We start from the raw sequence: 115343 nt of genomic DNA, 5'->3' as shown, positions 1-115343 counted from the left end.
TCGATTATAATAGAGCCCAATTGGCTAAGTATGGCTTGGATATTAAAGCAGTTAATAATACAATTCAGGCAGCTTTTGCAGGGGCATCTACAGGATTGGTTTATGAAGGAGAGAAACGTTTTGATTTAGTAGTACGATTAGATAATAGTAACAGAACCAGTCTTACAGATGTGCAAAATCTTTATATTAATGGGGAGAATGGAGAACAAATTCCATTGCAACAACTGGCAACTGTATCTATCAAAGATGGTCCTTATCAAATACAACGAGATAATACAAGAAGACGTATTATCATCGCTTTCAATGTTCGGGATCGCGATGTCGAGAGTGTTGTAAAAGAAATTAGTACTAAAATTGATAATCAGGTAAATTTTGAATCAGGATACACCGTTGCTTATGGAGGTCAATTTGAAAACTTAATTAAAGCTAAGCAACGCCTGGCAATAGCAGTTCCTTTAGCATTACTGCTTATTTTCATTCTATTGTATTTTACTTTTGGTTCTTTAAAACAAGGAGTTTTAATATTTACTGCGATCCCTCTTTCTGCAATAGGAGGAGTGTTTGCGCTTTGGCTTAGAGATTTGCCATTTAGCATTTCTGCTGGTGTTGGTTTTATAGCCTTATTTGGTGTAGCAGTATTAAACGGAATTGTACTTATTGCAGAATTTAATCGATTAAAAAAAGAAGGTATTACCGATATTCTTGAACGAATCTATAAAGGAACCAAAACTCGATTACGACCTGTAATTATGACCGCAACTGTTGCTTCATTAGGATTTTTACCAATGGCAATTTCTCAAACCTCGGGAGCAGAGGTACAACGACCTCTGGCAACAGTAGTTATAGGAGGATTGATTACCGCTACTTTTTTAACCCTGGTGGTATTACCTATTCTCTATTATTATTTTGAAAAAAGAGTACAAATGAAACCAAAAAAAGCAATGCTTTTACTAGTAGTATTTCTTGGAGTAGCAGGAAATATGACTAGCATAAATGCTCAGACTAGTGAAGCAAAAACCATATATCAAAGTTTAGAAGAAGTTATGGACGCAGCTTTAAGAAATAATCCAAATCTAAAAGTTGCTGCGTTTCAAACCGAGAAGGAACATGCCTTAAAAGGAACTAGTTTTAACCTACCCAAAACTGATTTTGATCTGACCTATGGACAAACCAATAGCGATTTTGATAATGACACTCGGTTTAGTATCAGCCAGAAATTTGCCTTCCCTACGCTTTACACGAACCAGAATAAATTGGCTAAAGCAACGATAAAATCTAGTGAATTAAATCAAGAAGTGGTTCAAAATGAAGTAGTAACGCAATTAAAAGCAACATATTATCAATTGTGGTTTCTAAAGAGTAAACAACAGTTACTTCAAAAACAAGATAGTATTTATCAGCGATTTGTATATGCTGCAAACCTGCGATTTAAAACAGGAGAAAGTAATGCATTAGAACAAGCAACAGCCAATGCAGAAGTTGCAGATTTGCAAATTAAAATACAGGAGAATAATGCAACCATACGAGGATATCAATTGCTTATGCAAAAATTGGTCAATTCTGAAAACAAGGTTGATATTGCTGTGGGAGATTTAAAAGTAAAATCAAATCTATTACCTGTAGATCACAACACTACAGCTATAGAGAAAAATCCTGTACTATCTTTTTACAAGGAACAAATAGAGATTGCCGATATTAAGAAATCGGTAGCCGTATCAAAAATGCTTCCCGATATCACATTAGGGTATTTTAATCAATCTTTTAATGGCCCGGGACAAACCGTAAATGGATCCGATGTGATTTTTGATTCTGGAAACAGATTTACCGGGGTAAAGTTAGGTTTGGCTATTCCGATATGGGGCAAACCACATGCGGCAAAAATAAAAGCGGCAAAAATTCGTCAAAAAGAAAGTCAGGCACAGTTAGATGTGGTTCAAAATGAAGTTAATACCCAGTTAAAGATGCTTTTAGAACGACTAGAAAAAAACCAAAAGAACTTGTTATATTATGAGAAAAATGCGCTTTCACAATCCGAACTGTTATTAAAACAATCTCAGCGAGGTTTTACAGAAGGAGCTATCGGATATATAGAATATGTACAAGGACTCAATCGGGCACTAGAAATTCAAACCAAATACTTAGAATTCATAAACGCTTACAATCAAACTCTTATCGAAATTGAAAGTATAAACGCAATTCAATAAAAATGAAAACAAACATATATAAATTAATAGCCATATTCATACTTCTGCTTACCTTAGGGTGTAATAATAAACCAGCTACAACTTCTGAAGAAAAACATGAAGAAGATAATGAAAACCTTATTGAGTTGACCGATGAACAAATGAAGCAAACTGAAATAGAAATAGGTAAAGCTCAGAAACGTAAAATAGGAAATGAGTTAAGTGTAAATGGGATGATTGATGTTCCGCCACAAAGTAATCTTTCTATTACGGTTCCTTATGGAGGGTTTTTGAAATTTACCGATATGCTACCAGGTACACGATTAAGAAAAGGACAACTTGTAGCAAGAGTAGAGAATCCTGATTTTATAGAATTTCAAAGAGATTACCTCGAAGCAGTTGCAAAAAATGAATATCTGAAAGCAGATTATGAACGTCAGGAAACATTAAATAAAGAAAATGTCTCTTCGACAAAAGTATTTCAAAAAGCAAAAAGTGATTACTTGATTAATAAAGCAAATATTCAGGCTTTAGAAAGTAAATTAAAAATGGTGGGAATCAATCCTTCTAATGTAACTAATGGAAGAGTATCTTCTATAGTAAATGTGTATTCTCCTATTAATGGAGTAGTGAGAGAAGTATATGTAAATACCGGAAAATATTTTGGATCAGAAGATGTATTAATGGATATCACTAATGCCGAAGATTTGCATGTCGAGCTCAAAGTGTATGAAGATGATATCCCATTAATAAAAAATGAGCAACGTATTCGTTTTCGATTAGCAAATGAACCTGATAAATGGATGGAAGCAGAGATTTTCTTAATAGGTAACAATGTTAGTGATGATAGATCTATAACTATTCATGGGCACTTAAAAGAGAAAAACCAAGAGTTGCTTCCGGGAATGTTTGTAAACGCAAAAATTGAAGTTGGTGCTCGCGAAGCATATGCGGTACCAGAAGAAGCCATAGTTCGTTTTGATGGAAACCATTATGTTTTTGCAGCAGGAGAAAAAAGAAGCGAGGGAGAAACAATGGTTACAGATTTTGAAATGATACCGATCACCAAAGGAACCGAAGAAGAAGGATTCGTAGCGATTACATTAGAGGATAAAAATAAAGATATTAGTACCATTCGATTAGTAATAAAAGATGCTTTTACCATTTTGGGTAAGGCAAAAAACAGTGAAGAAGGAGGTCACGGACATTAATAATGAATACTATTGAAAGTTTTTTAGAATCGAAGAAAGTACGACCAACAGCAATGCGATTATTGGTCTATAAATATATGACTCAAAGTAATGTAGCTAAAACACTTGGAGATATTGAAAATGCTTTTACAAAGGCAGATAGAACCACGCTGTATAGAACCGTAAAGACATTTGAGGAAAAAGGGATTGTGCACCAGGTAGATGATGGAACGGGCACGATAAAATATGCACTTTGCGAAGCTGGTTGTAATTGTGATATTGGCAGAGATTTGCATTTACATTTTCATTGTAATAATTGTAGAGAAACGATATGTCTTACAGAACATAAAATTCCTCAAATCAATTTACCAGATGGATATATAGCAGAAGACATGAATTTGGTAGTAAAAGGTATATGTGAGCATTGTAGTGGTCAATAAATGCACTTCTATTGCATGACTACTATGCATATTTTTGTATAAAACATATAATTATATGAAGTTTAATATAACAATACCACCAAAACTTAAAATCGAATATGATAAAGAATTGTCGCTTTATAAAACTGGATTATCTAATAACGATTTGCCAAAAGCCTGGGATCATTTAGAGCGCAGCCATATTTTGGGACAATCATACCCCTGGGAGCATTCTTACACGCATTATTTAATGCTTAAATATGGGATGCTTACCAGAGATACCAAAGAAATTTTTGGACAAGTTATTCGTTTGATTGTAGGAGGCTGGAAATCTTTTGTTAATAAGGTTCCTATTGGTAACACAGGAGGTGCTAATGTACCTCCTTTAAAAACAATGCCTATACCTCATGATTTGAAAATAAAATTAGAATCATATCAAAAGTAATTATGGGACACGACCACTCACATGACCACGCTGGAAAGAATTTAAAAATTGCATTTTTTCTAAATCTGGGATTTACAATTTTAGAAATTATAGGAGGTCTTTATGTAAATAGCATTGCTATTATTTCTGATGCTATTCATGATTTAGGAGATTCACTTTCTTTGGGGACTGCCTGGTACCTCGAAGGGAAATCTAAAAAAGAAGCCGATGCCAAATTCTCATTTGGTTATAGGCGTTTCTCTCTCTTGGGTGCCTTGATTAATAGTATTGTTTTGATTTTAGGATCCATTTATGTGATTTATGAAGCCATAGGCAGATTATTAGAACCCGAACATTCTGATGCTGAGGGGATGATTGTTTTTGCACTTATAGGAATAGCAGTTAATGGTTATGCGGCATGGAAAGTAAGTAGCGGGAAATCGTTGAATGAGAAAGTGGTTTCCTGGCACTTAATGGAAGATGTATTGGGTTGGGTTGCTGTACTTTTTGCAGCGATTGCTATATATTTTACAAATGTACAATACCTCGACCCAGCCCTTTCTCTTTTAATAACACTGTATATTCTATATAATGTTATTAAGCGATTAAGAGAAACATTATTCGTATTCTTACAAGGGATCCCGAGAGATATTAATATAGAAGAAATAAAATCAAAAATACTACAAGTACCACGTGTTGATTCTATACATCACCTTCATGTTTGGTCACTAGAGGGAGAACATCATGTTTTTACAGCACATGTTAAGCTAAAAGACATTACAGAAACCGATCAGATTATTCATATAAAATCAGAAGTTAAAAAGGCCTTAATGATCTATCATTTTAGCCACTGTACTATTGAAACAGAATTGGATGGTGAGATGTGTGTGGTAACAAAGCAATAAGAGGTTATTTATATTCTATTGTATTAAACTTTAATTGCAAATCACCAGTATTTTTTAAATCATGAACAAAATCACCTTTGGTATCATGATCATAATATGATAGATCTCCTTTTTGGTACTTTATTTCGACAATCCTACCATTTTGATGATGAGATATGGCAACCCCTTGGGTTAAACAAATCCAGGTATAGTTTTTTGTATGTTTATGAAACGGTAATTGATCTCCGGGTTTTAATAGTATAGACCAAACCTTAATACTATCATCTTCAAATAATAGAGTGTTTCCAATGCGATTACTTTTATTGCTGTTTTGTAGTTCTTGCATTTTAGTGCTATCCCAATTTTTAAAACTACCGGCAGGATTAATTTCTTTTGTGACCATAATTTTATACATCTAAAAATGGATAATCGGTATACCCTCTTGCATCCCCACCACCAAAAAGAGTATGGGGATCAGAAATATCATTCATTGTAGCATTTAATTGTATTCGTTTCGGATAATCAGGATTGGTTAGAAATTTTCTTCCGAACCCTACCAGGTCAACTAAGTTTTTGCTCAATAGACCATTAGCTTCTTTGGGAGTTTTATTTCCTGTAGCTATAATGGTATGTGTAAAATTAGCTCTCAATTTAATTCTGAAATCTTCTGGAATTGTGGGAGCATCATCCCAATCAGCTTCGCATAAATGAATATAGGTTACTCCTATTTCGTTTAATGTTTTGGCAGCGATCATAATGGTTTCCAAAATTTCGGGATCATTCATGTCTTTAAAGCTTATAAAAGGGGATAGTCGTACTCCTGTTTTATCAACACCTATTTCATCTGCCACAGCTTGAGTAATTTCTTTAAGAATACGAATTCTGTTTTCTTTGATTCCGCCGTATTCATCTGTTCTATGATTACTATTACTTCGTAAAAACTGATCAATAAGATATCCATTTGCGCCATGAATTTCGACTCCATCAAAGCCGGCTTCGATAGCGTTTTTTGCCCCTATCCTAAATTCTTCGATAACTTGGGCAATATCACCTTTGGTCATCTCCCGAGGTTTTTCGACGGGAACAAATGTAGCATCACCATTAGGAGCGCCATCAAAAATATATACCTGTGTATCTTTTGCTATTTCGGCAGAGGGAGCAATAGGTTGTAACCCGTTTACTTTTGAAGAGCTTACACGTCCCACATGCCATAGTTGTAAAAAAATTTTGCTTCCATTTTTATGCACTGCGTCTGTAACGAGTTTCCAACCTTCGATTTGTTTCTGAGAATAGATTCCCGGAGTTTTTGCATAACCCATTCCTTGTACAGAAATTTGAGTAGCTTCGGTAATAATAATTCCGGCAGAAGCTCTTTGTTGGTAATATTTTGCCATTAAAGCATTAGGTACGTTTCCAGGTTCTTCTGCCCTGGAGCGTGTCATGGGCGCCATTAAAAAACGATTTTTTAATGAAAGTCCATTCATTTTGTATTTTGTATATAGTGTGGTTTTCATGATTTATTTTTGTAAGAGATTATCAATTGAAAAATGATTGTTTTGTGATGTACTAATCAAAAGGTAAAAGAACAGTACGTAGATCATTTGAAACCCAACCCATTCCCATTGTTCGATTAAACAAGAACCAAAAATTAGAATAATCATTAGTATTCCCCCAGCGAGGCAGGTACGATAGGTAAACAACCCAAAAACAAGGAAGACACCAATAGTAAGTTCTGCAAAAGGCAATATTTTGGCAAAAGAAGAAATGAATATTTCTGATAGTACTATTTCTTTATAAAGGTTTATCATCCAGTTGCTAAAGGCTTCTATTTTCGGAATTCGTACTAATCCATGTGCTAATAGGTTGGCGCCCATTGCTAATCGTAGTAGAAAATAGGCATGATTTTTTGAAGCTGTATTTTTCATTTGTTATACATTAATTCAGAATTATCTCTAGGTGTCTTTGAATCGTCTTTTACCATTTTTGCAATATCATCTTTACGCATAAATACAACACCTTTATGTTTCTTTGCATACTGTATGAATAGGTCTATCGCACGAACAATTGATGGTGCCCCACCGATTCTGTCGTGTAAACTCACAGACATCATTCTTCTTTTACTTCCTGCTTCATCATATAATTGATCAAACTCCATTTTTAATTGATTTAAAAACTGGCCAGGAGTCCAATTTTTACCTTCAATATTTACGATATCATTATTACGAAGCGTATACGGCATAACTACAAAATCCTTTCCTCTAACTTCTGTGATAAATGGCTCGTCATGGCTTAAATCATCTATATGATATAAGAAATCAAGTTCTTGTAACACTTTTAGTGTGTTGGGACTACGTCGTAACCAATTCGCATTATAGCCTCTGCCGCGTTGTCCGGTAATGGTTTCAACTGTGTCAATACCAGTTTTTATAAAAGCTAATTCTTGTTCATAAGTCATATCCCATTGGTCACTCCATGCGATACCATGTGCAGCAATTTCATGACCGCGATTTGCTATAGCTATAGCAACTTCGGGGTATTTGATAGCAGCAGCACCAACGATATGAGAACTAACTTTGATATTGTGTTTATCCCACAAATCGAGCATTCGGTAAATACCTTCTTTGGCACCGTAACGGAACCAACTTTCTGCAGGAAGATCAGGATGTCCTTTTGGTAATGGTTTTGCAGCAAAAGGACTTTCTGCACCCTCTGGTTGTCCGCCAGTTTCAAATTGCATTGAGAATGAGATGACCAGTCGCGCATCATTTGGCCAGAAATGATCTGTTATGCTATCGGTTTCTATTGTAGTGATTTTTATATGTTCTTTTTCTGAAGTATGACTAGAAAATAGAACTGCACATACGCTTACAGAGAGTATTAAGATATATATATTTATTGGTTTCATTGGATTTTACCATTTGATTTATAATGCAAATTTAGTTGAAGGAAAAAGTCTGTTTTTGGTATATATTCATTGTATATTTGTATAAATCTATGTTAGTATACTTGTGTCAAAACGTTTTTTTAGTGCAAAATCTTTAAATGTATTCGAACTGTCACTTGATAAGTGGGAGTATCCAAAGCATTCTCATAATTTTTTCGAATTAATTTTTATTCTCAAGGGGAATGGGCAACACATTTTAAATGAGAGTATTTTTGAATATACAGAAGGGGATATCTTCTTATTGACCCCAAAGGACGAACACGAATTTATCATTAGCGAGCGTACAGACTTTGGTTTTATTAAATTCACAGAGCAGCTTTTTATAGAAAAAACAGAACTTGTTTCTGATTTAAAATGGCGAAAGAATTTAGATGCTGTTGTATTACATGCCAATAGTATTCCCGAAAATATTATTTCTAATACTACAGATAGATCGCATGTGTTCGAATTGTTTCGAATTATTAAAAAAGAGTATATAACTCCCTCACTTTACAGTCGGTCAATTTTATTAGAGCTATTAGGTGCATTATTAATTATAATATCTAGAAATCTTAATAAAAATACCGCTATACATACTGTTTCTGAAGAAGAAAAGGTGAGTGATATACTCACTTATATCCGGCAGAATGTTTTGGATAAAGATAATATTAGAATAAAAGAAATTGCCGCAACATTTAATATGTCTCCTAGTTATGTAAGTGTATTTATTAAAAAACATGCGGGCATTTCAATACAACAATATGTAATTCAGACAAAAATCAAAATGGCAGAACGATTATTGAAACAAACAAATTTGAATATTTCTGAAATAGCTCAAAAAACAGGTTTTACAGATTCCAGTCATTTTAATAAATTATTTAAAAAATATACAGGTAAGAACCCGAGTGAATTTTAATCAACCAAAATAATTTTATAAATTAATGTTTTTTGGAGTCATTATTGTAACAATGCTTCATCTACGAATTTCTATACATTTAGATAATGGAAATTAATTATAATATTGTATCCTTTATAGATACTCTTGGGTTAATACAAGGTGTTATTCTCGGCTTGTTACTCATTATCATAAATAGAAAAAAGGATAAGTCTACTTTATTTTTGGGTTGGTTTATAATTGTATATGCATTAAACCTGCTTCCTGTCATTTTAGAAGATTTAAATATTATAACGTATTACCCTCAATATGACTTATTACCTTTTGATTTTACCTGGTTGATGTTTCCTTTATTTTATATCTACGTTCAGCAGGTTTCAATACTTTCTAAAAACAAACTTAGTTACTGGACACTAATTCCTGGAGTATTAGAATTCATTATCGCAATAGTTGTATTTTTTCAGGATAATGATTCGAAAATGGTAATAGAAGAATCTCTTTGGTATGATTTAATACTTTGGGGAGGTGTTCTTTTTTCTTTTTATATAGGTTTTAAAACCCTAAACTTTATTAAAAAACATACTAAGGAGTTAAAAGACCAATATACGTCTACAAAATATAGAGAGTTACGTTGGGCAAGAGGATTTGTTGGTTTTGGACTTCTACTTACTTTTATTGCAATAGCTTCTGAGTTTTTTGACACCGGGTTTTACTTTCTTATAACAATTTCTACCATTAATGTTATGCTATTGTATTGGATATCTGTAAGAGGTATTCTTCAACAAAATGTAGAGGCTTTAATTCCTCTTGAGAATAGTGAAAAAACTATTGACAAAAGTAACAAAAACAATGATTCTTTAATAAATAATGAAAGTACAATACAATTACTACAAGAAATAAAAAAATACATTCAGGATGAAAAGGTATATACTGTACCTGATTTGACTATCATTGATATTGCAGAAAAAATAGGAGCACATCCCAAACGTATTTCGGGTGTAATAAACTCTCAACTTAATCAAAATTTCAACTCCTATATCAATAGTTTTAGGGTTGAAAAAGCAAAAGAACTTCTAAGAAGTGATATCGCAAATAGTTTAAGCGTCGAAGGTATTGGTAACGAAGTTGGTTTTCAAAGTAAAAGTACATTTTATGATGCTTTTAGAAAATATACAGGCACCACTCCTTCTCGTTTTAAAAACGAAAAATAACCTTCTTTTTTTAAGTTCGGATTCCTGAAACAGGAGTAAAACCCTTGTTTTTAGGACTATTTCCGTTCGGATTTCTGAAATCCGAACCGCTACTCTATTACTTTTCTTGGCTGTCTTTTTCCTTTTAACAAATCTTTGTACAACGTTAAAAATTAAACTATTCAAAAATGAAACGTGTAGTTATAATATTGCTGGTTTTTTTAGTTGTGATCTGGTCCAGTTTTATTGTTTGGGAATTACAGATAACCAAATGGGAAAAAACTATAACTGGTCCGGCAATACGAGTTGATCTGGTTCTTATACTACCTATCCTAATCGGAATAACAATTTATGTGATTGATCAAATTATTACAATATCAAAAAAGAAATGAAAAAACTAACATACATAATCTGTCTCTTATTTTTTATAAGTATTTCTGTATATAGCCAGAAGATTCAAGATTTAGAATATTTATTAGACCGAGAATGGAAATACGATCCATCGGGAATAGAATCTGTGGCAGAGGGTTTATATGTAAAAATATTGACCGAAGCAGAAAAAAAAGGAGATAAAAAAGAAGGTAAAGAACTAAAGTCTAATAAACAGGAAATACTATTATCTATTAAAGAGTTGGTGTCTAACGCCAGATTCAAATTCAATTCAGACTATACATTAAATACAGAGATAAATGGAGATGTTACTGAAGAGAAATGGACCTATAATAGTGATAACAAAACGATAAGTTATGTAAATAGTACTACTAAAGAAGTCAATACTCGAACTATTAAAAAACTAACCAAAACGCAGTTTGTTTTTATTAATCAAGATGGACAAGAAATAATATTTACACCAGCATTACCTAAACAACCATTTGATCCTTTAGTATTAAAAGAAGATTTAAAAATCTATCGTGATATTATAGAAACGGCACATAGCGGAATGTATTTGTATACTGCTAAAGATACCTTTGATTTGATATTTAAAAAGGCAAATGAAAGACTACCAAAGCTTCAAAATATTCGGGAATTTTATAACCTAATTGCAGGAATTCATACTAAAATAAATTGTGGGCATTCTAGTTTTTATGCCTCGGGAGATATTTTTTCAGAATTAAAAAGTAATACTACCAATGCCTTTTTCCCTTTCAAAGTAAAATTCTTAAAAGATACATTGATTGCTGCACAGAACTATGGGAAACTAAAGAAAGGGGATCAGATTTTAAGTATTAACGGAAACACAACCAAAAAGATAACTACAGAGGCTTTTAAATTATTAAGCTCTGATGGGTATAATACTACTTTTAAATACAGGCAATTAGAGGATGATTTTTCGACCAATTACTTTTTGGTTTTTGGTCCACAAGAGAAATTTACCATAGCATATTTACATAATTCAGATAAAGAAAGTTGTACTGTAGAATTAACGGGAATTCCGAAATCTGGATTAGAAAATACAATTACAGAAAATCATTATGAAAAACCATATTACTTAGAATATGTGGATGATAATACGGCTTTATTAACGGTAAATACATTTTCTACTGAAACCCGAAAGAATCAAAAAAAATTCTTCGGATTCCTTAAAAACTCTTTCAGTGAAATAAATAAAAAAGGAATTAAGAACCTGATTTTAGATATCAGAGAAAATACAGGTGGAGATGATGGAAATGATATGGAATTAGCCTCGTACTTAATTGATACGCATTTTAAAGAGAATAAGTATAGAAAATTAAGCACCATTGATAATGTACCACCATATCCACAGTATTTACTATCGCAATGGTATGATATGATGGAACTGGATGCAGATAGTACTCCTGAAACTATCCAGAAAACAATGAAAAAGATGGTGAAAGAAGAAATGATAAAAGGAGATGATGGGGCGTATTATTGGAGAGAAGATAAAGTTATTCATCGTGATCCGGCAAAAAATAAGTTTAAAGGAAATGTATTTGTCTTGACGAGTGGTAGAGTTTTTTCTGGAGGAGGTTTGTTTAGTGCACTAGTGAGAGATAAAAGTAATGCCATTTTTATAGGAGAAGAAACTGGAGGAGGATATTACAGGCATACAGGGTCTATCCCGCTGTTTTATAATCTACCCAATTCTAAACTGATCTTTTCCATCTTCATTGTGATTAATGAGCAAGACGTTGATAAGAGATTATTTCCAGAAGGTAGTGGTACTGTACCGCATCATAAAGTATACCCGACAATTAAAGAGTTTATTAGTGGAAAAGATGCTGTTTTAGAAAAAGCAAAACAATTGATAAAAGAAGTAAAATAATATTTAGACAATAAAAATAGGGTGTTCTAGAAGTTTACTGTTGTGTAAGAAGGAAGAACACTGAAATTAATAATAAATAATAAATAATAAAAAGTAAGAAAAATGAAAAAAGTAATTCTATTAAGCGTATTTATTATCGCATCAATGATAACAAGTAGTGCACAAACTTCTGCTCCAAAATATGAAGTAAAAGTTATTACCAGTGTAGAATCTATAGTCCCAAGTGGTTTAGGGCGTTCAAGACTTATTTCGGCAAATGCAGAAAGAGATTATAAAGAATTCACCTCTACGCAGACAGAAGATGATAATACACGTAATAAATCAAAAAGAAAAGCGATTCGTGTTAAGGATTTTGAGGAGACTAAACTCTTAAACTTTTACAATCTGGTAGGGATTCGTTTTCAGAATATTGCAGCAAACGATGCGGTAATTTCATCAAAAATAACCACAATGCTGGCAGAAGGTTGGGATCTGATTTTTGTAACCAGTGCTGTAGAAAGTGATGCAGGTGAAGGAGATAGTAATGGGATATTTATTACACGTTACATTTTTAAACGCGCAATACAATAGTGAATTAATTCATAAAAACGAAAACATGAAAAAAACCTATTTAATTGTGCTCTTTTTTGCAGTTAGCCTAGTACAGCTTTATGCACAAAAAACATCCTCTTTTTATGTCGACATTGGTGGTGGTTTTTCTTCCTTTCAGGACATAAAATACTCTAATGTGAAGTATAATGGATTTGGTGGTGTATTTGGACTAGGATATCTAAAAGAAAATGAAAAAGCAATCTGGGGAATTAATTTACAAGGAATAATAACTACAGAAAAAGCTGCTACTCATGATAATACGGTAAGTACTTATAACTCTATGTTACAGGCCAAATATCTTCATCGTATTAAAGAAAACCTATTTATTGGTGCAACATGGGATGTGCTGGATTTATACACAAAAACCTTTGAGGGTTTAGGTAATAATAGTGGGTATGATGTTACAGGAAGTACCTTATGGGCTTCGGGTATTTATGACTATAAAAAATTCCGTTTTGGTTTAGATATAGGACTAGCTTCTTATTTCAGAGAAGGTAGTGGGTTTTCTTTTTCTGTGCCGCAGAGTGTATTAGAGAGTGGAGATTTTGATTATCAAAACAGTAAACTTGAAGACCGTTTTGCCTTTAAGTACTACAAATTGAGAACTATACCCAGGCATTTTCAGGTAAGAACAAGTATACGGTATCGATTATCAAATCGGTTTTCTGTAGCGTATAAATGGCATCTGAGAAAGTTTTCTGAAGTTAAGAAATACCCGGTAACGTATGGTACACATTCACTCTCTATTCGATATAACATTTTCAAACGCACAAAGTAAGAGTGATGCATTTTAATTAATTTTTTAATAAAAACATTGTAATGAAATATCTAAAAATAAAAATAGGTCTGCTTCTATTTTTGATGGTGTTCAGTTCTTGCGAAAAAGCGTTGATGGAACCAAATCCAGGAACAGATGCACTTGCTGTATTTGATGAGTATACGACTCTGGTACAAGAGAAATATGCTATGCTGGAATTTAAGAATGTGAATATAAATACGCTGAGAAGCAATCTTAGAGGGAAGATTAATACCACTACAACTCAAAAAGAATTTTTTGAAATTCTAGGTGAGGTTACCAAAAGTTTAAGAGACGGTCATTCTAGCCTTATAGAAGATCAAAACAATCCAAATGGTATGTCTATAGGTTTTGATCTTGAAGAAGGGTATCCAGCAGGAATAGACGCAGCGATCTTAGTGAATAATTATATTGGTAATACAGTTAATTCTGAAATAAAGACATTATCAGGCGGACAGGGGTTTAGAGCGGTATGGGGTACTTTACCGCAAGATAGAAAAATCGGATATCTATGGATTCCTTCGTGGAATGTTGAGATTTCTGATGATGAAATTGAGCGAATATTTCTGGATTTAAAAGACACCAAAGGTCTTGTTTTTGATATGCGGACTAATACAGGAGGCGATCCGGCTTTGGCAACCAAATTTGCATCTTATTTTACAGATAAACCTATTTATACCGGTTTTGAGCGTTTTAAAACGGGTCCGGGACCAAATGATTTTTCTGATAGTCATATTACTCTTCAGCCGTCGGGTAGTGCGAACAAATATCTAAAACCTGTAATGGTACTTACTGATAGAAATGTGTACAGTGCTTCTACTACTTTCTTGTATTCTGTAGATCCGGTAGAAAGCATAAAAACTGTAGGACAAAGAACAGGAGGAGGAAGTGGATCTGTAGCCGACGGATATTTAGCTAATGGATGGTATTGGAGCCTGTCTACAAGTGAATTTATTGATGCCCAGGGAAAACACCTGGATGATGGAGTAGATCCAGATATTCCTATAATACTTAACCTTGAAGATACAACAAAAGATGAGGTGATAGAGCGCGCAATAGTTGAATTGCAATAGTACCAATTCACTATAGATCTAATCTATATTAAAGCATTAAAGGTAGTTAGGTTCGGGGGAGCGGTTGCCTGGGGTTGTAGTTAAAAATAGCTAAAACCTCGGGCTTTTTATGTTTTAATTCTTGCAAAATAATTGTTAATTATTGAAAATCAATTCATATGTTAGCTAATTAATGCCAACAATTCGTATGAAAAAACTGTTACTTTATACTTTTTTTATTGTAGTATATAGTATTTCGTTTGGTCAAACATTTCACCCCGAAATAGAAAACTACACCATAGCCAACTATAAAGCCGATAACCAAAATTGGGGTATTGATATTGATGCTAATGGAGTCGTTTATGTAGCAAACAATAAAGGTTTGTTACGATATAATGGGCAATCCTGGCAATTATTTGAATTACCAAACAAAACGATAATTAGATCAGTCTTATGTATAAAAAACAGGATTTATACAGGGTCTTATGAAGAATTTGGGTTTTGGGAAAAAGATATTTACGGGAATTATACATATACTTCATTAGTTTCTTCTTTTGATGCGAATCATCAATTTAAGAATGAACAATTTTGGAAGATAATAGCGTATAAAGATCGTATTGTTTTTGAATCCTTTGCAGGAGGGGTTTATGTATATGATGGTAATCAAATCCAATATATTGAGGATAGTCAGGGAGTATATGATATTACTGTTTATAATGATAAATTAATAGTTGCTAACAGAAATAAAGGAGTTCAGGAATTAAAAGAAAATAAGCTAATACCTTTTGAGTTTTCAGAGAGCGAGTATACAATTAGCTCTGTGAACAATGTTTCGGTAATTTCAAATAAACTTTTCTTTTTTGATCTGAATGCAGGAGGGTTTATTTATGATTCTAATAAGTTAACACCACTACCAGAAGAAGTCAATTTATTTTTAAATACTAACGTACTTAACAAGTCTGCTTTTTTAGATGAAAAGCAGCTGGCATTAGGAACAATTAAGAATGGGGTTATAATTTATAATCTAAACACAAAAACCCTTCAATACCTCAATAAAGAATCGGGTTTGCAAAACAATACAGTTTTGGGATTAAAAGTTCATGAAGGAAATCTTTGGGCAGCTTTGGATAATGGACTAGGAAGAATTGATTTTAGAACTCCCTTTTCATATTATAAAGATTTTACAGGAACCGTAGGAACAGTATATGATGTTGCCTTTTTAAATGAAAAATATTACCTGGCTAGTAATACTGGGATTTATACCTATTCTAATGATAAAAAGCTACAGTTTATCGAAGGGTCAGAAGGACAGGTGTGGGATTTAAGTAGTATAGAAAACCAAATTATTGCTGGACATAATGACGGTAGTTTTTTGATCGAGGACAATAAGTTATCACAAAAACTAACATCGGGAGGTGTCTATTGTACTATAAAAGTACCAGGGCAACAAAAAGAGTACTTACAAGGAACTTATTACGGAATTAATTTCTTAAGAAAGGATGGGAACGATTGGCATTCTCATGTAATTGAAAATCTATCTTTTTTGGTAAATAGTATTGTTTTTGAATCAGACAGAGTGATTTGGGTTACACATTCATATAAAGGAGTTTTTAGAATAGAACTGAATGAAGATTATACTAAAGCACTAAAAGTTACTTCTTACGGAGAGAATGAAAATTTTAAACAATACCAAACCAATATCTTTAAAATTGATGCCGATATTGTATTTTATAATTCGGGGAAATGGTTTCAGTATTTTCAACAAAAAGATAGTATTGGTCGGTTTAATAGGTTTAAAGATTATGATGATAAGGTACTTATCCATAAAGAAAAAAATGAAGCTTGGTTTATAGATAGAAAAAGTGAAAACACATTAACGCTTACAGATAATAACTATAAAGAAATCTATAAAATTAATGTTGCCGGTATTAAGCAACGTCTTGTTGCGAAATATGAAAAGGTTATTTTTAAAAATGATTCCTTAAGAATGATTAATCTTAATGATGGTTTTGCAATGTATAATATAAATGCATTACGAAAGGATAAAAAGATTTCACCAACACCAGTAATAGATAAAATATACTCTAGAACAAAACAATTCTCAATACTTGATACACTTATTCATATACCATTTGAAGATGCTAAATATTTAGCATTCGAAATATACATGCCAAAATCTTATGGAAATGATTTTAGTTATACACTATCGGGAGAAGTAGATCAAAAGGAATTTGTTAAAGAAGGAAAGTTGATTCTACAAAACCTTCCTTACGGAGATTATACATTAGTATTAGAAAATGATACGCAACAAGGAGAAAATTCGATAAAACAGATAGATTTAAAAGTGTTACCTCCCTGGTATTTCTCTAATACTATGAAATTGTTGTACTCCTTTCTGGCAATGGGATTACTATTTATGGTCTATAAAATCAATAAAATAAAGATAAGAAAACAACAATTGATGCTTCAGGAAGAGTATATGCGAGAGACGCAAAAGAAAATCAATGAAATTGAAAAGAAAAACCTCGAAAAGGAAATAAGAAATAAGAAACGAGAGCTTACAAATTCTACTTTATCAGTAACCAATAAAAATGAAATGATAATAGAGTTAAGGAATGAACTTAATAGGTTAAAAAAGTTTTCTACAAATGAATATAGAACTAAGCGATTATTAGACTTGTCTAAAAAGCATATTAATAGTAATGATAATTGGAAAATCTTTGAATCTAATTTTAATGAATTGCATGAGGATTTTTTCAAATCATTAATATCAAAATTTCCAAAACTAACGACCAAAGACCTTAAACTTTGTGCTTATATTAAAATTGGATTAATTACTAAAGATATAGCTCCATTATTAGGAATAAGTGTAAGAGGTGTAGAGTTACAACGTTATCGATTAAGAAAAAAACTAGAGCTTAATGCTAAGGATAGCCTATCAAGTTTCTTAATGAAACTCTAAATACCTCATTTATTTCCTCAAAATAATTACATCTTAAATACATCAATATGTTAAAATATTGATGTATTTTATTTTGTAAATACCTGAAATATAAATATTTAAATTTGTTTCTGTAAGAATTTATTGATACTACAAAAGTTTTTACGACAGTAATAAGTAATTTTAACCTAGTGTTAACAAATAATTAATTTTTAGATGAAAAATCAAATTCTCATTTGCTTACTATTGATCTATAATAGTGTAATGGCACAGCAAACTATTACCGGAACAATATATTCTGATAACAATATGCCACTACCAGGATGTAATGTTTTAGTAAAAGGAACATCCAAAGGGGCATTAACAGATTTTGATGGAAGATTCACAATAAATACTCAAATAGGAGATACTCTTAGGGTAAGTTATTTAAGTTTCAAAACTAAAGAAATTTTAATAACAGAAAATACCGATTATATTATATATATGGAGTCTAATGCCTCAGAACTCGAGCAAGTAGTTGTTGTAGGATATGGAACCCAAAGAAAATCTATTCTTACCAGTGCTGTAGCTACTGTTAAAGGAGACGAACTATCTAGAGAACCAATTATTAATGCTTCTCAAGCATTGCAAGGAAAAGCTGCAGGTGTACAAGTAATTGCTTCAGATGCACCCGGGCAGGCTTCAACAGTAATTATCAGGGGATTAGGAACTATTCAAGGGGGTAGAGAACCACTATATGTAGTTGATGGTGTATTGACTAATAATATCAATAATATTAATACATCAGATATTCTTACGATGAATATCTTAAAAGATGCTGCATCCTTAGCTATTTATGGAAACAGAGGCGCTAATGGAGTAATCATAATTACTACCAAAAAAGGAAAAACAGGAAAGATGGAAATTTCTTTCGACACCTATACAGGGTATCGTGATATATTAAGTAGAGTTAAACTGGCAGATGCTGCATCTTTTGTGACTTATAATAACGAGGCAGCTCTAAGAGATTTAAGAAATGATGATGATCCTAATAATGATAATGATACCAGTGGTTTTTTCTTTTCTAATCAAAAATATAATACAAATTGGTTGGACGCAATAACAAGAACAGGCCGTATATCTAACTATAATTTATCAGTATCAGGAGGTTCAGAAAAAATCCGATCTTTTTTTAGTGCAGGCTTTAATAAAGAAGAAGGGATATTAATAGGCAATGATTTTGATAGACTTACTTTACGTAGTAATGTCGACTATAAGATTGGTAAAAAAATTAATTTTTCTCATAATGTAAATGCACAATTGGCTAATATAACTCCAAAAGGATTTAATGCATTTACGAATGCTTATAAACAATCCCCTATTGTGCCAATAAGAGATGAAGAAGGACGGTTTGGTTCATCTACAGCTTTTAATAATGTATCTAATCCGGTAAAAGATTTATTTTTTCAAGACGAAAAACAAAAATTCTTTAAACTACAGGGAGCATTTAAACTAGACTATAAAATAATAGAACCATTAACATTTACATCTCGTTTTTCTGTAGAAACAGAATACGGAAGGTTTTATAATTTCGAAGATAGATTAGGCTCTTTTTTAGCAAACAATCCGGCGAATCTTGAAGAAAATTTCGAAGGAGGGATAGAAAACCCTGCAAAAACCAGGTTAACAGTTACACATACCAATAATTATAGGTGGTTTTTAGATAATTATTTCACCTTCAATAAAACATTTGGTGAATCTCATACAATTAAAGCGACTTTAGGTATTACTGCTGAAGAAAGTGGTGGAGAGTTTTTAACAGGAGTACGAAATAATGTTCCTCTGGACTCAAATCTTAGATTTAATTTGAATACTGGTGATGAAGATAATACTCAACTTTCATCTGGATCATTTAGTGTGTCAGATAGACTGTACTCCTATATAGCCAGAGTAAATTATGATTATAATAGTAAATACTTATTTAATGCTTCTTTTAGGAGAGATGGTTCAAGCAAGTTTCAACCCGGAAAAAGATTCGGTAATTTTTATGCAGTAAGTGTAGGTTGGGTATTGACCAAAGAAGATTTTATGCAAGATGGATGGTTTGATAAACTAAAACTTAGAGCAAGTTATGGGGAGTTGGGTAATCAAAATGTACCTTTTAATGTAATAACAGCAACAACAGGTAGTGGTGGGTTTTTTCCCTTTGGACCTAATCAGGAACTACAGCAAGGGATCACAGTTACAGGTACTATCAATGAAGATCTGACCTGGGAGAGAACAAATGAATTTGACGTAGGATTAGAATTTGCTCTTTTAAATCATAAATTAAGTGGAGAATTAGATTACTATCAAAGAACCAATACCAATGCTACTTTAGAAGTACAGCTTCCAGATGTTTTTGGTTTTGACCCTTTTAATTCTCACGTAGGAGAAATTGTAAATAAAGGAGCAGAAATAACATTAAACTGGGCAGATACTATAGGAGCGGTAAAGTATAATTTAGGAGGAAGTTTCTCCTTTAATGAAAATGAACTTACCAAAGTAACCAGCCCATTTTTTAATGAACAACAAGGAGGAAATATCGATAATGGGCAGTATACCAAGAAAGTAGCCGTAGGACAGCCTTTAGGGAGTTTTTTCTTATATAATGCAATTGGTATTGATGACAGAGGAGAATTGGTATATGAAGATGTAAATAATAATGGTATTACTGACGAAGGAGACAGAAAATTCTTTGGATCTTATATTCCAAAATTTTTCTTTGGACTTAATCTAGGAGTTGAATATAAAAACTTTGACTTTTCTGTAGACACTTTTGGTAATTTAGGTAACAAAGTCTATAACGGAAAAAAAGCACAACGATTCGGAAATGAAAATATAGAACAATCTGTATTTAATAATAGATGGACATCTGGTAGACCGAGTAATACAACTCCAATTGCTTCTAATGATGTACCACTGTCTTCTAACTACTATTTAGAATCAGGAGATTTTTTCAGAATTAACAATATCACATTAGGGTATTCTTTGCCAAAAGATGTTATAAGTATTTTTTCTAAAATCAGAATATATGCATCTGCAAAAAACCCTTTTATTTTCAAGAGATTTTCGGGGTACACGCCAGAACTTCCGGGAGACCCTCTGGGTACAGCCGGGATCGAGTTAAATGCATATCCCACACTCAGGTCATTTTATTTTGGTATAAACACTTCTTTTTAAAAAAATTAATATGAAAAATTTAATAAAAAGCGCAATGCGATATCACCTTTCTTTGTTTTTTATGCTCATCCTAATATTGGGGTGTAGTGAAGATTTTCTCGAAGTAGAGTCGAATCAGGAAACCGAAGGAGCCATAACTGTTGAGAATGCTTCAGAACTTGTAAACGCTGTTTATAATAGTTTTTTACAATGGCCAATGAGTTCATTTTCATGGAATGGAATTTCTAGTATTACTTCAGATGATGCAGATAAAGGTAGTGATCCGGGAGATACAGGAACAGATAAACATCTATTAGATGCACTTACTTTTGATGCTACCTCAATATCGTTTAATGAAATATGGGAAGCCCATTATGATGGTATACAAAGGGCTAATCAGGCATTAAGTAGATTAGAATCCTTTAATGAATTAGACGATACATTAAAAAGCAGGCTTATTGGTGAAACAAAATTCTTAAGAGCATTACTATATTTTAGGTTAGTTAAAATGTTTGGAGGAGTACCTTTAATAGGAGATGTGCCTGATCTTGATTCAAATCCAAATGAACTTCTAAAAAGAGCTACAAAAGAAGAGACCTATGCTTTTATCGAAACAGATTTACAAGCGGCTATACTGGCATTACCCCAAAAGAGTGAATATGATAGTTCTGAGTTAGGTAGAGCAACGAATGGAGCAGCAAAAGCATTGTTGGCCAAAGTAAGTATGTACCAAAATAAATGGACAAAAGTGTATGAGCTAACTAATGAAATTATAGGATCTGGAGAATACGGCCTTACTGCCAACTATGAAGATATCTGGAAAGAGATTGGAGAAAATAATACCGAATCTATTTTTGAAATACAAGCTCGTGGCGAAACACCTACTGCAGGAGTACAAGGATATAGCGTAAGCCAGGGAGCCAGAGGTGATGGCGGCTGGGGCTGGGGATTTAATACTCCTACCCAAAATCTTGCCGATTCATACGAACCAGGAGATACGAGAAGAGATGGTACTATAATATTTAGAGGTGAAACTTTATTTGATGGCAGGCTAGTCGCAAATACGGTAGTAAATCCAATGTATAACCAGAAAGCATACTCAAGTGCATTATCTGATGCTTGGGAAACCGGGAAAAATATACGAATACTACGTTTTGCAGAAATACTATTAATCAATGCCGAAGCAGCTTTGCAAGTAGGAGGAGATGCCGCCGCCCCGTTAAACCAGGTTAGAAATAGAGCAGGTTTAGGCAATGCCGTTAGTGTTGATCAAATGGCTGTTTGGAATGAAAGAAGGCATGAACTTGCTTTTGAGCATGATCGGTATTTTGATCTGGTACGACAAGGAAGAGCAGGTACTGTGCTTAGAGCACACGGTAAGTCCTTTGTAGATGGAAAACACGAGGTGTTTCCTATTCCTAATGATCAAATACAAAAAAGTGGAGGGCTTCTTATCCAAAATCCAGGATATTAATATTACCCAAAACTCAATTAGAAAAATTTTTCTGACTTCAGAAATAAAAATATAACCCTATGAAATTATTAATAACAATTAAAGAAAAAATGTTTTTACTCTCATTTATCTGTTCTTCGATATTATTTTTTAGTAGTTGTAATACAGACGATATTACACCACCACCGCCAGATGTAGCCGAAATATTTGAAGAAGAAAATCCAATACCAGAGATTCCTTTTGAAGAATTATTGGATCTGGTGCAGCAACGTACTTTTAATTATTTCTGGGATTTTGCAGAGCCTAATAGTGGTTTGGCAAGAGAACGTTCTCAGGAAGATGCGTTCGAAGGACAATCCAAAAGAGTAGTAACCACAGGAGGTTCTGGTTTTGGAATAGCATGTTTTCCTGCGGCAGTTGAAAGAGGATGGATTACCAAAACAGAAGCTATAGAGCGGTTGCAAAAAATACTGACGTTCCTGGAGGGAGCAGATTCCTATCACGGTGTTTTTTCGCATTGGTACTATGGTGATACTGCCAAAACAAGACCTTTTAGCGCACAAGATGATGGTGGAGACCTTGTCGAGACCGCATTTTTAATACAAGGATTATTAATAAACAGACAATATTTTTCTGCCAATACTACAGAAGAAAAAGATATTCGAGATAGAATAACGGCATTATGGGAAGCTGTAGAATGGGATTGGTATACTCAGGGAGAAAAGTCACTTACATGGCACTGGTCGCCAGGCCATAATTTTGATATCAACTTAAAAATAAGTGGATGGAATGAAGCACTTATCGTTTATGTTTTAGGAGCATCATCCCCTACGCATTCTATAGATAAAGAAACATATGACAATGGATGGGCATCTAATGGAGGGATGAAAAATGGAAAATCATTTTCTGGCACAGTATTACCTCTAGGTCCGGATTTTGGAGGCCCTTTATTTTTCTCACAATATTCCTTTATTGGTTTAGATCCAAGAGGATTAGATGATCAATATGCAAATTATTTTGATCAAAATAAAGCACATGCACTTATCAATTATGAGTACTGTATCAAAAACCCAAAAGGTTTTAAAGGGTATGGAGAAAATAGTTGGGGACTTACAGCAAGTGATCAGCCTGGAGGGTATGGTGTACACAGCCCCACAGAAGATAATGGTGTTATCACTCCAACGGCAGCACTTTCTTCTTTTCCTTATACTCCAGAACAGTCAAAAAAAGCATTAGAATATTTCTATTATAAACTAAACGACAAGTTATGGGGCGAATATGGTTTCTACGATGCATTCTCAGAACAACAGGATTGGTATTCTGATGGATATTTAGCGATTGATCAGGGACCTATTGTAGCCATGATAGAAAATCATAGAACACAGCTTCTATGGTCACTTTTTATGAAGGATCAGGAAATAAAAGATGGACTATCAAAATTAGGATTCTAGAAAAGAATTCAATCAAACAATTATAAATATAAGAATCATTTTTTTGATGAAAAAAATACTATTGATCATATCTCTTGGAGTATTCTGTTTTAGTTGTAAAAACAAAATAAAATCATCTGACCTATCAGGTCAGGATACCCAAATAGAACATAAGATAGACTCTTTAATGGCTTTAATGACATTAGAAGAAAAAATAGGACAAACTGTATTGTACTCTAGTGGAGCTGATATTACAGGACCTGTACTGGATAAAAATTATGTAGAATATCTTAAAAAAGGACAAGTAGGAGCTATTTTTAATGCTACTGGTTCTGCTTATACAAGAAAACTTCAAAAAATTGCAGTAGAAGAAACGCGTTTAGGGATTCCACTTCTCTTTGGGTATGATGTAATTCATGGATATAAAACTATTTTTCCTATCCCTATGGGAGAAGCTTCTAGTTGGGATTTAGAACTCATGGAAAAGAGTGCTCGCATTGCCGCTATAGAAGCTTCTGTAGAAGGACTACATTGGACCTTTGCTCCTATGGTAGATATTGCCAGAGATCCAAGATGGGGTAGAATATCAGAAGGTGCAGGAGAAGACACTTATCTGGGAAGTTTAATTGCCAAAGCAAGAGTAAAAGGGTTTCAGGGAAATGATCTTTCTAATAAGAATACCATTTTGGCTTGTGCCAAGCATTATGCTGCATATGGTGCAGCACAAGCAGGTAGAGATTATCACACTGTTGATATGTCTATGAATACACTAAGAAATGTGTATTTACCACCTTTTAAAGCAGCATTAGATGCAGGAGCAGCAACTTTTATGACTTCATTTAACGAGCTCAATGGAATACCAGCTACGGGGAATACCTTTTTACTAGATCAGGTATTACGAAAAGAGTGGGGATTTAATGGTTTTGTAGTAACTGATTATACTTCAATAAATGAAATGGTCCCCCATGGTTATGCAGAAGATTTAAAACATGCGGGAGAATTAGCTATGAATGCAGGAGTAGATATGGATATGCAAGGAGGAGTGTATAAAAATTATATGAAGCAATCTATACAAGAAGGTAAAATAGAAGAAAGTAGATTGAACAAAGCTGTAAAAGATATTTTGAGATTGAAATATAAACTAGGCCTTTTTGAAGATCCTTATAAATATTGTAATGAAGAGCAGGAAGCCAAAGTAATTCTTAATGATAATCATCTAGAGGCAGCTAGAGATGCTGCCAGAAAATCTATCGTTTTGTTAAAAAATAAAGATGAGGTACTGCCTTTACATAAAGAAAAAAAGATTGCTCTTATTGGTCCGTTGGCAAATGATGAGTTTCATATCATTGGTAATTGGGCTGCCCATGGGAATAGAGAAGGAGTAGCAGTAAGTGTAAAAGAAGCTCTTGAGGCAAAAGAAAGTCTGTTTACCTATGCCAAAGGTTGTGAGGTTGTAGAAGGAGATACATCAAATTTTGCAGAAGCAGTAAAAACGGCAGAGCATGCTGATGTGGTAGTTATGGTTATGGGAGAACTAGAAAATATGAGTGGTGAGGCAGCGAGTAGAACAAGTATTAAACTCCCGGGCCACCAACAAGAATTAATTGCCGAAATAAAGAAAACAGGAAAACCAATAGTACTGGTTTTATTAAATGGAAGACCTCTGGATTTATCATGGGAAAATGAAACTGTAGATGCTATTGTAGAAGCGTGGTTCCCAGGTACAAGTGGCGGTCATGCTATTACAGATGTATTATTTGGAGACTATAATCCTTCGGGAAAACTAACCGTTACGTTTCCGAGAAATATAGGACAAATACCTGTTTTTTATAATATGAAAAACACGGGGAGACCAGTGGATCTCGAAGGAGCAAATCCAAGATTCGTTTCCAGATACTTAGATGTTGATAACTCTCCACTATTTCCATTCGGATATGGATTAAGTTATACAACCTTTAAATATAGTGATGTGACGTTAGACTCTAATGTGCTTACACCAAATTCTAAACTCAAGATTACAGCCAGTATTACAAATACAGGAAATTATGATGGAGAAGAAATTGCACAATTATATATCAAAGACAGATTTGGAAGTATTACCAGACCTGTTAAAGAACTAAAAGGATTTAAAAAAGTATTCCTAAAAAAAGGAGAAACAAAAACAATAGAATTTATCCTAACTGCTAATGATTTAAAGTTTTATGACAGTACTATAAATTTTGTGAACGAAAAAGGAGACTACGACCTTTTTGTAGGAGGTAGTTCGGATCAAAAATTCACACATCAGTTCTCATTTTCTGATCACTAACTTTAGTTTATGAACACTAACACCAGGTAAAAAAGGATGTTAGTGTTCTTTTATCGGTTTTGAGAAAAAATAGATTACAATTTAAACTATAGCTTATAATGTTAACAAGCGTAAAATACATTCTTATATTGATCATGGTATTTCTTTTTTCGTATTGCGATACAAGAAATGGATCTATAGTAGAATTAAAATCTCCGGACGCTAAAATAGTAGTACATTTTAGTGTTAACTCTAATGGAGAACCCTGGTATACAGTTCAGCATAAAACCGAAACTATTATAGACACTTCTTTTGTTGGATTTCAGTTTAAAAATAACCTTGCAATAAAAGAAAATCTAGAAATCATATCTATAGTAACCGATACAGTACATACAAACTGGAAACCGGTTTGGGGTCAACAAAAAAGTATTGAAAATAAGTATAACGAAACAATAATTACGCTAAAAGAAACCTTGGATCTTAAACGTAATTTCAAAATTATTTTTAGAATCTATGATGATGGCCTTGGTTTTCGATATCAATTTCCAAAACAAGAACATCTTGATGAACTGGTAATTACCAAAGAACAAACCCAATTCAAACTTACAGACGACGCCGATGCATGGTGGATTCCTGCAGATTATGATAGTTATGAACATATCTATAGTCACACCACTTTAAGTAAAATAGACGCGAGAGAGAATGATGGTTATGATGATACTAAGAACAATAGAATCCCTAATGTACACGCAGTTAATACGCCATTAACTATTAAAACAAAGGATGATATTTATTTATGTTTTAGCGAAGCTAATCTTACTGATTATTCTGATATGACATTAGCCATAAAGGAAAATCACGTATTACAATCAGAATTAGTTCCGTGGAGTAATGGAGATAAAGTGCGTATACAAACCCCTTTTGTTACACCGTGGAGAACGATCCAAATAGCAGAAGAGGCAAAAGAGTTGTTAACCAACACTCTTATTCTTAACCTTAATGAGCCTTCAAAAATAAAAGATGTTTCGTGGATTGAACCAATGAAATATTCGGGTATCTGGTGGGAAATGCATTTGGGAAAAAGCTCCTGGGCAAATAAAAATGAAGGAGGCTGGTCTGGCAATAGTTCATCACATGGAGCTACAACTATAAATGCAAAAAAATATATAGACTTTAATGCAAAACATGGTATAAAAGGACTATTAATAGAGGGCTGGAATACAGGATGGGAATATTGGGGAGTAAAGGGCGCTACAGGTTTTTTTGATTATGTAACTCCAAGCCCTGATTTTGATATAAAAGAAGTAGTTGCATATGCTAGAGAAAAAGGAGTTACGATTATAGGACATCATGAAACTTCTGGTGATGTTATTACCTACGAAAAAAGATTAGATAGTGCATTTGCTTTTTATAGCAGATTAGGAATTAATACAGTAAAAACGGGGTATGCAAATCATCTTGTTAATAATAAAGAGTTTCATCACGGTCAATATATGGTAAATCATTACCGAAAAGTTGTAGAAACAGCAGCAAAATATAAAATAACATTAGATGTTCATGAACCGATAAAACCTACGGGAATAAGAAGAACATACCCCAATATGATGACCCGAGAAGGTGTTAGAGGAATGGAATTTAACGCGTGGGGAGGCGGTAATTCTCCCGAACATACACTTATCATTCCTTTTACGCGAGGATTAGCAGGGCCTATTGATTATACACCAGGTATTTTTGATATAAAATTTGATAAGTATCGTACCGATCAATATGTAAGGACTACCCTGGCCAAACAACTGGCATTGTACATTATTTTGTACAGCCCATTGCAAATGGTAGCCGATCTTCCAGAAAATTATGTGGACAATTTAAAAGCATTTCAATTTATAAAAGATGTACCGGTAGATTGGGATAAGACTATAGTGCTTAATGGAGAAATTGAAAAATACCTTACCATAGCAAGAAAAGATAAAAACTTATCAAGCTGGTTTGTTGGTAGTATAACGAATCAAGAAAGCAGAGAATTAGAGCTGTCTTTTGAGTATTTGGATCACGACAAAAAATATATAGCAGAACTGTATCTGGATGGAGATAAAGCTCACTATCTAAATAATCCGACAGCTTTTAAAAATAAAACAATAGAAGTAAATCATACTACTTTATTAGATGTGTCCCTAGCTTCTGGAGGAGGCATGGCAATGCATATAAAAGAAGTAGCTAATTATTAATGTAAATTTTTTATCATGAAAATAGTAAAGTTTTTTTCGAGTATACATTGTATCCTTTTTATGATACTAGTGTTGAATTTATCGTGTGAGGATGACTTAGAAGAATTGCAAACCATAACATATGCTCAATGCGAAAATGATAATGTGGTTACAGACCTTAGCATTGTTACAGATTTTGAATGTCAATCGAACCAAACTTTACCTAATGTAGAGGCGATTAGAAATCCAAATGAAATAGGAATTAATAAGAGTAAGTTTGTTGGTAAGTATACCGATGGTACAGGACCCCAGGATGCTTTGGTAATAGATTTTGGTGAACCAATAGATTTATCTACTCATGCACTGTTTAAAATCAAAATTAAAACAGATATTTCTGCAGAAGCAAAAGTTAGGCTAGAAGGAGGTACTTCAGTACCGGTAGAAATAACAGTCTCTCTTGATGGTAATAATAAATGGATAGAGTATCAGTTTGATTTTAGTGATCAAAAAGACCAAAATCATACAAAGATTGTAATATTCTTTAATCAGGGTATAGAAAATGATGGCACAAAAGAAATTTATTTTTTAGATGATCTCTTTTTTGATGTGTCAGTTATCATTCCAGATCCTTGCGAAAATACTCAAAAGGATTCGAGCATATTAAATGATTTTGATTGTCAACAAAATGTATTTCTGGGAGACCCTACCATGGATACTACAGCTCCCGTTATAGCGAACCCAAGCAAAAGTGGAATCAACACGAGCCAATTTGTAGGAGAATATAAAGATAATGGAACCGAGCCTTTCGATAATTTATTTATCGACTTAGAATCTCCAATAGATTTATCTACCAATTCACAATTAAGTATAAAGATTCTTACCAAGAAGACAGGCCCATTAACGGTAAAACTTGATGGAGGGACACCTATTGAAATAACAAAAACGATAAGTACGATAGATCAATGGGTAGAATATACTTTTGATTTTAGAACAGCTGTTGGAGCAGGAAACACAAATGTACTGTTGTTTTTTAATGCAGGTATGACAGATGGTACAGCAGAAGATATTTATTATATAGATGATATTAGATTTAAAGAATTTGTAGACCCTTGTGCTGGTATCATTGCAGATTTAAGCATTGTAAGTGATTTTGAATGTCAACAAAATTTTCAATTAGGAGATAGCCCTGGATTTGTACCTGTAGTAGAAAACCCTAATAAAAGTGGTGTTAATACAAGTGAATCTGTAGGAGAATATACCGATGATGGGACCAATGCATGGGATAATCTGGCTATTGATTTTGGAGGGGCTATAGATTTATCGGTTAACTCACAGTTGAATATCAAAATACATTCGAGTAAAACTGTTCCTTTATTAGCAAAACTCGAAGGCGGTACAGCTGTAGAGATATGGGGAAATATTGATGTAGCGGGAGAATGGAAAAACTACACTTTTGATTTTAGTGCAGCGGCAGGTAATGGAAATACTAAAGTAGTCTTGTTTTTTAATGGCGGGCAATCAGATGGTACAGCTACCGACATCTACTATATCGATGATATAAAATTCACATCTAAGGATTGTAGTATAATTGTCGAAGACTGTGCAGGAGTAACTCCAGATCTTAGTATTATAAGTGATTTTGATTGTCAACAAAATTTTCAACTGGGAGACAGCCCTGGATTTGTACCCGTAGTTGCAAACCCTAATGTTAGCTGCTCCAATAGAAGCTCTAACGTCGGAGAATATACTGATGATGGAACCAATGCTTGGGATAATCTGGCTATTGATTTTGGAGGTGTAATAGATTTATCAGTGAATTCAAAATTGAGTATTAAAATACATTCGAGTAAAACCGTTCCTTTATTAGCAAAACTCGAAGGCGGTACAGCTGTAGAGATATGGGGAAATATTGATGTAGCGGGAGAATGGAAAAACTACACTTTTGATTTTAGTGCAGCGGCAGGTAATGGAAATACTAAAGTAGTCTTATTTTTTAATGGCGGGCAATCAGACGGTACAGCTACTGATACCTATCATATCGATGATCTAAAATTTGTAACTCCATAGCCCTATAAAATAAATCCTTAATTCAGTTATCCCATTTAAGCTGAATAGTTTGGAGTTATTCAATAAAGGGAGAGGATTTTTCCTCTCCCTTTTTAAATATACAATCCAACTTTGATGATGGGATTATGAAAAGCAAAATAAAAACAAAAACTTAAAAACATGGGAGTAACTATATTTATAGCTTTTACCGCTATTGTTGGCATTATTTCATATATGCTAACCAGAAATACTAATGAAAAATCATCTGATGGCTATTTTTTAGGAGGACGTAGTTTAACAGCATCAGTAATAGCGGGGTCTTTATTATTAACCAACCTATCCACAGAACAAATAGTAGGTTTAAACGGCGCTGCTTATAAAGAAGGAATTCTGGTTATGGTATGGGAGACACTAGCTGCTGTAGCTATGGTAGTCACTGCAATATTTTTATTACCCAGATACCTTAAAGGAGGAATAACTACAATACCCCAATTTTTACAAAGAAGATATGATAGAACAACCAAAGCGATTACGTCTGGACTATTTTTAACAGGATATGCGATTATCTTGTTACCAACAGTTTTATATTCGGGCGCATTAGCAATAAATACAATGTTTGATATTCCTGAGCTTATAGGAGTATCAGATACTACTGCTCTATGGATTACAGTATGGGCGATAGGAGGTATAGGTTCAATTTATGCGATTTTCGGAGGCTTAAAAGCAGTAGCCGTATCAGATACCATAAATGCTATTGGATTGTTAATAGGGGGAGTAATGATCCCTATATTTGGATTATACACTATAGGAGATGGGAGTTTATTAGGAGGGATTGATGTGTTGCTAGAATCTCATCCCGAAAAATTTAATGCTATAGGTTCTCCAGAAGCTTCGGTACCTTTTTCAACAATCTTTACTGGGATGATGCTGGTACAGTTGTTTTATTGGGGTACTAATCAGGCAATTATTCAAAGAGCATTAGGGGCAAAAAATTTAAAAGAAGGCCAAAAAGGTCTTTTACTAGGATCTTTTATTAAGATTTTAGGACCTGTTATTGTTGTATTACCAGGAATCATAGCATTTCATATGTTTAAAGGAGAACTTGTAAATCCTGATGAAGCATATCCTATGCTGGTAAGTAAAGTATTACCCGTATCTCTGGTAGGTTTTTTTGCTGCAGTATTGTTTGGGGCTATTTTAAGCTCATTTAACAGTGCTTTAAATAGCTCGGTCACTTTATTTGGGATAGACATTTACAAAGAGTATGTAAATAAGGAAGCAAGCGAAAAAGCGGTAGTTAAGGCAGGGAAGACCTTCGGGATACTTTTGGCATTAATATCAATGTGTATTGCTCCTCTTTTGGTGTATGCAACAAATGGATTGTTTGGATATTTACAAGAAGCAAATGGAATTTATAGTATCCCGATTTTAACTATTATTGTTGTGGGATATGTAACCAAGCGTGTTCCGGCTATTGCAGCAAAAATTGGAATTATTTCAGGGTCCTTATTATATATCATCAGTCAGTTTATACTAAAACCCTTTGTAGTTGGAGCAGAAAACTACCCACACTTTCTACATGTAATGGCAATATTATTTGTGCTAAATATTATAATCATGTTAATTATAGGTAGACTCTACCCCAGAAAAGAAGAGTATAAGCAAGAGTACACAAAACAAGTGGACATCACTCCCTGGAAATATGTAAAAGTAGCAGGAGGAATAATTTGCCTGCTCGTTATAGCTGTTTATGTGTATTTTTCTTGATTGACCAAGGTAGAGGAATATAAAAAGACCCCGATAACAAGATATAGTATCAGGGTCTTTTTTAATAATTAGATTTATGTTATTGTTTGATGATAAACTTTTTGGTTAATTTTTTGTCATTTGATATAACAGAAAAGAAATACATTCCATCTGGTAAGCCACTTAATTCTATTCTGTTTTCAGATACTTTTCCCTTTTTTACCATCTGACCGATATGATTAATGATTCTGTAATTCGAATCCTTGGTAGTATTCATTCGAATTATGATAAAGTCTTTTGCAGGAATAGGATGAATACTAATATCGGAGGTTTCTAAATTTGCTTTCGTACCAGCATTAACGTTATGTGTTGTAGCATCTCCTAAACAGAAATTTTTAATATCTTCAGAAGTAAATGATCCACCAGAAGCTAGCACTGCACCAGAAGTACTGTTGGTTAGTTCGTAAGAACCAATACCATAACTACAGCAAATCCCATCACCATAAGTATCTTTGAATACCAAATTATAACATCCTTCATCAAGAGTTTTGATTATATTAAGGGTAGATCCATCTATTTGAGAACCATAAGGTCCTCCCGAGTGTATTACCACGTTATTAGCATCTTTGATTTCCCATGTAGTTTCTTCGGGGTAGTTATCAAAGGTAATACGCAGTTTTACATCATTTGTAGGGGCTGAATTTGTAGGGGGAGATCCCGTAATAGTATAGTTATTATATTTCTTAAAAAATCCAGGATCTTCTATATGATATAGACCAAAAAGCATCGTAGAAAAATCTACACCTTGAATAGTTTCTGCTTTCCAATTAATATCCTCTTTACTGTATCTCCATAAAATTTCGGTTTGAGAGGCATTAGGCAATGTATAGATTCCTTTTCCCGATTTGTATAAATTAAGGATATCGTTTTTAATCTCATCATTTTGATCAACAGGTAAAAAACCGGCAATAATGTGAGGTGATACGATTTTAGTCCAATTGTCATTATCATTATTATAAATTTTGTCTGCATGATAGCCATTTTTTGCATTGGCGGCACCTGCTCCTGTCCCCCATTCAAAAGATGACCTGGTGATAGGGCTGTAATATTGATTTTCAGAAACGTATTTCCACCAGTTTTTGTCAGCATTTTTTGCATTTTTCATATAGTTAACATAAGAAGTATTAGATGCAAAGTCATGAATTAGGTAATATGAAAATTGAACTAAAAAACTAGAAACAAAATTGCCACTACTATCCGTAAGTGTTTCGTTGTTGATTACTTGGGTATTGGGAGCAGTGTAGGTTGCTGTTGCTCTGGGAAGCAAATATTGGCCGTTACCATCTGTATTATATGGGTTTTTATAAAACTTATCCCACAGCGCTATGCCCGATGTAGATCCCGATCGATGTATCAAATCGGCTACAATGATATACTCGTTATAAGGTAAAGTTGTTGTACCGGGAATACCTTTTCCTGCACTATCTAAATCTCTATATATGGTACCATTAGTTGGATTTTCTATAGCTTCATCCCAGGTAATAGAATTCCATAATTGATTCACAAGGGTTGTAATTCGGTCCTTTTGTTGTGTCGTAGCTCTGTTAGGAGCAGAAGGGTCTAAAAAATACTCCTTTGCAAATAGTGCTCCAGACATGAGGATAGCGGTATCTATAGAACTATATTCAGAGTTCCAGGCCCTTACCCCACTATTTAGGTCAAAAAAGTGTCTGGCAAAACCACTGGCATTTGTATCCAAATTAAATCCAGAAGTATGCCCTGTCATTGTTTCTAATGTTTTTATAACCAAATCAGGAGCATTAGACTCCCAGTTTTTTTCATTGGCGACACATAAGGCGATCAATCCCATACCTGTAGATGCAGTAGATCCCGGATGATAATCATTATTATTAGAAATCAACTTAGCATCCCGATACGCACCTTTATTGGTTCTAAGTAATTTGAATACTTCGTATGAATTCTGAGTTAATTGATCTATAGTACGAGCAGTATTTGTCGGATAGGTACGTTTTGTTCTAAAAAGGACATCATCAAAATAAAAGGAATTAGTATTAGAAGTATCGTTATGTCCAAAAAAGATTAATAGTTTATCATATGTAGTATTTTGAGGAATCGAGCTAAAATCAAAAGAATAGGTGGTCCATGTATTCGTATTACCTATAAAACCTCTTCGTTCAATAGATTCCTGGGTAACCGAGTTTTCTAATTTTACGGTAAACCTGGTATATTGATCGTTTCCGGGGTTTTGATTTTGTAGAATTTTGATTTGTAATTCATTGTGAGTACTATAATCAATAGTTCCGATAGTAGTTGAAACAAAAGAATACGCAGCACCGTTTTTTGTAAACAAACCACAAGTAGCACTTGTATTAAGTGTTTGTGAAGATTGTGGGTTATTAACGGTATTAAAAACTCCATTAATACTGTTCCAGGTTGTACCTCCAATTTCAAAAGTATCAACGATTTGAGTATTTGCCTGGTCGGCGGTATAAGCAACGATATCATCAAAGTAAAACTTCTCTCCACGATTAGAACCAGGATCAAAAAACAAGATGATTTTGTTTAATCCGGTGATAGAACTACCTTCACTAAAATCAAATTCGTACTCGACCCACTTGTTGATTTCTGTAATCATTGTGGTTTTCTCTATCGCGCCATTATTTCCTTCTAGTTTCATGGTAAATGATCTTAGCGAACTACTATAGATTTTAATTCTGATTTGATTAAAAGTAGTCAGGTCTATTCCTTGATTTATGGATGCAAAGAACAAGCTGTATGGATGAGAAGGTGATTTTGTATACGCGCCTATTTGTGATTGACTATTTTCAGGATTGCCTTCTAAGGCGTAAACACCATTAGAAGCAATCCATTGAAGTTGAGCAGTATTCGAATTAAAATCCTCATAAACTTTTTGTGCTTGTACACAATTTATAAATAGAACAAATAGTAGTAATTGTATAAATTTCGTCATACCTAATAATAGTTAAGTTAATACTAAATTCTTGGGCAAAAACTTCCTTGCTTTTTTTGTATTGATTAATTTTTGTATTGAATTAATAAAGGTGAAGTGTGGCTATTTACTTTACTATTTTAATACTCTCATAAAGTTAGATGATGTATCTGTACTAGTAACCTTCTTTTTTTGAGTGAAAACATGAAAATAATATAATGTTCTGAAAATCAAATATTTGCAAACATATGTTTATAAGGTAAATCCCTGTTTTTTAACATATTAATGTATATATGATGTATGAATTTATCTACTTATTGCTACTATATTGATGATTTTTTTACGGATTTAGTACCTAACAAGGCTGTTTTTTGATAATTCTAAAGTCAAAGAAATACAGGATAGACGGTATCCATACTAGGAGTAACGTTTATAAAACGGATACATATGTTTTAGACAAACCAAACTCATTACAAAAACACTTCCTTTTTTCGTTAAGATTGATTTTTAACATACGTTCTGATATCAAATGTAAAATAGAAAATGATGATCTCCAGAATTAAAAAATGAACTTACGGTTTTCCTCATATATTAAATACGGAAAAACCATAATTTCGCTTTTTATTATGATACCAATAGGGTAAAAAATATAATCAAAAAGCAGCGATTATCATTTTTCGAAATACAGTATGCGTTTTTAATCTATAGTTATGAATATCATGTTAAAGCAAATACAATTGATAGAGCGAATTGATCAGCTTATCCGTTTGCAAGCTACCGGATCTCCCATAGAACTGGCAGCAAAGTTAGGCATCTCTAAAACCAAATTATATCGTACGCTTTGTATCATGAAAGAATTGGATGCACCTGTAGAATTTGATACGCTCACCCAGAGTTTTGTGTACTCAGAACCGGTAGGATTTACTTTTGGATTTTATAAAAAAGGCCAAAAAACGAATAGTATTAACCCTTCTATGGGGTAATTAAAAGGGCGTAACCCATATCGGTAATGGGTCAAACTGGTGCTTTTCAAAAAAAGCATATTTTTAAGATTGATTATCAGTATTTCACAAAACAAACAAGCCTCTAATAAAGAGGCTTGTTTATGTTGTTTACACTACTTATAATTGCTTAGAACCTATGAAATAAGGGTTTTGTATTGCTACGTGGGGGTAATGGGTCAAACCCCCGCTCCCGCTAGCGTCTCGCTAGTGGCGTCAAAGCTTGGAGGCTAAGAATATATAAATGATAAGAACCAGTTGCAGTGATGTAGCTGGTTTTTTATTTGGATTAAGATATTCTAGTTTCATTTTTTGAAACTGTACTATTGTATTTTGGCAAAATGAGCAGGAATTATAAATTTTATAATAGATCAGGTTTATACTTTATAAGTTTTGCTACAGTGTATTGGATCGATGTATTTATACGAGAACAATATTTATCTGTTTTGTCAGAAAGTATTACATATTGCAGATCAGAAAAAGATATGGAGGTTTATGCGTATTGTTTTATGCCTAGTCATGTACATTTGGTATTTCGTTCTTCAAATGATGACCCTTCAGGATTGATTAGGGATTTTAAGGGATATACTTCAAAAAAGTTGTTAAAAGAAATAGAGAACAACCCTCAGGAAAGTAGAAAAGAATGGTTGTTATGGATGTTTGAGAAGGCTGGTAAAAAGAATGCTACTGTAAGCAGAATGCAATTTTGGCAGCAGCACAATAAACCCATAGAATTATGGAGTGATAAAGTGATTCAACAAAAAATAGATTATATTCACAATAATCCTGTTGAATTAGGTTTTGTAACCAATTCGGTAAATTGGAAATATAGTAGTGCTAGAAATTATCAGGATGACCATACAGTATTAGAGATTGATAGCGATGGATACCTATTTGGATTAACAAAACATTGATGCCACTAGCGAGACGCTAGCGGGAGCGGGGTAGAAATTAAATCATATAAAGGAAATTGGACATCAACAAATAGTCCTAGTTGGTGGGATAATCTAACAAAAAAGAATGATAAATAAAATCTTATTACTAATAGTGATTTTGATGCTCTTATCTAATTGTGAAAATAGTAAAAAATCAATTTCTACAAACCAAATAGAAATGTCTAATGATGTTAGTTTGATAGAACTAGCAATTGATAAAGGAGATACTAAATCTTATGATAAATTAAGGATAGAATATATGGATTCGCCTTATGAGAGTTTTTTAGATATTTCTACAAAAATGGCAAACAAGCATGATTATAAGTCTGCCTATATTGATGTATTTTATTGTTTAACAAATTATTATCAAAAGAAAGATGATGATTTACTTAAAAATCTAAACGATAGTTTGAAAACAAAAGCAATTAAGTATCTTAATCTAGCTGCAGAAAAGGGAGAAGTAAATGCTTTAGAAATTTTAAGTAAATTTTATTCAGATGGTATATATTTTGAGGAAAACAAAAATTTAGCTAAGGAATTATTGATGAAAAGAGACAGTATTTTATCAACTTACGATATTAAAAAATAAAATTAACCCAATAGCTTAAGATTAGGTGGGCAAGAGACCTGATCCCCCGAGCGGGGGAATATCTGAACAAATTCTAGAATCCCATCTTACTTTTTATGAAATAGTTACAGAAACCATAATAAGTCAAGAAAAAGAGGAAAATTAAATTATGGCCATATGGATTTTATTAATATAATTTTAGGTTTTTTATTTATAATATGTGGTATTCTTCTTTTAATTTATTATCAAAATTATGTAGAAAAAAGAGGAAGTTTTACTCCAAAGATTGTAGGTGTTGGAATAGCATTTATTATAGGAGGGATCATAATGATAATAAAAGAATTTTAATTTTTTAAAAAAGTAAAATGAAAAATATATTATTAGTATTATTTATTTCTGGTTGATCGATTAAAGCCCCGCTCATGCTAACGTCTCGCTAGTGACGTCAAAGCTTGGAGGCTAAGAATATATAAATGATAAGAACCAGTTACAGTGATGTAACTGGTTTTTTATTTGGATTAAAATATTCTAGTTTCATTTTTTGAAACTGTACTATTGTATTTTGGCAAAATGAGCAGGAATTATGAATTTCATAATAGATCCTGGCAGTGATGGATATCTATTTGAATTAACAAAACATTGATGCCACTAGCGACGCTAGGAAAATAAACAACTTGTTACTATAATTATGGACAAAAATTTAAGAGACTTTTTTTCTTATTTAAACCAATCCCTACCAAACAATATTGATTATAGAGAATTGTCAAATTTATGCTTAACTCTATTTTGTACTATTGATATTTTACCAGAAAAGTTTCAATCTTTAGAGCTGAATAAGGAAAATTTGGCAATACTATTTTCTAAAATTGCAAAAGAAAAAGAAATTCCTTCTTATCCACCTATCGCTTCACTTTATGGAGCTTCATTTCATAATAGTTATGATAAGGGACATTGGTTAGAAGTGATGGCTAGTGTTCTAAAGTTAGGTAATGAACCTGATATAAAAGAAGCTGAAAGATTACTAGGGTAGCAAACTAGTGCTTTTGAAAAAAAGCATTACAAGGTTTGTTACCAAAACCCCCAAGACAGGGCGAGACCCACTTATATAAGTGGGGGTAGGTACTTATATAAGTAGGTATGTTAGTAGTATATATGCTACAGGGGGTACTTATGGTAGTGGGTATAATGGCCTCTGATCCCGGTTAGGGGTACTTCGATTAGAGGGGTGGGGTACTTCAATCAGAAGCGGCACTTGTGTTCAACAGAGGTGCTACTTCTGTTTTATATAGGATTGCCCTGTGTTTGTACTAGGGAGGGGGTACTTCTGCAGTAGGGGGAGGGTACTTTGTAAGTACCTCCTCTTTATTATACCTTCTTCAGTTTTATAAATTATACCGAACTTATGTTAGACTAAGTCATAAAGCATTGTTGCAGCGGTTTCTGCAGTTATATCTCTTTGAGGCATCCCAAACATTTCATAGCCAACCATAAATTTTTTAACAGTAGCACTTCGTAATAATGGAGGATAAAAACTCATATGCCAATGCCAATGGGTATGATCAAGATTATGAGTTGGTGCCTGATGAACCCCACTAGAATAAGGAAAGGAACAATTAAATAATTGATCGTACGCCCGGGTCAATACAGAAATACATGCTGCATAAGCGATTCGCTCATCCTGATTCATTTCTAAAATAGAAGATTGTCTCTTTTTGGGAATAATCATTGTCTCAAATGGCCAAATAGCCCAAAAAGGAACTAATACAACGAAGTGTTCATTTTGAAATACGATACGTTCTTTCTTTTCTAATTCCAGAATCACATAATCTTCTAATAACGATGTACCATGTTTAGAAAAATAACGCCGTTGTCTATCATCTTTTTTTAAGATCTCATTGGGCAGATGAAATTGGCTCCAGATCTGCCCATGAGGATGCGGATTGCTACATCCCATAACGGCACCTTTATTCTCAAAGATCTGCACGTAATTAATCTCTGGTAGCGCACCTAATTTTTGATATTCTTCTTGCCATACTTCAATCACTTTTTCAATAGCCTCTACAGGCATATTGGCTAAGCTTTTAGAGTGGTCCGGGCTAAAACAGATTACTTTGCAGATTCCCGTTTCACTTTTCACTTTAAACAGTTCTTCATCTATGGCAAAAGAAGGAGATTCGTTTTGTAATGCTGCAAAATCGTTTTCAAAAACAAAAACATCCTGGTAGTCTGGATTTTTCTTTCCTCCGGCTCTCATATTTCCCGAGCATAAATAACAATCTTTATCGTAAGATGGTAATGATTGTGTATTGGTTTCTTCTTCCTGGCCTTGCCAGGGTCTTTTTGCTCTGTGTGGGGATACCAATACCCACTCTCCTGTAAGTGGATTATAGCGTCTGTGAGAATAGTCTTGTAATGCTGTATTTAACATGAGGAATCTGCTACAATTTTCCAATGACCATTTATTTTTTTGAAAATGATCATAAAAGTACCATCGGCATTGCCTACACTGCGTACCAAATGATATTCTCCCATCACAAAATAAGACTCACCATCAATTCGGGAGATATCACTAATGACAAAGTTTAATGTGCCTGTATGAGCTTTAGTCGGGTATCCTTTTTTATAATTGGCTAATGTGTTATCCCAACCATAGGTTAATCCTCTGCTTCCATAAAATTTTAAAGAATCCGATTTCCAATACCCTTGCATATACCCTTCCAGATCATGATTCGACCAGGCTTGTTCCTGTGCTTTCAACACTTCTATGATGTGCTGTTTATCGGCTTTCTCATCTACTTTTATTTTTTGATGACAACTGGTTAACCCTATTAGTATTCCTAATAGATATAGATATCTTGTGATCATATTATGTGATTTTATACGTTCCTTGTGCAATTTGTATATCATATCGACTTAGTGTTTTGTTGAACTGTTTATGATATAACGGTGCAACCGTATTAATAAATGCATCAGCAGCTCCTTTTTTAATGATGTTAATCGTACAACCACCAAATCCACCGCCCATCATTCGTGCACCTAATATATCAGGATTTTGCCTTGCCTGATCAATTAAAAAATCCAATTCGGTACAACTTACGTTATATTGATTTTGTAACCCGTTATGCGACTCAAAAAGTAGTTCGCCAAAAATTGTGTAATCCTTTTTATCCAGAGCAATAGCAGCTTTTAAAACTCGTTCGTTTTCTTGTATGATAAATAAAGCTTTTTGGTAATAGTCTTCGCTGATTTCTTCTTTAATGGTAAATAACGCTTCATATGTGGCGTCTCTTAGTGTAGATACTTCTAAGTGTTTTGCGACTGCTTCACATACCGAACGTCTTTCATTATATGCGCTTTCTGCAAGACTATGTTTTACATTAGTATTGATTAAAACAATATCATATTCTTTAAAATCAATAGAAAAATAGGTTGCTTTAAGATCTCTGCAATCTAGTAATAAAGCTCTGCCTTCTTTTCCAAACATACTGGCATATTGATCCATAATACCACATTGTACACCTACATAATTGTGTTCAGCTTGTTGAGAGATATAAACCATTTCTTCTTTGGTCAACCCCAGTTCAAACACTTCATTTAACCCAAAAGCGACACTGTTTTCTAAGGCAGCAGAGGATGATAATCCAGCTCCGAGAGGAATATTACCTGCAAAAACCAAATCAAAATTATAGATTGTTTTATCTCTTTTAAGAATTTCGGCAACGACTCCTAATACATAATTTTTCCACCCTCCATTTTTGACAGGTTGTATGTTTTGCAACGAAAATTCTAAAACCTCATCGGTATCTATAGCATAGACAGAACAATACATAGCGTTATTTTTCTGGATTCCCGAAACGATCCCTTTATTGATTGCTGCAGGAAAGACAAACCCATCATTATAATCGGTATGTTCCCCAATTAGATTAATCCTGCCGGGAGAAAAAGATAATACGGGTTTGGTATCAAATCGTTTCAGAAAAGTAGATTTTACCTTTTCTAGTAATGATTCATTTGTCATTTATGCAAAGTATATATAGATTCCTAGAACGATCAAACAGATCGTAATTCCTACAGTATTAAGATGTTTCCAGGGAGTAATATCAACTTGTTCTGTATAGTGTTGTTCGTAAGCTTCTGTTCGGGGTCTAAATTTACCTATAAGTAACATGATAAGTACATTAAGTACAAACAGAATAGCCATTACATGTAAAAAGTGAGGAAATTGCCCAACAAAAACAAATTCATCTAATAAGATATAAGCAACATATAAAACAACCCCAGAAATGATAGCAATTTTTGCGGCAATTGCAGGAACATATTTGGTGAGGTATCCCACTACAATAATGGTTAAAATTGGGATACTATAACACCCGTTTACTTTTTGTAAATACCCAAATAAACCATCAGGTGCATATGCAATTAACGGAGCAATACACATAGCCAAAATTGCTAATATGATGCCAAAACTTTTTCCGGCCCTTACTGTTTGTCGTTCTGTAGCATCTGGTTTAAAATGGGATTGGTATATATCAATTCCGAATAAGGTAACCGAACTGTTTAAAGCCGAATTAAAAGAACTTAAAATAGCACCAAACAATACTGCTGCAAAAAAACCTACCCAAGCTGCAGGTAGTACCTTGGTCACTAACATAGGGTATGCTTCATCTGGATTATCCAATGTGTTCCCAAACATATGAAAAGCGATTAACCCCGGTAATACAACGATTAGTGGGCCTAGTATTTTTATAAACGAAGCTAATAGCAATCCTTTTTGTCCTTCTTTTAGATTTTTAGCTCCCAAAGCTCTTTGGATAATTGCCTGATTGGTTCCCCAATAAAACAATTGAACCAGCATCATACCAGTAAATATAGTTCCTATCGGAATTGAAGATTCTGGCCCTCCTAATGCTTTGAATTTTTCGGGATGAGATTGTGTTAATGTAGTAATTCCTTCAAAAAGACTACCATCGCCAATAGCAATCAATCCAAATATTGGTATTAACAATCCCCCGACCAATAACCCTATTGCATTAATGGTATCGGATACGGCTACCGCTTTTAAACCTCCAAAAATGGCATAAATCGATCCTATGATACCGATTCCGAAAACGGTTATCCATAAAGCAGTAGTTTCATTAACATTTAATATGTCAGGTACATCAAACATTGTATTAATTGCCAATGCTCCAGAATATAAAACGATAGGTAATAACACCACCACATATCCGCTTAGAAATAATGCAGAGGTGATTGTTTTGGTAGTTTTATCGTATCGTCTTTGTAAAAATTGAGGAACGGTGGTTATTCCTCCTTTTAGATATCTGGGTAATAAAAACACTGCGGTAACTACCATGGCGATTGCAGCCAGTGTTTCCCATGCCATAACCAATATTCCTTCTTTAAAAGCAGCCCCGTTTAACCCTACGATTTGTTCGGTTGATAAATTGGTTAATAATAACGACCCTGCAATAACAATCCCTGTTAAACTTCTTCCTCCCAGAAAATATCCATCAGAAGAAGATTCATCTGTTTTTCTGCTTTTTATATACGCTATTATTGCTACTAATAATGTAAACCCTATAAATGTGATGAACTGCATAGTTTCTTATTTAATTGGTTGTATTGTAAATGAATAGTTGTGTTTTGTTGGCTTTATAGTGTATTCTTCATGTACTAAGCGTCCCCAGGAAGTATCTCCTCCTACTCCCATTTGTTGGTAGTCGATATTCCATTGAATAGTTTTTCCTTTTTTAATATCTGCTCCGTGTTTCTTAGTAACCGGAACTAATCCCGAGGCAGAAGCCGCACCATCTTTTTCGCTGTTAAAATCCAATTCGGTCATAGCAAAAGGCCATACACTACAATTAAGTAATGATGATGAGCTGTTAGCCTTAACAGTTACTGTATTCGAAGCAATTTTTATCCATCTCACATCTGTTTTATTCCCGGTTTCTTGTGGTCTGGAATAGGTATGAAATTGTGAATCTATAGTACCTGTATATACTCCTGCTTTAACTCCCGTTTTGCGATCCCAATAACTTTCTTCTGGACCATTACCATACCAGGATACTTTCTGAAATGTGTTGGGTACGGTAAGGTACATTCCTAATCTTGGGATATTAGGTAAATCACTCTGGTTTGGAGTAAAGCTAAAATCTACCGTCATTTCTCCATTGGCACTAATATGATACGTTATGGCTACACTTGCTTCGTTTGCAGGAAGCGTATAGGCTACTTTATAAGAAACACCAGAATTCTTTATTACAGGATTTTCGACAAGTTTTGCTTTATAATTATAAGAAGCATCTTGCCATATTTTGGCCCATTTATCCATACCATTACCTAGATCATTATCTGTAGGAGGGCGCCAAAAGTTAGGTTTAATAGGGTGATTGGTAATCACAATTCCATGATGTTTCCAGGAAATGATTTCACCGGTTTTTTTATCGATTTTTAGAGCTACTATTTTATTTTGAATAGCTATAGATTGATCTTTAGAGGTGATTTTTAAATCATTAGAAACTGAAGGTGTATTTGTAAATCCAGTTCCTTTTTGAATAACAAACTGATCCCACGCAATTTCATGTCCTTTAGGAAGTAATGAGTTTGCCTCTTTCTGAAGCAAGCTTACTTCTAGAATGTATTCTTTGTTTTTGTCTAAAACCTTAGGGAATTTTTCTAGTGGTACTGCTTTTTTCTCTCCGGGTAGTACAAATGCCGAAATCCCTTTACCTTCTGCTATTTTAACACCATCTTCTAATACTTTCCATGAAATACTTTTATCAGTAAAATCCTCGAAGAAGTTTTTATTTTCTATTTCTATAACTCCTTTTCTGGTCGTATAAAATTGTGCAGGTTCATACACTTTCTTTACTTCGGATAAATGAGGGTGTGGATTTCGATACGGATCTACTAACCCATTATTTAAAAAGTTGCCATCTGTAGGTAGATCAGGATGATAATCATGCCCGTATGCTAAATAGGGATTCCCGTTTTCGTCTTTATATTCTAAACTTTGATCTACCCAATCCCAGATAAACCCTCCCTGAAGATTCGGGTATTTTTCAATAATATCCCAATAGTCCTGTAGATTGCCAACAGAATTACCCATAGCATGTGCATATTCGATCATGATCGAAGGTTTATCAGAATCAGATTGGCCATGATGAATCAGGTATTCTGGTTTTGGATACATCGGGCAATACACATCGGTATACTCTTCTTTACCGGCGGGTTCATATTGTACAATTCGGTTATCATCGTGTTCTTTTAACCATCTATAAGTGGTTCTAAAAATTTCTCCTTCTCCCGCTTCATTTCCTAATGACCAGGAATAGATAGATGGGTGGTTTCTATCTCTATAGAACATTCTTTGTGTTCGCATCATATGTGCAGGCAACCAACTCATCTCGTTACCGATTTGAGTTTTTTCGTCTATAGCTAATGGGTGACTTTCTATATTGGCTTCATCAATAACGTATAATCCATATTGATCACATAGATCTAACCAATAAGGATCATTAGGGTAATGTGCACTTCGTACGGCATTGATATTATGTTGTTTCATCGACCTGATATCTTGTTCCATAGAAGCTCTGGAGATTACATGCCCTGTAAACGGATCGGTCTCATGTCGATCTACACCACGTATATAAATGGCTTTACCATTAATTAAAACCTGACTGTTTTTAATTTCTACACGTTTAAATCCAACATGTCGATTAATATATTGATTACTATTATCCTGATCAGGGTTTTCTAAAGTGATTGCCAAATTATATAGATTCGGAATTTCGGCAGACCACTTCTTCACGTTGTCTATTATTTTTTCTGTAGTAAAATCAATTTTTGATTGTGCCGGTATTTTTATCTCTTCTAAAGTAGTATAAATAGTATTTTCTCCATCTAAAACCGTAATAGATACCGTTCTGGTCGCAGCATCCTCAAGGCTGTTGGTGATAGATATGGCTCCTTTAAAAACTCCTTTGGTATAGGATTCATCTAAGTTGGTGTAGGTATAATAATCAGAAACAAATACTTTGGGTTGTGTATATAAATACACATCTCTTTCTATACCACTCATTCTAAGCATGTCCTGGCTCTCTACATAACTAGCATCACTCCATCGAAAAAGTTGTAATGCGATAAGATTTTCACCTTTGCTAAGGTATTGGGTTATATTAAATTCTGCAGGTGTTTTACTTCCTTGAGAATACCCTACATACTGACCATTTATATATACGTACATGGCAGATTTAGCTCCCGCAAAATGAAGAATAACATCCTCTGATAAGAAGTTTTCATCTAAATGAATAAATTTTCTGTACGTTCCTACAGGATTATAATCTTCGGGAACATTAGGCCATTTGGTTGTAAAAGGATATCTTTCATCGAGATAAATTGGTTTTCCATAACCTTGAACTTCCCAATTTGCAGGTACAGGAATTGTACCCCAATCATGATCTATATATTTAGTATGTTGAAAAGTTGTTGGACGCTGCTTAGGATCTTTTACCCAATTAAATTTCCAGTCTCTGTTTAAACTTAAAAACCGTTTTGATTTTTCTTTTTGTTTTATCAATTTGGATTCAAAGCCAAAGAACGTAGCTCTGGGAGGCAGTTTATTTTCTTCGAATACCTTATGATTAAAATGATTGGTCTGTTCTGAAACAGGTTGTAATGGCTCTTTACTACAACTATATATCCCTATTATCCCTGCTAATATGATTAGATGTTTTAATTTCATGACTGTGTTATATTTCTTTAATACTCTGCATGTAGTCTTCTGCAAATACTTTATCGAGATAAAAAATTAATTCTTCTGCATTTTCTTTAGTAAAAATAATGGGAGGCTTAATTTTTAATACATTATGATCCGGGCCGTCTGTACTCATTAAGATACCGTGATCTTTTATCCTGTTGGCCAAATAATCAGCATGATCTGCCAAAGGATTCATATTATCATCTACAAGCTCAAAACCAAGAAATAACCCTTGTCCCCGAACATCTCCTATGATTGGATATTTTATGGCTAGTTTTTTTAATTCTTCTTTTAAAAATTCTCCAATTTCTAAAGCGTGGGATTGTAGATTTTCGCGTTTTACGGTTTTAAGAACTGCCGCCCCTATGGCTGAAGAAACCGGGTTTCCTCCAAAGGTGTTAAAGTATTCCATTCCATTAGCAAATTTGTTGGCTACCTCTTGTGTGCAAACAACTGCAGCCAGTGGATGTCCGTTACCTAAAGGCTTCCCTATGGTTACAATATCAGGGATTACATCATACAATTGAAATCCCCAAAACGTTTTTCCTAGTCTTCCGCATCCTACCTGTACTTCATCAGATATACATAATCCTCCTGCGGCACGAGTATATTCGTAGGCTTTAGGTAAAAAACCGTCTGGCAATTCGATCTGGCCACCACAACTTATAATGGGTTCTATGATGAAAGCACCAATTCCTCTTCCTTTTTTATGTACATCATCAATACAATTCTGAACCTCTAAAGCGTAGTGTTCTCCTGTGTTTTCTCCCCTGTATTTTCCTCTATACGCATCGGGTAAGGGGAATATATGGGTGTGCTCTGGGGCTCCGTGACCACCATTACCATCAAATTTATATGAACTAATATCGATGCACATATTGGCATTTCCATGATACCCAACTTCTGAAGCTATGATATCACGTTCTCCTGTTACAGCTTTAACCATTCTAATGGCTAGTTCATTAGCTTCACTTCCAGAATTAACAAAATGCAATACATTTAGCTCTGGAGGTAAAGTTTCTATCAATTCCTTGGCTAATTGATTTATATTGTCGTGTAGATAACGAGAATTAGTATTAATCAAGGCCATTTGTTCTTGTCCTGCTTTGACTACAGCATAATTTTCATGCCCTACATGAGCTACATTATTTACCGTATCTAAATACTTTTTACCATATTGATCTATTAGGTATTGCCCAGATCCACGTACCATTTTAATGGGTACCTTATACTGTAAACTCAGGCTTTTACCAAGGTGTTTTTTTCGGTACGTGATCAATTCTTCATTAGTGGTATCACTTTGAGAATTCAGACTTTCTAATTTGAATAACAAGTTTGGATCCGGGCATAGTCCTTTCCACACTTCTATTTGATTGTAATAGGCTACTCCAGGAAAATCTACTGTATAATCCAGCATAGAAAGCATAATCTGAAAATGTAGATGTGGAGCCCAATTTCCGTTTTGAGTCGGATCACCAAGGTATCCAATACACTCTCCTTTTTTTATATTATCTCCGGGCTGTTTTTGTGTCGTACTATCAACAGTTAAATGCCCATATAGTGTATAGAATTCTAATGAATCTGTTTGATGTTTAAGTATAATTAACCCTCCGTAGTTTTTGTCTCCGGCATGGTTAAATGCTGTAACAACTTCTCCGTCTAATACTGCATGAACCGGAGTATTGGCAGGGAACCAGAAATCTACCCCAAGATGTACCGTTCTACTTTCTTGTCCGCTATTTCCTGTTTTATCATAGGTGGTTGATGTGTATAGCGCTCTGGGTTCTAAATACCCGCCTGCAATAATCTTATCTGTATTTTCCTTTTGAAGACGATCTACTTTAAACTGAAATATGTCTAAATCATTAAATTCTTGTTGATGCCCAACCCATTTGCTGGATACGCTCAAATCTAAAAGGCACACCTCGTTTTTTTGAACCGTAGGAAACAGTTCTGATAAGGAGTAGTTATTATTTTCTACCCAAACGCTAAAGGCTTTCTCACTGGGATGTGCAGAGTATCCACAGGTATGCCTAAAACTATAATGAGCATACTCTTCGCTAATTTGCCTCCATTTTTTTAGTACTTCCCAAGCTGGTTTTTCACTAATTAGTAAGTATGTATTATCGGGCTCCTTGATTTTATTAATAGCTGATTTTGTAACAGAAATTACCAGGCGCATAGCTATTGCTACATATAGATACTTGATTTCATCTTCTTTTAACGGAAAAGTAGCATGGTATCCTTGCAGTATTGGTAAAGCCGCTTCTAGCGGATCGTTATGATTCATTATAGCATACGCACAGGCAATAGCCACATCATTAATGATCTGAGTATGTATAGCATCTCCATAATCGATTGCAGCTTTAACCTTGGGATGAATCAAGTCTTCTGAAACAATAACATTATTATCGTTAGCATCATTGTGAACTACCGATTTTCTTAGTGTACCATATGAATCCTGAATAGCTTCAAATCTATCTTGAAAGAAAGAAATGATATCCTTTTCTTCTCCCTCAAACAGGTGTACATGTTCTTTGGTCCATAAAGATTGTGCGATGTCCCAAACAAATTCCCGATGTGCTTCGGGGTGATCAAACCCTTGTAAAGCACTTGTTAGTAAGCCACATTGTTCTCCTAAACTGTATCGCAACGTATCTAATTGCGGATTTACACTGCTCCACACTCTACCACTTATCCAGGATAATAGACGTACTTTTCTAACCGCATTATTTTCATCTATAATTTCGGATATGTCATTTCCCTCTTTATCTCTAATTACTCTGGGTGCTATAAGGTCTTTTCCATTTTTCTCTACATATTCTAATAGTTGTTGTTGATACTCCAGATAATGAATATGTTCGTCAGGTCTTGATATTTTTAGAATATATCCATCTCCATGTTCAGTTTTGATCCTAAAATTAAAATCAATTTCTCCAGGAAGAGAAGAGGCTTTTCCTGTAATGCCGAATAATTGTTGTAGTATTTGTTCTGCCTGATTTGTAGTTACCTGTAAGGTGGAATATTTCATCATCTATTCTTTTATTAATAGCATTATAATATGTGCTGCACTCCAGCTAAAATTTTGTGCATGTAAGCCTTGGCCTGTTAATGGGTGATAATTTTCTCGAATTGCTTTTCCTTTCTCCAATAATCCTTCTGCTCCTTCGATGATTTGCGCAGTAGCCTGATCTGCTTCTTTATCGAATCCATAATTGCGTAATCCTTTTACACCAAAATAAGATTGATCCAGCCAATTAGGGCCTCTCCAATACCCTTTTAAGGGATCAAACTTTGGATGATCTGCAGACATGGTCTGAAAAGGCATTTTGGTATAAAATTTATTGGGGTTCATCATCTTGTTTTTTACGGCTTCTGCTTGTTTTTGGGTTGCTACATTTGCCCAAAGAGGTGTCCATCCTTCGCTACCTTCTCCTTTTATAAATGTTGTTCCGTCTAGGTTTGTATCATAAAACCAACCATCTACAGGGTCATAGAATTGGTTCTGAATTGTTTCTTTTAGTTTTTTTGCTTCTGCCAGATATTGTTTTACATCATCATTTTTTTGAATAGCTTCTGCCAGTTTTTCTAAATACAGTTTTTCTGCATAGAGATATGCATTAAGATCAACACTTTCCTGATCCAAAGAATAGGCTCCTTCTTCGTTTTTAAGAATTTTTGAATCGTCAAACCGAATGGCATTATCCATACCACTTTCCCACTTGGCAGCAACAAGACTTCCATCGGTAGATCCATATTCGCATAGTCCGTCTTTATCATGATCTCGTTTTTGATACCACCAATAATGATATTTTTTAAGCTTAGGATACAATTCTTTTACGAAATCAAGATCATGATCTTTTTCATAAATTTTAACTACCGCCCATGCAGATAATGGTGGTTTTGTATCTCGATAGTTATGATCTTCTATGCTTGTATCTCTGTATACACAATCTGCTACAAAACCATCTTCATTCTGAAATTCGAACATTAACCGCATCTGTTTTTTGGCTAATTCTGTATTGTAATAAGATAATCCAACAGCGTGTTTCCACGAATCCCATGACCAAAACCCATTAAACCACTTGTAGTGATAACTAGGGAATAATCCTTCGTGTTGTATTTCTCCTGCAGCAATACGCCAATTGTTTTGTAAGGTAAGGTGCGCTTTGGCCATTAATTTGGCATATTTATCCTCTTGATATTTTTCTTTTCTTGCGTCGATCAAAGATGTTAACTGTGTTTCTTTTTCTATACTGCGCTTGCGTAAGGTAGTATCAAAATCAATAGAGGTGATCGTTTTTTGCTCTTCTTCCCAGGAGTATTCGGGAAAAATAAAAGTCTGAGAAACCACAATCTCTTTACTGGTTTTTGGTTTTAATTGTAGTTGTTGATTATTGGTAACATAAGAACTATCGGTACTTGTGATTTTTGTTTCATCAGGAAATACAATATACCCCATAGCATTTGATTTTGAGGAGCGTATAGTAATTTTATTTTCTGCCGCTTCTAACCTTACGGTTTTTGTTAAAAGCTGCTGGTTTTTCCAATTATACGTCAAGTCGATGGTTCTATCGGTCTTGTTGGTAAGCGTATACTGTATTAATGCCGAATGTCCAGAGGCAAATACCAGTTTTTGTTTTAATATTAGATCATTGTTTGTAAAGGTCTGTTCTAAATGACTGTTATATGCGGTTGTTTTATATGCACTCCATGAAATGCCTTCAATATTTAATTTTACAAGCATTTTGCTGCTCCAAATTCCATTTTGTTGCGTCATTAAAAATGGACCAGAGAACCCGGGAGAAGGGTGAGTTGAATCAGGAAAACTATAAGCAAACCATGCTCCCTGATCAGAAAACATTAAACCAGACTTATCTATAGAATCTTTTGGAGTAACGCTATAGTTTAGGATGTTTTTACTATACGAAAGGTATTTTTTTTGAGTAACGACAGCTGGTGTTACTTTTGTTTGTTTTTTGCAACCAAAACACGATATGAGAACCGAAATTAGTATAAATAGAACATTTTTATTCATTGTTTTGAAGTTTAATTTTCCAATTTATCGTATAGGTTTCTTTTGGATTTAGGGTGCTTAATCCGAGTTTATTATTAAAACTATTAGACGGTCCAGTTTTGGGTTCAAGGGCAATTATATTTCTTTTTTCAGGTGTAAATACTTGCAGATAATTTTCTTCAGAAGAAGACTCAAGCATCAAACAATAGTCAGGGGTATTAAATTTTGCTGTATTAGTATTAAGAATATAGCAATCATCAAAAAGCCTGTCTTTGATCTGGATAGGCTCTTTAATAGTAATATCCTTAATCTTCATAGGGATCATATCCTTGTCGAATACTAGCTTTTTATTGCTTTCAACCGTAAGAAAACTCTCATGTAAATCACTGCTTAAAAAATATGGATGCCAGCCAATAGTAAAAGGAAAAGGGGTTTGATCCGTATTGATTACGGCTACAGAGAGCTCTAAGGCATTGGCAGATAAAGTGTATGTTAAATATATAGTGTATTTAAAAGGAAATCCTTTTACTCTTTTAGTTTCTTCATACCCAATGGTTACGGTGGCATGATCAACACAAGTTTCTTCCTTTATAAATTGAAAGGTTTTATTATATATTAGGCCATGTAAAGCATTGTTTTCTTCTTTTACATTTAAGTCTAAGGTGTACTGTTTGTCTTCAAAACTATATTTTCCATTCTTTACTCTATTGGCAAAAGGAAATAAAACAGCAGAAGCATAGGTAGTATTATAATCTAATAATTCTAACCCAGCTATTATACTTTTGCCTTTAATGGATAGTCTTTGTACGCTTCCTCCTAAATTTAAAGCTATTATAGCGCTCGAACTTTGATCTGCAGTTAAAAGTTCAATATGATGCTTAGGATGTATTTGTTGTTTTATGTGATTTATTTGATACAAAAGCTAAAGAGAGTTTCTTAAGATTAGATTATTTATGTTTTCGATTCTAATTTGTTCTTTATTCATGATCATTTCGGCTAAGCGCTCTCCCATTTTATTGAAATCGGTAGAAATAGTGGTTATACCTCCTTCTACAATTTCTTTAAGAAGTGTATCATTATAGGATATGATACCAATATCTTTTGCAAGAGTAAACTCTACCTCTTTGATTTTTTTTATGATACGAATAAGGCTTCTATCGTCTGGAATTATGTAAACTTCTCCCTTGGTTAATGTTCTTTCTTCAAGAGAATCAATTACTTCACTGTTAAAGTGATACGTATTGCAAAACATTTCAAAACCTTCAAACATTCCCGAAGGTTGTTTCTGTTCCTGAAAAAGGAGTACTAATTTTTGATATTTTTTTAAGAGATGAAGCCCCTTTACCAAACCAGTTAGAATATCTTTCTTAAAATTTTGATGAATAGCAGGGTATTGAGCAAGCTCGGGACGAGTTTGATCCAGTATGTACACTTTGTCTTGAGGGAGTATATCTAAAACAGAAGGAATATCATTTAGATTGGCAGGCATGATAACATAATAATTATAGTTACCAATATTGTCATAAATCAATTTGCTAAATACATCATAATTGAAATGATGAAAATAAATGTCTACTTCTACATTATTATTTAAGCTTTTTAAAAAAGAATTATACAAATCTTCTTTAAAGGCATTTAATTCATCAAACAGTAAAAAAATCTTTTGGGCAATTTCAATACTTTCACTTTTTACATAATACCCTTTACCAGGAACAGAATTTACAATTCCTCTTACTTTTAAATCATTATAGGCGAGTAATACGGTATCTCTCGAAAGGGAGAACCGAAGCTTTACACTGTTAATTGATGGTAGTTTATCTCCACGTTTATACTCCCCAGATAAAATGGCACTTTCAATTGATGAAATGATCTGTTTGTATTTAGGGACACCTATATTATCTACTACATTAATTGTTTTCATGCTACAAATATATCATATTTTTTCTTTTAAAAAACTGGTAGGTACTAGTTGCCTTTTTAAAAACTAAAATTCTATATTGCGCCAATATTTTACGTTAAAACCCTCGTAAAATGGGGGATTATCACCAAAAAACAATGTGATTATGGAAGCAAAAAAAAAGAAAAACCAATGCTATTCATTTCTTTTAACTCTTCTTGGGCTTACTCTATTTGGATTCGCTAATACTTATGCGCAAAATGCAGTAATAACAGGTAATGTTTCAGAAAATAGTAGCGGTTCTCCTTTACCAGGAGTTACAATTACAATTAAAGGAAACGAAACTCAGGGAACACAAACTGATTTCGATGGAAATTATTCAATTGAAGTTTCCGATTCGCAAACAACATTAGTATATAGATATTTAGGATTTGTAACTAAAGAAGTTCTGGTCGGAAATCAAACAATAATCAACATTAGCCTTGAAGAAGACGCCCAGAGCTTGGGAGAGGTAGTTTTGGTAGGTTATGGAACACAAAAAAAATCAGAATTAACCGCTGCCATTACTTCGGTAAATATAGAAGAGATACAAAAAATACCTACTGCCGATATAGCAACATCTTTGCAAGGGCAAGTAGCTGGGCTTAATGTAGCAATAGCCAGTGGTGCTCCGGGGAGTGCTCCGGTAATTAGGATTCGTGGTATGGGTACCGTAAATAATAATGATCCTTTATTTGTAATTGATGGGGTTCCGGGAGATTTATCCTATGTAAACCCTGCCGATATCCAAAATATAAGTATTCTTAGAGATGCGTCTGCTGCTACTATTTATGGTTCTAGAGCCTCTAATGGAGTAGTTATTGTTACTACAAAAAGAGGAAAAAGAGGAGACCCACAGGTTGTAGTAAACTCATATATAAGTACACATTCTATTAATGATAATATAGAGGTAGCAAATAGAGCTCAACACGATCAGATAAAACTCCAAGCATATGCTAATGTAGGAGAAACTCCTGCTCCATATCTTACCAATGGAGAACAGTATGCAGACTCTGATTGGGCTGATGCTTATTATAAAAACGCTTTTGAGCAGAAACATGATATTGGAATTTCTGGAGGTTCTGAAAATACAACTTATAATTTTTCTGCAGGTTATTTTGCCAATTCAGGAACTGTGATTAATACAGATTTCAATAGGTTTAATACCCGATTAAATATGGATATCAAATTGTTGGATAACCGTTTGAAGATTTCTCCTGGTTTGGCCTATGCCAAAGAAAAAAGACGAAGTATTTTTGAACCCCTTGATGGAGGTAACGCTAGCTTTTCTCCATTTCTAAACATCTATTCGCAATTACCTCATAAAGCAATTTATGATGCAAATTCTTTAAATGGATTTGCTACACCAGCAACTGGTTTAGGTTCGGGAAATCCAATAGGTCAGGGAGAATTAACCGATCGTATTGATCGTGATGAATACACTCAATTTAATATTGCAGCCAACTTAAAATTATTTGATGGTTTAAGTTATCAATTTCAATATGGATTAAATGTAGAAAACGAGCACTTCTTTTTCTTTCAGCCAGCATATAATTTTGGACCACAGTCTATTAATGAAGATCCTTTTTTATCTGAAACCAGATCAAGGACTACTAGTTGGACATTAAACAATACGTTAAATTATGTCAAAACATTTGGAGATCATGATTTTGATGTCCTTGTCGGTGGTTCTAAAGAAGAAAATGTGTTTAACTCGGCGGGAGGTAGCAATAATAGATTACCATCTGATGCAATACAAGCGCTAAGCGCCGGGATAGGAGATGCTTCTTCTTTTGGTCGAAATTTTTCTAGTACATTACAATCTATTTTTGGTCGTCTAAGTTATGATTATGCCAATAGATATTATGTGCAGGCCAGTGCCAGAAGAGATGGTTCGTCACGCTTTAGTTCTAAGAATCAATATGGTACTTTCTATTCGGTTTCATTGGGTTGGGCAGTTCATAACGAAAACTTTTTTAAGTCGGATTTGTTTACTCAACTAAAACCTCGTTTTAGCTATGGTACATTAGGAAATCAACTTATCCCTAATCATTTATTTTTGGCAAGGATTGGTTCTGGAGGACAGCAATTAAACTATCCATTTGGAGAGGATGTAACACAAGCGATATTATCTGGTGCAATTGCTACTTCGCTACCAACACCCGATATTAGATGGGAAGAAACGGCAACTACCAATGTCGGTATTGACCTTGGTTTATTAGATAATAGAATCAAAGCTTCTTTTGATTACTTTAATGCCAAGACTACAGACATGTTGGTGTTTACTAAAGTTCCTGGTACTTCAGGAATTACCACAGACCCTTTGACTAATGCAGGAGATTTAGAAAATAAAGGATGGGAGTTTTCTGCTACCTATAGTAGTAAACAATACAAAGATTTTTCTTTTGATGTTACCGCAAACCTAAGTACTTCAAAAAATAAAATTACAAAGCTTGGAGTAGAGGGCGAAGCTCGTACTGATGGTTTTATAGAATTTAATAATTTCCCTACCACTCGTACCGAAGTAGGAGGAGAAATCGGTCGATTTTATTTATATGAAGCCAATGGAATATTTCAAAATCAAGCAGAAATTGATGCACATGGAGTTCAACCAGATGCTGCTCCGGGAGATTTACGATTTACCGATGTAAATGGAGATGGTGAATTAAACGATGATGATAAAAAATATATGGGAAGTGGACTTCCTGATTTTGAATATGGATTAACTCTTAATGCGAAATATAAAAACTTTGATATTAGTGTATTCTTTCAGGGAACCCAGGGAAATAAAATCTACAATGGTGTAAAAATGTGGTTGTATAGAACAGATAGGAATAATGTGTCTTCTGATTTAGTTAATGCCTGGACACCACAGAATACAAATACCAATATTCCAAGAAATGCATTTGGTGATCCTAATAATAACATTAGACCTTCTAGTTATTTTCTAGAAGATGGATCATACTTAAGATTAAAGAACTTACAAATAGGATATTCGATTCCAGAATCTGCAATAAGTAAGATTCCTGTTTCGAGAATCAGAGTTTATGCAACTGCCAATAATCTATTTACCATTACAGATTATTCAGGTTTTGATCCAGGTCTGGGAAATGGAGGAACATTTAATAGAGGTGTTGACAGAGGGTTCTACCCACTAACCAGATCCTTTATTTTCGGTATTAACGTATCGATGTAATAGTTAGAAAAAAAATTAAAAAACAGAACAATGAAAAAAATTAGTTATTTATTAATTATAGTTCTAGGTATAGGAATACTACATTCTTGTAGTGATGATTTTTTAGATGTTGCTAATAAGGAGAATTTAACCGATTCTAGTTTTTGGCAGACAGAAGAACATGCGTTACAGGCTCTAACGACTGCTTATGGAGCAATGCATAGCGCGAGTGGGAGTAAATGGGCTTTCTTCGAAGAAGTGTATACTGCAATGGCATACCGAGCCGATGATGTGACCAATAATACAGCAGAAACATATAGCCGATCCCTTGCAAGTTTCTCTAATACCACAGAAGATACGGGTCCATACAATATATGGCAAAGTAGCTATGCAGGTATAGGGCGTACCAATCAGATCATACAAAGAATTCCAGAAATGCAAGCGCTATCTCAGGAAGATAAGAATACGATTGTAGCCGAAGCAAAATTCTTAAGAGCACTATACTATTTTTGGCTGGTAACCGGTTTTGAAAATGTGCCTTTGGTAACCACTTATGAAACAGAATTAGATCGTCTTTTTGTGTCTCAGGTAACTCCAGATAAAATATGGGAGCAGATAGAAAAAGATCTTACAGAAGCAGAACCAAATTTATTGACAGAACATTCATCAGAATGGAAAGGAAGAGCTACACAAGGTGCTGCAAAAGCATTATTGGGTAAAGCATATTTGTTTCAAGAAAAATGGAGCCAGGCAGAAGTCAAATTAGGAGAAGTAACCGGTATGGGATATTCTTTATTAACGAATTATGCAGATAATTTTAATGGGGCTGCCGAAAATGGAAATGAAAGTATATTTGAGATTCAGTTTTCTGGAGATCGTGCTAATGGGAATGACGAACGACAGGTTTTTAACTTTCAGGTTTCTCCTTATGCCTTTGGTGGGTGGGAATTATTCTACCCTTCTGATTGGTTGGTTGAAGAAATGAAAACAGATTTAACTACCGGAGGAGAAATTAGTGAAAGAGTATACGAAAGTATTTTCTTTGACGATCCTAATTCTGAAATGTATAGTAGAGACGCAGATGCAGTTGTTGCATATAGCGCTGTATCTGGTGATCTTAACCACCCTAAATACTTCAAAAAGTATGCTTTTAATCAAGATGTAAGTTTTTATAATGGAACAAACATTGCTTTAATTCGATATGCCGATGTTTTACTAATGTATGCCGAAGCTTTGAATGAAAATGGGAAAACAGATCAAGCGATAGTAGAGATCAATAAAGTTAGAGAGCGAGGCAAAGCTGCTCCATTAGGAACAATGACTCAAAGCCAACTAAGAGATCAAATTCGACATCATGAACGCCCAGTTGAGTTAGCCATGGAATTTGGTATTCGTTGGTTTGATCTTTATAGATGGCAAAGAGGAAGTACAGCCACAGAATCGATAAAAACAACACTAGAAAATCACAATAAACCATTTGCAGAGAATTTTCAGGATAAACATATTTTATACCCCATACCATTACAGGAAATAAATATTAATACCAATCTTAAACCAAATCCTGGATGGTAAAAAAAAACCGAAAGTTGAGTTAGTTATTAGAACTAGTAAGCACCTAAGAATTTTATTATTTTTAGGTGTTTATGCTATTATACACTATATAATTATGGTCACAAACAGTAAAATGATAAGGATACTTAAAGTTATAATAAGCATATTCCTAATGGTGTCATGCCACGACAAAGAGACTTCTCAACAAAATTCGCATTCTGAAATAAGTAAACCATTATTTACTTCGGTTTTATCAGATCATTCGGGGATTCATTTCATAAACCAAATACCCGAGAGTAGTGCTATGAATAGTATGGTATATGAATATTTCTATAATGGTGGAGGCGTTGCTATAGGAGATATTAATAATGATGGATTATCCGATATTTATTTTACTTCCAATCTTAAAGAAAACAAGCTCTATATCAATAAGGGTGATTTTAGATTCGAAGACCATACAAAACAAGCAAAAGTAAAAGGTTCTTTTGGATGGACAACAGGAGTCACCATGGTAGATATCAATGCCGATGGTTGGTTAGATATTTATGTGTGCAAGTCGGGCAAAGGAAAGGCTGAAAATCGGGAAAATGAGCTTTTTATAAATAATCAAAATGGGACATTTACAGAAGCAGCGACCCAATATGGGCTTAATTTTTCGGGATATAGTACACAAGCTGCATTTTTTGATTATGATAAAGATGGTGATCTCGACATGTTTTTATTAAACCATAATGTATCTCCTATTAACACCAATACTCCAGAAGACTATAAAAGTGAAAAGAATGACTTGGTAGGAGATCGATTGTATCAAAATAATTTAGGAAAATTTACCGATGTTTCTGATCAGGTAGGAATCATACAAAATTCTCTAGGCTTTGGTTTAGGAGTTTCTATTGGAGATCTTAATCAAGATGGGTGGCCCGATATATATGTAGCAAATGATTATATCGAACATGATTACCTTTATTTTAATACTGGAAATGGCACGTTTACAGAAAAAATAAAATCATCTATTGGGCATACTTCTAATTTTTCGATGGGAACCGATATTGCAGATTTTAATAATGATGGGCTGTTAGACATCATTTCATTAGATATGGTAGCCGAAGATAATTATGGCATCAAAACCAGTATGAGTGGGATGAACCCAAAAGCATTTAACCATGCTGTCGATAATGGATTTCATTATCAATATATGTTTAATGCATTACAGCTTAACAATTCTGATGAATGTTTTAGTGAAATCGCACACCTTGCAGGAATATCAAATACCGATTGGAGTTGGGCACCACTATTTGCAGATTTTGATAATGATGGATTAAAAGATGTGTTTATTACCAATGGCCTTAAGAGAGATTTTAGAAATAATGATTTTAGAAAATATAAACTAAAACGATTAGAGCAAGCAAAGAAAAATAAAGAAAGCATAAAAAAAGTAATCGAAGAATTAGTTCGTAAAACGCCACAACGAAAAACCCGAAATTATTTTTTTAAAAACAACGGGGATTTAACTTTTTCAAAAACATCAACATCCTGGGGAATTGATAGTCCTACTTTTTCTAATGGTGCAGCTTATGCAGATTTAGATAACGATGGAGATCTAGATCTGGTTATTAATAATATTGATCAGGAAGCCACTATTCTACAAAATAATACCAGGAATAAGAATTATGTTCAGTTTCAGTTTAAAGGAGACTCCCAAAACCCCTTTGGAATAGGTACGCGTATTGCAATACAAACAGAAAAAACAACTCAAATATTCGAAAACTATCCCACAAGAGGATATCAATCTGCAGTAGCACCTGTTATACATGTCGGATTGGATAATAATATCGAGGTACAGAAAGTCACGATAACCTGGCCAGATAACAAAGTTGAGGTGATTAACCACCCAGAAATTAACAAAAGAATCATTATTAATCACAACGATGCCACTCTTACAAATAAAAAAAAGAAAGATGCTGTGGCAGCACTATTTACAAATAGTACAAAAGACATAAATATAATCCATAAGCATATCGAAAATGAATATGATGACTTTGCAAAAGAAAGTTTATTACCACATAAAATGTCTCAGTTTGGTCCTGCACTTGCTGTTGGAGATATAAATATGGATGGATTGGATGATTTTTATATTGGCGGAGCAAAAGATCACCCGGCAGCATTATATACACAACAACCTAATGGTTCTTTTCAATCTTTGGGCGGTACGCTATGGGAAAAAGAAAAAGTTTTTGAAGATGTGTCTGCCCAATTTTTTGATGTGGATGGTGATAACGATTTAGATTTATACGTGGTAAGTGGCGGGAATGAATGGCCAGCAAATCATAGGATGTATCAGGATCGTTTATATATAAATACGAATGGAAATTTTGTTAAAGAAAATAATAGATTACCAAAGATAGCATCCAGTGGTAGCTGTATAAAACCATTTGATTATGATCAGGATGGAGACCTGGATCTATTTGTTGGGAGTAGGCATACACCACAAAAATATCCTTATCCCGCAGCAAATTATCTATTAGAAAACAACAATGGTGTTTTTAAAGATATTACCGAAACGATTGCTCCAGAATTATCTGAAATCGGTATGGTCACAGATGCATCATGGACAGATATTGATCAGGATGGCTTATCTGATTTGGTTATAGTTGGAGAATGGATGCCTATAACAGTATTTAGAAATACAGATCAAGCTTTTAAAAAAAATACCACCTTGTTTGAGCATACCAATGGTTGGTGGAATTCGATTAATAGTGCTGATTTTGATCAGGATGGAGATATGGATTATGTAGTAGGTAACTTAGGATTAAATTATAAATATAAAGCGTCTGCCAAAGAACCTTTCGAGATTTATGCACATGATTTTGATGATAATGGGACCAATGATATTGTATTGGGATATTATAACAATGGAGATTTGTTTCCGCTTCGTGGTCGAGAATGTACCTCGCTTCAAATGCCATTTATAAAAGAAAAATTTCCAACCTATGAAGGTTTTGGTTCTGCCGACCTGGTTCAGGTATATGGGCAAGAAAAATTAGAGAAGGCTTTACATGCCAAAGCGTATACATTTGCTTCTGTTTTTATAGAAAATTTAGGAGATGGAAAATTCAACATTATAGAACTTCCGAAACAAGCACAGCTATCTTCTATAAACGATATTCATATTGATGATTTTGATGATGATGGATTAAAGGATATTCTTGTTGCCGGAAACTTATATCAATCAGAAATTGAAACTCCGAGAAATGATGCCGGTTACGGATTGTTACTTAAAAATAATGGAGGGCATAGTTTTGTTCCTGTTCCGGCAGCTAAAAGTGGTATCTTAATTAAAGGAGATGTAAAAGTAATACGACCATTTACATATAAAGGAAAGAAAGCGGTTCTTTTTGGAAGAAATAATGAGGGATTAGTATGTATTGAAGCTAATCACTAGATTCTAATATAGGTATAATGTCTTTTACTATTTCTGAGTTTTCTAGAAAAACAAAAAGCCTGCACTACTGTGCAGACCTCTGTTTCTTTGTGGAGAAGATGGGACTCGAACCCACGACCTCTTGACTGCCAGTCAAGCGCTCTAGCCAGCTGAGCTACATCCCCAATTTTTCTCACAGAGGAGTGGCAAAGTACCTGTCCCAATGAGCGTAGCATTTTTGGGAAGCTACATCCCTAATATTTTTAATCCGATCCTCTTAAAACTAATAAAGGGATTCTACTATCAAAGTCTTTTTTGAGAACAGCATCTTCTTCCCAAAGCTTTGCAAAGAAACCTCGTTTCCGTCTAAAAACACAAATAAGATCTGGATAATTCTCATTAAGATGTTCTAAAACTCCTTGAAATAAGGTAGCATTTTCAGACGATTTATAGGATGAGGTAATCTCTCCTAAATCTTTGTCAAATTTAGAATCTTCAGCTAAGAAATTTGCTGTTTTTACCTGAAGCAATTTTAAATCACCATCAAAAGTACTTAAAATTTCCTTTACGGGAGTTAACGCATTTTTCTTTTTTACGATACCAGATTTAACCGCCATTAGTATCTTTTTGATAGGCGAAAAAGTATACATTTGAGGAATAATCAATACGGGGATTTCTGTGTTTTTTACAAGACTACCCGAAATTGGACCAAGAAAATAAGGATCTTTAATATCCTTAACCTCTGCCCCCAAAATGAGTAAATTTATAGAGTGTTGTAAATTAAACTTAGGGATAGCCTCAAGAAGTTCTCCTTCTAATGGTAAGGCAATTACTTCTACTCCTTTTTTGTCAATTTTTGCTATTTTTTCTTCTATAGAAGAAGCTGTGATTTCCTTTAGCGTTTTGTTTACAGAGGGAAGACTACCAGATCTGGGTAATTCTTTAAAAACCTCTACTACATAAACTTTTGCTTTGAGTTCTTTTGCAAAATCTATAGCATATTGAAGTCTGGCCATACTAATTGAAGGTTCAGACAAGCCCAAAGGAACCAATATATTCTTCATTAATTATTATGATTTGTGTTTCAGTGTGTAAAATTACAATTTTAGACCTTTTACTAACTCATTTCTTGATATAATATTATTTTTAAAGCTTTTCTAATGATCTAAAAGAGCTTTTTTCTTAAAGTTTTTTTAAATATAACCATTGATTATTAACTGCAATATAAAGTTAGTATTTTTGCTGCTTTCCAAAAAAATATGATTCGTAAAGCAGTATTATCTGATCTGGATGCTATTTACACATTGACTCGAGCTTGTGCCAAAGCAATGATAGCTAATGGCATCTATCAATGGAATGAGCACTATCCTACCCAAGAACGTTTTCAAAAAGATGTTGAGTTACAAGAACTATATATCCTCGAAGAAGAAGACCATATCAAAGGAATTATTGTACTTACTGATCTAATAGATGAAGAATATATTCCCGTAACATGGTTAACGGCCAATACCAATAATCTCTATATACATCGCGTAGCGGTTGATCCAGAATATTGGGGAAAGGGATATGCTCAAAAACTAATGGATTTTGGAGAAGAATATGCCCGAAAAAATCAATATCAATCGGTAAGATTAGACACTTTTAGTCAAAATAAAAGAAATCAGAAATTTTATGAAACCAGGGGGTATCAACGTTTGGAAGATATCTATTTTCCAAAGCAAAGCGAACACCCATTTCACTGTTATGAACTCATTCTATGAGCAAGGTAATTGGTTTTAAAAATATAAACCGACTGGCAATCCCGGCTATTGTTGCTGGTATTGCAGAACCATTATTATCGATAACCGATACCGCTATCGTGGGTAATATTCCCGAATATGGCACCGAATCCCTTGCGGCAGTAGGTATTGTAGGGTCGTTTTTGTCTGCACTAATTTGGATTCTCGGGCAAACCCGAAGTGCAATATCTGCTATTATTTCTCAATACCTTGGAGCAGGAAAAATTGAAGAAGTAAAAACATTACCTGCACAAGCCATTTTCTTTAATGTAGCCCTTAGTATTTTTGTATTGATCTCTACTGTTTTCTTTGTAGAAGAAATTTTTAAGTTATACAATGCTTCTGGTTTAATTTTAGAATATTGCGTGGTTTACTATGATATCAGAGTTTGGGGATTTCCTTTAACATTATTCACATTTGCTGTTTTTGGTATTTTTAGAGGACTACAAAATACATTTTGGCCAATGATTGTTGCCGTAATCGGTGCAGTAGCCAATATTGTTTTAGATTTTATTTTGGTCTATGGGATTGAAGGTTTTATTACTCCAATGGGAATTAGCGGGGCAGCATGGGCAAGTTTAATTTCACAATTCTTAATGGCGGTCATCGTTTTCATATTATTGTTGACCAAAACCAATGTAAGTCTCAAGTTACGTTTCCCATTAAATAAAGAATTGGGTAGACTGGTTACTATGAGTCTTAATTTATTTGTACGATCTATTGCATTAAATACAGCATTATATTTTGCAACGTCTAATGCTACAGAATATGGAGACGAATATATAGCTGCATATACGATAGCAATGAATATCTGGATGTTTACTGCTTTTTTTATTGATGGTTATGGAGGAGCAGGTAATATTCTTGGCGGAAAACTATTAGGGGCAAAAGATTATAAATCCCTCTGGAAATTAGGTAAGCGTGTAAGCACTTATGGTGTTGGTGTGAGTTTGATTTTGGCAATATTTGGATTTATATTTTATGATGCAATAGGAGAAGTATTTACCAGTGAAACCATAGTGTTAGAAACATTTTACAGTGTCTTTTTTATTGTTTTGATTGTACAACCCATTAATGGTCTGGCTTTTGTCTTTGATGGAATTTTTAAAGGCCTGGGTGAAATGAAGTATTTAAGAAATGTATTATTAGGAGCAACATTCTTAGGATTTATACCTACTCTTTATTTATGTAACTTTTTTGATTTAAAGCTATATGGGATATGGATAGCATTTACGGTTTGGGCACTTTTTAGAGGAGTAGCACTAGTCATAAAGTTTAGAAATAAGTTCTTGCCCTTGATCTCTTAAAAAGGATAAATAAGGACAAATAATAATGGAGCATAGATAAGGATTAATAAAATCCCTATTCGTAATCTGTTTTTTTCAAAAAACTCTTCTAACATCTTCTTTATATATTTTTTATGAACCATCTCTATAAATATAAACGTGTTATATTTTAGATAATTACAATTAATTTTTACTAAGAAATAAGCCATTTGATTGTATTAAGATTGTTCATTAAACAATTTTAATACAGGGGTCACCAGATGGGTGAATGATACCAGCCAAAATAATTATGTGTGGTATTTTAATCTTCAGTTGGTATTAGTTACTTTTACTATAAAAGTTACAACAATAATGATACCAAGATCTAACGGAAGTTTATATACTCATATCGAAAATACCATTGCAACGATAGAATTTGGCCACCATGCCAGTAATTCTTTTCCATCAGAATTATTAGCGAGATTAGCTAAAGCTTTTGATGAATTATCAAAGGATACATCGGTGTCTGTAATCATTCTTAAATCAGAAGGAGACCGGGCATTTTGTGCAGGAGCCTCTTTTGATGAACTAATGGCAATAACAAATCTCGAGGAAGGAAAACAATTCTTTTCTGGGTTTGCAAATGTGATTAATGCCATGCGAAAATGCAAAAAACCAATCCTAGGAAGAGTACAAGGTAAAACTGTAGGAGGAGGAGTTGGATTAGCATCTGCTTGTGATTACTGCTTGGCTACAGAAGCTGCATCGATTAAATTAAGTGAATTAACCATTGGTATAGGCCCCTTTGTAATAGAGCCGGCAGTATCAAGAAAAATAGGATTAGCTGCTTTTGAAACTCTTGCATGGGATGCATCACAGTGGAAAAATGCATATTGGGCAAAAGAACAAGGATTGTATGCCCGTGTTTTTGAAACTATAACAGAGTTGGATAAAGAAATACAACTATTTGCCGAAAAACTTGCTGGTTATAATCCACAAGCAATACAACAAATGAAAAAAGTAAACTGGAGAGGAACAGAACACTGGGAAGAACTTCTTATAGAAAGAGCAGCGATTTCTGGAGAGTTAGTACTTTCAGAATTTACTAAAAAAGCATTAGAAAAATTTAAAAAATAACAGAGTCTACGGTAAACCTCAATTTTACCTTTGTTATTTTCTTTACATTACATCATTACAAATTTAAAACCTTTAATTATGTTAAAAAACATTTTAAACCGTAATGATGTTAAGTCATTAAACAAAACAGAGCAATCAAGTATTAATGGAGGAAGTAGTTGTTTTCTTGCTTGTAGACAAGACTATATTAGTTGTCTAGGTAGTGGAGGTTCTAACTGTCTGGCAGATTATATTGCATGTAGATCTACGTGTTAATGATTGTGTATTGTGATTTACTTTTTTAGATTGTATTTCACTTAGCATTAAATGTCTCGTCCTAAAATAAGTCGAATTTGTGTCAACTTATTTTAGGATGACTCATTTAATACTTTGAGGTTCGCCTCGTATGAAAAGGAAAGTTTTCATCATTAAACCTGGATTATCTTCTTTTATGTCTTTTGAGCGTGACCCAAAGGGTCGGGCTATTCACTTTTACTCCTCGTACTTCCTTTCTGTCAGACTGTGGGGTAACCGCTACTATCCCTCACGCAAAAAACCAATAGAAAAACATGCTTCAATTGAAAAGAGAAATTTGTTGTACACCTATATTTTACCTACATTACATGATTACAAATTAAAACCTATAACCATGTTAAAAAACATTTTAAATCGTAATGATGTTAAATCATTAAACAAAACGGAGCAATCAAGTATTAATGGAGGAGCAAATAGTTGTTTGCGTGAATGCAGACAAGACTTTGTAGATTGTAGAGAGGACGGTCATTCTCATTGTGCGGCAAGTTTAGCTGCATGTAAATCTATGTGTTAATATATAATGTATAGTGATTTACTTTTTTAGATCGTATATCATCTAGCAGTATTAGATTATAAAGCGGGTTTGCCCGCTTTTATTAGTTTTTTATAAGAAAACACTCAAAATGACGTTGTTTTCTTATGTAGAACTTGAGTTATAAATAAAAGTCTAAAGAAATAATGGATATACTAAACTTTTTAGGAGGTAATGGATTGTTCCTGTTATTAGGAATTGTTCTGGTTGTGGTTTACTTTATAAATAAGAGAAAGAGACGATAATCTTCCGTAACTTTGTCAAAAATCACAAAGTAAACGATGAGTAAAATTCGTATCACGAAACAATTTTCTTTCGAAACCGGACATGCTTTATATGGGTATGATGGTAAATGTAGAAATGTTCATGGTCATAGCTATAAACTAAGTGTGACTGTAATTGGAACACCGATTACAGATACTTCGCATGTAAAATTAGGAATGGTGATTGATTTTGGGGATCTTAAAAGAATTGTAAAAGAAGATATTGAAGATGTTTTTGACCATGCAACAGTATTTAACAAAAACACACCACATATAGAACTTGCAAAAGAATTAAAAGACAGAGGGCATAATGTAATTTTGGTAGATTATCAACCTACCAGTGAGAATATGGTAATTGATTTTGCTAAAAAGATTACCTCTCGATTGCCCGAAGGTATTACGTTATTTTCTTTAAAACTTCAAGAAACCGAAACATCATTTGCAGAGTGGTATGCATCAGATAATGAATAGATCATTTAAATCTTAGGTCCTTTTCTTACCTTTACCTTTTAAATTATACCTATGAACCTTCCTGAAGGGAAAAAAATATATTTTGCAAGTGATAATCACTTGGGGGCTCCAACATCAGAAAAGAGTTTTCCCAGAGAACAAAAATTTGTAAAATGGTTAGACGAAGTTAAAAAAGATGCAGGTGCTATCTTCTTGTTAGGAGATCTTTTTGACTTTTGGTTCGAATATAAAACTGTGGTTCCCAAAGGATTTACCAGAACATTGGGAAAATTAGCAGAAATTACAGATTCTGGAATCCCAGTTTATTATTTTGTAGGAAATCATGACCTATGGATGAACGGGTATTTTGAAGAAGAATTAAATATTCCTGTGTATCATAAACCCCAGGAGTTTACTTTTAACAACACCACTTTTTTTATTGGCCATGGGGACGGTTTAGGCCCTGGAGACAAAGGGTATAAACGAATGAAAAAAGTGTTTACCAATCCTGTAGCAAAATGGTTTTTTAGATGGTTGCATCCAGATCTTGGAGTAAAACTGGCACAGTATCTTTCTGTAAAAAATAAATTAATTTCGGGAGATGAAGATGTGACTTTTTTAGGAGAAGATAACGAGTGGCTGGTACAATATTGCAAAAGAAAATTAGAAAGTAAGCACAGAGATTATTTTGTATTTGGACATAGACATCTTCCTATGGAAATACAATTAAACAAGCAATCTCAATACATAAATTTAGGAGACTGGATTACTCATTATACGTATGGTGTTTTTGATGGAAATGAACTTAAGTTAGCAAACTACAGCAACTAGATTCATTTTCTTTTCTCAATGATTTCTTCAGAAATTGTAATCCCGACCATTTTGGGAGCGGTTAATTTACTATGATGATTAAAAAAGAGAATGGTATGGTCGAGTACAGCTTCAATCAAGTAATACCCTCCATTGAAATACGCATTTTTTACTCGCACCTTTGTCATAGAATTAGGGTTAACTTCGATCTCATGGGGATAGACAAGAATAGTATCCTGACTATCAGATGTTGTAAATGAAGAAAGTTGTATTTCATTCACTTCTCCAAAAAGAGAAGCAATATAATAGTCAGTAGGATTTTGATATAAAGCGATCGTATCTTCTTGAGTTAAAATTTCACCCTGTCGAATAACAATGGTCTGATCTGCAAAAGAGAGAATATCTGTTTTATCATGTGTAGCGGTGATACTTGTGATTTTATTACGTTTTAGATATCTAAATAGATTTCTTCTTAAAGAACTACGTCTGAAGTTGTCGATATTCCCAAAAGGTTCATCAAGTAATAATAATTCTGGTCTTTTAGCTAATGCTTTTGCCAATGCTACTCTTTGTTTTTGACCGCCACTCAAGTTCTCTACTTTGGTATTGGCAAAATCAGCCATTTCTACAATGTCGAGTAACTCATCCACCCGGCCTTGTTTTAATTCTGGCTGAAAATTAGATAAATATTGCCCGATATTTTCTGAAACACTGCGATAGGATTGTAGCTCAAAACCTTGTGAGAGGTATTTCATGTTTTCCTCACCAGGAACAAGGTTAAAATGCGGTCCTAATATTTTAGTGTCATTCCAGGATAGTTCTCCTTGCTGTACTTGTAAAAGGCCATAAATGATTTTTAACAAGGTACTTTTTCCGCAACCACTGGCACCAATTAAGGCAATATGCTGCCCTTTTTCAATAGTAAAACTAACGTTTTTTAAAACGGAAAGTTTATCATACGCGAAGGATATATTATCTACTTTTAACATTACTCAAATATATTGAACTTTAACTAAAAAAATCCGCTTCTTTTCAGAAAACGGATTTTTTTAATCTTAAGCTTTAGGAGTACTAATTAGCCGTTTGTAAAAACTCTTCTATACCCCCAGAACCTCCTCCATTATTTCCACAAGGATCGTATGTACCTTTCAAGGTAGTTCTTCTTTTATAAACAGTACCAATTCCTTCAAATACTATATTATAGTTTAGTGTTCCGTTTACTTCAAACTCAATAGTATTACCATTAACATTTTGACTTACGCTATTTTGCGTCCAACTCACTCCTAATGTAACTCCAGAAATGTAGGAGTTTACACCAGTAGCTTGTACCCCGGTGTCATTGCTGTTATAAGAAACGTCTACATTATAATTTAGTGTTCCGTTTTGTCTTATACTAAGTGTTACAGTACCAGAACCACATCCATTACCTTGCCCACTTCCATTATTATTATCACAGCTTTCAACTGGATCTAATATTATTGGTGGGCAAGTCATGAGTAATTCATTATTACCATTTAATAGAAGCAAAGGATATGTGTTAGAAGACTTAGTTTTTTGAGAATTAAATGCTTCATAAAAATTAGCTTTTGTATACGTTATATCTCCATTTAAGAAATTCTTAGCTTCTTCTAGGTTTTTAAATTCAATGGGTTCTGTATTTTGTCTTATTTCTTCAATTTGAGCTAAACTTAATTTTTAATCGTCAATACCTAACTCAGATCGTAAAGAGTTTTCGTCAGAAATTGAGTCATCTTTAGAACAAGAGGTTAGCAATAGGGCAAAGCCCATTGCCATAAAAAATAGTTTTTTCATGAGTTTAATTATATTAATAAAATGTTTTTAAAGGTCATCTTCTTCAACAACTTTTTTGTAAATTTTTTTTATCATGCTATATATCTTGTAAATAAAAAAGATGATACCAATAAAAAATACGACATTGAGTATCTGCCAAAGCAGTATTGAAAATGAAAAGGATAAAAACATAATTGTTTGTTTTAAAGTTAATTAGAGATTTGTGAAATGGGTACTAAAAAAATACGTTGTAGTAATTAGTACATTTAGGTTTTATATACCTGGTATACAAACCTTGGGTAGGATTTAGGTTTCTATGCTTATAAGGTCACTTTTTGTTAATAATTAATTATGCGAGTACTTGTTTTACTTTTATAAAATCCAAATGTAAACCCTACAGCTTCTGCATAAACAAAACTCTGTGTGGTAATATCATATTCTATAGGGGCACCCAGGGATTTCATAGTATTAATTACCCGATACAATTTGGTTTTAGAGATTCCTAATCGATAGGCAAGATCTTCTGGTGATCCTGTGGCTTGTAAGCGAATAAGTTGATCAATACGCTCTATAAGTTCAATCTGTTTGATAATGATGTTCATAATGTGTTTTCCCTTTAGTTTATTTTTTGCAATTGTTTAATGCCCTGAGGTCAAAATTTGATGGTTACTGTAGGATTTTCGACCTCTTGGGTCAAAATTTGCCCCCTTTTACTTAAAACTTGTATACTGTTTATCAATGATTTCGTCTTTTTGACCTTCTGTTGGATCTTTTTGATGAAAATTTAGACTTTTGAGGCTTAACGTTGGGTGTCATAAGTCTAAATTTGAGTCTCTGTACTCTAAAATTAGATGTACGACATCCAATTTTGGGATCCCAATCCCTAAATTTGAGAGCTTGGTGCCTAACAGAACGTCTTTTTGATCCATCAGAAGGTCTTTATCACCTATTTTTCTGTATTGTCTGACTTTGGGATACTTTTGGTACGATTAAAAAACTGCTTCAGTTCGGCTACTTTTTCTGTAAAACCAGGTTTCCCCGCTCCTTTACTATACTGTGAATAGGCGTAGTCATTTAAAGAATCCTGGTAATTATCATAATCATGCAGAATTTTGGTACTTTCTAATCGATAAGCCAGGCTTTCTAAACGACCCAATAGGTTTTCTGCAAATACACGAGCTTTATAATCTTTTTCAAACTCTTCCCAGTCTACATCAGGAGAACTAAGCGTACTGCTGTTTTGGCGATAATCCCAAACCTTATTTACAAACAATTTATTGGTCTCATTAATGGCCTTATAGCTCCCTCGTTCTTTTTCTGTCAGGGCTACTAGTTTATTGGTAAACATAGTTTCTAGCTGTTCCACTAATTTTTCGGCCTGATCTCTTTCTTCCTGTGTTAATAGATCTTGAATGATGTTTCTCATTGTTTAGTATTTAGATAAATTTTATTGTTAGTTCTATATTCAGTATTCGATATTTTCCACTACCGGTTCCTGACTCCTCACATCGGGTTTTTTACTTTTACATTTTGCTGTTTTAAATTTTTCGGCTTTACATTTCAACACTTCGATATTCATCATTCAGTATTTGATATTCGTAATTCTTCTTGTATTCTCTGCTCTATTTTGCTCATCATATAGTACATCATAAGTACATCCCGGTCTATTATTTTTAATACAGGGTTAATATGTGCGAGTACCTTAAGCACGATCTCTTGGGGAGCTTTTGTTCTTGCTATTAATTTGCGATGTACCAAAGCTTTTTGTGTAGTACATAGTTGATTATAATGCATAAACATAAGTAGATAAGTTTAAGAAGAGGTATCGATAGGCTTTGGGGGATTACACAAACCATTTTTTAGGTTAAGCAATAGTATATTACGCGCTTTATAGATGAGTTGTATGGTTTCATCACTGGTCTTTCCTTTGGTATAACAGGCATTTATCCAGCTATACAATATGATTTCATAAGGGGTATAATGTACCAGATTGTACATAAATGTATCCATTTTAAGATGTAATGCCTGTAGGATATCAGACATAAATTTATTTTTATCGTATTGTGAGTCGGCTTGCATAATTTCCATTTTTTGTTGAGTCAAATGTAGGAGGAAGAGTGACAGGTTTACAAGAGAAGTAAGTCCAGATTCTAGAATCATTGGATAGAAATTCTAGAATTAAGACTATAGCGTTATGGAGCTAAATATTTTATGACTCCTTGATTATATTGGATTTAACTAATGTTTTATGGGCCTAATATTAAATGTATCTTTGCTTTGTTTAGAAAACGAGGTAAAAAGTTAATAGAGAAACTTTTTTCTAATTTTTAAGGTAATATCTTGAGGAGATAAGACTTATCTAAAGAGATAACTAATAAATTAAAATGGGTAAATATCAAGTATTTTTTTATTTATGTATCATATTACTGTGCCAAAATTTGCTCTACGGTCAGGATAAAAAATCTACTATTATAGATTCTTTGACGAAATTAGATTTTAAACAACTTAGTAATAAGTTTTATAATATCTCGGATACAAGTCATGATAAAGCAGATATGTATGCAAAAGCTTACTTACGAAAGGCTAGAAATAATAATAATATTGTTGAAATAGGAATGGGTTATTTTTTGAAATCTACTCTTTACCCAAATGATATAGAAAAGCGCATCGTTTTTATCGATAGTAGTATACATGTAACAAAAAACATTAATCACCCTAAATTTCCTGTTTTTTTTTATATGCATAAAGGGTATTTATACCATAAGCAAGGTCGATTTACTATAGCTCTTGATCATTATCTTGAAGGATTAACGTATGCCAAAGAAACAAATAACTTGCATTATATAGCCATTTCAAATCACAATATAGCTTTATTGAAAAGAAAATTTGGAAAATATAAGGAGGCAAAATCACTTTTTAAAAAGGCATTAGCTTATAGAAAGACAAAATTAGACAAAGGACCAAATGATTCATTAAGTTACCTTGTTACTCTTACCGAATTAGTAAATACATATATTCAAAATAAAGATATAGATTCTGCTCAGAATATTAATAATGATGGGCTTAGAATTTCTGAAGGAAAAAAAGTAATGCGTTTTTTTAAGTTGAATGAAGGAATAATTTATTATCATAAACAAAAATATACTAGGGCTATTAATAGTATAACAGAAGTATTGCAGCCAGAAAAAATATCATATCTTGAAAATCATGATCTAATTGATGCATATCTTTTTTTAGGAAAATCTTATGCTGGATTATCCAATAAAGAAGAAGCAATTAGGTACTACAAAAAAATAGATTCCCTTGCTCAAAAATCTGATTATCTAATTCAAGAAACCAGGTTGGCTTACTTAGATATTATAGCCTATTATAAATCTCTAGGAGATAAAAATAACCAATTGTACTATATCAATAGATTGTTGTATAATGATAGTATATTTAATAGTAATTATAGATATATCACTGATAAATTAAATAAGGATTATGAAGTTCCTATTTTAATTGAAGAAAAAGAAAAACTCATCAACGAACTGGATACTCGAAATGATCGATTGAATTATGGGCTGCTGATTTTAATATTTATTATAGGCATAATCATTATTTCTTTTATAATCCATTATCAGAAAAACAAAAAGTATAAGATTCGATTTGAAGAACTAATGAAAGAGAAAAAGAAGGAGTCTTTTAAAGAAATAATTCCTAAAAAAGAAGAAATTGGGATTGCTGATGAGGTTGTAGAAATGATTTTGATAGGATTAGATACTTTTGAGTCTGATAAATGGTTTTTAAAACCTAATCTTACTTCAGGTGTTTTAGCCTCCAAATTAAAGACGAATTCTAAATACTTAACCAAGGTGATCAAATTTTACAGGAAAAAGAGTTTTACTCATTATATAAATGATCTTAGAGTAAACTATATTATAAAAGAGTTAAAAACAAATAGTAAATTTCAAAATTATACGATTAAGGCATTAGCAGCTGAAGCTGGTTTTAATTCTGCTGAAGTATTTTCTAAGTTTTTTTATAAAAAGACAGGGATCTATCCTTCCTATTTTGTAAAACAATTACAATCCCATAAAGTAAACCCCTAACATATGTAAAATAAAATATCTCCGCAAATTATAGTTTGCGGAGATATTTACGACTCTCAGTTAAAAAGATTACCCTTTTACTTCGTCGGTAACTTTTTCTGGTAATACTTCATATCCCATATTGTAGAGAGTAAACCCAAAAATATCGGCATATTGTTCTATAGTTTTGCTTACCGGTGTTCCTGCACCATGACCGGCTTTGGTTTCAATTCTAATCAATGTAGGATTATCACCAGATTGTTTTGCTTGTAGCTGTGCTGCAAACTTAAACGAGTGTGCTGGTACAACACGGTCATCATGATCTCCTGTAGTAACTAGAGTAGCAGGATACTGTACATCTGCTTTTACATTATGTACAGGAGAATATCCTTTGATGTAATCAAACATTTCCTTACTTTCTTCTGATGTACCATAGTCATATGCCCATCCTGCTCCTGCAGTAAAAGTATGATAGCGTAGCATGTCTAAAACACCAACAGCTGGTAGTGCTACTTTCATAAGATCTGGTCGTTGTGTCATTGTAGCACCAACAAGTAGTCCTCCATTAGATCCGCCGCGAATAGCCAAATAATCACTAGATGTATATTTATTTTCTATAAGATATTCTGCTGCAGCGATAAAATCATCAAATACATTTTGCTTTTGCATTTTTGTTCCGGCAACGTGCCATTTTTTACCATACTCACCACCACCTCTTAGATTAGGTACTGCATATACTCCGCCTTGCTCCATCCATACCGCATTGGCAATACTAAACGCAGGAGTAAGGCTAATATTAAACCCACCGTATCCATATAAGATGGTTGGATTTTTACCATTAAGCTCTATCCCTTTTTTATAGGTGATAATCATTGGGATTTTTGTGCCATCCTTAGAAGTATAAAAAACTTGTTTGCTTTCGTAATTTTCTGGGTTGAAGTCGATTTTTGGTTTACGATATAATTCTGAAGTACCTTTTGCAATATTGTATTTATAAATACTACTAGGTGTTTTATAGTTGGTAAAGGAGTAATATAATTCTTTTTCTTCCTTTTTAGTGCCAAATCCATTTGCGCTTCCTACTCCGGGTAATGCTACTTCACGAATCAATTTACCATCATAATCATACTGCAATACTTTAGAAACAGCATCAACCATATATCCTGCAAAGAAGTATCCTCCTCCTGTATTAGGGCTTAATACATTTTCGGTTTCGGGAATAAAATCTTTCCAGTTCTCTGGAGTTGGATTAGAGGCGTCTACCGTTACAATCTTCTGGTTAGGAGCATTTAGATTGGTAACAAGGTAGAGCTTAGAACCTACATTTTCTATAATATAAGTATCACTATCTGTGGTTCCCATAATAGTAACGAGTTTACTATTTGGATTTGTAAGATCTTTGATAAATAGCTTATTTCCTGATGTAGAAACACTTGCAGAAATAATAAGATATTGGTCATCCTCGGTAACACTTGCACCAATATATCTATGCTTTTCTTCTGGGGTACCGCCAAAAATTAAGGCATCGTCTTTTTGAGAAGTACCCAGAGTATGGTAGTATACCTTATGTTGATCTGTTTTGGCAGAAAGCTCACTTCCTTCAGGCTTATCGTAGCTAGAGTAGTAAAAGCCTTCGTTACCTTTCCAGGATATCCCAGAAAACTTAACATCAACAATAGTATCTTCTATGATCTCTTTGGTTTCAGCATTTTTAACAATTACTTTACGCCAGTCACTACCTCCTTCAGAAATAGAATAGGCTACAAGTTTTCCATTTTTAGAAAAAGATACTCCACCCAGAGATGTCGTACCATCTTTACTAAAGGTGTTAGGGTCTAGAAAAACTTCGGGCTCATCACCTTCATTCTTAAAACGATAGATAACATATTGGTTTTGAAGTCCGTCATTCTTATAAAAGTAGCTATAATCTCCTTCTTTAAAAGGAGAGCCAACTTTCTCATAATTCCAAAGGTCTGATAAACGTTTTTTTAGATCTTTTCTAAAAGGAATATTTTCTAAATACCCAAAAGTGGTTTTGTTTTGTGTAGCGACCCAGTCTTCGGTCTCTTTGCTACGATCATCTTCTAACCACCGATATGGATCTTCTACTTGAGTACCAAAATACGTATCTACTGTATCTACTGTTTTAGTTTCAGGGTAGTTCAATGCAATGGTAGTTTTAGAGGTTTCTTCTTTAGTTTCGTTTTTGCAAGCCACCATTACTGTAATGATGGATAATACAAGGATTGCTTTTTTCATGATGTAATGCGTTAGATTCACAAATCTATCAAAAGATGTGGGTATAAATGCTAAAGAAAATATAAAAAAGACTGCTCCGCAATTAACCTGTAAAGAAAGTAAGGTTTCTACCATATTGCTTTGGGGTATAGCACTATGTAGGATTAATATGTAGGAGCAGTCAGAATTTTCTGTAAGAAACGAAAAATTTTGGTTTTAGAAAAGTGTTTTATACTTGTCCCAATATTTAAATATTAAAAAAGCATTTATAAGGAAAACTAACGCTCCGGGACCAATGTTGGCAGGATCTAATGTGGCATGAAACAAAATAATATTTACAGAAATAGGGGCTAATAATATCAAGGCAAAGGGAATGGCTTTATTTGTAAGAAGCAAAAGTCCAACAATCACTTCGATGATTCCTACTACTTTTAGTACATAACTATTGGCTAATGCACCAAAAAAAATACCAGCATTGGGATTGGCAAATTCAAAAGCAGGCATGAATTCAAAAAATTTATTACTTCCAAAAACGACTAACATTGCTCCCAATAGTATTCTTAAGATTAAAATCAATTTATTCATTTTTAATATTTTTTAAGGGATTAAATTGCTGTATTAGAGGGAGAAATGTTAAAAACCTTACAAATATCAAGGAAAACCAGAGTTAAAAAAATACCTTTCGAGATTATACATTGATCTGTCTCTTTATTATAAGTGACTTCAATTATTTTTATGTGGCTAATCTATTTAATCTAAAAACTAATGAAACTAATTAACTTGCTAAAAATCAACTTTTTGGTTTGTGTATTCTCTGTTTTTTCTGCTACTGCGCAGGATTATTTTCTTAAAGACAAAGCACCTTTTAATTCAGAAATCCCTTCACCCGAAGAATTTCTTGGATATCCTATTGGACAGCAGCATACGCGCCATGATCAAATTGTAGCATATTTTATTAAACTTGCACAAACTTCTGATCGGGCAACGATCACTAGCTATGGAAAAACTCATGAAAACAGAAAATTAGTAATACTTACTATTTCTACTCCAGAAAACCTAAATAAGCTTTCTGTACTAAAACAACAGCATTTGGCATTTACCAATCCTTTTGAGACACCTACTAACTATGATGCAGTACCAATTTTTGTTCAATTAGGATATAATGTACATGGTAATGAACCTTCTAGTTCAGAAGCTGCTATGTTAACAGCATATACATTGGTGGCATCTACTAGTGCAGAAGTGAAAAATTATATAGAAAATGCTGTAATATTTATTGATCCGACAATCAATCCAGATGGGCGTGACAGACATACGCAATGGGCAAACCAATTTAGAGGAACTCCTTTGGTAAGTGATAATTATGATGCAGAGCATAACGAAATGTGGCCTCGGGGACGTACTAACCATTATTGGTTTGATCTTAATCGTGATTGGTTGCTAGGGATTAATCCAGAGAGTCGAGGAAAATTACAATGGTATCATGAGTGGTATCCTAATGTGGTGACCGACTTTCATGAAATGGGAACGAATAGCACCTATTTTTTTGAACCTATGAAACCCATTGGTTCTCAGGATCCTATTATGCCTAAAGAGAATTATGAGGATCTAAACAATTTGTTTGCTCCGTATTTTTCTAAAGCTTTGGATAATATTGGCTCATTTTATTTTACCAAAGAAGCTTTTGATGGCACCTATCCTGGATATGGTTCTTCGTATCCCGATTTACAAGGAGCATTAGCACTATTGTTTGAGCAAGCTAGCTCTCGCGGGCATTTACAGGATACAGATTATGGAACCATATCGTTTCCATTTACGATTCGTAATCAGTATATATCTAGTATTGCTACTGTTAAAGCTGCGGTTGATAATAAGAGCAAACTTCGTAAATATCAACAAGACTTTTTTAAATCGGCGGTTAGTGGTACTTTCAAAAAAGGAAATGAGGCGTATGAGTTTGGTGATGCATATGATCATAATAGAAATAAAGCTTTTATAGATAAACTATTACTTCATCATATAAAGGTTTATAAAAAAGGATCGCGTTTTGTTGTGCCTGTAAAGCAGCCTCAACAGCGTATGGTACAAACGATTTTTGAAACCTATAATAAGTATCGTGATAGTGTGTTTTATGATGCGTCGGCCTGGAGTATAGCCAATTTTTATAATATGAAATATAAAGGCTTAAAATCTGCTGATATAAGCGAGGAAATTCTCTCAACAGATGGACTGGTGAATGTTTCAAAAGTATCAAAATCTGACTATGCATATATCATGGATTGGGATGATTATAATGCCCCGGCAGCTTTATATTTTATGCAGTCTAAAGGATTAAAAGTAGCTTCAGCATTTAAACCTTTTAGTAGTATAACTTCAGAAGGAAATAAAAGCTTTAATTATGGTAGTGTGATGGTACCGGTAAGTAAGCAGAAGAAAACCAATGACGAGGTTTATGCAATCATTAAAGAAGCACAGGATACATATGATGTGCCCATATATTCAGTAGATTCTGGTTTTAGCGTATCAGGAATTGATTTAGGGAGCAGGAATTTTCAGAAGTTGGATAAACCAAAAGCATTATTATTGGTTGGTAAAGGCGTTAGTTCTTATGAAGCGGGAGAGGTATGGCATTTGCTGGACACACGAGTGCATATGCCTATAACAAAATTACAAATTAGTGATTTTGGCAATGTACCTTTAAAAAAATATAATGTATTGGTTATGGTTTCGGGAAGATATAATACATTAGATTCTCTTCGTCAGAAAAAAATAAAAGATTGGGTATCACAAGGAAATACCTTGGTTACTATTGCTAGAGCTTCAAAATGGGCGATTGATAAGAAAATTGTAAAAGAGAAACTTACCAAAAAACCAAAGGATACAATAAAAAGTAAAGAAATAAAACGATTACCTTATGTTGATGCAGGAGAGCATATTGGTCGTGAGCGTCTGGGAGGTGCTATTTTTGAAGTTGATCTGGATATCACTCATCCTTTAGGTTTTGGGTATCGTGATACTTCTCTTCCGGTATATAAAAATAATGAGGTGTTTATTGCCCCCAGTAAAAATCCATATTCTACGATTGCCAAGTATACAGAAAACGCACATATAGATGGTTATATTTCTGCTGATAACTATGAAAATTACTTAAAACCTTCGGCTTCGTTAATTGTAAGTAAATTAGGTAGTGGACGTGTAATTCTATTTGCTGATAATCCCAATTTTAGAGGTTCTTGGTATGGCACCAATCGTCTGTTTTTGAATGCATTGTTTTTAGGAAATCATATATCTGTGCCTAAAGTAAGAGAATGAAAAATTATCATGATTAACTAAAAAAACCCTTGCTTATATTCAGAAAGCAAGGGTTTTTTAATACTATTGTTAGGATAGACTACCCTATAAGTTCATTTTCAACTAGGTATTCTCCTATCTGCACTGCATTAGTAGCAGCTCCTTTACGTAGATTATCTGATACTATCCACATATTAAGAGCATTCTCCCTAGAGTGATCTCTTCTAATTCTACCTACAAAAACATCGTTTTTGCCTTCGGCATAGATTGGCATAGGATACGTATTGGTATCAGGATTATCCTGTACAGTAACTCCAGAGGTTTCGTTTAGAAGTTGTCGTATTTCGTTTTCATTGAAATCACTATCAAATTCGAGATTTACACTCTCACTATGCCCACCAACTACAGGAATACGAATTGCTGTTGCTGTTACTGCAATAGTACGGTCATCAAGAATTTTTTGAGTTTCGTTTACCAATTTCATCTCTTCTTTGGTATATCCGTTTTCCTGAAACACATCACAGTGCGGGATGGCATTACGGTGAATAGGATATGGATATGCCATTTCTCCTTTTTCACCAGCATATTCATTTTCTAATTGCTGTACTGCTTTTACTCCGGTACCTGTTATAGATTGGTACGTAGAAATCACAGCACGGTTTATCTTATATTTATCATGTAATGGACCCAAAGCCATAACCAATTGTATAGTAGAACAATTAGGATTAGCAATAATTTTATCTTCTTTGGTCAATGATTTAGCATTGATTTCTGGAACAACTAGTTTTTTTGTAGGATCCATTCTCCATGCAGACGAGTTATCGATAACAGTTATTCCTGCTTCTGCAAATTTTGGAGCCCATTCTTGAGAAGTACTTCCTCCAGCAGAGAATAAGGCAACATCTGGTTTCATTTCTATGGCAGTAGCAAGTCCTACTACAGAAAACTCCTTGCCTTTATATGAAATTTGTTTCCCAATAGATCGTTCTGACGCTACAGGAATTAATTCTGTTACCGGAAAATTTCTTTCTTCTAATACTTTTAACATTACGGTTCCTACCAGACCGGTAGCACCTACTACAGCTACTTTCATCAGTTTATATTTGTTTTCATTTTCGCATAGCGAAAGTCATACACTTTTTAATTTCATACAAATTTGAGGAATATTTCCTAGACGACAAGCATTTATGTCGAAAATGTAGAAATTTATACTATTTGTTTATTATATAACAACGTGTAAAAAAGAACCGCCCTTAATTTGGGCGGTTTAGTGTGTTAGAATATGTAGTATAGCGGTAGCTATAGATAATTCGGTATATTATTGAGCATTTTATTTTTTTAATAAATCTCGTATCTCTGCTAATAACTCTTCTTGAGTTGGTCCGGCTGGTGCTGCGGGAGCTTCTTCTTCTTTCTTTTTAGATTTTTCATATGCTTTAAGTACCATAAAGATAAATAAACCTACAATAATAAAATTAATTATTGCCTGTATCAGGTTACCATAGGTCATAACAGCAGCACCTGCTTCTTGAGCAGCAGCAAGAGTAGCATATTCTCCACCATCGAGAGCAATAAACTTTTGAGTAAAATCTGTTCCACCAGTTATAACACCAACAATAGGCATTATGATATCTGCTACTGCAGAACCAACAATTTTATTAAATGCACCGCCGATTACAACAGCAGTAGCTAGCGCAACGATGTCTCCTTTTAGTAAGAAAGATTTAAAATCTTTAAAAAACCCCATAATTAATTTTATTTAGATAGTTAGTAATGCACTAATTTAACGAAAAATTAAAATAATTATAAGAATGGTTCTGTCTAATACATTTCGTTTTTCGTTAAAAATCAATTATCGTCGACAACAACACGTTTTACCCTAGGAGAAATTGCAGTAAGTAGTTCATAAGAGATTGTTCCAGAATTTTCGGCTACTGTGGCTGCACTCGAATCTGCATCAAAAATAACCACTTCATCTCCTTCTTTACAATCAATATGGGTAACGTCTACCATGATCATATCCATACATACATTACCAATAACATAAGCTTTTTTATTATGTATGGTTACAAATCCTTTTTTATTTCCATACTGTCTGCTAATCCCATCGGCGTGCCCGATAGGTATGGTAGCGGTTTTTGTAAATTCTGAAGCAATGAATGCTCGGTTATACCCTAATGATTCTCCGGGTTCTAACTCATGAATTTGCGAGATTACCGATTTTAATCCTGCCACAGGTTTTAATGCAGCATCGTATTTTGCATCGTTTCCGTATCCATACAATCCTATCCCGGCTCTTACCATACCAAAATGTGCTTCGGGATAATTAAGAATCCCAGAGGTATTAGATTGATGAAGTATGGGCGTGTACCCTAACTTATCAATCATATGATTAGCAATTTCATTAAAAGAATTGATCTGTTGTATCGTAAAATCTCTTTCTGAAGCATCTTCACTAGCCGCCAAATGAGAAAGAAGAGCAACTACTTTAATTGCTTCAGTTGTATTGAGATTTTCAATAATATGGTCAATATCATTTTCCCAAAAACCGATTCGGTTTAACCCTGTATTGAATTTGATATGAACCGGATACTCTTTTTGACCCAAAGTAGTAGCTGTTGTTATAAATGTTTTGAGAACTCTTAAGCTATATAGACTAGGCTCTAATTGATATTCGATTAATTTTTGAAAATTTATAGGCTGTGGGTGCAATACCAGAATAGGAGTTTTTATTCCTGATTCTCGAAGTGCAATACCTTCTGATACATAAGCAACGGCAAAATAATCGGCTCCTATTTTTTCTAAGTGTTTTGCAATTACAGAAGCATCACTACCATATCCCGAAGCTTTTACTACAGCTAAGATTTTAACATTAGAGTTAACCTTGCTTTTTAAATAATTAAAATTATGAGTAAGATGAGCCAGGTTGATCTGCAAAACGGTTTCTTTTACGCTACTCATCAGTTTTTTCAGTTTTTTTTGATACTTCTTTAGGATCTTTAACCTCCATTTGATTTACTTTTTCTTTCAGCATGGCTTTATAATATGCAGCTCGACTTAAAGGTTCATACTCATCTGTTTCTCCTAATAAAACCAAATCATCTTTAGTCGATTTTCTATAACTAAACTGAGCAAGATTTCCTGTCCTGGTACAAACAGCATGTACTTTGGTTACATATTCTGCTGTAGCCATCAATGCGGGCATTGGCCCAAAAGGATTTCCTTTAAAATCCATATCTAATCCAGCAACGATAACGCGAATTCCTTTATTCGCCAAATCATTGCAGACCGATACAATTTCATCATCAAAGAATTGTGCTTCATCGATGCCAACAACATCACAGGTATCGGCAAGAATTCTAATATTAGCTGCTGCAGGAACAGGAGTAGAACGAATCTCATTAGCGTCATGAGAGACTACCATTTCATCGTTATACCTAACATCAATTGCAGGTTTAAAAATTTCAACATTTTGTTTGGCAAATTGTGCACGTTTTAATCTGCGAATCAATTCTTCGGTTTTACCCGAAAACATAGAACCACAGATTACTTCTATCCACCCAAATTGCTCTTTATGATTTACCGTATTTTCGAGAAACATTTTGTATTTTTCAGCATCAATTAAAGAAATCCCTTCTCCTTACTCTAAAGATGAGGTAAATTTATTAAAAAACAAAAAGCAGTATTGTAAACGAATAAGAAAGTTATGAAGAAGAAATTGGAAGCGGAACTTATAAGTATTGCCCATAGAATATTACAACTTAAGGATAAGACTACCTTATCTCAGTTACAGGAAGAAGCCCGTGAGTTATATGAAAAGTTAACTATTCTTAATTTTTCTGAATCTCATTTTGCAGGGCCACAGCCTACTATTGGTCAGATTAAAGAAGCCCTGGATACTAATGAACCAGATACCTCTGATACATCAAATGAATCAGACGAATTAAAAAAAGTAAGGCAAAAAATCAAAGCGATTATTGATCCCAAACCAATTTCTGATAAAAAACAAGAATCTATCCCCGAACAATTTTCTTCGCCAAAGAGTGATCAGGAACAAAAAGAGGATAGTGTTGATACTATAGAAAATAAGCCCGAGATTATTATTGAAGAAATTAATGCGAGAGTTACCGAAGATCTTTTTGTACCTGCAAGTAGTAAAGTAACAGAAGAACCGGTTTCTTTTTCAGATTCGATCCCTCCTCAATCAACATATGAAAAAAATGATAAGGAGAATGTTACTCCAACTGTAGAAGATATATCAGATGCCAATGATCGACCTAAATCTCTTAATGATCAATTAAGAAAAGAAATTCATATTGGTCTTAATGATCGTTTAGCATTTATAAAATACCTTTTTGGAGGGAGTGCTCCCGATTATAATCGTGTATTATCCCAATTAAATACATTAAGAGGTAAAAGTGAAGCAGAAGAATTTATCACAACTATGATAAAGCCCGATTATCAAAATTGGGAAGGTAAAGAAGAGTATGAAGAGCGTTTTATGGATATTGTTCTTAGTAAATTTGATCACTAAATAAAGATTATGAAAATTATATATTGGATTGCCACGATTGCTTTATGCGTTATAATGCTGTATTCTGCCCAGATGTATTTTTTTAAAACTGAAATGGTAAAAGGTTTTTTCGAAAGTTTTAATTACCCTACATATATCGTAATCCCACTGGCAGTAGCAAAAGTATTAGGGATAACAGCTATTCTAACAAATAAAATAAAATGGCTCAAAGAGTGGGCATATGCAGGCTTCTTCTTTGATTTGGTATTGGCTACTTTAGCACATTATCATGCAGAGCACCCCATAGGATTATCGGTATATGCAATTTTAATCCTTATCGTTTCCTACGCTATTGGTAAAAAAATAAGACCTTAATGTCAAAATTATACCTCGTACCTACACCAATTGGGAATCTTGATGATATGACTTTTAGAGCTATAAAAGTTCTTAAGGCGGCAGATTTGATATTAGCCGAAGATACCCGAACCAGTGGAAAATTGTTGAAGCATTTTGAGATAACAACTCCTATGCAAAGTCACCATATGCATAATGAGCATAAAATGGTGGATCGTATTATTCAAAAATTAAGTGCTGGAGAAACTATTGCCTTAATAAGTGATGCCGGTACTCCTGCAATAAGTGACCCTGGATTTTTACTCACCAGAGCATGTGTAGAGCAAGGAGTAGCGGTGGAATGTCTTCCCGGAGCAACGGCTTTTGTGCCGGCTTTAGTTAATAGTGGTTTACCTAATGATAAATTTATCTTTGAAGGGTTTCTACCCGTAAAAAAAGGAAGGCAAACCAGATTAAAATTTTTATCCGAAGAATCCAGAACGATGGTGTTTTATGAATCTCCTCACAAATTGATTAAGACATTAAGAGATTTTGCAACCTATTTTGATGCAGATCGACAAGTTTCGGTATCACGAGAACTAAGTAAACTTCACGAAGAAACTATACGAGGAACCACAGCAGAAGTCATAAAGCATTTTGAAAATAAGCCTCCAAAAGGCGAAATTGTAATTATTGTAAAAGGTAAGAAATAGAGTACTTCAATTTTTAAGGATAAAAATCGTTATGTATTTTAGCCCAGATTATGTATTAGAACTTCGTTATGAAAGTTGAAAATGCAATAAAACCTGATGTTTTCTAAGTTTTAGCATAGCACGGCTCTGGTGAAACTTAAAAATATAGCAAAGCGATAGGTTTTGAAGTAGTTTTAAGTTGTAATAGATTTTCTTATGCGTAATATGGGTTTAAGTGTAAAACTTTGATTGCATGAAAAACTACCCCTTGCTCTCTATACTAGGAATTAGTCTGCTTGTTTTTTTATTGTGGCAACTACCCTATTTTGGATTTATACAATACCCGTTATTACTATTAGGTACCTGGTTTCATGAAATGGGCCATGGCTTAACAGCAATATTGGTGGGAGGTAAGTTTATCTACCTCGAAATATACGAAAACGGCGGAGGTGTAGCGTACTCTAATGTTTCGGCCAGTTACTTACCTTTTAGTATCGCCAGAAGTATTACTGCAGCGGGAGGTTTGTTGGGTCCGGCAATTTCGGGAGCTATACTTATAGCTTCGGCCAGAAATAAAATAAGCTCTAAAATCGCACTATGGTCACTAATTATAATAATGGTACTATCACTATGCTTGTGGATTCATGAACTGCTGGCATTAATTATCCTAAGCGTTTTTGCTGCACTTCTCTTTTTTATTGCAATTCTTAGAGTAAGAAAACTCGAAGCTTTTACACTCTTGTTTTTAGGAACTCAATGTGTATTAAGCTCATATCTACAAATAGGATATCTATTTACAAAACAATTCGAACGAGATGGGAAAATACAATATTCTGATACGCAAATGATTGCAGCTCATTTACCTGGCACCTATTGGATGTGGGCCATATGTATTCTACTAATTTCCATGTACCTGCTGTATAAAAGTTATCGATATTATCTAAGAAAATGATGTTGTAGCAAACCTTGTTTTTGTGTAAATCACTTACGTTTTACATAGTTAGTAGTGTCTGGATGTTTTCTTAAAAAAGACATATAAAAAATCGAAAAAAAACCAGAAATTAAAATACGTGGTAAATACGTGTTTTTATATGGTAATTACCTGTAAATTCCTTTTGTAACAAAGCATGCAGGTTTTTTTTGATTAACTTTAATACTAATTATTAACTTATAAATATATCATCCAATGGAAAACGTAATCACACAAGAAAACACCCTAATTACAGAAGAAATTTTTAAAGAATCTACCACGCTGTGGAGAAATGCAGATGTACTACAATTAACACATCATTTTCATAAACTAGATCCTGTTGTAGGGCAATATGAACGAGTGTATTATTTTAGTATGAGCAAAGATGATGTTAAACGTTTTAATGCTATACAAGAGATTAAAACTTTTACTATGTACATGGCTTTGAAACGTGGATATAAAGAAAAGTTTACATTTTTTCCAATTTTTAAGATTGTTGATATAGAAGGAAATATACAGTACTTTGGCCTGGAAGCTTTTCAAAAACCTAATATCAAAGAACCACAAAATAAAGAAACCGAACTGGGATCAGAAATTGTCCCTCTTACCTTTAAGCAAATGATTCATGATAATTGGGAAGAGGTAGATATGAGCCTGGTTGATGACTTGTTTACCGTAAAGGAAAAGAAAAAACCAATGGAGAGAGTACTTTTTTATACGGTAACAGCAGATTTGATTAATCCTTATCTGCCAAATGGTATCGAAAAAATAAAGTTTTATCCCGGATTAGATATGAACAAGTTTCAGTATAAGGATATGATATCGTTTACTCCTGTTATTGGGATCACACCCAAAGAGCCAGTAGAAAACATAATGCAACGAGCCGGTCTCATCGAATATAGCGATAATGAAGTGTTTATTGAATACTCCAAACCTTGTCCACCTACATGTCCCCCTCAGTTATAATCAAATAATAATGAGTATAGATTTTTTTGAAATTTTAGGTAATATTTCATCTTTTATAATATTAGTACCTTTACTATTATCTGTATTGAAATTTAAATCACTAAATAAAATACAGTTAAGACTTGGATACTTACTTTTAGTAACTCTAATTGTAGAATTTATATCAAATGTACTTTGGTATCAAAAAATAAATAATTTACCAGTATATCATTTTTTTACGGTAATTCAGTTTTTATTGATTGTTAATATTTATAAAAGGGCCTTATCTCAAACATTTTCAAAATATTTCTTTACTAGTTTAGGTATTGGCTTTATGGTATTTGCTGTTGTCAATATCATGTTTTTTCAAGATTTGTTTACTTTTAATTCTAATGCGACAACACTTATGGGAGCGATAGTTATTTTTTTGTCCCTAAGTTATTTTTATGCATTGCTTAAGGAAGTAAAATATAGTGCCCTGGAAACGAATCCTATGTTTTGGATCAATTCAGGGTTCTTGATTTATTTTTCTAGTAACTTAATCTTGTTTTATATTAATAATAGCATGTTTAAAGGATCAACAGAAGCTAGTTATTTGGTCTGGGGACTACATGCTGTGATAAATATTGTATTAACTATTTTTTATACGGTGGCTATATGGGTAAAACCCAAAAAGGAGACTAGTGAAAATAATGATTTTTTGATCGAATGATTTTGTCCCGAAGTGCTGGTTTTACTGTTTTTTTGAGCTATATTTATGTAAACTTTTAAAACCTAAAATCATGAAAACAATTCGTTTATTATTTTTAACCTCATTGAATTCATTTATTGCTAGACAGCAAGAAGCACCTCCAGATAATAGTGAACAAAAAAACCAATACTTAATTGGAAAAAAGTAAACCCAGAAGTCATGATGTTTGGTTTTTATTAGAATTAGACTAAAACAGGACCGTTTATTTATGAGCATTCAAAATCTTGTACCCCACAGATAATAGACTAGTCTGGAAAAGATAATTAATTAAAAAGTAAAGCGCTATAGAATATAGCATGTTACGAATAAAAAACAAGAAGTATAACTATTGTATTTTATGTAACTCTTTACTGTTTTTTATACTATTTGTTTTATGGGTGAACCCGAAGAAGCTGTTGCGTTAAAGGTTATAATCATTGGTATGGTGGTGATTTTTTTGCTATCATTATCGGTAATTATATTTTTTATTCTTTATCAGCGCAGATTGTTGGCACAACAAGAGAAACATCAAAAAATAGAATCAGATTATCAGAAAGAATTACTAAAAACCTCGATTATTAGTCAGGAAGAAGAACGAAGTAGGATTGCCAAAGAATTGCATGATGATGTGGGAGCTATGCTAACCACAACCAAATTGTATTTTGGGCAAATTACACCAGAATTGCCTCCAGAAGAGCTTAAAGGCATTGCTAAAAAAATGAGCTCTTTTTTCGATGATATGATACAAAGTGTACGTAGTATTTCTCAAGATCTAAGACCAGTGGTTCTGGAAAAATTAGGACTGATAGAGGCAACACAAAGTTTGGTGCAAACTATAAATGACTCGGGAAAGATTAAAGTACGTTTTAAGAATAATACGATAAAAACAATAGCCAAATCAAAAGAACTTAACCTGTATAGAATTATTCAGGAATTAATTACGAATACGCTTAAACATGCAGAAGCTTCTGCAATATATGTTGAGTTAAAAAATGAAGAAAATTCGTTAATTATACTTTATGAAGATGATGGAAAGGGTTTGAAACAAAAAAATCTTTTGCATAAAAAAGGGCTAGGGCTCAAAAATATAGAAAGTAGATTATCGGTACTTTCAGGAAAGATACATTTTTTTAAAAAGAGCTCTGGTATGAAAGTGAAAATTGCAATACCAGTTTGACTATAAAACAGTAAAAAAACCCCTAAGTAAAAAGAAGCATTAACAATTTTAATCACAATTAATCATGGAAACTATAAAACTAGGACTGATTGATGATCATAACTTATTTCGCGAAGGTATAAAGTCACTGTTAAAAAGAATGGCCAATATTTCTTTGGTATTAGAAGCGGTGAGTGGTAAAGACCTATTAGCACAGTTGAATAATGTGGTTCCGGATGTAATCCTTTTGGATTTAGAGATGGGAGATATGAACGGTGTGGATACAACTCTAAAATTACAAGAATTGTACCCTGATCTAAAAATTATTATTCTAACAATGCATACAGAAGAAAGAATGATCTCTTATTTGATGGAAGCGGGAGCTAATGGATATCTATTAAAAGATACGACCCAGCATGAGTTAGAAATAGCAATACGATCTACATACGAAAATGGATTTTATTTTAATTCCTTTGTATCAGAAGCGTTATTAAAAGGGTTGAAGCATAAAACCTCAAAACCTCCTGCGATACGAAAAGATTATCATCTTACCTCTAGAGAACTCGAAGTATTAGAAGGGATTACTCAAGAGTTTACAACTGCAGAAATTGCAGAACAACTTTTTCTAAGCGTAAGAACAATTGAAGGACATCGCAAAAATTTAATGGGTAAATTAGGTGTGAAGAATACTGCTGGTTTAGTTATTAAAGCAGTTAAGGAGAAGATCATTTCGGTTTAAACCTGGATTATGCATTAGAACTTTGTTATGAAGCTTTCAAATACTATAAATACGGGTATTTTCTTGATTTTAGCATAGCATCGCTATGGTTAAATTAAAAAATAAAGCAAAGCGTCAGTATTTGCAGTAGTTGGAAGATGGAATAAATTTTCTAATGCATAAAGCGGGCTAAATCATTTAGGAAAGTAAAAATAAACCTGTCAGGATTTTAAAATCCTGACAGGTTTATAGTACGAAATATTCTATTATAATCTCTAGCTTCAGAAAATATTAAATATGCTTTCCTTTCTCCCAACCGTGTTTCCCCAGGTATTTTTCACCAGATTCAATAGCTCCTTCCTCTACCATTGTACCCATAGAATCATTCCAGCGATTTAGATACCCGAATAAAGAAATTACTCCTAACATTTCTACAATTTCTCCTTCATTCCAGTATTTATATAATTCTTCTTTGATCGTATCGTCTACAGCATTAGGGACTACTGATGCAGCAAGAGAAAAATCAAGTGCTGCACGTTCTGCATCACTAAAAGCGGGATGTGTTTTATACTCCCATATATTATCTAATTGCTCTTGTTCTGCACCATATCGTTCGGCTGCGCGAATGGCATGTGCCTGGCAATATCTACACCCTGTAGCATTACTACTCACCCAGGCAATCATACGTTTTAATGCAGAGGTTACTCGACCTTCATTTGCCATTACGGCTTTGTTAAGATTAATAAATGCCTTAGAAATAGCTGGCCTTCTTTGCATGGTAAGTACAGAATTAGGACAAAATCCTAAAGTTTCATTAAAGAATTCTGCTAATTCTCTGGTTTCCGGATCATGATCAGCCGATAATGGAGTGACTAATGCCATAGTATATATTTTTTTAGTTTAAACGTATAATTTTTAGCAAAGCAAAATACAAAACTAATGTCAAATCAAGAGAGGTCAGGATGTTTTTTGTACTTTGGATTTTTTAATATAGGAATTTACCGCACGAATGAGATGGACACTACAACCAAAGCCTGATATTTCAACAATAGAAAATTTGGCAAAAACTCTTAATGTAGATACAATAATTGCTTCGTTATTAGTGCAAAGAGGGATAACGACTTTTGATCAGGCCAAAAAGTTCTTTAGACCGTCTTTAGATGATATACATGATCCTTTTTTGATGAAAGATATGGATAAGGCAACTGCCAGAATCCTAAAGGCAATTACTGATGGCGAAAACATAATGGTATACGGAGATTATGATGTAGATGGCACCACATCTGTGGCGTTACTATCTTCTTATTTAAAAACGTTATCTCATCAAATTGCTACGTATATTCCTGATCGATATAATGAAGGATATGGGATATCGTATATGGGAATTGATTATGCTCATGACAATGATATTTCTCTTATTGTTGCTTTAGATTGTGGAATTAAAGCTATAGAGAAAATAGCGTATGCCAAAGAAAAAGGAATCGATTTTATTATTTGTGATCACCATAGACCGGGAGATAAGATTCCTGATGCAGTTGCAGTTTTGGATCCAAAACGAAAAGATTGTGAATACCCATATAAAGAATTATGCGGTTGTGGAGTAGGGTTTAAATTGATCCAGGGACTGGCCGTTCATCAAAATCAAACTATAGAGGATTTATTGCCATATTTGGATCTGGTGGCTACGGCAATTGGAGCAGATATTGTACCAATAACAGGTGAGAACCGTGTATTGGCACATTATGGTTTGCAGGTTATTAATGCAAATCCCAGAATTGGATTTAGAGCAATGTTGTCTGAAGTAAAAAAAGAAACTTTAACGATAACAGATCTGGTGTTTATCATTGCACCCAGGATTAATGCAGCCGGAAGAATGAAACATGGATTACACGCTGTTAATTTGTTGACAGAAGAAAATCTTGATATTGCACTGCAATATGCTGCAGAAATAGAACTTTACAACAGCAATAGAAAAGATGCTGATAAAAGCATAACTCAGGAAGCATTGGAACAGATACTTCAGAATAAAGAAGAGGATAGATATACCACAGTGGTGTATGAAGAGAATTGGCATAAAGGAGTAATAGGTATTGTCGCATCACGATTAATAGAGACGTATTATCGCCCGACTTTGGTTTTTACAAAAAGTGGTTCGAAACTAGCAGCTTCTGCACGATCTGTAAAAGGGTTTGATGTTTATAATGCATTAGAAGCCTGCTCAGAGCATATAGAACAGTTCGGAGGCCATAAATATGCTGCAGGGTTAACATTAGAAGAAAAGCAATACCTGCCGTTTAAGCAAAAGTTTGAAGAAATAGTATCTGCTACTATTGATAAAAAAATGCTTATTCCCGAAATATCTATTGATGCCTCTCTAGAACTAGATCAAATCACTCCTAAATTTTATCGTATTTTAAAACAATTCGCTCCATATGGCCCAGGAAATATGGCTCCGGTTTTTATGACAGAAGGATTAAATGATACCGGGTACGGAAAATGTGTAGGGGCCGATGAGAAACATTTAAAATGTAGAGTGCAAAAAAATGGAGTTGCTATTGGTACTATTGGCTTTAACCTTGGTCCTAAATACAATTTGATAACCGAAGGGCAATATTTTAAAGCCACGTATACTATCGATGAAAACGAATGGAATGGAGTAGTATCACTTCAATTAAAGTTGAAAGATATAAATTAACTTATTTTTATTTAGATTTATTATAAATAGTTATTATTTTTGATTCAAATATGTATTCAGGATGAGCGCTATAGATAAAATATACAGTAACGAATTAGGTATTTCTTTCTTTTGGAAACAAGAAAAACATATTTCAACACCTAGAGTTCAGTTAGTATTTAGAGATATTGGATTTTTACTTACTTTAAATGAATTAAAGGATTTTTCAAATTCTTGTACTACCACTATAGAATCTCAATGCTGTAGGCAATGCAAAAATTCACAACAGTGTAAATCATTATTATTGAGAACACCTTCTGATAAGATAGATTTAGCAGTAAGTAGAGAAGAGGTTCATCAAATTCAGGAACTAATCAAGGGTACTATTTTTAGAGTAGAGTTAAAAGATTGGGTAAAGAATCTATCTCTTAATTGAACCCGTACGTAGATAAGGTTTTAATTGTCAGTCTGAGCCTGTCGAAGACATTTGAAAACCCATATTTGAAAGCACTTCGACAGGCTCAGTGTGACAAGAGATTTTAAACCCTACTCTTAACTTAAAGTCATTACCCGGATTTATGCATTAGAAAATCTATTTCATGTGAGAAATGGTTTTACTCTTTTTTATATAAAAACTCAACAATTTTATACGTGATTTCTTTTGCTTTTGTTTCCTGCAAAAAATGTTTCTCATCTATAAAATGAATATCTTCATTTTTAACCTTTAGTGCATTAGCTGCACGAACTTGTTGCGGAGGCCATTGTAGCATAGTGTCATGTATGCCCCATATAACAGTAACAGGGATATTGATATTTTCAAAAACGGGTGAGTAGTCAGGTAATTCATTACAGGTTTGACTATAGAAATAATACATGGCATGTGTTTTACCTTCTAATAAAGGAGTTTTATATCCTTCTACATCAAGAGAATTTAAAACATTTTCTTTAAGTCCCTGATTAAATAGGCTTTTAAGCAAAGTATTGGTTGTAACACCATTTCTATAGCCCCACATTGCTGTCTTGGCAAGACCTCCTGGTTTCATACGTACAGGAGGGTAAAATCCATCGTCATAAATAATGGTATTTAATACAATAAGTTTTTCAATTTTATCGGGCGCTTGTTTCATAAGCTCCCAGGTCCATAGTCCACCAGCATCATGCATTACATGAGACCAGGTATCGATCCCTAATGCTTCCATAAGTTCTAACAAGCGTTTGGCATGATTTTCTGCATTGTAGATTTCAAAACCTTCGGGAGAATCACTAGAACCATACCCCAACATATCGGGTACAATCACTCTAAATCCATTTGCGACCAAAGGATCGATCATTTTACGATATAACCATCCCGAGGTAGGTACACCATGTAATAATACAATTGCTGGCCCTTTTCCTTTATCTATATATTTTAGTAAACCATCATCTGTAGGATATAATCTTTGATCAGATCTAAAATCTTCGTAAGTAATTTGGTTTTTTCTGATTTTGGTATTCTCGTATGGTTTACACGAAAAGAGCAATACCCCTATTAGGGTAAGCACAAAAAATTTCTTCATGGTAAAAAGATGATTTATGAACTGGCAATTTACTTAAAATCATTTTTGTATGCTATATAGGTTGAAAATTTAAATGTATACCCGTTGTGTATTTAGATAAAATTCTGTCAATTCGAGTAAATTTTACGATTGAAATGAGTAAAATTTGTATCGAGAATAAGAATTTTAACTTTTAAAAGGTTCTCGATAGCCCTACAGAGCGAAGTCGAAGTACAATTTTTTTATCAAAAAATCACTCGAATAAGACATTTTGAAAACTGTTTTAACTCGAAATGCACAACAGATATGTATATTCTTTTTATATACCCATTGCAAAAAGAATTAAATTATCTTAAAAGTTATTATGAGGTGATAATTTTTTTTTTATATATTAGTATTGATTTTAAGACGATAGAATTATTCCTACCCTATTCTATTGAATTTTCTTACATAAACATAATTTTTTTAGTTAAGCTTTTTTAAAGCGATGCAATACTATTGACTTATATTTTATGGCGGAAACCGAAAAGCCTTGATAGAGTAGGTAATACTAATTAAAATTTTCATAAATGAAAAAACTTAAAGATTTAGATGTACATGTTATTGAAGATAACAATGCGTTAACGATTAAAGGTGGATGTGGTCAAGAAACAAGACATTGGAAAACTGAACCAGGTTGGATTTTTAGCATACCGCGAGAATATGGTGATTGGAGGGACACAGGTTGTTGTTAAATAGTTAAAAAGGCTTGGAGCTAATTCTATCCTATAGTATTTAGCTCTATTGCCTTTACTTAATTATAATATTAGGTAATATAAAGTGTAAAACTAAAACCATGTCCTTATGCTACCAAAGAGCACCTTATTTACTATACTTGTGATTGTAGTAACGCTATCTTGTAATAAAGAATCAAAACTAAAGGTTAATGAGCCCCAAACAGAAGATTTGGATTCTTTAATGCTATCATTAGATACCCAAGAAAAGAAAGAACAGTTTCTTATTGATTTATACGATGAAGATCAAGATGTAAGAAATTCTGATAGAGAGCATGAGATTTTAAAGAGAAATAATTATGACATGAATTCTTATGAATATCAGGAGCATATGGATAGAATGATATATGTTGACAGTATTAACTTTATTAAAGCTAAAAAATATCTGGAAACACATGGATATCCAACGTTTAAACTTGATGATTATAGAATTAGTGGGGCAATAGAGTTAATTTGTATGCATCAACCCACTTATGAAAAACAATTAGAGTTATTCCCTTATCTATATCAAGCTTATAAAGACAACCTTATTACTGCTGACAACTTTTCTTTTTTACTTAATAACATGCATCGGCATAAATTTGATAAAAGTCATCCACATGCCATTAGTAATGAAGAGAACATTAAACAATTATTAGAAATACTAGAGTTAGGAGAATTCGAATCTCAATAGAAATCTTTTTTGATTGTTATGATATTAATTTGCAAAAATTACAAAGAAGAAAACGAAAGTTATGAAGAAGTCATAGATTGGCTACTTTATAATAATGCTAAATTTGATTTTTTTTCAGGAGAAGACTTTTATGATTCAGGTAATGATTGGTCTATGCAGTTGGGTAATTCTCAGGTTAATTCTTTACATAAAACACATATATATAAAAGTGTATGGTTTCAAGGCTTTTTAAAACATAAAACTCAGTTTTCTCCAATATTTGAAGATATTAATTGCACTAATATTAACCTTATTGAGTTGCGATGGTGTCTTAGTCAAGAAATAGGAAAAATCAATGCACAAATTTTTTATAATTTTAAAAATTCGTATCAACTCCCTAGTCCTGAAGCCATAAAAGTAGATAAGTTTGCGAACCTTCGTTTGGCAAAAAAAATAGGATTAGAAATTCCCGATTCTTTACTTACAAACTCAAAGAAAGAATTACTGTCTTTTGTTGAAAAACATAAAGAAATAATAGCAAAACCACTATATGAGGGTATCTCTTTTCAGGAAAAAGATTGTGTAATTGATTTTCTAACAGAAAAAGTAAATCCTGAACAGTTACAAGAATTACCATCCATCTTTTTTCCATCTTTTTTTCAAGCATATGTCGAAAAGGATATCGAACTCAGGGTCTTTTATTTAGAAGGAAAGTTTTATACTATGGCTATGTTTTCCCAATTAGACTCGCAAACCAAAACTGATTTTAGAAATTATAATGACGAAAGACCAAACAGAAGAGTTCCTTATTTACTACCAAAGGAGATAGAAGAAAAAATAATAAAATTTATGACTGAGTTGAAGCTAAATACAGGTTCTATCGATTTAATAAAAACACCAGATAAGAAATACGTGTTCTTAGAGGTAAACCCTACAGGGCAATTTGGTTTTACATCAAAACCCTGTAATTATTACCTAGAGGACGAGATTGCAAAAACTTTAATTGAAAATGATGGATAAAACAGAAATATTTTTTCAAAAACACCTAGATAAATTACCTTTTTTTCTTAGAAATCATACGATAAAGGAATTACAAATATCAGAAGATATTTCTGAGACTTCTAGTATAGTATCTTTTGATCATATCCCGGTGTACCATTCAGAGTTTGTAGAATGTAAACTATCTCAAAAACCAATTTCAAAACTATTAACATTTGATGAACAAAAAGAGTTTTAAGTTATTTGCTAATTGCATCATTGTTAAAGGGGCTTCTTTGGCAACGATTTGTGATCTTCATCGAGGTAAAGTGTATTCTATTCCACTCCCCTTGGCAGAATTTCTTGAAAAAACTAAGAATAGTGATACCCCAGAAGATATTAAAAAATTCTCGCAGGAAGATCGGGAGACTGTACAGGAATATTTAGAATATCTTGAAAAAAATGAACTTGGTTTTTGGACAGATGAACCAGATAGATTTCCTGATTTGAATCTACAATGGAAATCACCAGAACATATCAATAATGCTATTATAGAAATGGAGCAGTTGAATAATGATGATTTACAAAAAATAACTACTGCTCTAACCAATTTATTATGCAAATTTGTAGAAATCCGATTTTATAAGACAATAGATTTGGATAAACTGGCATTTTTTGCAGGGCATTGTGCTAAATCTGTGATTAGAAGCATAACCGTTTTTTTACCCTTCACTAGTGAATTAGATACTAAAGAGATCGAGAGATTGTCAATTAAATACCCTAGGATCGTTCTTTTTATAGTACATTCTGTCAAAGAAAAAAACGCCACAATAAAGACTGATACTCCTAAAATCCAGATGATTTCTCGTGTTATAGATCATCAAGATCATTGTGGGATTATTGATCCTAAATTATTTTCAATTAAAATACCTGTTTTTACAGAATCCCTTAAATTTAATTCATGTTTGAATAAAAAATTAAGTATTGATAGTAATGGAAATATCAAAAATTGCCCTTCTATGTCAAATGTTTTTGGAAATATTAAAACGCATGATATAGAAACGATTGCAAAATCATTAAATTTTCAAAAAAACTGGAACATACATAAAGATTTGATAGACACTTGTAAAGATTGTGAGTATCGTAGGGTTTGTACTGATTGCAGAGCATATGTAGATAATCCAGAAGATCTATATTCCAAACCTTTAAAGTGTGGTTATGATCCATATAAAAATAAATGGGAAGATTGGAGTCTAAACCCATTAAAACAAAAAGCAATTAAATACTACAGTTTTCAAGAATTTTTAAAAAACTAAATAGGCTAACAAAAGACCATCATGTTCAAAAGGTATTAGTTAAGAAACTTGTTTGATTACAATTTCATTTCCATTAAAGCTAAAAGAATCACCAGTAGTTTTTCCTAATAGTAATTTACCAATAGGAGAATTAGCAGCTATAGCAAAATAGGATTTATCTCCTATAGAGAGTTTACCGACAGAGATACTAATAAAGTAATGACCTTGTGAGGTAATCACCAGACTACCAAGGTGAATATGTTCTGAAGGAGAAATATTAATCTTCGCTAGAATTTCCTGCAATTTCTGTACCTCGGCTAATTGTTTTCCTGCCTTTTCACGTTCTAATTGTAACATAGCTCGCCCGGTTTCATGTTTGTCTCCAGCAGAGCTTTTGGTTTCAGAAGTTAAAGATTCTTGAATACCACTAATAGTATTTTGAATTCTTTGCAATCTTTGATCCACATAATTTTGACATTGATTTAGGATTTCTTCTTTGATTTTTTGTGGATTCATATTGCTATTTCTTATCAAATACTAAAGTACCGTAATTACGCATTTGTATCATAATCCATTTTTTTCTTTTTTTGGTGTATGCAGAAGGTGGATTTGCCAAAAAGCGTATGGGATTAGGAAGTATTGCCGCAATAGCTGCAGCTTCGTCCTTATTGAGTGCAGCGGCAGAGGTATTAAACCAAAACTGGGCAGCAGCTTCGGCTCCATAGATCCCATCTCCCATTTCTATGCTGTTCAGATAAATTTCGAGAATACGTTCTTTACTCCAGAAAGTCTCTATCAAAAATGTAAAATAGGTTTCAAATCCTTTTCGTATCCAGCTACGATGAGGCCATAAAAAAATATTTTTGGCAGTTTGTTGAGAAATAGTACTTGCGCCTCGCAATCGTTTACCAGATTTATATTCTGCCATTGCTTTTTCGATAGCTTCTTTGTCAAAACCATTATGGTCAATAAATCGTTGATCTTCGCTGCAAATAACTGCTAGTTGTAGGTTCTTAGAAATCTTGGATAATGGTACCCATTGATGGCGAATGGTATATTTATTTTTAGATTGTAATTTTCGAATTCCCATTAACGGGGTAGCAGGAACATTAACCCATGTATATATGAGTACCCACAGCACACTTAGTATGATAAATGCGATGCAGCTTTTAAGTATAAAACGGAAGTATTTTTTCATAATTCAACAGGAATGACTTATAAAAGATCAGCTAATTCTGCACCTACCAGACTTCCTATAGCAACGCCCATTCCGCCCTGTCGCACGCCACAAAATACGTTTTGGGATAATTGTTTAACGATAGATTGTTTTTGATTTCCTACTCCCATAATTCCGCTCCAGCGATGATTGATTTCAAAATTAATATCGGGTAAAATTACATCCCGTAAAATTTCTTCTAATTTTTGTTGTATCAATTCTGTTTGAGCCAAATCTGTAGTTTCTTCAGCTTTAAAATCTAGATTTCGACCTCCGCCAAATAGGATTCTGTTATCAATATTTCTAAAATAATAATATCCTTTATCTAGATGAAATGTTCCTTTAATATGTAAATTATCTATGGGTTGGGTAATCAAAACCTGAGCACGAGCAGGTTTTACTTCCTGAATTCCTAATTGAGAAGCAAAACCATTTGTAGCAATCAATACTTTATGTGTAGAGAACGTAAATTGATCGGTTTTTATTTTAACAGCAGTGTTGTCATCATCAAAAGTTTCGACGGTACAATTATTTAGAATCTTAATCCCAGAATTTTGAACCTTTTTTAGTAATGCTTCCATCATTTTTCCGGTATCGATTTGCCCTTCAAATTGGTTAATGATGTATTGAGGTTGGATATTTCCAAAATTGAAAATATTAGAGCTTGTACTAAAAACATCATCTTCAAAAATTGGTTTTAATAACGTATTTATTTGCTCTCTTTTTGAAAAACAGTCTTCATAAAGAGCTTGATCATTTTTGGTAAAAAGTTCATAACCGCCATTTTGAAAATAGCCGATGGTCTGGTCTCCTAAGTGTTTTCTTAATAACTGAAGTCCATTGTGTCTTTTTTTAACAAGCTGCAGTACTTCTTCTTCACTGTGCGAATTTAAATCATCCAGAATTTCAGAGAGGCTTCCAAAACAAGCAAAGCCTGCATTCTTGGTACTAGCTCCGTTTGGTAGTATACCACGCTCCAGAATAAGAATTTTGGCTTTCGGAAAATTGTTTTGTAATCTTAATGCACAAGTAAGTCCTACAATTCCACTTCCGATAATAGTAAAATCGATATTAGATAACCAAGTTTTATGCTCCCAATAGCTAAAATTCAAAGTACAACAGGTATTATTTGTTAGAAAAACAAATATAGTCGTTCCTAAAGAGATTTTACGATTTCTTATGTAGTTACAATAGTAGAAAATACATTTTCTAAGAAAGAGTTCTTAAAAGTGATTAGGGGGGTAGAATCTTGTTATTTTGAAAATGTAATTTTTGATGGTAAGTAAAAGCCAAAAAAAAGCCTCATTGCTGAGGCTTAATTGGTTGTTATTCAGTTGGGTCTTCCATTTCAAAATCTTCCATAAACTTAGTGGTGTAATTTCCAGCTATATATTCTGGATGATCCATAAGTTGTCTATGAAAGGGAACGGTAGTTTTTATACCTTCTACTACGAATTCATCTAATGCTCTCTTCATTTTATTAATCGCCTCTTCACGTGTTTGTGCAGTGGTTATTAATTTGGCAATCATAGAATCATAGTTAGGCGGAATAATATAACCACTATATACGTGAGTATCTACTCGCACACCATGGCCTCCAGGTATATGCAAATTGGTGATTTTACCTGGTGAAGGTCGAAAATCTTTATATGGATCTTCTGCATTGATCCTACATTCTATAGAGTGTAATTGTGGAAAATAGTTTTTACCCGAAATTGGCACTCCTGCAGCAACAAGAATTTGTTCTCTAATTAGATCATAGTCAACTACTTGTTCTGTGATAGGGTGTTCTACCTGGATACGGGTATTCATTTCCATAAAGTAGAAATTACGGTGTTTATCAACCAAAAACTCTACTGTTCCTGCACCTTCATATTTGATGAATTCTGAAGCTTTTACTGCAGCTTCTCCCATTTTTTTTCGCAATTCATCTGTCATGAATGGCGAAGGAGTTTCTTCTGTAAGCTTTTGGTGTCTACGTTGTACCGAGCAATCTCTTTCAGATAAATGACAAGCTCTTCCGTTACTATCTCCTACAATCTGAATTTCTATATGGCGTGGTTCTTCGATGAGTTTTTCCATATACATACCATCATTACCAAATGAGGCTGCTGCTTCCTGGCGGGCACTATCCCATGATTTTCTCAAGTCTTCTTTTTCCCATACAGCTCGCATACCTTTTCCACCACCACCAGCCGTAGCTTTTAGCATTACAGGGTATCCCATTTCATCGGCAAGCTTTTCGGTTTCTTCAAAAGAATCCAAGATACCTTCGCTACCTGGGATTGTAGGCACTCCTGCTGCTTTCATAGTAGCTTTTGCAGAGGCTTTATCACCCATTTGATCAATCATTTCGGCACTGGCACCAATAAACTTTATTTCGTGCTCTTCACAAATTTTAGAGAACTTAGCGTTCTCAGAAAGGAAACCATAACCTGGATGTATTGCATCTGCATTTGTGATTTCTGCGGCAGCAATAATATTAGACATTTTAAGGTAGGATTCGTTACTGGGTGCAGGTCCGATACAAACGGCTTCATCTGCGAAACGTACATGTAAACTTTCTGCATCTGCTGTAGAGTATACCGCAACAGATTTTATCCCCATTTCTTTGCAGGTTCTGATTACACGCAATGCAATCTCACCTCTATTTGCAATTAGAATTTTTTTAAACATAACTTCTTAGAAATTACAATATTCAAACAACAAATTTCAATTCTTGATATGCGATTTGAAATTTAAAGGTTTGAAATTATGGGATTAATTATGATGGGTCTACTAAGAATAGTGGTTGATCAAATTCTACTGGAGAAGAGTCATCAACTAATACTTTTACAATTTTACCAGAAACTTCACTTTCGATCTCATTAAAGAGTTTCATTGCTTCAATAATACAAAGTACATCTCCTTCTTTTATAGAATCACCAACTTCAACAAATGTAGGTTTGTCTGGTGATGGTTTTCTGTATAAAGTACCTATTATAGGTGATTTGATAGTTATGTATTTTGAATTATCGTCAGAAGCACTTTTTTCTTCTACAACTGCTGCAGGAGTAATTGCAGTAGGTGTTGGTTGTGATTGTACAGGAGCTACCACCTGAGGGGTTACTGGTAGTTGTTGTACAATTGTCGTTTCTTTACCATCTTCTGATGCAGTTTTAATGGTGATTTTAATGTCATCCATTTCTAACTTTACTTCGCTAGCCCCTGATTTGGCTACGAATTTAATTAAATTCTGAATTTCTTTTAAATCCATAATGTGGGTATTGTGTGTTTTAGTTGTTTAGGAATTATAGGCCCATTTAAGATAAATGGATCCCCAAGTAAAGCCTCCACCGAATGAGGCAAATACTATGTTGTCTCCTTTTTTGAGTTGTTTCTCGTAATCGTGTAACAATAATGGTAAGGTGGCTGAGGTTGTATTACCATATCGTTGGATATTCATAAGAACTTTACTTTCATCTAGCTCCATTCTTTTGGCTGTAGCGTCGATGATACGTTTATTGGCTTGATGTGCAATAAGCCAATTTACATCCTGTCCTGTTAAACTATTACGTTCCATAATCTTAGAACTGGCATCTGCCATATTAGAAACTGCATATTTAAATACAGTTTTTCCGTCTTGTTGAACAAAGTGCTGCCTTTTGGCTACAGTTTCTTCTGATGGAGGTAGAATAGATCCTCCGGCTTCAATTTTTAAGAACTCTCTTCCGATACCATCGGTACGCAGGTATTCGTCTTGAAGACCTAAACCTTCATCGTTGGGTTCAAAAAGAGCTGCACCACCACCGTCACCAAAAATGATGCAAGTGGTACGATCGGTATAATCAATAATAGAGGACATTTTATCGGCTCCTATTACTAACACTTTTTTATATCTTCCTGATTCTATATAACTGGCGGCAGTAGACATTCCATATAAAAAACTGGAACAAGCTGCCTGTAAGTCGTAGGAAAAAGCATTAACGGCTCCAATCTTCGAAGCTGTATATGCTGCAGTTGCAGCAACTGGAAGATCTGGAGTTGCAGTTGCAAAAATCACCATGTCAATCTCTTTAGGGTCGAGATTTTTTTTAGCGATTAGATCTTCTGCCGCTTTTATACCTAAGAAAGATGTTCCCTTATCTTTATCTTTTAGTATCCTGCGTTCTTTGATACCTGTACGACTAGTTATCCATTCGTCGTTAGTTTCGACCATTGTTGCTAATATATCATTAGATAACACATAGTCTGGCACGTATGCACCTACAGCGGTGATAGCGGCTGTGATTTTACTCATATCTTAGTTTTAGTTTCACAAACTATAGCATAAAAATGCGCTCAAAAAGTTGTCGAAATTACTAAATTATACACAAATATGGCGCAAAATAACGGGATTTTGACACATATTCAACTAAAAACAAAAAAACTCTCACATTTGTGAGAGCTCTCTTTAAAATTTTAACAGTATCCTTACGCTACTTCTTCTTCAGTATTGTCGATAACAATTTGACCACGATAGTATAATTTACCTTCATGCCAGTGTGCTCTATGATATAAATGCGCCTCTCCAGTAGTTGGATCAGTAGCTATTTGTGGTACAGAAGCTTTATAATGCGTTCTTCTTTTATCTCTTCTTGTTTTCGATATTTTTCTCTTAGGATGTGCCATTGCTTAGCTATTGTTTATCGTTTAATAAGTTTTTTAATTTATCCCAGCGAGGATCTGTCTCCTCATTGTTGTTTACTATTGTTTTTTCTTTCGGACTTAATTCTTCTAATTTTTCAAGTATGTCTGATTCTAATGTTCCGTTTTCAACACCTGGATGAACTCTTTTGGATGGCATAGCCAAAACAATAAGCTCATAAATATATTGTTGAACGTTTACTTCATAGTCCCCGTGAGGAATAATAAGAAGCTCTTCATTTTCATCATTATATTCGTCTCCAAACTTCACTACCAAAAAGAATTCATTTTTAATAGGTAAGTCAAAAGGTTCATTGGTGAGATCACAATTTACATTTACAGTTCCGGTTGCTTTAAATTGAAGTTCTAATAAAGTTGTTTTTTTATTAAACTCCATATCAACTTTTACTGCAGATGAATTAAACTCATCATACTCAAAATGTTCAAAGAACGTATTGTCAATTTGATACTCAAACTGGTGTAATCCTTGCTTCAGCCCAACAAAAGGAATAGTATACTCTTTAAGTTGTATCATTTCATCATCAGTTTCAAGTGCCTATCAATTTGATAAAGGCGGGTGCAAAGATAATAAAAATTCGTTATGAAAGTATTTTTGTAAACAAAATTATATCAGATTGTTAGTGATTAATTAGGTTTAAGGATTAAGGTAATAGGTTTGAGGATCATTTTTATACTTAATTCCTAACCTCTCATGACTTATTTTGCGGTTTACGAGGTTGTTTTTTTAGAGGGTTTTTAGTTAATTCATTATATTCATTTCTATTTTTAAAAATTTTTAATGCCGCAAAAACAGCTTCTTTAAATGAACTATTATCGGCTAGGTCTTTTCCTGCAATTTCAAAAGCAGTACCATGATCTGGAGAAGTACGAACTTTATGTAGGCCTGCAGTATAATTTACTCCTTTGCCAAAAGAGAGTGTTTTAAAAGGAATTAATCCCTGATCATGATATGAAGCTACAACAGCATCAAAAGCTTTATAATTATTAGAACCAAAAAAACTATCTGCTGCGTAGGGTCCATATACTAATATGCCAGATTCATTAATTTTTTGGATCGTTGGCTTTAATACATCTTCATCTTCTTTACCAATTACGCCGTTGTCTCCACTATGTGGATTAATTCCTAGTACCGCAATTTTTGGTTTTGAGATACCAAAATCTTGTTTAAGCGCATGATGAATAGTATCTATTTTTTGTTCAATCAATTCTGGTGTAATGGTATCGGCTATATCCTTAACGGCTACATGATCGGTAAGTAATCCAACTTTTAAATCATCGGTAATCATAAACATAAGACTATTTCCTTCTAGTTCCTGATCCAGATAATCAGTATGTCCAGGGAATTTAAATTCTTCAGATTGAATACTGTGTTTATTAATAGGTGCGGTGACCAGCACATCAATTTGATCATTTTTTAAAGCTTCGGTTGCAGATTTAAGTGATTTGATCGCATAGCTTCCTACTTTTTCATCTTCTTGCCCAAAATTAATACTAACGGCTTCTTTCCAAACATTAAGAACATTTATTTTACCATCCAGAATCTGAGATGTCTTATCTATACCATGAAGGTTTATGTTGCTTTTATATTGTTTTTTTAAGAAAGAAAGAATTTTTACCGAGGCAAAAATTACCGGAGTACAAAAATCTAACATTCGCGAATCTTCAAAAGTTTTAAGGATAACTTCACTTCCTATTCCGTTAAGATCGCCAATAGAAATCCCTAATCTTATTTTTTCTTCTTTCTTCATTATATAAACTACTTTATCAGTATTTTTGAAATCTAAAATCAGACTTCAAACTTCAAGGTCACAAATTTAATTAAATAATTTGCATTTATGTTTACAGGAATCATCGAAGAATTAGGAATTGTTACTTCTTTACAAACTAATAAAGAAAATCTGGATATTACAGTACGTGCGAATTTTACTTCTGAATTGAAAATTGATCAAAGTATAGCGCATAATGGGGTTTGTTTAACAGTGGTATCTATTAATGAAGATATGTATACGGTTACAGCGATCAAAGAAACGCTGGATAAGACTAATCTTAATACCCTTGCGGTTGATGCTGTAGTAAACCTGGAAAGGGGAATGAAATTAGGCGATAGGTTAGATGGGCATATTGTACAAGGTCATGTAGATCAAACTGCAATTTGCACGGCAATCACAGAGGCTGATGGAAGTTGGTATTTTACTTTTGATTATAATCCTTCACTAAATAATATCACTATAGAAAAAGGATCGATAACAGTTAATGGAGTTAGTTTAACTGTAGTTAATTCTAAAAAGAACGAATTTAGTGTTGCTATTATTCCATATACTTATGAGCATACAAACTTTAACACTTTTAAAGAGGGAAGTGTTGTTAACCTTGAGTTTGATGTAATTGGCAAATATGTAAAACGAATTACAGAACTAAGATAACTTAACTTATAAGCATTTTAAGGGTGTAGTAAATAAGTAAGGAAAGTAGAAAGAAGTAGAATGGTAATTATACCAGTTCTACTTCGTTAAATTTAAAAAGTGAAACCCTGTTTCTTTCGATCTTTAAGAGTACTCCTCCCAGATCGCTTAAAGTGGAGCAGGATTCGAAATCCAATACTTTACCAAAATACTGGCTTTTTGCATCAATTACTTTATACTGCATAATTCTAGATTTGATTTATTTTCCCAATTTTCATTATAGTAGTTCTTTCCCCAAAAAACATACCATATCGTATCAAATTCAAAAGTAAATTTAATAGACATGTTTGATTTTTTAAAATAAACTTATCAGGTTTTATTAACAAAACCTATAGACATTTAGGTTTAAAAACCTGTAAAACAACAAGTTGTGTATTGGTAGATCTTCCTTGTATTTTTGCTTTTTCTAATAATAAGTTGAAAAATAAACGCACAAAAGTGAAATATGTATATTGGAATCATTCCTATTTTTGTATTTTTGTATTGGAATTATTCCAAATAATAAAAATATAAACCATTAATTAAAACTTTAAGATTTACTTAAGCTTTTTGGGTTAATTTTTTAAAGTCCTGGCATACGTTTTGTAAAAACAGAGATAGCTTCAAATCGTATATTTATGAGGATATGAATACTTAACCTGGTGTAAATTACTCTTATGTTATGAGTGGTATTAACTACGAAATACAAAACCGAAAATTACAATCGTATAAGCATACTTTTGATTATGACTTCTGCAAAAAGAAGTATGATGAATATGCTCATATGACATTAGATGAATTTAGAGAATGCTTAAAAGATCCTCAAAAGTTGGGGGAGATAGGTCATTTATGTTGTTTTATTTTATGGGTAAAAAATAAGGCCAGATATGAGTATAGGGATAGTTTGGGTGATTATGGATTGATTCATCTACTATTTCATTGCCTAGAAAATCAACACCATGCAGAAGTGCATGCTGAATATATTCATATGTTATTTAAGGAGGACATTAAATTGGTATAGTTTTCTTTCTTCTGAAACGTGGATAAAAAAACTTCTAAGGTTTGTTTTGTTAATCATTTATGTATTATATAAGAAATTTTCCATTTTCATAGATCAGTTTTCCATCTGCTAATATCTGACCTCCTTGTGTCATATCTGTTATCATATCCCAATGGATAATAGATTTGTTTTTAGCACCAGTTTGAAAATACGATTGCCCTACTGCCATATGTATAGTGCCTCCTATTTTTTCATCAAATAAAATGTTTTTTGTGGCTTGCTGTATATTGTAATTGGTTCCGATAGCGACTTCTCCAAAATAATTAGCTCCCGGAACTTTAAATATGTCGTCTAATAATTCTTGTCCTTCTTCTGCTTTCCAGTCTATAATTTTACCATCTTTAACCCTTAGTGTAATTCCTTTTACGATATGACCTTCAAAGACAGAAGGTAAGCTAAAATATACTGTTCCGTTTACACTATCCTCGATTGGTCCGGTAAATACTTCTCCGCTGGGCATATTTGTTCGCCCGTCAGAGTTTATCCATTTTCGTCCTTTAACACTAAACTGTATGTCGGTTCCTTTGGTGATATACTGTATCTTATCTACCTTGTTTAAATAATCAACAATATTTTGTTGCTCGTTTCGTATGTGCAGCCAGGATGTTTTAGGATCTTCATTAAATAGGTGGCAAGCGTTAAAGACAAAATGAGAATACTCTTCTAGTGACATGCCTGCCATTTGTGCACCGGCTTGTGTTGGATATAAGCACAAAGTTCGTTTTAAGCTGCCATTGGCAGTTCTTTTATAATAATGTTCTGTTATTGGTTTTAAAGTTTCTTTGTGCTTTCGTTGTTTTTGAGCATCTATATTTTGATTTTCGATAAGATTATGAGGAGCCATAATTTTAAGATAAGCATCAAAATGCTCCATCGCATGTGCGTATAATACAGGAGGTTGGTTTAATTGCTTTTCTTCAGAATTATCAATTTTAATTTTATGAGCTTCACTAAACTCCAATTGGTATTCTACATGTGCTCCGGCTTTGATAGCAGTTCTAAAAACTTCTCGCACTAATGGTTCTGCAAGTGTTGTAGTTTGAATAAATAATTTATCTCCTGGTTGTATATCAAGGGAGTAATGTACCAATAGATCTGCGTATTTTTTTAATATGGATGAATTCATTTTTTTAGTATTAATTATTCGATTATTGCTGCTGTTGTTACGATTTCAATGAGGCAACCAAGATGTAATTCGGCATTGCCAACCACTGCTCGAGCGGGTTTATGATCTCCAAAAAAATCAGCATATACTTTATCTATTGTTGACCAATGTGCAACATCATTAATAAAAATCTCATTTCTAATGATATGATTTTTACTGCTTCCGGCTTTTTTTAGCGTGAGTTCTATATTCTGTAATAACAATTTTGTTTGTGCTTCGATACCTACAGGCACTTCTTTGGTGATTGGATGTATTGGTAATTGGCCACTTAAGTAAAGAGTGCCTTTATGTTCTACCCACATAGCATAGTGTCCATTACTTTTGGGTATGTTTAATGCTTCATTTGTCTTCATATTTTTTATTTGAGCTGGTTGTTCAGATTTTTGTCTAAATATCCCGTGTACTTCCTGATATTTTTATGCTAGATCCGATAACAGGAGTGTATTCTACTATTAGTCGTGATGGAGATCCCATATCTTCTCCCTGGATGATTTCGAATTTATTATTTCCTTTCCAATGTATATCACGCAAATAGCCAGCTAGGGCGGCAGCGGCAGCTCCCGTAGCGGGATCTTCATATACTCCTCCTGAAGCAAATGCGTTTCTGGAATGAAATACATTATTGTCATCTAACCACAGTAAGCTTATAGTGACCAGGCTTTCTTTAAGCATAAGAGTTTTGGTTTTTTCGAATTCATACTTCATATCGGCTATCGTTTTTCGATCATTTACTACAAGAATAAGGTGTTTGGCTCCTGCAAAAGCATATCGAATCGGGAAATCTGTATGAAGTGCCGTAATAGGAAGGTTAAATAAACTAAGAACATCATCTATAACCGATTGCGGTGCTGGTTTTGACCAAGTTTCGGGCGATTGCAATGTTACTTTAAAATCGTTTCCTGTAGTTTTTTTAACGGCAACACTAATTTCTCCATTGTTTAAAAACAGTTTGTATGTTCCTTCTCCATGACTTTGCCCCAAACCAGCTCCTGTGGCAATAGTAGCATGACCACAAAAATCAACTTCTATTTCAGGAGAAAAATACCGAATACGCCATCCGTTATCTTTAGGGTGTAAAAAAGCAGTTTCAGAGAATCCCACTTCTTTAGCAATGCTAAACATTTCTTCTTCTTTCGGCATTTTATCTGTTATTACAACACCTGCAGGATTTCCTCCTGTATTGTTATAAGAGAAAGCTGCTATTTTTTGAATTTTTGTTGTTTTCATATGGTTATTGTGGTTTTAAATATTACTACTGCATTACCTGTAATTTGTACTTGTTTTGGTTGATTATGTACACAGGTCACATGAACATTCATATAGCCTGTGCGACCTATTTTTTCACCTTGTTTGATTTTAAACGTAAATTCTTTACCGTTATATGTAACCAATTCATGATGAATTAAATAAGCGCCTAAAGGACCATTAGCATTACCAGTAACGGGGTCTTCATTTATGCCTATAGCCGGAGCAAACATGCGCCCATCGATCAAACAATCCTTATCGGTAGAATCAAACGTAAAAACATAATACCCATTACATCCAATTATTTTGCTGAGTTCACTAAGCTTGCTATTATTGGGTTTAAGAGAATTAAGTGTTTTATTGTTTTTGATGCCTATCATTACTTTAGAATGTCCTGTAGAAGCAATTTGAATAGGACATTTTTCATCTATATCAGCACTTTTTAGCCCAAGTGCAGCTATAATTTGATGTTGAATTTCTTTACTAAAAGGTGGCTCAAAACTGATAGAGCCTTGTGTCATTTCTATTTTATAATCATCATCTTTTTTATAGATAGTAAATGGTAAAACCCCTACTTTGGTTTTCATCCTTAATACGCAAGAATTAAGATTTTCGGATATAGCTTTGGCATACATAGCAGCAATAGTTGCGTGACCACAAATAGGAACCTCTACAGTAGGTGTAAAATATCGTATAACACCATCATTGTCTTTGTTATCAGAAGGAAAGATAAATGCTGTTTCAGAGTTGTTTAATTCTCGTGCGATAGCCAGCATTTGAGTATCATCTAATCCTGTTGCGTTAATTATAACTCCTGCAGGATTTCCTTTAAATTTTTCTTTGGTGAAAGCATCTATTTGATATACAGTAAATTTTTTCATGCTCTTATTTTTTTAAAATCGCTATAAAGTGATCGATGTCTTTTTGAGTAGTATAGAAATTCAAAGAAACTCTTAATTGGTTGCTGTGTTTTCCTACAAATATATTATGCTGTATAAGCTTCTTTTCAATTTGATTGGCATCTTTTACCTTTATTATGACAATTGGTGATCGATATTTTTCTGATATTGGTGAGGCTATTTCCATTTCGTTTTTAACCAAACAGGATAATAAATAATCTGTAAGTTCTGTTAACCGTTTGTGAATGGCTTCTATAGATATTTCAGCCAAGATATCAAGACCTTGATTTAGGGCAAAGATTCCGGCAAAGGGAGGATGTCCTGTTTCTAGTGCAGCAGCTCCTTTTTTTATGGCTATACGATCATACCACATCTCTCCATGATCTTCTACATTACGCCAACCTACTTCAGAAATTTCCATATCGTTTAGAAGAGAATGGTTGATATATAAAGCGGCAATCCCATATCCTGCAAGTGCATATTTGTATCCGCTAAACCATAGAATATCAATACAATCGCTTTTTACGTCAATAGGTATAGAGCCAAAAGATTGTGTAGCGTCTAGTATAAGTTTTAGATGATGCTCTCTGCAAAATGCCGAAAGTTCTTTTAGGTCAAACCTAAAACCAGTAATGTAATGGGTATGACTAGTTACCAGATAACGAGTACCTGGTTGTATTGCTTTTTTTAAATTGGTATATAATTCATCTTGATTATTTGGGATGTCAATAAAAGTTACCGGATAGTTTTGATGTAGCCAGGGTAAACTGGTAGAAGGAAACTCTTTATGTAACATAAGTACTCTTCCCTTAGGAAGCATTCGGGAAACCAAATTAGTGGCCTGTGTAGCTGTCGAGAGAAATGCAACTTCATCTACATCTGCATTTATAGACAAAGCTAATTTTTGACGTGTTTCCTCTATCTTAAGCATCCATTTGTCCCAAGGGATATCCCCATGCTGTTCCATATCATTATAGAATTGAATACCAGCATTTTTTACCGATGTTGCCAAAGGACATCCTCCCGCAGTATTTAGATATGTATAGGTGTTTAATGCAGGAAATTCCTGACGATACTTTTCCCAGTTCATTTTTTATGTGTTAGAAATTCTTTAGTCTAGACTAGATTACTATAAACTTGATCATTCCCAGGGATCCGTATAAAGCAGTATAAGAACCTTTGGTTAGTGGTACTATTTGTCCAACTGTACCAGTCATAAGGATGTGTTCTGGCGTAATTGGGTATCCTTGATCCAAGGTCTTATTGATTAACCATACTAATGATGTCCATTGATCTCCCATAGCGTCACTTCCTTTTCCTCTGCTAATTTCTTCTTTACCCAATGCTAGGGTTATAGTTTCTTCATTAATTTCTACATTAGGATTCATTGGTTTGCCTTGAATGATTACGGCACCGGCACCATTAGTAGCAATCATATCTTTTTGGGTTAATCTGGACATGTCTGGATGTTTAATATCCGGGATTTCGATCATAGGTATGATTTCTTTCACCAATCCTTTTACTGTACCTAAAGTTACTTTTTTTGTGATTTTTGATTTCATTCGGTAACCGATTTCTGTTTCGAGAATTGGATTTTGAAATTCAGAGAGTTTAATTTCTGTAGTGTCGAAATAAAGTCCAGAAGTAAATCGTGCTGCTGCAAGTGGTTGAGTTGCCCCAAATTTTTTCTGAGAACCTTCAGAAGTCATACCAGCTTCGTAAGCAACTATAGTATCATTTTCTGATACTTCCTGTACCAAATGTTTCTGAATCTGATAAGCTTCATCCGAAGTTAATACTATATCAAAATCCGACAGATATGGTAGTGAGACCTCTTTCTTGTATGCTGCCATCATTTCTGACCTGTATAATAGAGTTTTTGAGCTGTAGATTTTATCTTTCATAAATACTTGCTTCAGTTAAATTTTTTATCATGATCTCTAAAATATAATGACTCGGCAGATTCATGATCTCTAATTTTTGACCATCTATTTGATCTCTTTTTTTATAAATCAAGATGATTTGTGTGGTCTATTTCATATCATACAGATTATTGAAATAGATGTTATTTAAACCTCGAGGCATCTTCGGCTCCCGGGATACTAAAGGTTTTTAACCAATCAGTAATAGATTGAGTAGAAATTTTGATAGTACTCCTTTCTCTTACTTCTGAACAATCATTTGGTAAACATTCTACATTACAATTCATAACTATAAGTATTTAAAGGTTAGTAATAATTTTTAATTCATTTTCCTATAATTAATCCACTATAGCAGTAAATTCTATTTCTACTAGCATATCAGGATTAATTAGTTTGGCTATTTCTACCATTGCGGTAGTGGGTTTTATAGTACCAAAATATTCTCCATGTGCTTTTCCTATAGCTTCCCATTGAGATATATCGGTAGTATAAATTCTTGTTCGTATAACATTGTCTAAGCTATACCCCATCTCTTCTAAAACATTTTTAGCAGTTTCTATAATTGTTTTGGTCTGAAGATAAGGATCGTCTATACCGATAATATTACCATCTTTACCGGTAGCAGTAGTGCCAGAAACCTCGATGATATTCCCTACTTTTACGGCTCTAGAATACCCTACGATATCTTCCCAGGGGCTACCAGATGAAACATTTTTTCTGTTTTTCATTTTTATATAGTTTTATACTTTATTTTTTTTGCTTTCATAATACTTTCTGGCTTTTACCTCGTTACCACAAGTATCCATATTGCACCATTTTCTACATCTGTTTTTACTAGAATCAAAGTAAATCCATCCGCAATTGCCACACTCTTTTACCCGGTCTATTTCTTCAGACATCAATAGTTCGTGAGCTGCTTTTCCAATTTTTAAGATATAGCTATTTAGATCATTTGGGTCTATCTCCAAGTGTTCTTGAGGCTTATTGTCTACAACAAAAATTTTAGTGGATCTTCTGATTTTTTGTAAAAGTGTGTCAAAACATTTAAGATCTTTTTCTTTGATTTCTCTTTGAAAAACAAGTCCTTGAAATACACGATGCAAAAATTCTCTTTTCCTTATAACTTCCTTTAGATTAAAACTAGCTTCATCAAAGTTTGATGTTTCATTTTCTAAAATATCAACGTGTTTTAACCAGGCAATCCATTCCTCTTTCCCGGTAAGGTAGTCTATAGGGTCTGCAACCAGCCTGTCTTTAATCGTATTGATAAAATTGAGAGATAGATTTCCTCCGTCTAAAAGGCTGTTTTGTATATGTTCTACATTATTCATGGTGCAAAGTAAAATAATTATAACCAGTAAAACAAGTTTTGGTAGTAAAAATATTATCTTATATTTGCACCAGTGTAATTAATTTTAGTAGTATGAATTATAAATCAAGTGTAATTACAAGAAAATGGCATGGGAAAATTAATGCCGAAGATGCCGAGGAATATTTGCGATACTTAATAGAAAGTGGTGTTGCAGATTATAAATCTGTTGATGGAATACTAGGTGTAGAAATTTTAAGAAGATTTGAAGATGATATCTGCCATTTATGGACAGTGACCAAATGGAAAGATTATGAGAGTATTAAAACTTTCGCTGGAGAAGACTATGCCAAAGCAAAATATTATGGTAGAGATAAGGATTTTCTTCTGGAGTTTGAAGAAGAAGTGCAACATTTTGAAACGTTTGTTTTTTAAAGTAAAGGATGATTTCAGATTAAAAAACTTCTTAATGAACCGAACCATAAATAATATATATCTATAATGACCAAAATAATTACGTTTCTGTTTTTGATACTAACCATGCTTTTTTGGGCCGCTAATTTTCATGTGGTAAAAATAACTTTAGAGTTTTATTCTCCTGTAAGTGTGGCTGCTTTGCGATTTTTCTTTGGAGTTCTCTCGTTGTTTCTACTTGTATACCTGAGGTTCGGTAACTCGTTATTTAAACTCAGATTTTCTGCAAAAGAATGGTGGTATATGTTTCTTACTTCCTTTTTCGGAATCTTTTTAACCATATACTTTTTTAATCTGGGTTTAAAAACAACCAGTGCTGTAAATGGATCTCTTATTATTGCAACAAGTCCTGCAATTACTGCTGTTTTTACTTTTTTATTGCAAAGAAAAAAAGTGAAATTAATACAATGGATTGCTATTGCGATTAGTTTTTTTGGAGTTGCCATTATTTTGGTAAAAGGAGATTTTGGGAAGCTGGCAGAATTGCAGTTCGAAATTGGAGATGTTTATATCATGGGTATGGCTATTGTGTTCTCGCTTTCTCAGGTCATTGTAAGTAAATACCTTCCTCATGTAGATGCTGTTGTGATGACCACGATTACTTCGCTCATGGCCTTTGTTTTGTTTGCGGTTTTTTCACTACCAGAATTTATAACAACCGATGTTCCTGCCGATATATCTTTTTGGAGTGGTATCTTATTTATGGGGATATTAGGAACCGGAATCGCATATACTGCATTTTATTTCTGTGTCGTTAAATTGGGAGCAACAACCTCGACTTTGTTTATGAATCTTATTCCGTTTTTTACGGTGTTACTTGCATTTCCTTTTGGGGAAACATTATATGCCGAGCAGCTTATAGGAGGAGTAGTTGTAATTATTGGTCTATTATTATTTGGGTTTACTAAAAAGAAAAGCTAAAAGATTGCCTGAAGCTCAGGCAATCTTTCAAAATGGTTACATACAAATTTTAACTTTTGGATGTGAAGGACAAGATTTGGATTGATCAAATGTATGGCAAGCTTGGCCACTTGGACAGTCTGCAGAAGTTTCACATTCATCTTTACAATTATCTGAGGACATGTCCATATGCCCTCCTTTAATGTGTTTTTGTTCGTCTCTGTGTAAAAATCTTCCTAAGTTTAAAAGTGATTTTTTCATGATTAAAAAATTAATGTTTTATGATTAAAAATATTTTATGACATCATAATTTCCTTTACTCAAAAGAATCTAAATAAAATAATGGTTTGAGAAATTGTAAAGTCATCATTGATTCGAGATAAAGATAAAAGCTATCATCTGCTTATTACAAGGAGGGTAAGTAAGGATTTATAAATTTTGACATTTGTATTTATAAATTTTGACCTTAATTATAATTCTGAAAATACTTGCCTCTTGTTATTAAAAATATTTGTTTTTTATCTTGAAACTCTATCATGTGCTAAGTGTACAGTAAGAACAGTAAATCAAGAAACGAAAGAAAAAGGCGAAGAACTTTTTAAAATCTTATCACAATATCGATTATCAGAGCGAAAAATCTGGTTTGGAAGATATCTTAAGCTTATTGATAGCAAAGATTTTACCATTGC

At 33.6% G+C, this 115343-nt stretch carries 105 protein-coding genes and 1 tRNA gene (2 of these 106 cut by a window edge); 57 read left to right on the top strand and 49 right to left on the bottom strand.

Translation table 11 applies throughout. The features are described from left to right. The 5 genes in view from DK441_RS11065 to DK441_RS11045 are tightly spaced (at most 55 nt apart) and all read left to right on the top strand, a layout consistent with a single transcriptional unit that may run on beyond the window. A protein-coding gene (locus tag DK441_RS11065; RefSeq protein ID WP_109098789.1) for a CusA/CzcA family heavy metal efflux RND transporter crosses the window boundary here: on the top strand, window positions 1–2204 show its 3' portion. Its footprint begins 2185 nt before the window's first position; the window shows 2204 of its 4389 coding nt (coding positions 2186–4389); the start codon falls outside the window, past its left edge; it ends in the stop codon at window positions 2202–2204. 2 nt (window positions 2205–2206) lie between these two features. Further along, window positions 2207–3394 carry an efflux RND transporter periplasmic adaptor subunit gene (locus tag DK441_RS11060; protein ID WP_109098788.1) on the top strand — a complete coding sequence of 396 codons (1188 nt, stop codon included), beginning with the start codon at window positions 2207–2209 and terminating at the stop codon, window positions 3392–3394. Window positions 3395–3396: 2 nt separating this feature from the next. Further along, on the top strand, window positions 3397–3813 hold the full coding sequence (locus DK441_RS11055; RefSeq protein ID WP_109098787.1) for a Fur family transcriptional regulator: 417 nt from the start codon (window positions 3397–3399) through the stop codon (window positions 3811–3813). A 55-nt stretch (window positions 3814–3868) separates the two neighbouring features. Continuing rightward, window positions 3869–4237 (top strand): DUF3703 domain-containing protein, encoded by a 369-nt coding sequence (locus DK441_RS11050; protein ID WP_109098786.1) that lies wholly within the window; start codon window positions 3869–3871, stop codon window positions 4235–4237. Window positions 4238–4239: 2 nt separating this feature from the next. Further along, window positions 4240–5121, top strand: a complete 882-nt coding sequence (locus tag DK441_RS11045) for a cation diffusion facilitator family transporter (RefSeq protein WP_109098785.1) — start codon at window positions 4240–4242, stop codon at window positions 5119–5121. 4 nt (window positions 5122–5125) lie between these two features. On the opposite strand, the gene DK441_RS11040 is transcribed toward DK441_RS11045, so the two are convergent. From DK441_RS11040 to DK441_RS11025, 4 genes are read right to left on the bottom strand one after another with little or no spacing between them, the layout of a single operon-like run. Continuing rightward, window positions 5126–5503: a hypothetical protein gene (locus DK441_RS11040; protein WP_160112055.1), complete on the bottom strand. Its 378-nt coding sequence runs from the start codon at window positions 5501–5503 to the stop codon at window positions 5126–5128. A 4-nt stretch (window positions 5504–5507) separates the two neighbouring features. After that, a complete protein-coding gene (locus DK441_RS11035) occupies window positions 5508–6614 on the bottom strand; it encodes an alkene reductase (protein WP_109098783.1) in 1107 nt (368 codons plus the stop codon). 3 nt (window positions 6615–6617) lie between these two features. After that, entirely contained in the window at window positions 6618–7025 is a 408-nt protein-coding gene (locus DK441_RS11030; RefSeq protein WP_109098782.1) for a DoxX family protein, read from the bottom strand. After that, window positions 7022–8005: a polysaccharide deacetylase family protein gene (locus DK441_RS11025; protein WP_109098781.1), complete on the bottom strand. Its 984-nt coding sequence runs from the start codon at window positions 8003–8005 to the stop codon at window positions 7022–7024. Before DK441_RS11025 ends, DK441_RS11030 begins: the two co-directional genes overlap by 4 nt. 103 nt (window positions 8006–8108) lie before the next feature. Here DK441_RS11025 and DK441_RS11020 point away from each other — a divergent pair, with 103 nt between their 5' ends. From DK441_RS11020 to DK441_RS10950, 15 genes are all read left to right on the top strand, one after another. Then, on the top strand, window positions 8109–8939 hold the full coding sequence (locus DK441_RS11020; protein ID WP_109098780.1) for an AraC family transcriptional regulator: 831 nt from the start codon (window positions 8109–8111) through the stop codon (window positions 8937–8939). Window positions 8940–9025: 86 nt separating this feature from the next. Continuing rightward, the gene (locus tag DK441_RS11015; protein WP_109098779.1) at window positions 9026–10129 is read left to right on the top strand and encodes an AraC family transcriptional regulator; all 1104 of its coding nucleotides are present in this window, start codon (window positions 9026–9028) and stop codon (window positions 10127–10129) included. Between the two features lie 167 nt (window positions 10130–10296). Continuing rightward, window positions 10297–10500, top strand: coding sequence for a hypothetical protein (locus tag DK441_RS11010; protein ID WP_109098778.1), 204 nt, complete (start codon window positions 10297–10299; stop codon window positions 10498–10500). Next, window positions 10497–12392 carry a S41 family peptidase gene (locus DK441_RS11005; protein WP_109098777.1) on the top strand — a complete coding sequence of 632 codons (1896 nt, stop codon included), beginning with the start codon at window positions 10497–10499 and terminating at the stop codon, window positions 12390–12392. Before DK441_RS11010 ends, DK441_RS11005 begins: the two co-directional genes overlap by 4 nt. 102 nt (window positions 12393–12494) lie before the next feature. Continuing rightward, complete coding sequence (locus DK441_RS11000) at window positions 12495–12962, top strand: hypothetical protein (RefSeq protein WP_109098776.1); 468 nt, start codon at window positions 12495–12497, stop codon at window positions 12960–12962. A gap of 25 nt (window positions 12963–12987) precedes the next feature. After that, window positions 12988–13761, top strand: coding sequence for a hypothetical protein (locus DK441_RS10995; protein WP_160112054.1), 774 nt, complete (start codon window positions 12988–12990; stop codon window positions 13759–13761). A 41-nt stretch (window positions 13762–13802) separates the two neighbouring features. After that, entirely contained in the window at window positions 13803–14852 is a 1050-nt protein-coding gene (locus DK441_RS10990) for a S41 family peptidase (RefSeq protein WP_109098774.1), read from the top strand. A 187-nt stretch (window positions 14853–15039) separates the two neighbouring features. After that, on the top strand, window positions 15040–17793 hold the full coding sequence (locus DK441_RS10985; protein WP_160112053.1) for a hypothetical protein: 2754 nt from the start codon (window positions 15040–15042) through the stop codon (window positions 17791–17793). 195 nt (window positions 17794–17988) lie between these two features. Then, window positions 17989–20973, top strand: coding sequence for a TonB-dependent receptor (locus tag DK441_RS10980; RefSeq protein ID WP_109098772.1), 2985 nt, complete (start codon window positions 17989–17991; stop codon window positions 20971–20973). A gap of 10 nt (window positions 20974–20983) precedes the next feature. Beyond that, window positions 20984–22426, top strand: coding sequence for a RagB/SusD family nutrient uptake outer membrane protein (locus DK441_RS10975; protein ID WP_235015751.1), 1443 nt, complete (start codon window positions 20984–20986; stop codon window positions 22424–22426). Window positions 22427–22485: 59 nt separating this feature from the next. Continuing rightward, a complete protein-coding gene (locus DK441_RS10970) occupies window positions 22486–23856 on the top strand; it encodes a glucoamylase family protein (RefSeq protein WP_109098771.1) in 1371 nt (456 codons plus the stop codon). 46 nt (window positions 23857–23902) lie between these two features. Continuing rightward, complete coding sequence (locus tag DK441_RS10965) at window positions 23903–26143, top strand: glycoside hydrolase family 3 N-terminal domain-containing protein (RefSeq protein WP_109098770.1); 2241 nt, start codon at window positions 23903–23905, stop codon at window positions 26141–26143. A gap of 98 nt (window positions 26144–26241) precedes the next feature. Next, window positions 26242–28347, top strand: a complete 2106-nt coding sequence (locus tag DK441_RS10960; protein WP_109098769.1) for a glycoside hydrolase family 97 protein — start codon at window positions 26242–26244, stop codon at window positions 28345–28347. A gap of 15 nt (window positions 28348–28362) precedes the next feature. Beyond that, a complete protein-coding gene (locus DK441_RS10955) occupies window positions 28363–30393 on the top strand; it encodes a hypothetical protein (protein WP_160112052.1) in 2031 nt (676 codons plus the stop codon). Window positions 30394–30552: 159 nt separating this feature from the next. Further along, entirely contained in the window at window positions 30553–32139 is a 1587-nt protein-coding gene (locus DK441_RS10950; RefSeq protein WP_109098767.1) for a solute:sodium symporter family transporter, read from the top strand. Between the two features lie 79 nt (window positions 32140–32218). Here DK441_RS10950 and DK441_RS10945 read toward each other — a convergent pair whose 3' ends face one another. Next, a complete protein-coding gene (locus tag DK441_RS10945) occupies window positions 32219–35110 on the bottom strand; it encodes a T9SS type A sorting domain-containing protein (RefSeq protein ID WP_109098766.1) in 2892 nt (963 codons plus the stop codon). Window positions 35111–35799: 689 nt separating this feature from the next. On the opposite strand from DK441_RS10945, the gene DK441_RS10940 reads away from it, so the two are divergent. The 5 genes from DK441_RS10940 to DK441_RS10925 all read left to right on the top strand — a co-directional run bounded on the left by DK441_RS10940 (window position 35800) and on the right by DK441_RS10925 (window position 38623). Continuing rightward, on the top strand, window positions 35800–36072 hold the full coding sequence (locus tag DK441_RS10940; RefSeq protein WP_160112051.1) for a hypothetical protein: 273 nt from the start codon (window positions 35800–35802) through the stop codon (window positions 36070–36072). A 359-nt stretch (window positions 36073–36431) separates the two neighbouring features. After that, window positions 36432–37004, top strand: coding sequence for a transposase (locus DK441_RS10935; RefSeq protein ID WP_109098764.1), 573 nt, complete (start codon window positions 36432–36434; stop codon window positions 37002–37004). Between the two features lie 106 nt (window positions 37005–37110). Continuing rightward, window positions 37111–37614 carry a hypothetical protein gene (locus DK441_RS10930; protein WP_160112050.1) on the top strand — a complete coding sequence of 168 codons (504 nt, stop codon included), beginning with the start codon at window positions 37111–37113 and terminating at the stop codon, window positions 37612–37614. Window positions 37615–37770: 156 nt separating this feature from the next. Next, window positions 37771–37941 carry a hypothetical protein gene (locus DK441_RS26545; RefSeq protein WP_160112049.1) on the top strand — a complete coding sequence of 57 codons (171 nt, stop codon included), beginning with the start codon at window positions 37771–37773 and terminating at the stop codon, window positions 37939–37941. A 340-nt stretch (window positions 37942–38281) separates the two neighbouring features. Continuing rightward, window positions 38282–38623 (top strand): hypothetical protein, encoded by a 342-nt coding sequence (locus DK441_RS10925; RefSeq protein WP_109098762.1) that lies wholly within the window; start codon window positions 38282–38284, stop codon window positions 38621–38623. A 375-nt stretch (window positions 38624–38998) separates the two neighbouring features. Here the strand turns inward: DK441_RS10925 and DK441_RS10920 are convergent, their stop codons facing one another. From DK441_RS10920 to DK441_RS10880, 9 genes are read right to left on the bottom strand one after another with little or no spacing between them, the layout of a single operon-like run. After that, complete coding sequence (locus DK441_RS10920; protein WP_109098761.1) at window positions 38999–40021, bottom strand: UDP-glucose--hexose-1-phosphate uridylyltransferase; 1023 nt, start codon at window positions 40019–40021, stop codon at window positions 38999–39001. Next, the gene (locus DK441_RS10915) at window positions 40015–40458 is read right to left on the bottom strand and encodes a DUF4440 domain-containing protein (RefSeq protein ID WP_109098760.1); all 444 of its coding nucleotides are present in this window, start codon (window positions 40456–40458) and stop codon (window positions 40015–40017) included. The genes DK441_RS10920 and DK441_RS10915 overlap by 7 nt, the downstream gene beginning before the upstream one ends. Before the next feature lies 1 nt (window position 40459). Continuing rightward, window positions 40460–41611 (bottom strand): galactokinase, encoded by a 1152-nt coding sequence (gene galK / locus DK441_RS10910; protein WP_109098759.1) that lies wholly within the window; start codon window positions 41609–41611, stop codon window positions 40460–40462. Next, window positions 41612–43192, bottom strand: coding sequence for a solute:sodium symporter family transporter (locus tag DK441_RS10905; protein ID WP_109098758.1), 1581 nt, complete (start codon window positions 43190–43192; stop codon window positions 41612–41614). It abuts the gene before it with no gap. 6 nt (window positions 43193–43198) lie between these two features. Then, window positions 43199–46339, bottom strand: a complete 3141-nt coding sequence (locus DK441_RS10900; RefSeq protein ID WP_109098757.1) for a glycoside hydrolase family 2 TIM barrel-domain containing protein — start codon at window positions 46337–46339, stop codon at window positions 43199–43201. A gap of 7 nt (window positions 46340–46346) precedes the next feature. Next, complete coding sequence (locus DK441_RS10895; RefSeq protein ID WP_109098756.1) at window positions 46347–49388, bottom strand: aminotransferase class III-fold pyridoxal phosphate-dependent enzyme; 3042 nt, start codon at window positions 49386–49388, stop codon at window positions 46347–46349. Beyond that, the gene (locus tag DK441_RS10890; RefSeq protein WP_109098755.1) at window positions 49389–51392 is read right to left on the bottom strand and encodes a trehalase family glycosidase; all 2004 of its coding nucleotides are present in this window, start codon (window positions 51390–51392) and stop codon (window positions 49389–49391) included. Further along, entirely contained in the window at window positions 51385–52290 is a 906-nt protein-coding gene (locus tag DK441_RS10885) for an aldose 1-epimerase (RefSeq protein ID WP_109098754.1), read from the bottom strand. Before DK441_RS10885 ends, DK441_RS10890 begins: the two co-directional genes overlap by 8 nt. A 3-nt stretch (window positions 52291–52293) precedes the next feature. Further along, window positions 52294–53292, bottom strand: a complete 999-nt coding sequence (locus DK441_RS10880; RefSeq protein WP_109098753.1) for a GntR family transcriptional regulator — start codon at window positions 53290–53292, stop codon at window positions 52294–52296. Window positions 53293–53434: 142 nt separating this feature from the next. Between DK441_RS10880 and DK441_RS10875 the strand changes: the two genes are divergently transcribed. The 3 genes from DK441_RS10875 to DK441_RS10865 all read left to right on the top strand — a co-directional run bounded on the left by DK441_RS10875 (window position 53435) and on the right by DK441_RS10865 (window position 61475). Further along, complete coding sequence (locus DK441_RS10875; RefSeq protein WP_109098752.1) at window positions 53435–56503, top strand: TonB-dependent receptor; 3069 nt, start codon at window positions 53435–53437, stop codon at window positions 56501–56503. 30 nt (window positions 56504–56533) lie between these two features. Then, a complete protein-coding gene (locus tag DK441_RS10870; protein ID WP_109098751.1) occupies window positions 56534–58054 on the top strand; it encodes a RagB/SusD family nutrient uptake outer membrane protein in 1521 nt (506 codons plus the stop codon). A gap of 112 nt (window positions 58055–58166) precedes the next feature. Continuing rightward, the gene (locus DK441_RS10865) at window positions 58167–61475 is read left to right on the top strand and encodes a VCBS repeat-containing protein (RefSeq protein ID WP_160112048.1); all 3309 of its coding nucleotides are present in this window, start codon (window positions 58167–58169) and stop codon (window positions 61473–61475) included. A 90-nt stretch (window positions 61476–61565) separates the two neighbouring features. On the opposite strand, the gene DK441_RS10860 is transcribed toward DK441_RS10865, so the two are convergent. Next, window positions 61566–61639: transfer RNA gene (locus DK441_RS10860), tRNA-Ala, on the bottom strand. Between the two features lie 78 nt (window positions 61640–61717). Continuing rightward, window positions 61718–62518, bottom strand: a complete 801-nt coding sequence (locus DK441_RS10855) for a universal stress protein (protein WP_109098749.1) — start codon at window positions 62516–62518, stop codon at window positions 61718–61720. A gap of 195 nt (window positions 62519–62713) precedes the next feature. Between DK441_RS10855 and DK441_RS10850 the strand changes: the two genes are divergently transcribed. The 7 genes from DK441_RS10850 (at window position 62714) to DK441_RS10825 (ending at window position 68004) form a co-directional block, all read left to right on the top strand. Continuing rightward, window positions 62714–63214 carry a GNAT family N-acetyltransferase gene (locus DK441_RS10850; RefSeq protein ID WP_109098748.1) on the top strand — a complete coding sequence of 167 codons (501 nt, stop codon included), beginning with the start codon at window positions 62714–62716 and terminating at the stop codon, window positions 63212–63214. Next, complete coding sequence (locus DK441_RS10845) at window positions 63211–64539, top strand: MATE family efflux transporter (RefSeq protein WP_109098747.1); 1329 nt, start codon at window positions 63211–63213, stop codon at window positions 64537–64539. Before DK441_RS10850 ends, DK441_RS10845 begins: the two co-directional genes overlap by 4 nt. A 330-nt stretch (window positions 64540–64869) precedes the next feature. After that, entirely contained in the window at window positions 64870–65634 is a 765-nt protein-coding gene (locus tag DK441_RS10840; protein ID WP_370444311.1) for an enoyl-CoA hydratase/isomerase family protein, read from the top strand. Window positions 65635–65712: 78 nt separating this feature from the next. Then, window positions 65713–65889, top strand: coding sequence for a hypothetical protein (locus DK441_RS26540; protein ID WP_160112047.1), 177 nt, complete (start codon window positions 65713–65715; stop codon window positions 65887–65889). A 130-nt stretch (window positions 65890–66019) separates the two neighbouring features. Further along, window positions 66020–66442: a hypothetical protein gene (locus DK441_RS10835; RefSeq protein ID WP_109098746.1), complete on the top strand. Its 423-nt coding sequence runs from the start codon at window positions 66020–66022 to the stop codon at window positions 66440–66442. Window positions 66443–66741: 299 nt separating this feature from the next. Continuing rightward, window positions 66742–67194, top strand: coding sequence for a 6-carboxytetrahydropterin synthase (locus DK441_RS10830; RefSeq protein WP_109098745.1), 453 nt, complete (start codon window positions 66742–66744; stop codon window positions 67192–67194). Window positions 67195–67245: 51 nt separating this feature from the next. Then, window positions 67246–68004 (top strand): UDP-2,3-diacylglucosamine diphosphatase, encoded by a 759-nt coding sequence (locus DK441_RS10825; protein WP_109098744.1) that lies wholly within the window; start codon window positions 67246–67248, stop codon window positions 68002–68004. Window positions 68005–68006: 2 nt separating this feature from the next. Here DK441_RS10825 and DK441_RS10820 read toward each other — a convergent pair whose 3' ends face one another. From DK441_RS10820 to DK441_RS10795, 6 genes are all read right to left on the bottom strand, one after another. After that, the gene (locus DK441_RS10820) at window positions 68007–68972 is read right to left on the bottom strand and encodes an ABC transporter ATP-binding protein (RefSeq protein WP_109098743.1); all 966 of its coding nucleotides are present in this window, start codon (window positions 68970–68972) and stop codon (window positions 68007–68009) included. A gap of 82 nt (window positions 68973–69054) precedes the next feature. Continuing rightward, window positions 69055–69510 (bottom strand): hypothetical protein, encoded by a 456-nt coding sequence (locus DK441_RS10815; RefSeq protein ID WP_160112046.1) that lies wholly within the window; start codon window positions 69508–69510, stop codon window positions 69055–69057. A 602-nt stretch (window positions 69511–70112) separates the two neighbouring features. After that, entirely contained in the window at window positions 70113–70376 is a 264-nt protein-coding gene (locus tag DK441_RS10810) for an HTH domain-containing protein (protein WP_109098741.1), read from the bottom strand. A gap of 344 nt (window positions 70377–70720) precedes the next feature. After that, window positions 70721–71200 carry a hypothetical protein gene (locus DK441_RS10805; protein WP_109098740.1) on the bottom strand — a complete coding sequence of 160 codons (480 nt, stop codon included), beginning with the start codon at window positions 71198–71200 and terminating at the stop codon, window positions 70721–70723. A 152-nt stretch (window positions 71201–71352) separates the two neighbouring features. After that, entirely contained in the window at window positions 71353–71574 is a 222-nt protein-coding gene (locus DK441_RS10800; RefSeq protein ID WP_160112045.1) for a hypothetical protein, read from the bottom strand. Window positions 71575–71586: 12 nt separating this feature from the next. Continuing rightward, window positions 71587–71934, bottom strand: coding sequence for a hypothetical protein (locus DK441_RS10795; RefSeq protein ID WP_160112044.1), 348 nt, complete (start codon window positions 71932–71934; stop codon window positions 71587–71589). Between the two features lie 320 nt (window positions 71935–72254). Here DK441_RS10795 and DK441_RS10790 point away from each other — a divergent pair, with 320 nt between their 5' ends. Continuing rightward, window positions 72255–73865 carry an AraC family transcriptional regulator gene (locus tag DK441_RS10790; RefSeq protein ID WP_160112043.1) on the top strand — a complete coding sequence of 537 codons (1611 nt, stop codon included), beginning with the start codon at window positions 72255–72257 and terminating at the stop codon, window positions 73863–73865. Window positions 73866–73934: 69 nt separating this feature from the next. Here DK441_RS10790 and DK441_RS10785 read toward each other — a convergent pair whose 3' ends face one another. Together DK441_RS10785 and DK441_RS10780 are read right to left on the bottom strand one after the other, a co-directional pair. Further along, complete coding sequence (locus tag DK441_RS10785; RefSeq protein WP_109098736.1) at window positions 73935–76103, bottom strand: prolyl oligopeptidase family protein; 2169 nt, start codon at window positions 76101–76103, stop codon at window positions 73935–73937. A gap of 195 nt (window positions 76104–76298) precedes the next feature. After that, window positions 76299–76667, bottom strand: coding sequence for a DoxX family membrane protein (locus DK441_RS10780; RefSeq protein ID WP_109098735.1), 369 nt, complete (start codon window positions 76665–76667; stop codon window positions 76299–76301). 180 nt (window positions 76668–76847) lie between these two features. Between DK441_RS10780 and DK441_RS10775 the strand changes: the two genes are divergently transcribed. After that, the gene (locus DK441_RS10775) at window positions 76848–79394 is read left to right on the top strand and encodes a M14 metallopeptidase family protein (protein WP_109098734.1); all 2547 of its coding nucleotides are present in this window, start codon (window positions 76848–76850) and stop codon (window positions 79392–79394) included. A 79-nt stretch (window positions 79395–79473) separates the two neighbouring features. Here DK441_RS10775 and DK441_RS10770 read toward each other — a convergent pair whose 3' ends face one another. The 4 genes from DK441_RS10770 to DK441_RS10755 form a co-directional block, all read right to left on the bottom strand. Then, a complete protein-coding gene (locus DK441_RS10770) occupies window positions 79474–80466 on the bottom strand; it encodes an aspartate-semialdehyde dehydrogenase (protein WP_106791877.1) in 993 nt (330 codons plus the stop codon). Between the two features lie 237 nt (window positions 80467–80703). Beyond that, window positions 80704–81120, bottom strand: coding sequence for a large conductance mechanosensitive channel protein MscL (mscL, locus tag DK441_RS10765; protein ID WP_025664620.1), 417 nt, complete (start codon window positions 81118–81120; stop codon window positions 80704–80706). Window positions 81121–81221: 101 nt separating this feature from the next. Beyond that, window positions 81222–82334: an alanine racemase gene (gene alr, locus DK441_RS10760; protein ID WP_109098733.1), complete on the bottom strand. Its 1113-nt coding sequence runs from the start codon at window positions 82332–82334 to the stop codon at window positions 81222–81224. Continuing rightward, entirely contained in the window at window positions 82327–82974 is a 648-nt protein-coding gene (locus DK441_RS10755; RefSeq protein WP_025664618.1) for a thymidine kinase, read from the bottom strand. Before DK441_RS10755 ends, alr begins: the two co-directional genes overlap by 8 nt. Window positions 82975–83079: 105 nt before the next feature. On the opposite strand from DK441_RS10755, the gene DK441_RS10750 reads away from it, so the two are divergent. From DK441_RS10750 to DK441_RS10715, 8 genes are all read left to right on the top strand, one after another. Continuing rightward, window positions 83080–83907 carry a hypothetical protein gene (locus tag DK441_RS10750; protein ID WP_109098732.1) on the top strand — a complete coding sequence of 276 codons (828 nt, stop codon included), beginning with the start codon at window positions 83080–83082 and terminating at the stop codon, window positions 83905–83907. Between the two features lie 9 nt (window positions 83908–83916). Further along, entirely contained in the window at window positions 83917–84261 is a 345-nt protein-coding gene (locus DK441_RS10745) for a DoxX family protein (protein WP_370444310.1), read from the top strand. After that, complete coding sequence (gene rsmI, locus DK441_RS10740) at window positions 84261–84932, top strand: 16S rRNA (cytidine(1402)-2'-O)-methyltransferase (protein ID WP_109098730.1); 672 nt, start codon at window positions 84261–84263, stop codon at window positions 84930–84932. The genes DK441_RS10745 and rsmI overlap by 1 nt, the downstream gene beginning before the upstream one ends. Before the next feature lie 232 nt (window positions 84933–85164). Further along, window positions 85165–85863: a M50 family metallopeptidase gene (locus DK441_RS10735; protein WP_109098729.1), complete on the top strand. Its 699-nt coding sequence runs from the start codon at window positions 85165–85167 to the stop codon at window positions 85861–85863. 234 nt (window positions 85864–86097) lie between these two features. After that, a complete protein-coding gene (locus DK441_RS10730) occupies window positions 86098–86847 on the top strand; it encodes a hypothetical protein (protein WP_109098728.1) in 750 nt (249 codons plus the stop codon). Window positions 86848–86857: 10 nt separating this feature from the next. Further along, window positions 86858–87538 (top strand): hypothetical protein, encoded by a 681-nt coding sequence (locus DK441_RS10725; protein WP_109098727.1) that lies wholly within the window; start codon window positions 86858–86860, stop codon window positions 87536–87538. A gap of 412 nt (window positions 87539–87950) precedes the next feature. Beyond that, a complete protein-coding gene (locus DK441_RS10720) occupies window positions 87951–88733 on the top strand; it encodes a sensor histidine kinase (protein WP_074406835.1) in 783 nt (260 codons plus the stop codon). Window positions 88734–88797: 64 nt separating this feature from the next. Continuing rightward, window positions 88798–89451, top strand: a complete 654-nt coding sequence (locus tag DK441_RS10715) for a response regulator transcription factor (RefSeq protein WP_109098726.1) — start codon at window positions 88798–88800, stop codon at window positions 89449–89451. Window positions 89452–89721: 270 nt separating this feature from the next. Here DK441_RS10715 and DK441_RS10710 read toward each other — a convergent pair whose 3' ends face one another. Continuing rightward, window positions 89722–90312, bottom strand: a complete 591-nt coding sequence (locus DK441_RS10710; protein WP_025664609.1) for a carboxymuconolactone decarboxylase family protein — start codon at window positions 90310–90312, stop codon at window positions 89722–89724. A 127-nt stretch (window positions 90313–90439) separates the two neighbouring features. Between DK441_RS10710 and recJ the strand changes: the two genes are divergently transcribed. Together recJ and DK441_RS10700 are read left to right on the top strand one after the other, a co-directional pair. Then, complete coding sequence (gene recJ, locus DK441_RS10705; RefSeq protein WP_109098725.1) at window positions 90440–92125, top strand: single-stranded-DNA-specific exonuclease RecJ; 1686 nt, start codon at window positions 90440–90442, stop codon at window positions 92123–92125. A 61-nt stretch (window positions 92126–92186) separates the two neighbouring features. Continuing rightward, the gene (locus DK441_RS10700; protein ID WP_109098724.1) at window positions 92187–92540 is read left to right on the top strand and encodes a hypothetical protein; all 354 of its coding nucleotides are present in this window, start codon (window positions 92187–92189) and stop codon (window positions 92538–92540) included. A 178-nt stretch (window positions 92541–92718) separates the two neighbouring features. Here the strand turns inward: DK441_RS10700 and DK441_RS10695 are convergent, their stop codons facing one another. Beyond that, window positions 92719–93660, bottom strand: coding sequence for an alpha/beta fold hydrolase (locus tag DK441_RS10695; RefSeq protein ID WP_109098723.1), 942 nt, complete (start codon window positions 93658–93660; stop codon window positions 92719–92721). Between the two features lie 548 nt (window positions 93661–94208). Here DK441_RS10695 and DK441_RS26535 point away from each other — a divergent pair. The 5 genes from DK441_RS26535 to gwsS all read left to right on the top strand — a co-directional run bounded on the left by DK441_RS26535 (window position 94209) and on the right by gwsS (window position 97358). Then, window positions 94209–94373: a hypothetical protein gene (locus DK441_RS26535; protein ID WP_160112042.1), complete on the top strand. Its 165-nt coding sequence runs from the start codon at window positions 94209–94211 to the stop codon at window positions 94371–94373. A gap of 109 nt (window positions 94374–94482) precedes the next feature. Continuing rightward, window positions 94483–95085 carry a hypothetical protein gene (locus DK441_RS10690; RefSeq protein ID WP_109098722.1) on the top strand — a complete coding sequence of 201 codons (603 nt, stop codon included), beginning with the start codon at window positions 94483–94485 and terminating at the stop codon, window positions 95083–95085. An 18-nt stretch (window positions 95086–95103) separates the two neighbouring features. Then, window positions 95104–96084: a grasp-with-spasm system ATP-grasp peptide maturase gene (gwsG, locus tag DK441_RS10685; RefSeq protein ID WP_109098721.1), complete on the top strand. Its 981-nt coding sequence runs from the start codon at window positions 95104–95106 to the stop codon at window positions 96082–96084. Then, entirely contained in the window at window positions 96074–96301 is a 228-nt protein-coding gene (locus DK441_RS10680; RefSeq protein WP_160112041.1) for a hypothetical protein, read from the top strand. The genes gwsG and DK441_RS10680 overlap by 11 nt, the downstream gene beginning before the upstream one ends. Then, window positions 96282–97358, top strand: coding sequence for a grasp-with-spasm system SPASM domain peptide maturase (gwsS, locus tag DK441_RS10675; RefSeq protein ID WP_109098719.1), 1077 nt, complete (start codon window positions 96282–96284; stop codon window positions 97356–97358). The genes DK441_RS10680 and gwsS overlap by 20 nt, the downstream gene beginning before the upstream one ends. 39 nt (window positions 97359–97397) lie before the next feature. Here gwsS and DK441_RS10670 read toward each other — a convergent pair whose 3' ends face one another. From DK441_RS10670 to pdxA, 9 genes are all read right to left on the bottom strand, one after another. Next, window positions 97398–97853 carry a hypothetical protein gene (locus tag DK441_RS10670; RefSeq protein WP_109098718.1) on the bottom strand — a complete coding sequence of 152 codons (456 nt, stop codon included), beginning with the start codon at window positions 97851–97853 and terminating at the stop codon, window positions 97398–97400. A gap of 4 nt (window positions 97854–97857) precedes the next feature. Beyond that, on the bottom strand, window positions 97858–98535 hold the full coding sequence (gene mtgA, locus DK441_RS10665; protein ID WP_109098717.1) for a monofunctional biosynthetic peptidoglycan transglycosylase: 678 nt from the start codon (window positions 98533–98535) through the stop codon (window positions 97858–97860). Window positions 98536–98552: 17 nt separating this feature from the next. Beyond that, window positions 98553–99665 (bottom strand): FAD-binding oxidoreductase, encoded by a 1113-nt coding sequence (locus DK441_RS10660; protein WP_109098716.1) that lies wholly within the window; start codon window positions 99663–99665, stop codon window positions 98553–98555. 214 nt (window positions 99666–99879) lie between these two features. Then, a complete protein-coding gene (gene accC / locus DK441_RS10655) occupies window positions 99880–101229 on the bottom strand; it encodes an acetyl-CoA carboxylase biotin carboxylase subunit (protein WP_109098715.1) in 1350 nt (449 codons plus the stop codon). Between the two features lie 88 nt (window positions 101230–101317). Further along, window positions 101318–101809 (bottom strand): acetyl-CoA carboxylase biotin carboxyl carrier protein, encoded by a 492-nt coding sequence (gene accB, locus DK441_RS10650; RefSeq protein WP_074406844.1) that lies wholly within the window; start codon window positions 101807–101809, stop codon window positions 101318–101320. Window positions 101810–101836: 27 nt separating this feature from the next. Further along, window positions 101837–102832 carry a beta-ketoacyl-ACP synthase III gene (locus DK441_RS10645; protein ID WP_074406845.1) on the bottom strand — a complete coding sequence of 332 codons (996 nt, stop codon included), beginning with the start codon at window positions 102830–102832 and terminating at the stop codon, window positions 101837–101839. A 173-nt stretch (window positions 102833–103005) separates the two neighbouring features. Next, window positions 103006–103203, bottom strand: a complete 198-nt coding sequence (rpmF, locus tag DK441_RS10640; protein ID WP_024768393.1) for a 50S ribosomal protein L32 — start codon at window positions 103201–103203, stop codon at window positions 103006–103008. A 7-nt stretch (window positions 103204–103210) separates the two neighbouring features. After that, the gene (locus DK441_RS10635; RefSeq protein ID WP_074406846.1) at window positions 103211–103753 is read right to left on the bottom strand and encodes a DUF177 domain-containing protein; all 543 of its coding nucleotides are present in this window, start codon (window positions 103751–103753) and stop codon (window positions 103211–103213) included. Between the two features lie 175 nt (window positions 103754–103928). Next, window positions 103929–104987 (bottom strand): 4-hydroxythreonine-4-phosphate dehydrogenase PdxA, encoded by a 1059-nt coding sequence (gene pdxA / locus DK441_RS10630; protein WP_109098714.1) that lies wholly within the window; start codon window positions 104985–104987, stop codon window positions 103929–103931. Window positions 104988–105074: 87 nt separating this feature from the next. Between pdxA and DK441_RS10625 the strand changes: the two genes are divergently transcribed. After that, on the top strand, window positions 105075–105662 hold the full coding sequence (locus DK441_RS10625; protein WP_109098713.1) for a riboflavin synthase: 588 nt from the start codon (window positions 105075–105077) through the stop codon (window positions 105660–105662). 67 nt (window positions 105663–105729) lie between these two features. Here DK441_RS10625 and DK441_RS26530 read toward each other — a convergent pair whose 3' ends face one another. Beyond that, on the bottom strand, window positions 105730–105885 hold the full coding sequence (locus DK441_RS26530; RefSeq protein WP_159099330.1) for a hypothetical protein: 156 nt from the start codon (window positions 105883–105885) through the stop codon (window positions 105730–105732). Window positions 105886–106362: 477 nt separating this feature from the next. Here DK441_RS26530 and DK441_RS10620 point away from each other — a divergent pair, with 477 nt between their 5' ends. Beyond that, complete coding sequence (locus DK441_RS10620) at window positions 106363–106701, top strand: hypothetical protein (RefSeq protein ID WP_025664595.1); 339 nt, start codon at window positions 106363–106365, stop codon at window positions 106699–106701. A 64-nt stretch (window positions 106702–106765) separates the two neighbouring features. Here the strand turns inward: DK441_RS10620 and DK441_RS10615 are convergent, their stop codons facing one another. The 9 genes from DK441_RS10615 to DK441_RS10580 all read right to left on the bottom strand — a co-directional run bounded on the left by DK441_RS10615 (window position 106766) and on the right by DK441_RS10580 (window position 113302). After that, window positions 106766–107866 (bottom strand): aminopeptidase, encoded by a 1101-nt coding sequence (locus DK441_RS10615; RefSeq protein WP_109098712.1) that lies wholly within the window; start codon window positions 107864–107866, stop codon window positions 106766–106768. A 14-nt stretch (window positions 107867–107880) separates the two neighbouring features. Continuing rightward, entirely contained in the window at window positions 107881–108258 is a 378-nt protein-coding gene (locus tag DK441_RS10610; protein ID WP_109098711.1) for a RidA family protein, read from the bottom strand. A 34-nt stretch (window positions 108259–108292) separates the two neighbouring features. After that, window positions 108293–109132, bottom strand: a complete 840-nt coding sequence (locus tag DK441_RS10605; protein ID WP_109098710.1) for a PhzF family phenazine biosynthesis protein — start codon at window positions 109130–109132, stop codon at window positions 108293–108295. Further along, entirely contained in the window at window positions 109129–110031 is a 903-nt protein-coding gene (locus tag DK441_RS10600; RefSeq protein WP_109098709.1) for a PhzF family isomerase, read from the bottom strand. Before DK441_RS10600 ends, DK441_RS10605 begins: the two co-directional genes overlap by 4 nt. Window positions 110032–110035: 4 nt before the next feature. After that, window positions 110036–111139, bottom strand: coding sequence for an aminotransferase class V-fold PLP-dependent enzyme (locus DK441_RS10595; RefSeq protein WP_109098708.1), 1104 nt, complete (start codon window positions 111137–111139; stop codon window positions 110036–110038). A gap of 31 nt (window positions 111140–111170) precedes the next feature. Continuing rightward, window positions 111171–111953, bottom strand: coding sequence for a 2-keto-4-pentenoate hydratase (locus DK441_RS10590; protein ID WP_109098707.1), 783 nt, complete (start codon window positions 111951–111953; stop codon window positions 111171–111173). A gap of 161 nt (window positions 111954–112114) precedes the next feature. Further along, the gene (locus DK441_RS26525; protein WP_160112040.1) at window positions 112115–112258 is read right to left on the bottom strand and encodes a hypothetical protein; all 144 of its coding nucleotides are present in this window, start codon (window positions 112256–112258) and stop codon (window positions 112115–112117) included. 51 nt (window positions 112259–112309) lie between these two features. Further along, window positions 112310–112699, bottom strand: a complete 390-nt coding sequence (locus DK441_RS10585) for a RidA family protein (RefSeq protein WP_025664588.1) — start codon at window positions 112697–112699, stop codon at window positions 112310–112312. 12 nt (window positions 112700–112711) lie between these two features. Then, entirely contained in the window at window positions 112712–113302 is a 591-nt protein-coding gene (locus DK441_RS10580) for a CGNR zinc finger domain-containing protein (RefSeq protein ID WP_109098706.1), read from the bottom strand. A 92-nt stretch (window positions 113303–113394) separates the two neighbouring features. Here DK441_RS10580 and DK441_RS10575 point away from each other — a divergent pair, with 92 nt between their 5' ends. The 3 genes from DK441_RS10575 to DK441_RS10560 form a co-directional block, all read left to right on the top strand. Then, window positions 113395–113715, top strand: a complete 321-nt coding sequence (locus DK441_RS10575; protein WP_109098705.1) for an antibiotic biosynthesis monooxygenase — start codon at window positions 113395–113397, stop codon at window positions 113713–113715. 66 nt (window positions 113716–113781) lie between these two features. Beyond that, window positions 113782–114675 carry a DMT family transporter gene (locus DK441_RS10570; RefSeq protein ID WP_109098704.1) on the top strand — a complete coding sequence of 298 codons (894 nt, stop codon included), beginning with the start codon at window positions 113782–113784 and terminating at the stop codon, window positions 114673–114675. 417 nt (window positions 114676–115092) lie between these two features. After that, window positions 115093–115343, top strand: the 5' portion of a protein-coding gene (locus DK441_RS10560; protein ID WP_160112039.1) for an MOSC domain-containing protein. Its footprint extends 31 nt past the window's final position; 251 of the gene's 282 nt are visible here — the first part of the coding sequence; its start codon is at window positions 115093–115095; its stop codon lies off the right edge, out of view.

Origin of the sequence: Aquimarina sp. AU58 (genome assembly GCF_900312745.1) — a bacterium.
In the GTDB taxonomy this organism is placed as follows: domain Bacteria; phylum Bacteroidota; class Bacteroidia; order Flavobacteriales; family Flavobacteriaceae; genus Aquimarina; species Aquimarina spinulae.
The sequence above is the reverse complement of the archived record's forward strand: the minus strand, read 5'-3'. Positions and strand labels throughout refer to the sequence as shown.

Bases quoted from the DNA above. Each gene is read 5' to 3' on its own strand.
- DK441_RS11060 (WP_109098788.1), top strand. From the start codon at position 2,207: ATGAAAACAAACATATATAAATTAATAGCCATATTCATACTTCTGCTT.
- DK441_RS11055 (WP_109098787.1), top strand. From the start codon at position 3,397: ATGAATACTATTGAAAGTTTTTTAGAATCGAAGAAAGTACGACCAACA.
- DK441_RS11050 (WP_109098786.1), top strand. From the start codon at position 3,869: ATGAAGTTTAATATAACAATACCACCAAAACTTAAAATCGAATATGAT.
- DK441_RS11045 (WP_109098785.1), top strand. From the start codon at position 4,240: ATGGGACACGACCACTCACATGACCACGCTGGAAAGAATTTAAAAATT.
- DK441_RS11040 (WP_160112055.1), bottom strand. From the start codon at position 5,503: ATGGTCACAAAAGAAATTAATCCTGCCGGTAGTTTTAAAAATTGGGAT.
- DK441_RS11035 (WP_109098783.1), bottom strand. From the start codon at position 6,614: ATGAAAACCACACTATATACAAAATACAAAATGAATGGACTTTCATTA.
- DK441_RS11030 (WP_109098782.1), bottom strand. From the start codon at position 7,025: ATGAAAAATACAGCTTCAAAAAATCATGCCTATTTTCTACTACGATTA.
- DK441_RS11025 (WP_109098781.1), bottom strand. From the start codon at position 8,005: ATGAAACCAATAAATATATATATCTTAATACTCTCTGTAAGCGTATGT.
- DK441_RS11015 (WP_109098779.1), top strand. From the start codon at position 9,026: ATGGAAATTAATTATAATATTGTATCCTTTATAGATACTCTTGGGTTA.
- DK441_RS11010 (WP_109098778.1), top strand. From the start codon at position 10,297: ATGAAACGTGTAGTTATAATATTGCTGGTTTTTTTAGTTGTGATCTGG.
- DK441_RS11005 (WP_109098777.1), top strand. From the start codon at position 10,497: ATGAAAAAACTAACATACATAATCTGTCTCTTATTTTTTATAAGTATT.
- DK441_RS11000 (WP_109098776.1), top strand. From the start codon at position 12,495: ATGAAAAAAGTAATTCTATTAAGCGTATTTATTATCGCATCAATGATA.
- DK441_RS10995 (WP_160112054.1), top strand. From the start codon at position 12,988: ATGAAAAAAACCTATTTAATTGTGCTCTTTTTTGCAGTTAGCCTAGTA.
- DK441_RS10990 (WP_109098774.1), top strand. From the start codon at position 13,803: ATGAAATATCTAAAAATAAAAATAGGTCTGCTTCTATTTTTGATGGTG.
- DK441_RS10985 (WP_160112053.1), top strand. From the start codon at position 15,040: ATGAAAAAACTGTTACTTTATACTTTTTTTATTGTAGTATATAGTATT.
- DK441_RS10980 (WP_109098772.1), top strand. From the start codon at position 17,989: ATGAAAAATCAAATTCTCATTTGCTTACTATTGATCTATAATAGTGTA.
- DK441_RS10975 (WP_235015751.1), top strand. From the start codon at position 20,984: ATGAAAAATTTAATAAAAAGCGCAATGCGATATCACCTTTCTTTGTTT.
- DK441_RS10970 (WP_109098771.1), top strand. From the start codon at position 22,486: ATGAAATTATTAATAACAATTAAAGAAAAAATGTTTTTACTCTCATTT.
- DK441_RS10965 (WP_109098770.1), top strand. From the start codon at position 23,903: ATGAAAAAAATACTATTGATCATATCTCTTGGAGTATTCTGTTTTAGT.
- DK441_RS10960 (WP_109098769.1), top strand. From the start codon at position 26,242: ATGTTAACAAGCGTAAAATACATTCTTATATTGATCATGGTATTTCTT.
- DK441_RS10955 (WP_160112052.1), top strand. From the start codon at position 28,363: ATGAAAATAGTAAAGTTTTTTTCGAGTATACATTGTATCCTTTTTATG.
- DK441_RS10950 (WP_109098767.1), top strand. From the start codon at position 30,553: ATGGGAGTAACTATATTTATAGCTTTTACCGCTATTGTTGGCATTATT.
- DK441_RS10945 (WP_109098766.1), bottom strand. From the start codon at position 35,110: ATGACGAAATTTATACAATTACTACTATTTGTTCTATTTATAAATTGT.
- DK441_RS10940 (WP_160112051.1), top strand. From the start codon at position 35,800: ATGAATATCATGTTAAAGCAAATACAATTGATAGAGCGAATTGATCAG.
- DK441_RS10935 (WP_109098764.1), top strand. From the start codon at position 36,432: ATGAGCAGGAATTATAAATTTTATAATAGATCAGGTTTATACTTTATA.
- DK441_RS10930 (WP_160112050.1), top strand. From the start codon at position 37,111: ATGATAAATAAAATCTTATTACTAATAGTGATTTTGATGCTCTTATCT.
- DK441_RS26545 (WP_160112049.1), top strand. From the start codon at position 37,771: ATGGATTTTATTAATATAATTTTAGGTTTTTTATTTATAATATGTGGT.
- DK441_RS10925 (WP_109098762.1), top strand. From the start codon at position 38,282: ATGGACAAAAATTTAAGAGACTTTTTTTCTTATTTAAACCAATCCCTA.
- DK441_RS10920 (WP_109098761.1), bottom strand. From the start codon at position 40,021: ATGTTAAATACAGCATTACAAGACTATTCTCACAGACGCTATAATCCA.
- DK441_RS10915 (WP_109098760.1), bottom strand. From the start codon at position 40,458: ATGATCACAAGATATCTATATCTATTAGGAATACTAATAGGGTTAACC.
- galK (WP_109098759.1), bottom strand. From the start codon at position 41,611: ATGACAAATGAATCATTACTAGAAAAGGTAAAATCTACTTTTCTGAAA.
- DK441_RS10905 (WP_109098758.1), bottom strand. From the start codon at position 43,192: ATGCAGTTCATCACATTTATAGGGTTTACATTATTAGTAGCAATAATA.
- DK441_RS10900 (WP_109098757.1), bottom strand. From the start codon at position 46,339: ATGAAATTAAAACATCTAATCATATTAGCAGGGATAATAGGGATATAT.
- DK441_RS10895 (WP_109098756.1), bottom strand. From the start codon at position 49,388: ATGATGAAATATTCCACCTTACAGGTAACTACAAATCAGGCAGAACAA.
- DK441_RS10890 (WP_109098755.1), bottom strand. From the start codon at position 51,392: ATGAATAAAAATGTTCTATTTATACTAATTTCGGTTCTCATATCGTGT.
- DK441_RS10880 (WP_109098753.1), bottom strand. From the start codon at position 53,292: ATGAAAACAATTAATGTAGTAGATAATATAGGTGTCCCTAAATACAAA.
- DK441_RS10875 (WP_109098752.1), top strand. From the start codon at position 53,435: ATGGAAGCAAAAAAAAAGAAAAACCAATGCTATTCATTTCTTTTAACT.
- DK441_RS10870 (WP_109098751.1), top strand. From the start codon at position 56,534: ATGAAAAAAATTAGTTATTTATTAATTATAGTTCTAGGTATAGGAATA.
- DK441_RS10865 (WP_160112048.1), top strand. From the start codon at position 58,167: ATGATAAGGATACTTAAAGTTATAATAAGCATATTCCTAATGGTGTCA.
- DK441_RS10855 (WP_109098749.1), bottom strand. From the start codon at position 62,518: ATGAAGAATATATTGGTTCCTTTGGGCTTGTCTGAACCTTCAATTAGT.
- DK441_RS10850 (WP_109098748.1), top strand. From the start codon at position 62,714: ATGATTCGTAAAGCAGTATTATCTGATCTGGATGCTATTTACACATTG.
- DK441_RS10845 (WP_109098747.1), top strand. From the start codon at position 63,211: ATGAGCAAGGTAATTGGTTTTAAAAATATAAACCGACTGGCAATCCCG.
- DK441_RS10840 (WP_370444311.1), top strand. From the start codon at position 64,870: ATGATACCAAGATCTAACGGAAGTTTATATACTCATATCGAAAATACC.
- DK441_RS26540 (WP_160112047.1), top strand. From the start codon at position 65,713: ATGTTAAAAAACATTTTAAACCGTAATGATGTTAAGTCATTAAACAAA.
- DK441_RS10835 (WP_109098746.1), top strand. From the start codon at position 66,020: ATGAAAAGGAAAGTTTTCATCATTAAACCTGGATTATCTTCTTTTATG.
- DK441_RS10830 (WP_109098745.1), top strand. From the start codon at position 66,742: ATGAGTAAAATTCGTATCACGAAACAATTTTCTTTCGAAACCGGACAT.
- DK441_RS10825 (WP_109098744.1), top strand. From the start codon at position 67,246: ATGAACCTTCCTGAAGGGAAAAAAATATATTTTGCAAGTGATAATCAC.
- DK441_RS10820 (WP_109098743.1), bottom strand. From the start codon at position 68,972: ATGTTAAAAGTAGATAATATATCCTTCGCGTATGATAAACTTTCCGTT.
- DK441_RS10810 (WP_109098741.1), bottom strand. From the start codon at position 70,376: ATGAACATCATTATCAAACAGATTGAACTTATAGAGCGTATTGATCAA.
- DK441_RS10805 (WP_109098740.1), bottom strand. From the start codon at position 71,200: ATGAGAAACATCATTCAAGATCTATTAACACAGGAAGAAAGAGATCAG.
- DK441_RS10800 (WP_160112045.1), bottom strand. From the start codon at position 71,574: ATGTTTATGCATTATAATCAACTATGTACTACACAAAAAGCTTTGGTA.
- DK441_RS10795 (WP_160112044.1), bottom strand. From the start codon at position 71,934: ATGATTCTAGAATCTGGACTTACTTCTCTTGTAAACCTGTCACTCTTC.
- DK441_RS10785 (WP_109098736.1), bottom strand. From the start codon at position 76,103: ATGAAAAAAGCAATCCTTGTATTATCCATCATTACAGTAATGGTGGCT.
- DK441_RS10780 (WP_109098735.1), bottom strand. From the start codon at position 76,667: ATGAATAAATTGATTTTAATCTTAAGAATACTATTGGGAGCAATGTTA.
- DK441_RS10775 (WP_109098734.1), top strand. From the start codon at position 76,848: ATGAAACTAATTAACTTGCTAAAAATCAACTTTTTGGTTTGTGTATTC.
- DK441_RS10770 (WP_106791877.1), bottom strand. From the start codon at position 80,466: ATGAAAGTAGCTGTAGTAGGTGCTACCGGTCTGGTAGGAACCGTAATG.
- mscL (WP_025664620.1), bottom strand. From the start codon at position 81,120: ATGGGGTTTTTTAAAGATTTTAAATCTTTCTTACTAAAAGGAGACATC.
- alr (WP_109098733.1), bottom strand. From the start codon at position 82,334: ATGAGTAGCGTAAAAGAAACCGTTTTGCAGATCAACCTGGCTCATCTT.
- DK441_RS10755 (WP_025664618.1), bottom strand. From the start codon at position 82,974: ATGTTTCTCGAAAATACGGTAAATCATAAAGAGCAATTTGGGTGGATA.
- DK441_RS10750 (WP_109098732.1), top strand. From the start codon at position 83,080: ATGAAGAAGAAATTGGAAGCGGAACTTATAAGTATTGCCCATAGAATA.
- DK441_RS10745 (WP_370444310.1), top strand. From the start codon at position 83,917: ATGAAAATTATATATTGGATTGCCACGATTGCTTTATGCGTTATAATG.
- rsmI (WP_109098730.1), top strand. From the start codon at position 84,261: ATGTCAAAATTATACCTCGTACCTACACCAATTGGGAATCTTGATGAT.
- DK441_RS10735 (WP_109098729.1), top strand. From the start codon at position 85,165: ATGAAAAACTACCCCTTGCTCTCTATACTAGGAATTAGTCTGCTTGTT.
- DK441_RS10730 (WP_109098728.1), top strand. From the start codon at position 86,098: ATGGAAAACGTAATCACACAAGAAAACACCCTAATTACAGAAGAAATT.
- DK441_RS10725 (WP_109098727.1), top strand. From the start codon at position 86,858: ATGAGTATAGATTTTTTTGAAATTTTAGGTAATATTTCATCTTTTATA.
- DK441_RS10720 (WP_074406835.1), top strand. From the start codon at position 87,951: ATGGGTGAACCCGAAGAAGCTGTTGCGTTAAAGGTTATAATCATTGGT.
- DK441_RS10715 (WP_109098726.1), top strand. From the start codon at position 88,798: ATGGAAACTATAAAACTAGGACTGATTGATGATCATAACTTATTTCGC.
- DK441_RS10710 (WP_025664609.1), bottom strand. From the start codon at position 90,312: ATGGCATTAGTCACTCCATTATCGGCTGATCATGATCCGGAAACCAGA.
- recJ (WP_109098725.1), top strand. From the start codon at position 90,440: ATGAGATGGACACTACAACCAAAGCCTGATATTTCAACAATAGAAAAT.
- DK441_RS10700 (WP_109098724.1), top strand. From the start codon at position 92,187: ATGAGCGCTATAGATAAAATATACAGTAACGAATTAGGTATTTCTTTC.
- DK441_RS10695 (WP_109098723.1), bottom strand. From the start codon at position 93,660: ATGAAGAAATTTTTTGTGCTTACCCTAATAGGGGTATTGCTCTTTTCG.
- DK441_RS26535 (WP_160112042.1), top strand. From the start codon at position 94,209: ATGAAAAAACTTAAAGATTTAGATGTACATGTTATTGAAGATAACAAT.
- DK441_RS10690 (WP_109098722.1), top strand. From the start codon at position 94,483: ATGCTACCAAAGAGCACCTTATTTACTATACTTGTGATTGTAGTAACG.
- gwsG (WP_109098721.1), top strand. From the start codon at position 95,104: ATGATATTAATTTGCAAAAATTACAAAGAAGAAAACGAAAGTTATGAA.
- DK441_RS10680 (WP_160112041.1), top strand. From the start codon at position 96,074: ATGATGGATAAAACAGAAATATTTTTTCAAAAACACCTAGATAAATTA.
- gwsS (WP_109098719.1), top strand. From the start codon at position 96,282: ATGAACAAAAAGAGTTTTAAGTTATTTGCTAATTGCATCATTGTTAAA.
- DK441_RS10670 (WP_109098718.1), bottom strand. From the start codon at position 97,853: ATGAATCCACAAAAAATCAAAGAAGAAATCCTAAATCAATGTCAAAAT.
- mtgA (WP_109098717.1), bottom strand. From the start codon at position 98,535: ATGAAAAAATACTTCCGTTTTATACTTAAAAGCTGCATCGCATTTATC.
- accC (WP_109098715.1), bottom strand. From the start codon at position 101,229: ATGTTTAAAAAAATTCTAATTGCAAATAGAGGTGAGATTGCATTGCGT.
- accB (WP_074406844.1), bottom strand. From the start codon at position 101,809: ATGGATTTAAAAGAAATTCAGAATTTAATTAAATTCGTAGCCAAATCA.
- DK441_RS10645 (WP_074406845.1), bottom strand. From the start codon at position 102,832: ATGAGTAAAATCACAGCCGCTATCACCGCTGTAGGTGCATACGTGCCA.
- rpmF (WP_024768393.1), bottom strand. From the start codon at position 103,203: ATGGCACATCCTAAGAGAAAAATATCGAAAACAAGAAGAGATAAAAGA.
- DK441_RS10635 (WP_074406846.1), bottom strand. From the start codon at position 103,753: ATGATACAACTTAAAGAGTATACTATTCCTTTTGTTGGGCTGAAGCAA.
- pdxA (WP_109098714.1), bottom strand. From the start codon at position 104,987: ATGAAGAAAGAAGAAAAAATAAGATTAGGGATTTCTATTGGCGATCTT.
- DK441_RS10625 (WP_109098713.1), top strand. From the start codon at position 105,075: ATGTTTACAGGAATCATCGAAGAATTAGGAATTGTTACTTCTTTACAA.
- DK441_RS26530 (WP_159099330.1), bottom strand. From the start codon at position 105,885: ATGCAGTATAAAGTAATTGATGCAAAAAGCCAGTATTTTGGTAAAGTA.
- DK441_RS10620 (WP_025664595.1), top strand. From the start codon at position 106,363: ATGAGTGGTATTAACTACGAAATACAAAACCGAAAATTACAATCGTAT.
- DK441_RS10615 (WP_109098712.1), bottom strand. From the start codon at position 107,866: ATGAATTCATCCATATTAAAAAAATACGCAGATCTATTGGTACATTAC.
- DK441_RS10610 (WP_109098711.1), bottom strand. From the start codon at position 108,258: ATGAAGACAAATGAAGCATTAAACATACCCAAAAGTAATGGACACTAT.
- DK441_RS10605 (WP_109098710.1), bottom strand. From the start codon at position 109,132: ATGAAAACAACAAAAATTCAAAAAATAGCAGCTTTCTCTTATAACAAT.
- DK441_RS10600 (WP_109098709.1), bottom strand. From the start codon at position 110,031: ATGAAAAAATTTACTGTATATCAAATAGATGCTTTCACCAAAGAAAAA.
- DK441_RS10595 (WP_109098708.1), bottom strand. From the start codon at position 111,139: ATGAACTGGGAAAAGTATCGTCAGGAATTTCCTGCATTAAACACCTAT.
- DK441_RS10590 (WP_109098707.1), bottom strand. From the start codon at position 111,953: ATGAAAGATAAAATCTACAGCTCAAAAACTCTATTATACAGGTCAGAA.
- DK441_RS26525 (WP_160112040.1), bottom strand. From the start codon at position 112,258: ATGAATTGTAATGTAGAATGTTTACCAAATGATTGTTCAGAAGTAAGA.
- DK441_RS10585 (WP_025664588.1), bottom strand. From the start codon at position 112,699: ATGAAAAACAGAAAAAATGTTTCATCTGGTAGCCCCTGGGAAGATATC.
- DK441_RS10580 (WP_109098706.1), bottom strand. From the start codon at position 113,302: ATGAATAATGTAGAACATATACAAAACAGCCTTTTAGACGGAGGAAAT.
- DK441_RS10575 (WP_109098705.1), top strand. From the start codon at position 113,395: ATGAATTATAAATCAAGTGTAATTACAAGAAAATGGCATGGGAAAATT.
- DK441_RS10570 (WP_109098704.1), top strand. From the start codon at position 113,782: ATGACCAAAATAATTACGTTTCTGTTTTTGATACTAACCATGCTTTTT.